The sequence below is a fragment of the Brevundimonas poindexterae genome, from assembly GCF_020524625.1.
In the GTDB taxonomy this organism is placed as follows: Bacteria; Pseudomonadota; Alphaproteobacteria; order Caulobacterales; family Caulobacteraceae; genus Brevundimonas; species Brevundimonas poindexterae_A.
Map to the genome: position 1 here is coordinate 276,556 of NZ_JAIVLL010000001.1, position 109,475 is coordinate 386,030.

117 protein-coding genes, 5 tRNA genes and 1 other RNA gene (2 of these 123 only partly in view) are annotated in these 109,475 nt (G+C 67.3%); 58 read left to right on the forward strand and 65 right to left on the reverse strand.

Annotated elements, in window-relative coordinates:
• The 7 genes from LC068_RS01455 to LC068_RS01485 all read left to right on the forward strand — a co-directional run.
• A protein-coding gene (locus tag LC068_RS01455) for a copper resistance system multicopper oxidase (RefSeq protein WP_226633914.1) crosses the window boundary here: on the forward strand, window positions 1–358 show its end. The gene continues 1,430 nt to the left of window position 1, outside the view; 358 of the gene's 1,788 nt are visible here — the last part of the coding sequence; its start codon lies off the left edge, out of view; its stop codon occupies window positions 356–358.
• A gap of 137 nt (window positions 359–495) precedes the next feature.
• Window positions 496–1,305 carry a copper resistance protein B gene (locus tag LC068_RS01460; protein ID WP_226633916.1) on the forward strand — a complete coding sequence of 270 codons (810 nt, stop codon included), beginning with the start codon at window positions 496–498 and terminating at the stop codon, window positions 1,303–1,305.
• An 11-nt stretch (window positions 1,306–1,316) separates the two neighbouring features.
• The gene (locus tag LC068_RS01465; protein WP_226633918.1) at window positions 1,317–1,751 is read left to right on the forward strand and encodes a copper resistance protein CopC; all 435 of its coding nucleotides are present in this window, start codon (window positions 1,317–1,319) and stop codon (window positions 1,749–1,751) included.
• Entirely contained in the window at window positions 1,751–2,158 is a 408-nt protein-coding gene (locus tag LC068_RS01470) for a DUF411 domain-containing protein (RefSeq protein WP_226633920.1), read from the forward strand. The genes LC068_RS01465 and LC068_RS01470 overlap by 1 nt, the downstream gene beginning before the upstream one ends.
• A gap of 450 nt (window positions 2,159–2,608) precedes the next feature.
• Window positions 2,609–5,089 carry a membrane-bound PQQ-dependent dehydrogenase, glucose/quinate/shikimate family gene (locus LC068_RS01475; protein ID WP_226633922.1) on the forward strand — a complete coding sequence of 827 codons (2,481 nt, stop codon included), beginning with the start codon at window positions 2,609–2,611 and terminating at the stop codon, window positions 5,087–5,089.
• Window positions 5,090–5,170: 81 nt separating this feature from the next.
• Complete coding sequence (locus LC068_RS01480) at window positions 5,171–6,553, forward strand: 3' terminal RNA ribose 2'-O-methyltransferase Hen1 (RefSeq protein ID WP_226633924.1); 1,383 nt, start codon at window positions 5,171–5,173, stop codon at window positions 6,551–6,553.
• A complete protein-coding gene (locus tag LC068_RS01485; protein WP_226633926.1) occupies window positions 6,550–9,126 on the forward strand; it encodes a polynucleotide kinase-phosphatase in 2,577 nt (858 codons plus the stop codon). The genes LC068_RS01480 and LC068_RS01485 overlap by 4 nt, the downstream gene beginning before the upstream one ends.
• 550 nt (window positions 9,127–9,676) lie before the next feature.
• Here the strand turns inward: LC068_RS01485 and LC068_RS01490 are convergent.
• Window positions 9,677–11,053 (reverse strand): NAD-dependent succinate-semialdehyde dehydrogenase, encoded by a 1,377-nt coding sequence (locus LC068_RS01490; RefSeq protein ID WP_226633928.1) that lies wholly within the window; start codon window positions 11,051–11,053, stop codon window positions 9,677–9,679.
• A gap of 186 nt (window positions 11,054–11,239) precedes the next feature.
• Here LC068_RS01490 and LC068_RS01495 point away from each other — a divergent pair, with 186 nt between their 5' ends.
• Complete coding sequence (locus LC068_RS01495) at window positions 11,240–11,914, forward strand: SDR family oxidoreductase (protein WP_226633931.1); 675 nt, start codon at window positions 11,240–11,242, stop codon at window positions 11,912–11,914.
• A gap of 305 nt (window positions 11,915–12,219) precedes the next feature.
• Window positions 12,220–12,981, forward strand: a complete 762-nt coding sequence (locus tag LC068_RS01500; protein WP_226633933.1) for a DNA polymerase III subunit epsilon — start codon at window positions 12,220–12,222, stop codon at window positions 12,979–12,981.
• Between the two features lie 2 nt (window positions 12,982–12,983).
• On the opposite strand, the gene LC068_RS01505 is transcribed toward LC068_RS01500, so the two are convergent.
• On the reverse strand, window positions 12,984–13,640 hold the full coding sequence (locus tag LC068_RS01505; RefSeq protein ID WP_226633934.1) for an OmpW/AlkL family protein: 657 nt from the start codon (window positions 13,638–13,640) through the stop codon (window positions 12,984–12,986).
• Window positions 13,641–13,924: 284 nt separating this feature from the next.
• Between LC068_RS01505 and LC068_RS01510 the strand changes: the two genes are divergently transcribed.
• Entirely contained in the window at window positions 13,925–14,137 is a 213-nt protein-coding gene (locus LC068_RS01510; RefSeq protein ID WP_209117653.1) for a cold-shock protein, read from the forward strand.
• 126 nt (window positions 14,138–14,263) lie between these two features.
• Window positions 14,264–15,838 carry a B12-binding domain-containing radical SAM protein gene (locus LC068_RS01515; RefSeq protein ID WP_226633936.1) on the forward strand — a complete coding sequence of 525 codons (1,575 nt, stop codon included), beginning with the start codon at window positions 14,264–14,266 and terminating at the stop codon, window positions 15,836–15,838.
• Between the two features lie 9 nt (window positions 15,839–15,847).
• Here the strand turns inward: LC068_RS01515 and LC068_RS01520 are convergent, their stop codons facing one another.
• The 12 genes from LC068_RS01520 to LC068_RS01575 all read right to left on the reverse strand — a co-directional run bounded on the left by LC068_RS01520 (window position 15,848) and on the right by LC068_RS01575 (window position 27,802).
• Window positions 15,848–16,948, reverse strand: coding sequence for a radical SAM protein (locus LC068_RS01520; RefSeq protein WP_226633938.1), 1,101 nt, complete (start codon window positions 16,946–16,948; stop codon window positions 15,848–15,850).
• A gap of 77 nt (window positions 16,949–17,025) precedes the next feature.
• Complete coding sequence (locus LC068_RS01525; protein WP_226633940.1) at window positions 17,026–18,018, reverse strand: hypothetical protein; 993 nt, start codon at window positions 18,016–18,018, stop codon at window positions 17,026–17,028.
• A 10-nt stretch (window positions 18,019–18,028) separates the two neighbouring features.
• On the reverse strand, window positions 18,029–19,525 hold the full coding sequence (locus tag LC068_RS01530; protein ID WP_226633942.1) for an MBOAT family O-acyltransferase: 1,497 nt from the start codon (window positions 19,523–19,525) through the stop codon (window positions 18,029–18,031).
• Between the two features lie 17 nt (window positions 19,526–19,542).
• On the reverse strand, window positions 19,543–20,712 hold the full coding sequence (locus tag LC068_RS01535; protein ID WP_226633944.1) for a cytochrome P450: 1,170 nt from the start codon (window positions 20,710–20,712) through the stop codon (window positions 19,543–19,545).
• Between the two features lie 83 nt (window positions 20,713–20,795).
• Window positions 20,796–21,227: a lasso peptide biosynthesis B2 protein gene (locus tag LC068_RS01540; protein WP_226633947.1), complete on the reverse strand. Its 432-nt coding sequence runs from the start codon at window positions 21,225–21,227 to the stop codon at window positions 20,796–20,798.
• Entirely contained in the window at window positions 21,224–22,396 is a 1,173-nt protein-coding gene (locus LC068_RS01545) for a nucleotidyltransferase domain-containing protein (protein ID WP_226633949.1), read from the reverse strand. The genes LC068_RS01540 and LC068_RS01545 overlap by 4 nt, the downstream gene beginning before the upstream one ends.
• Window positions 22,393–24,135: an ATP-binding cassette domain-containing protein gene (locus LC068_RS01550; protein WP_226633951.1), complete on the reverse strand. Its 1,743-nt coding sequence runs from the start codon at window positions 24,133–24,135 to the stop codon at window positions 22,393–22,395. The genes LC068_RS01545 and LC068_RS01550 overlap by 4 nt, the downstream gene beginning before the upstream one ends.
• Complete coding sequence (locus LC068_RS01555; protein WP_226633953.1) at window positions 24,128–25,999, reverse strand: asparagine synthetase B family protein; 1,872 nt, start codon at window positions 25,997–25,999, stop codon at window positions 24,128–24,130. The genes LC068_RS01550 and LC068_RS01555 overlap by 8 nt, the downstream gene beginning before the upstream one ends.
• A 167-nt stretch (window positions 26,000–26,166) precedes the next feature.
• Entirely contained in the window at window positions 26,167–26,313 is a 147-nt protein-coding gene (locus LC068_RS01560; protein ID WP_226633955.1) for a hypothetical protein, read from the reverse strand.
• A 150-nt stretch (window positions 26,314–26,463) separates the two neighbouring features.
• The gene (locus tag LC068_RS01565) at window positions 26,464–26,757 is read right to left on the reverse strand and encodes a PqqD family peptide modification chaperone (RefSeq protein WP_226633958.1); all 294 of its coding nucleotides are present in this window, start codon (window positions 26,755–26,757) and stop codon (window positions 26,464–26,466) included.
• Complete coding sequence (locus LC068_RS01570) at window positions 26,754–27,659, reverse strand: phosphoenolpyruvate carboxykinase (ATP) (protein WP_226633960.1); 906 nt, start codon at window positions 27,657–27,659, stop codon at window positions 26,754–26,756. Before LC068_RS01570 ends, LC068_RS01565 begins: the two co-directional genes overlap by 4 nt.
• A 51-nt stretch (window positions 27,660–27,710) precedes the next feature.
• Window positions 27,711–27,802, reverse strand: a tRNA-Ser gene (locus LC068_RS01575).
• Window positions 27,803–27,940: 138 nt separating this feature from the next.
• On the opposite strand from LC068_RS01575, the gene LC068_RS01580 reads away from it, so the two are divergent.
• Genes LC068_RS01580 through LC068_RS01595 form a run of 4 tightly spaced genes read left to right on the forward strand, consistent with a single transcriptional unit; the run spans window position 27,941 to window position 32,840 of the window.
• Window positions 27,941–29,512 (forward strand): exopolysaccharide biosynthesis polyprenyl glycosylphosphotransferase, encoded by a 1,572-nt coding sequence (locus tag LC068_RS01580; RefSeq protein WP_226633962.1) that lies wholly within the window; start codon window positions 27,941–27,943, stop codon window positions 29,510–29,512.
• A gap of 6 nt (window positions 29,513–29,518) precedes the next feature.
• The gene (locus tag LC068_RS01585; protein ID WP_226633964.1) at window positions 29,519–30,970 is read left to right on the forward strand and encodes an oligosaccharide flippase family protein; all 1,452 of its coding nucleotides are present in this window, start codon (window positions 29,519–29,521) and stop codon (window positions 30,968–30,970) included.
• Window positions 30,967–31,902, forward strand: coding sequence for a glycosyltransferase family 2 protein (locus tag LC068_RS01590; RefSeq protein ID WP_226633966.1), 936 nt, complete (start codon window positions 30,967–30,969; stop codon window positions 31,900–31,902). Before LC068_RS01585 ends, LC068_RS01590 begins: the two co-directional genes overlap by 4 nt.
• Window positions 31,902–32,840: a glycosyltransferase family 2 protein gene (locus tag LC068_RS01595; protein WP_226633968.1), complete on the forward strand. Its 939-nt coding sequence runs from the start codon at window positions 31,902–31,904 to the stop codon at window positions 32,838–32,840. The genes LC068_RS01590 and LC068_RS01595 overlap by 1 nt, the downstream gene beginning before the upstream one ends.
• Here the strand turns inward: LC068_RS01595 and LC068_RS01600 are convergent.
• Window positions 32,837–33,538 carry a P-loop NTPase family protein gene (locus LC068_RS01600; RefSeq protein WP_226633970.1) on the reverse strand — a complete coding sequence of 234 codons (702 nt, stop codon included), beginning with the start codon at window positions 33,536–33,538 and terminating at the stop codon, window positions 32,837–32,839. The two genes, LC068_RS01595 and LC068_RS01600, sit on opposite strands and share 4 nt — an antisense overlap.
• 51 nt (window positions 33,539–33,589) lie before the next feature.
• Window positions 33,590–35,032, reverse strand: coding sequence for a GumC family protein (locus tag LC068_RS01605; RefSeq protein WP_226633972.1), 1,443 nt, complete (start codon window positions 35,030–35,032; stop codon window positions 33,590–33,592).
• A gap of 119 nt (window positions 35,033–35,151) precedes the next feature.
• Between LC068_RS01605 and LC068_RS01610 the strand changes: the two genes are divergently transcribed.
• Window positions 35,152–35,886: a polysaccharide biosynthesis/export family protein gene (locus LC068_RS01610; protein ID WP_226633974.1), complete on the forward strand. Its 735-nt coding sequence runs from the start codon at window positions 35,152–35,154 to the stop codon at window positions 35,884–35,886.
• On the opposite strand, the gene LC068_RS01615 is transcribed toward LC068_RS01610, so the two are convergent.
• Window positions 35,883–36,182, reverse strand: a complete 300-nt coding sequence (locus LC068_RS01615; RefSeq protein ID WP_226633976.1) for a sel1 repeat family protein — start codon at window positions 36,180–36,182, stop codon at window positions 35,883–35,885. The two genes, LC068_RS01610 and LC068_RS01615, sit on opposite strands and share 4 nt — an antisense overlap.
• 188 nt (window positions 36,183–36,370) lie before the next feature.
• On the reverse strand, window positions 36,371–37,096 hold the full coding sequence (locus LC068_RS01620) for a glutathione S-transferase N-terminal domain-containing protein (protein WP_226633979.1): 726 nt from the start codon (window positions 37,094–37,096) through the stop codon (window positions 36,371–36,373).
• Window positions 37,097–37,256: 160 nt separating this feature from the next.
• On the opposite strand from LC068_RS01620, the gene LC068_RS01625 reads away from it, so the two are divergent.
• A complete protein-coding gene (locus LC068_RS01625) occupies window positions 37,257–37,832 on the forward strand; it encodes an RcnB family protein (protein ID WP_226633981.1) in 576 nt (191 codons plus the stop codon).
• 161 nt (window positions 37,833–37,993) lie between these two features.
• Window positions 37,994–38,887, forward strand: coding sequence for an RcnB family protein (locus LC068_RS13770; RefSeq protein ID WP_264182092.1), 894 nt, complete (start codon window positions 37,994–37,996; stop codon window positions 38,885–38,887).
• A 97-nt stretch (window positions 38,888–38,984) separates the two neighbouring features.
• Here LC068_RS13770 and gatB read toward each other — a convergent pair whose 3' ends face one another.
• On the reverse strand, window positions 38,985–40,490 hold the full coding sequence (gatB, locus tag LC068_RS01635; RefSeq protein ID WP_226633983.1) for an Asp-tRNA(Asn)/Glu-tRNA(Gln) amidotransferase subunit GatB: 1,506 nt from the start codon (window positions 40,488–40,490) through the stop codon (window positions 38,985–38,987).
• Entirely contained in the window at window positions 40,483–41,031 is a 549-nt protein-coding gene (locus tag LC068_RS01640) for a hypothetical protein (protein WP_226633985.1), read from the reverse strand. Before LC068_RS01640 ends, gatB begins: the two co-directional genes overlap by 8 nt.
• Before the next feature lie 112 nt (window positions 41,032–41,143).
• Between LC068_RS01640 and LC068_RS01645 the strand changes: the two genes are divergently transcribed.
• Window positions 41,144–41,464 carry a hypothetical protein gene (locus tag LC068_RS01645; RefSeq protein WP_226633987.1) on the forward strand — a complete coding sequence of 107 codons (321 nt, stop codon included), beginning with the start codon at window positions 41,144–41,146 and terminating at the stop codon, window positions 41,462–41,464.
• A gap of 9 nt (window positions 41,465–41,473) precedes the next feature.
• Here the strand turns inward: LC068_RS01645 and LC068_RS01650 are convergent, their stop codons facing one another.
• The 4 genes from LC068_RS01650 to LC068_RS01665 form a co-directional block, all read right to left on the reverse strand.
• Window positions 41,474–42,109 (reverse strand): hypothetical protein, encoded by a 636-nt coding sequence (locus LC068_RS01650; RefSeq protein ID WP_226633989.1) that lies wholly within the window; start codon window positions 42,107–42,109, stop codon window positions 41,474–41,476.
• The gene (gene gatA, locus LC068_RS01655) at window positions 42,103–43,581 is read right to left on the reverse strand and encodes an Asp-tRNA(Asn)/Glu-tRNA(Gln) amidotransferase subunit GatA (RefSeq protein ID WP_226633991.1); all 1,479 of its coding nucleotides are present in this window, start codon (window positions 43,579–43,581) and stop codon (window positions 42,103–42,105) included. The genes LC068_RS01650 and gatA overlap by 7 nt, the downstream gene beginning before the upstream one ends.
• Window positions 43,582–43,869 carry an Asp-tRNA(Asn)/Glu-tRNA(Gln) amidotransferase subunit GatC gene (gene gatC, locus LC068_RS01660; protein ID WP_209117594.1) on the reverse strand — a complete coding sequence of 96 codons (288 nt, stop codon included), beginning with the start codon at window positions 43,867–43,869 and terminating at the stop codon, window positions 43,582–43,584.
• Window positions 43,870–43,954: 85 nt separating this feature from the next.
• Window positions 43,955–44,518: a hypothetical protein gene (locus LC068_RS01665; protein WP_226633993.1), complete on the reverse strand. Its 564-nt coding sequence runs from the start codon at window positions 44,516–44,518 to the stop codon at window positions 43,955–43,957.
• A gap of 71 nt (window positions 44,519–44,589) precedes the next feature.
• Here LC068_RS01665 and ruvX point away from each other — a divergent pair, with 71 nt between their 5' ends.
• The 6 genes from ruvX to topA all read left to right on the forward strand — a co-directional run bounded on the left by ruvX (window position 44,590) and on the right by topA (window position 52,142).
• A complete protein-coding gene (ruvX, locus tag LC068_RS01670; protein ID WP_226633995.1) occupies window positions 44,590–45,054 on the forward strand; it encodes a Holliday junction resolvase RuvX in 465 nt (154 codons plus the stop codon).
• 51 nt (window positions 45,055–45,105) lie between these two features.
• Window positions 45,106–46,092 (forward strand): aspartate carbamoyltransferase catalytic subunit, encoded by a 987-nt coding sequence (locus LC068_RS01675; protein WP_226633998.1) that lies wholly within the window; start codon window positions 45,106–45,108, stop codon window positions 46,090–46,092.
• Window positions 46,089–47,375, forward strand: a complete 1,287-nt coding sequence (gene pyrC, locus LC068_RS01680; protein WP_226634000.1) for a dihydroorotase — start codon at window positions 46,089–46,091, stop codon at window positions 47,373–47,375. The genes LC068_RS01675 and pyrC overlap by 4 nt, the downstream gene beginning before the upstream one ends.
• Before the next feature lie 60 nt (window positions 47,376–47,435).
• Window positions 47,436–48,077 carry a glycerol-3-phosphate 1-O-acyltransferase PlsY gene (gene plsY / locus LC068_RS01685; RefSeq protein ID WP_226634002.1) on the forward strand — a complete coding sequence of 214 codons (642 nt, stop codon included), beginning with the start codon at window positions 47,436–47,438 and terminating at the stop codon, window positions 48,075–48,077.
• Window positions 48,074–49,156, forward strand: coding sequence for a DNA-processing protein DprA (gene dprA, locus LC068_RS01690; protein ID WP_226634004.1), 1,083 nt, complete (start codon window positions 48,074–48,076; stop codon window positions 49,154–49,156). Before plsY ends, dprA begins: the two co-directional genes overlap by 4 nt.
• Window positions 49,157–49,520: 364 nt before the next feature.
• Window positions 49,521–52,142, forward strand: coding sequence for a type I DNA topoisomerase (topA, locus tag LC068_RS01695; RefSeq protein WP_226634006.1), 2,622 nt, complete (start codon window positions 49,521–49,523; stop codon window positions 52,140–52,142).
• Here the strand turns inward: topA and LC068_RS01700 are convergent.
• Window positions 52,139–52,978 carry an NAD(P)H-hydrate dehydratase gene (locus LC068_RS01700; protein ID WP_226634008.1) on the reverse strand — a complete coding sequence of 280 codons (840 nt, stop codon included), beginning with the start codon at window positions 52,976–52,978 and terminating at the stop codon, window positions 52,139–52,141. The two genes, topA and LC068_RS01700, sit on opposite strands and share 4 nt — an antisense overlap.
• A gap of 116 nt (window positions 52,979–53,094) precedes the next feature.
• Here LC068_RS01700 and LC068_RS01705 point away from each other — a divergent pair, with 116 nt between their 5' ends.
• Both LC068_RS01705 and glnA read left to right on the forward strand, forming a co-directional pair.
• Window positions 53,095–53,433 carry a P-II family nitrogen regulator gene (locus LC068_RS01705; RefSeq protein ID WP_209117575.1) on the forward strand — a complete coding sequence of 113 codons (339 nt, stop codon included), beginning with the start codon at window positions 53,095–53,097 and terminating at the stop codon, window positions 53,431–53,433.
• A gap of 70 nt (window positions 53,434–53,503) precedes the next feature.
• On the forward strand, window positions 53,504–54,910 hold the full coding sequence (gene glnA / locus LC068_RS01710) for a type I glutamate--ammonia ligase (RefSeq protein ID WP_209117573.1): 1,407 nt from the start codon (window positions 53,504–53,506) through the stop codon (window positions 54,908–54,910).
• A 69-nt stretch (window positions 54,911–54,979) separates the two neighbouring features.
• On the opposite strand, the gene LC068_RS01715 is transcribed toward glnA, so the two are convergent.
• The 4 genes from LC068_RS01715 to tatA are packed head-to-tail and all read right to left on the reverse strand — an operon-like array spanning window position 54,980 to window position 56,934.
• The gene (locus LC068_RS01715; protein ID WP_226634009.1) at window positions 54,980–55,228 is read right to left on the reverse strand and encodes a hypothetical protein; all 249 of its coding nucleotides are present in this window, start codon (window positions 55,226–55,228) and stop codon (window positions 54,980–54,982) included.
• A gap of 58 nt (window positions 55,229–55,286) precedes the next feature.
• On the reverse strand, window positions 55,287–56,174 hold the full coding sequence (gene tatC / locus LC068_RS01720) for a twin-arginine translocase subunit TatC (protein WP_226634012.1): 888 nt from the start codon (window positions 56,172–56,174) through the stop codon (window positions 55,287–55,289).
• Entirely contained in the window at window positions 56,171–56,698 is a 528-nt protein-coding gene (gene tatB / locus LC068_RS01725; RefSeq protein ID WP_226634014.1) for a Sec-independent protein translocase protein TatB, read from the reverse strand. Before tatB ends, tatC begins: the two co-directional genes overlap by 4 nt.
• Before the next feature lie 29 nt (window positions 56,699–56,727).
• Window positions 56,728–56,934, reverse strand: coding sequence for a twin-arginine translocase TatA/TatE family subunit (tatA, locus tag LC068_RS01730; RefSeq protein ID WP_209117568.1), 207 nt, complete (start codon window positions 56,932–56,934; stop codon window positions 56,728–56,730).
• 107 nt (window positions 56,935–57,041) lie between these two features.
• On the opposite strand from tatA, the gene rnhA reads away from it, so the two are divergent.
• Entirely contained in the window at window positions 57,042–57,509 is a 468-nt protein-coding gene (gene rnhA, locus LC068_RS01735) for a ribonuclease HI (protein ID WP_226634017.1), read from the forward strand.
• Here rnhA and LC068_RS01740 read toward each other — a convergent pair.
• The 3 genes from LC068_RS01740 to LC068_RS01750 form a co-directional block, all read right to left on the reverse strand.
• Entirely contained in the window at window positions 57,506–57,970 is a 465-nt protein-coding gene (locus tag LC068_RS01740; RefSeq protein WP_226634018.1) for an NfeD family protein, read from the reverse strand. The genes rnhA and LC068_RS01740 overlap by 4 nt on opposite strands.
• 11 nt (window positions 57,971–57,981) lie before the next feature.
• Entirely contained in the window at window positions 57,982–58,977 is a 996-nt protein-coding gene (locus LC068_RS01745) for an SPFH domain-containing protein (RefSeq protein ID WP_226635425.1), read from the reverse strand.
• Between the two features lie 94 nt (window positions 58,978–59,071).
• Window positions 59,072–59,479, reverse strand: coding sequence for an NUDIX hydrolase (locus tag LC068_RS01750; protein ID WP_226635427.1), 408 nt, complete (start codon window positions 59,477–59,479; stop codon window positions 59,072–59,074).
• Window positions 59,480–59,552: 73 nt separating this feature from the next.
• On the opposite strand from LC068_RS01750, the gene LC068_RS01755 reads away from it, so the two are divergent.
• From LC068_RS01755 to LC068_RS01765, 3 genes are all read left to right on the forward strand, one after another.
• Window positions 59,553–60,959 carry an FAD-binding oxidoreductase gene (locus LC068_RS01755; protein WP_226634020.1) on the forward strand — a complete coding sequence of 469 codons (1,407 nt, stop codon included), beginning with the start codon at window positions 59,553–59,555 and terminating at the stop codon, window positions 60,957–60,959.
• Between the two features lie 76 nt (window positions 60,960–61,035).
• On the forward strand, window positions 61,036–61,806 hold the full coding sequence (yaaA, locus tag LC068_RS01760) for a peroxide stress protein YaaA (protein ID WP_226634023.1): 771 nt from the start codon (window positions 61,036–61,038) through the stop codon (window positions 61,804–61,806).
• 132 nt (window positions 61,807–61,938) lie between these two features.
• Window positions 61,939–62,727, forward strand: a complete 789-nt coding sequence (locus LC068_RS01765; RefSeq protein WP_226635429.1) for a 3-hydroxybutyrate dehydrogenase — start codon at window positions 61,939–61,941, stop codon at window positions 62,725–62,727.
• 3 nt (window positions 62,728–62,730) lie between these two features.
• Here the strand turns inward: LC068_RS01765 and LC068_RS01770 are convergent, their stop codons facing one another.
• Both LC068_RS01770 and LC068_RS01775 read right to left on the reverse strand, forming a co-directional pair.
• Window positions 62,731–63,651: an L-threonylcarbamoyladenylate synthase gene (locus LC068_RS01770; protein ID WP_226634026.1), complete on the reverse strand. Its 921-nt coding sequence runs from the start codon at window positions 63,649–63,651 to the stop codon at window positions 62,731–62,733.
• Window positions 63,648–64,199: a cytochrome b gene (locus LC068_RS01775; RefSeq protein ID WP_226634029.1), complete on the reverse strand. Its 552-nt coding sequence runs from the start codon at window positions 64,197–64,199 to the stop codon at window positions 63,648–63,650. Before LC068_RS01775 ends, LC068_RS01770 begins: the two co-directional genes overlap by 4 nt.
• Window positions 64,200–64,302: 103 nt before the next feature.
• Here LC068_RS01775 and LC068_RS01780 point away from each other — a divergent pair, with 103 nt between their 5' ends.
• Together LC068_RS01780 and LC068_RS01785 are read left to right on the forward strand one after the other, a co-directional pair.
• Window positions 64,303–66,087: an acyl-CoA dehydrogenase gene (locus LC068_RS01780; RefSeq protein ID WP_226634031.1), complete on the forward strand. Its 1,785-nt coding sequence runs from the start codon at window positions 64,303–64,305 to the stop codon at window positions 66,085–66,087.
• A 91-nt stretch (window positions 66,088–66,178) separates the two neighbouring features.
• Entirely contained in the window at window positions 66,179–68,404 is a 2,226-nt protein-coding gene (locus LC068_RS01785) for a S9 family peptidase (RefSeq protein ID WP_226634033.1), read from the forward strand.
• Between the two features lie 29 nt (window positions 68,405–68,433).
• On the opposite strand, the gene LC068_RS01790 is transcribed toward LC068_RS01785, so the two are convergent.
• On the reverse strand, window positions 68,434–68,871 hold the full coding sequence (locus LC068_RS01790; RefSeq protein WP_226634035.1) for a response regulator: 438 nt from the start codon (window positions 68,869–68,871) through the stop codon (window positions 68,434–68,436).
• Between the two features lie 222 nt (window positions 68,872–69,093).
• Between LC068_RS01790 and LC068_RS01795 the strand changes: the two genes are divergently transcribed.
• Window positions 69,094–69,639, forward strand: coding sequence for a hypothetical protein (locus LC068_RS01795; protein ID WP_226634037.1), 546 nt, complete (start codon window positions 69,094–69,096; stop codon window positions 69,637–69,639).
• Window positions 69,640–69,642: 3 nt separating this feature from the next.
• Here the strand turns inward: LC068_RS01795 and LC068_RS01800 are convergent, their stop codons facing one another.
• Both LC068_RS01800 and LC068_RS01805 read right to left on the reverse strand, forming a co-directional pair.
• The gene (locus LC068_RS01800; protein ID WP_226634039.1) at window positions 69,643–70,098 is read right to left on the reverse strand and encodes a hypothetical protein; all 456 of its coding nucleotides are present in this window, start codon (window positions 70,096–70,098) and stop codon (window positions 69,643–69,645) included.
• A 98-nt stretch (window positions 70,099–70,196) separates the two neighbouring features.
• Window positions 70,197–70,270, reverse strand: a tRNA-Gln gene (locus LC068_RS01805).
• 175 nt (window positions 70,271–70,445) lie between these two features.
• On the opposite strand from LC068_RS01805, the gene LC068_RS01810 reads away from it, so the two are divergent.
• Window positions 70,446–70,522, forward strand: a tRNA-Pro gene (locus LC068_RS01810).
• 37 nt (window positions 70,523–70,559) lie between these two features.
• Here the strand turns inward: LC068_RS01810 and ilvC are convergent.
• Together ilvC and LC068_RS01820 are read right to left on the reverse strand one after the other, a co-directional pair.
• On the reverse strand, window positions 70,560–71,561 hold the full coding sequence (gene ilvC / locus LC068_RS01815) for a ketol-acid reductoisomerase (protein WP_226634041.1): 1,002 nt from the start codon (window positions 71,559–71,561) through the stop codon (window positions 70,560–70,562).
• A complete protein-coding gene (locus LC068_RS01820) occupies window positions 71,558–72,295 on the reverse strand; it encodes a hypothetical protein (protein WP_226634044.1) in 738 nt (245 codons plus the stop codon). The genes ilvC and LC068_RS01820 overlap by 4 nt, the downstream gene beginning before the upstream one ends.
• Between LC068_RS01820 and LC068_RS01825 the strand changes: the two genes are divergently transcribed.
• The gene (locus tag LC068_RS01825; protein WP_226634046.1) at window positions 72,294–72,836 is read left to right on the forward strand and encodes a DUF924 family protein; all 543 of its coding nucleotides are present in this window, start codon (window positions 72,294–72,296) and stop codon (window positions 72,834–72,836) included. The genes LC068_RS01820 and LC068_RS01825 overlap by 2 nt on opposite strands.
• Window positions 72,837–73,241: 405 nt before the next feature.
• Here LC068_RS01825 and LC068_RS01830 read toward each other — a convergent pair whose 3' ends face one another.
• On the reverse strand, window positions 73,242–74,261 hold the full coding sequence (locus LC068_RS01830) for a serine hydrolase domain-containing protein (protein ID WP_226634048.1): 1,020 nt from the start codon (window positions 74,259–74,261) through the stop codon (window positions 73,242–73,244).
• 145 nt (window positions 74,262–74,406) lie between these two features.
• Here LC068_RS01830 and LC068_RS01835 point away from each other — a divergent pair, with 145 nt between their 5' ends.
• The 4 genes from LC068_RS01835 to LC068_RS01850 are packed head-to-tail and all read left to right on the forward strand — an operon-like array spanning window position 74,407 to window position 76,398.
• A complete protein-coding gene (locus tag LC068_RS01835) occupies window positions 74,407–75,261 on the forward strand; it encodes a thymidylate synthase (protein ID WP_226634050.1) in 855 nt (284 codons plus the stop codon).
• Window positions 75,261–75,563, forward strand: a complete 303-nt coding sequence (locus LC068_RS01840; RefSeq protein ID WP_226634053.1) for a nucleoside triphosphate pyrophosphohydrolase family protein — start codon at window positions 75,261–75,263, stop codon at window positions 75,561–75,563. Before LC068_RS01835 ends, LC068_RS01840 begins: the two co-directional genes overlap by 1 nt.
• A complete protein-coding gene (locus LC068_RS01845) occupies window positions 75,560–76,081 on the forward strand; it encodes a dihydrofolate reductase (protein WP_226634055.1) in 522 nt (173 codons plus the stop codon). Before LC068_RS01840 ends, LC068_RS01845 begins: the two co-directional genes overlap by 4 nt.
• The gene (locus LC068_RS01850; protein ID WP_226634057.1) at window positions 76,078–76,398 is read left to right on the forward strand and encodes a YbjQ family protein; all 321 of its coding nucleotides are present in this window, start codon (window positions 76,078–76,080) and stop codon (window positions 76,396–76,398) included. Before LC068_RS01845 ends, LC068_RS01850 begins: the two co-directional genes overlap by 4 nt.
• A gap of 4 nt (window positions 76,399–76,402) precedes the next feature.
• On the opposite strand, the gene LC068_RS01855 is transcribed toward LC068_RS01850, so the two are convergent.
• The 3 genes from LC068_RS01855 to LC068_RS01865 all read right to left on the reverse strand — a co-directional run bounded on the left by LC068_RS01855 (window position 76,403) and on the right by LC068_RS01865 (window position 79,080).
• Entirely contained in the window at window positions 76,403–77,500 is a 1,098-nt protein-coding gene (locus LC068_RS01855) for an NADH:flavin oxidoreductase (RefSeq protein WP_226634060.1), read from the reverse strand.
• Window positions 77,501–77,590: 90 nt separating this feature from the next.
• Window positions 77,591–77,938: a hypothetical protein gene (locus LC068_RS01860; RefSeq protein WP_226634062.1), complete on the reverse strand. Its 348-nt coding sequence runs from the start codon at window positions 77,936–77,938 to the stop codon at window positions 77,591–77,593.
• Window positions 77,939–78,012: 74 nt separating this feature from the next.
• Complete coding sequence (locus LC068_RS01865; RefSeq protein WP_226634065.1) at window positions 78,013–79,080, reverse strand: P-loop NTPase; 1,068 nt, start codon at window positions 79,078–79,080, stop codon at window positions 78,013–78,015.
• 73 nt (window positions 79,081–79,153) lie between these two features.
• Here LC068_RS01865 and miaA point away from each other — a divergent pair, with 73 nt between their 5' ends.
• Window positions 79,154–80,026, forward strand: coding sequence for a tRNA (adenosine(37)-N6)-dimethylallyltransferase MiaA (miaA, locus tag LC068_RS01870; RefSeq protein ID WP_226634067.1), 873 nt, complete (start codon window positions 79,154–79,156; stop codon window positions 80,024–80,026).
• Here miaA and LC068_RS01875 read toward each other — a convergent pair.
• Together LC068_RS01875 and LC068_RS01880 are read right to left on the reverse strand one after the other, a co-directional pair.
• Window positions 79,992–80,657, reverse strand: coding sequence for a hypothetical protein (locus tag LC068_RS01875; protein WP_226634068.1), 666 nt, complete (start codon window positions 80,655–80,657; stop codon window positions 79,992–79,994). The two genes, miaA and LC068_RS01875, sit on opposite strands and share 35 nt — an antisense overlap.
• Before the next feature lie 194 nt (window positions 80,658–80,851).
• Window positions 80,852–81,424, reverse strand: coding sequence for a hypothetical protein (locus LC068_RS01880; protein ID WP_226634069.1), 573 nt, complete (start codon window positions 81,422–81,424; stop codon window positions 80,852–80,854).
• Window positions 81,425–81,498: 74 nt separating this feature from the next.
• On the opposite strand from LC068_RS01880, the gene ssrA reads away from it, so the two are divergent.
• The 7 genes from ssrA (at window position 81,499) to LC068_RS01915 (ending at window position 86,401) form a co-directional block, all read left to right on the forward strand.
• Window positions 81,499–81,862, forward strand: a transfer-messenger RNA (tmRNA) gene (gene ssrA, locus LC068_RS01885).
• An 80-nt stretch (window positions 81,863–81,942) separates the two neighbouring features.
• On the forward strand, window positions 81,943–82,434 hold the full coding sequence (locus LC068_RS01890; protein ID WP_226634070.1) for an SspB family protein: 492 nt from the start codon (window positions 81,943–81,945) through the stop codon (window positions 82,432–82,434).
• Between the two features lie 35 nt (window positions 82,435–82,469).
• Complete coding sequence (locus LC068_RS01895) at window positions 82,470–83,579, forward strand: hypothetical protein (RefSeq protein ID WP_226634072.1); 1,110 nt, start codon at window positions 82,470–82,472, stop codon at window positions 83,577–83,579.
• Complete coding sequence (locus tag LC068_RS01900) at window positions 83,569–84,621, forward strand: endonuclease/exonuclease/phosphatase family protein (protein ID WP_226634075.1); 1,053 nt, start codon at window positions 83,569–83,571, stop codon at window positions 84,619–84,621. The genes LC068_RS01895 and LC068_RS01900 overlap by 11 nt, the downstream gene beginning before the upstream one ends.
• 72 nt (window positions 84,622–84,693) lie before the next feature.
• Complete coding sequence (locus LC068_RS01905) at window positions 84,694–85,452, forward strand: C13 family peptidase (RefSeq protein ID WP_226634077.1); 759 nt, start codon at window positions 84,694–84,696, stop codon at window positions 85,450–85,452.
• 71 nt (window positions 85,453–85,523) lie between these two features.
• Window positions 85,524–85,931 carry a GFA family protein gene (locus tag LC068_RS01910; protein ID WP_226634079.1) on the forward strand — a complete coding sequence of 136 codons (408 nt, stop codon included), beginning with the start codon at window positions 85,524–85,526 and terminating at the stop codon, window positions 85,929–85,931.
• Between the two features lie 56 nt (window positions 85,932–85,987).
• Entirely contained in the window at window positions 85,988–86,401 is a 414-nt protein-coding gene (locus LC068_RS01915) for a hypothetical protein (protein ID WP_226634080.1), read from the forward strand.
• A gap of 1 nt (window position 86,402) precedes the next feature.
• On the opposite strand, the gene LC068_RS01920 is transcribed toward LC068_RS01915, so the two are convergent.
• Together LC068_RS01920 and LC068_RS01925 are read right to left on the reverse strand one after the other, a co-directional pair.
• A complete protein-coding gene (locus LC068_RS01920) occupies window positions 86,403–86,768 on the reverse strand; it encodes a RusA family crossover junction endodeoxyribonuclease (RefSeq protein WP_226635431.1) in 366 nt (121 codons plus the stop codon).
• On the reverse strand, window positions 86,756–87,373 hold the full coding sequence (locus LC068_RS01925; protein WP_226634081.1) for a peptidylprolyl isomerase: 618 nt from the start codon (window positions 87,371–87,373) through the stop codon (window positions 86,756–86,758). The genes LC068_RS01920 and LC068_RS01925 overlap by 13 nt, the downstream gene beginning before the upstream one ends.
• A 106-nt stretch (window positions 87,374–87,479) precedes the next feature.
• Between LC068_RS01925 and fumC the strand changes: the two genes are divergently transcribed.
• On the forward strand, window positions 87,480–88,877 hold the full coding sequence (gene fumC, locus LC068_RS01930; protein WP_226634082.1) for a class II fumarate hydratase: 1,398 nt from the start codon (window positions 87,480–87,482) through the stop codon (window positions 88,875–88,877).
• Window positions 88,878–88,890: 13 nt separating this feature from the next.
• On the opposite strand, the gene LC068_RS01935 is transcribed toward fumC, so the two are convergent.
• The 3 genes from LC068_RS01935 to LC068_RS01945 all read right to left on the reverse strand — a co-directional run bounded on the left by LC068_RS01935 (window position 88,891) and on the right by LC068_RS01945 (window position 89,931).
• The gene (locus tag LC068_RS01935) at window positions 88,891–89,130 is read right to left on the reverse strand and encodes a hypothetical protein (RefSeq protein ID WP_226634083.1); all 240 of its coding nucleotides are present in this window, start codon (window positions 89,128–89,130) and stop codon (window positions 88,891–88,893) included.
• An 89-nt stretch (window positions 89,131–89,219) separates the two neighbouring features.
• The gene (locus LC068_RS01940) at window positions 89,220–89,447 is read right to left on the reverse strand and encodes a DUF2171 domain-containing protein (protein ID WP_209117493.1); all 228 of its coding nucleotides are present in this window, start codon (window positions 89,445–89,447) and stop codon (window positions 89,220–89,222) included.
• 82 nt (window positions 89,448–89,529) lie between these two features.
• A complete protein-coding gene (locus LC068_RS01945) occupies window positions 89,530–89,931 on the reverse strand; it encodes a YccF domain-containing protein (RefSeq protein WP_226634084.1) in 402 nt (133 codons plus the stop codon).
• A gap of 71 nt (window positions 89,932–90,002) precedes the next feature.
• On the opposite strand from LC068_RS01945, the gene LC068_RS01950 reads away from it, so the two are divergent.
• Both LC068_RS01950 and LC068_RS01955 read left to right on the forward strand, forming a co-directional pair.
• The gene (locus LC068_RS01950) at window positions 90,003–90,188 is read left to right on the forward strand and encodes a DUF4169 family protein (RefSeq protein WP_226634086.1); all 186 of its coding nucleotides are present in this window, start codon (window positions 90,003–90,005) and stop codon (window positions 90,186–90,188) included.
• Window positions 90,181–90,321 carry a hypothetical protein gene (locus tag LC068_RS01955; RefSeq protein ID WP_226634088.1) on the forward strand — a complete coding sequence of 47 codons (141 nt, stop codon included), beginning with the start codon at window positions 90,181–90,183 and terminating at the stop codon, window positions 90,319–90,321. Before LC068_RS01950 ends, LC068_RS01955 begins: the two co-directional genes overlap by 8 nt.
• A 12-nt stretch (window positions 90,322–90,333) precedes the next feature.
• Here the strand turns inward: LC068_RS01955 and LC068_RS01960 are convergent, their stop codons facing one another.
• Window positions 90,334–91,245: a DMT family transporter gene (locus tag LC068_RS01960; protein WP_226634089.1), complete on the reverse strand. Its 912-nt coding sequence runs from the start codon at window positions 91,243–91,245 to the stop codon at window positions 90,334–90,336.
• A gap of 192 nt (window positions 91,246–91,437) precedes the next feature.
• Here LC068_RS01960 and LC068_RS01965 point away from each other — a divergent pair, with 192 nt between their 5' ends.
• From LC068_RS01965 to LC068_RS01975, 3 genes are read left to right on the forward strand one after another with little or no spacing between them, the layout of a single operon-like run.
• Window positions 91,438–93,303: a cation:proton antiporter gene (locus LC068_RS01965; RefSeq protein ID WP_226634090.1), complete on the forward strand. Its 1,866-nt coding sequence runs from the start codon at window positions 91,438–91,440 to the stop codon at window positions 93,301–93,303.
• The gene (locus LC068_RS01970; RefSeq protein WP_226634091.1) at window positions 93,300–93,839 is read left to right on the forward strand and encodes an OmpA family protein; all 540 of its coding nucleotides are present in this window, start codon (window positions 93,300–93,302) and stop codon (window positions 93,837–93,839) included. Before LC068_RS01965 ends, LC068_RS01970 begins: the two co-directional genes overlap by 4 nt.
• Before the next feature lie 48 nt (window positions 93,840–93,887).
• On the forward strand, window positions 93,888–94,133 hold the full coding sequence (locus LC068_RS01975) for a ribbon-helix-helix domain-containing protein (protein ID WP_226634092.1): 246 nt from the start codon (window positions 93,888–93,890) through the stop codon (window positions 94,131–94,133).
• Window positions 94,134–94,151: 18 nt separating this feature from the next.
• Here the strand turns inward: LC068_RS01975 and LC068_RS01980 are convergent, their stop codons facing one another.
• Window positions 94,152–94,358 (reverse strand): hypothetical protein, encoded by a 207-nt coding sequence (locus LC068_RS01980; RefSeq protein WP_226634094.1) that lies wholly within the window; start codon window positions 94,356–94,358, stop codon window positions 94,152–94,154.
• A 110-nt stretch (window positions 94,359–94,468) separates the two neighbouring features.
• Here LC068_RS01980 and LC068_RS01985 point away from each other — a divergent pair, with 110 nt between their 5' ends.
• The gene (locus LC068_RS01985; RefSeq protein WP_226634096.1) at window positions 94,469–96,781 is read left to right on the forward strand and encodes an ATP-dependent helicase; all 2,313 of its coding nucleotides are present in this window, start codon (window positions 94,469–94,471) and stop codon (window positions 96,779–96,781) included.
• 28 nt (window positions 96,782–96,809) lie between these two features.
• On the opposite strand, the gene LC068_RS01990 is transcribed toward LC068_RS01985, so the two are convergent.
• From LC068_RS01990 to LC068_RS02020, 7 genes are all read right to left on the reverse strand, one after another.
• Window positions 96,810–96,886 (reverse strand) — tRNA-Pro (locus tag LC068_RS01990).
• Window positions 96,887–96,937: 51 nt separating this feature from the next.
• Window positions 96,938–97,432, reverse strand: a complete 495-nt coding sequence (locus LC068_RS01995; RefSeq protein WP_226634098.1) for a DUF192 domain-containing protein — start codon at window positions 97,430–97,432, stop codon at window positions 96,938–96,940.
• 17 nt (window positions 97,433–97,449) lie between these two features.
• Window positions 97,450–98,028: a cold-shock protein gene (locus tag LC068_RS02000; protein ID WP_226634100.1), complete on the reverse strand. Its 579-nt coding sequence runs from the start codon at window positions 98,026–98,028 to the stop codon at window positions 97,450–97,452.
• Window positions 98,029–98,209: 181 nt separating this feature from the next.
• Window positions 98,210–98,284: transfer RNA gene (locus LC068_RS02005), tRNA-Glu, on the reverse strand.
• Between the two features lie 70 nt (window positions 98,285–98,354).
• A complete protein-coding gene (recJ, locus tag LC068_RS02010) occupies window positions 98,355–100,166 on the reverse strand; it encodes a single-stranded-DNA-specific exonuclease RecJ (protein ID WP_226634102.1) in 1,812 nt (603 codons plus the stop codon).
• A 7-nt stretch (window positions 100,167–100,173) separates the two neighbouring features.
• Window positions 100,174–101,133, reverse strand: coding sequence for a class II fructose-bisphosphatase (gene glpX, locus LC068_RS02015; protein ID WP_226634105.1), 960 nt, complete (start codon window positions 101,131–101,133; stop codon window positions 100,174–100,176).
• Between the two features lie 63 nt (window positions 101,134–101,196).
• Window positions 101,197–101,658, reverse strand: a complete 462-nt coding sequence (locus tag LC068_RS02020) for a hypothetical protein (protein ID WP_226634107.1) — start codon at window positions 101,656–101,658, stop codon at window positions 101,197–101,199.
• Window positions 101,659–101,754: 96 nt separating this feature from the next.
• On the opposite strand from LC068_RS02020, the gene phaC reads away from it, so the two are divergent.
• Window positions 101,755–103,710 carry a class I poly(R)-hydroxyalkanoic acid synthase gene (gene phaC / locus LC068_RS02025; protein WP_226634109.1) on the forward strand — a complete coding sequence of 652 codons (1,956 nt, stop codon included), beginning with the start codon at window positions 101,755–101,757 and terminating at the stop codon, window positions 103,708–103,710.
• The gene (locus LC068_RS02030; RefSeq protein ID WP_226634111.1) at window positions 103,707–104,078 is read left to right on the forward strand and encodes a hypothetical protein; all 372 of its coding nucleotides are present in this window, start codon (window positions 103,707–103,709) and stop codon (window positions 104,076–104,078) included. Before phaC ends, LC068_RS02030 begins: the two co-directional genes overlap by 4 nt.
• Here LC068_RS02030 and msrB read toward each other — a convergent pair.
• The 6 genes from msrB to LC068_RS02060 all read right to left on the reverse strand — a co-directional run bounded on the left by msrB (window position 104,075) and on the right by LC068_RS02060 (window position 108,446).
• A complete protein-coding gene (msrB, locus tag LC068_RS02035) occupies window positions 104,075–104,575 on the reverse strand; it encodes a peptide-methionine (R)-S-oxide reductase MsrB (protein WP_226634113.1) in 501 nt (166 codons plus the stop codon). The genes LC068_RS02030 and msrB overlap by 4 nt on opposite strands.
• Before the next feature lie 32 nt (window positions 104,576–104,607).
• The gene (argC, locus tag LC068_RS02040) at window positions 104,608–105,540 is read right to left on the reverse strand and encodes an N-acetyl-gamma-glutamyl-phosphate reductase (protein ID WP_226634115.1); all 933 of its coding nucleotides are present in this window, start codon (window positions 105,538–105,540) and stop codon (window positions 104,608–104,610) included.
• A gap of 7 nt (window positions 105,541–105,547) precedes the next feature.
• Complete coding sequence (locus LC068_RS02045; protein ID WP_226634117.1) at window positions 105,548–105,937, reverse strand: VOC family protein; 390 nt, start codon at window positions 105,935–105,937, stop codon at window positions 105,548–105,550.
• A 955-nt stretch (window positions 105,938–106,892) separates the two neighbouring features.
• Window positions 106,893–107,387: a 30S ribosomal protein S9 gene (rpsI, locus tag LC068_RS02050; protein ID WP_209117453.1), complete on the reverse strand. Its 495-nt coding sequence runs from the start codon at window positions 107,385–107,387 to the stop codon at window positions 106,893–106,895.
• A gap of 2 nt (window positions 107,388–107,389) precedes the next feature.
• On the reverse strand, window positions 107,390–107,863 hold the full coding sequence (gene rplM, locus LC068_RS02055) for a 50S ribosomal protein L13 (RefSeq protein WP_209118032.1): 474 nt from the start codon (window positions 107,861–107,863) through the stop codon (window positions 107,390–107,392).
• A 187-nt stretch (window positions 107,864–108,050) separates the two neighbouring features.
• Window positions 108,051–108,446 carry a hypothetical protein gene (locus tag LC068_RS02060; RefSeq protein WP_226634119.1) on the reverse strand — a complete coding sequence of 132 codons (396 nt, stop codon included), beginning with the start codon at window positions 108,444–108,446 and terminating at the stop codon, window positions 108,051–108,053.
• Window positions 108,447–108,684: 238 nt separating this feature from the next.
• On the opposite strand from LC068_RS02060, the gene LC068_RS02065 reads away from it, so the two are divergent.
• Window positions 108,685–109,475: the 5' portion of a DEAD/DEAH box helicase gene (locus tag LC068_RS02065; RefSeq protein ID WP_226634121.1), read on the forward strand. It continues 709 nt past the right edge of the window; the window shows 791 of its 1,500 coding nt (coding positions 1–791); its start codon is at window positions 108,685–108,687; its stop codon lies beyond the right edge, outside the window.

The following is a 109,475-nucleotide window of genomic DNA, read 5'->3' on the forward strand; positions in this document are numbered from 1 at the left end:
CCTGACCGGCAATATGGAACGCTTCATGTGGGGCTTCGACGGGCGCAAATTCTCCGAGATCGTCGAGCCGATCCGCTTCGAGCGCAACGAGCGGGTGCGGGTGACCCTGGTCAACGACACCATGATGGCCCACCCCATCCACCTGCACGGCCACTTCTTCGAGCTGGTGACGGGCGGCCCTGCCGGGCATCAGCCGCTCAAGCACACGGTCAATGTCGCGCCGGGGTCCAAGGTGACCTTTGACCTGACGGCCAACGCCCCGGGCGACTGGGCCTTCCACTGCCATATGCTGATGCACATGCATGCGGGGATGTTCAACGTCGTCACCGTCCGCCCGCTGGACGGAGCCGCGTCATGATCCGGCTCCTGATCTGTATGGTACCCCTGTGGCTCGTGGCCTGGGCTGCGACAGCCCAGGATCATGAGCATCACCCGCCAACGGCCCGGACGCCCGCGACCGTCCCGCCGACGGCCGATCCACACGCTGGACATGACATGAGCGGCCAGGCCGCGGGCCCGCCTGACGTACCGACCAGCGCGGATGACGCGGGACGCCCGCGCCAACCGCCCCTGCCGCCCGGCGCCCTGTCAGGGCCGGCCCATGCGGCCGACGCCATCTGGGGGGCGGATCGGATGACCGGCGCCCGCGACCTCCTGAGGCGCGAGAACGGCGATGTGCGCGCCACTGCCGTCATCATCGACCGGCTAGAGGTCGGCTTCGACGACGGCCACGAGAGCTGGACGTGGGACGTCGCAGGCTGGACCGGCGGCGACATCAACCGCTTCTGGTGGAAGTCCGAGGCCGAAGGCGACTTCGACGGCGAGATCGAGGGCGAGGTCCAGGCGCTCTACAGCCGCGCCGTCTCGCCCTTCTGGGATGTACAGGCCGGCGTGCGACAGGACTTCGGCGAAGGCGGCGATAATCCGACCCATCTCGTGCTCGGCGTCCAGGGCCTGGCCCCCTACTGGTGGGAGGTCGACGCCGCCACCTTTCTGTCGACCCAGGGCGACCTTACCGCACGGGTCGAGGCCGAATATGACCAACGCATCACCCAGCGCCTGATCCTCCAGCCGCGCGTCGAGGTCGAGGCTTCCGCGTCCGACATCCCTGAACTGGGCCTGGGCTCTGGCCTCACCCACGTCGAGGCCGGCCTGCGCCTGCGCTATGAGATCGCCAAGGAGTTCGCGCCCTATGTCGGCGTCGAATGGAGTCGCGACCTCGGCGGCACCGCCGACTTCACCCGCGCGGCGGGCGGCGCGCCCGGGCACACCCGTTTCGTCATTGGCCTCAAGGCCTGGTTCTAGGGAGAGTACCCATGCGCAAGATCATCCCGGCCGTCGCCATGACCCTGGCCCTGACGGTCCCCCCATTCGCCCAGGCTGCAGAGGCTTGCTGCTGCTGCACGCAGGATCCCGCTAATGCACTCGCCGGCCACGACGCTCATGGTGCCGACCCCGACCCCGACCACGCCGCGCACGGTGTGGTCACAACTCCGGCAGATGGGGCGATGACCGACGGGTCGCCGGACTGGTTCACCGCCACCTTCCCGCATGCCATGACGCTCACGTCCGTCACCGTGAGCGCCGATGGCCGACCAGCCATAACGGTTCCCGTGGCGGCCGCTGCCGCGACGACGCGCGTCTCGGCCGATCTGCCGACCCTGGCCCCCGGCAACTATGTGCTGAACTGGACGGCCGAGGGCGCGGACGGTCATGAGATGACGGGCGTCGTCCGCTTCATGGTCCACTGATGCGGGCCCGGCTGAACCGTCGCATGGTTCTGGGCGGCGCCGTGGCCTTGGCCTCGACCGGTCCTGCGATGGCCCGGGACCGTCGGATGACCGCCTACAAGACGCCCTGGTGCGGTTGCTGCGACGGCTGGGTGGCGCATATGCGCGAGGCGGGCTGGACCGTGGAAGTCATCCAGCGCGAAGACCTCGCTCCCGTCCGCGCGCGTCATGGGGTGCCGGATCGCTACGCCGGCTGCCATACCGCCGTGGTCGGCGCCTATGCCATCGAGGGCCATGTTCCGGCCTCCGACGTCGCCCGTCTGCTGAGGGAACGGCCGTCACATGGCGACCGGGCCAGGTCGCCCGACCCTCCCCCGGTCAGCCGGGGCGTCGGCAACCGCCCGGGACCTGCCGGGTTTACCTCCTGAAGGGGCCGGACATGGAACGGTCCATTCTCCGGTCACAACTGCGAGGTCCGCCCGATGCCATCACCCGATCAGTACAGGCGTTTGAACGAAGGCGACGGGACCACTGACCCCAACGCGTCCACACCCGTTTTTGACCCGGTGCTTGCGAGCGGCCAGGCCGATGCCGAGGCTGGCGGCGCAAGTCCTGTGGCGCATTCCCCCGCACCGGCTGCACCGGAGCGGAGGACGCCCGAGTCCGGACAGACAGGCCTCCGGCTCCCGATGTGGCTCTGGGTGACGATAGCCGCCCTCGCCCTTGGCGCGCTTGTGGTGGCCTTGCTCTTCCTCTGATTTGCGGGTCTTCGCCCTCTGGACCGAGGCCGAAGCCTGACCTGTCGCTGACGCGTATGCGCCTTTCCCTGGAACCCCCGCGTCCGCGCCGGGTTGGGTTCATGGCGGGAGGAGCATGCTATGTCTCATGGAATGGCACTGGCGCGGTGGCCACTGGTCGCGATCGGCGTCATTTTCATACTTGTCGGCCTGCCATTGGTGATCGGGGGCGCCTGGCTCCTGATGCTGGGGGGCTCCTTCTACTACCTGCCTGCAGGTCTGGCCCTCGTGGCATCCGGCGTCCTGCTGGCGCTCGGTCGACCCCTCGGGGCATGGATCTATACCGGCCTCTACGGTCTGACCCTGCTCTGGGCGCTCTGGGAAGTCGGGCTCAACGGCTGGGCGCTCGTCCCGCGAGTGGTCGCGCCGACCGTTCTTATGACCCTCGTCATCGCAGTCCTGCCCCTGCTTCTGCCTCACGGCCGGCGGGCGGCCCTGATCGGCGGGGGGGCGCTGGCTGTCCTGGTGATCCTCGGAGGCGTTGTGATCGGGCTTGCCAACCGCGCCGGGACGGCCCTTATGGTCCCGGCGGGCAGCGGCGACATGGCCGAGCCGGGCCTCTATCAGGCCGGCGCCGACTGGCCGGCTTTCGGCGGCACCTATGCAGCCCGGCGGTATTCGCCCCTGACCCAGATCAACCGCGACAATGTGGAGGAGCTCGAGCGCGTCTGGCTGTTCCACACAGAGGATCTGCCCGAGGACAAATGGGGGGCGGAAACCACTCCGCTCAAGATTGGCGACACCCTGTATCTGTGCACCGCGCGCAATGAGCTGATCGCGCTCGATGCCGCGACCGGAGAGCAGCGCTGGCGCTACGACCCCGGGGTTTCGGACGACTGGATTCCCTACACCGCCGCCTGCCGAGGAGTGGCCTATTACGACACCCGCCGCACGACCGTGGCGCGACCCGCTCCGGAAATGCCCCCCACTCCCGCCCAGGACGGAGAACGGACAACGGCAGCCGTCTGCGCCACCCGGATCATCGAGGGCACACTGGACGGTCGCCTGATCGCGGTGGATGCCCGCACTGGCCGTCCCTGCCCTGACTTCGGCGAGAACGGACAGGTCGACATCAAGCGCGGCATGGGCGAGGTCATCCCCGGCATGGTCTCGATGACCTCGGCGCCCACGATCATCCGGGGCGTGGTGGTGACCGGCCATCAGGTGCTGGACGGCCAGTACAATGAGGCCCCCTCCGGCGTGATCCAGGGCTTTGATGCGGTGACCGGAGAACTGCGGTGGGCCTGGGACATGACCCGGCCTGACCTCGACGGCCTGCCTCCGGAGGGCGAGACCTACACCCGCGGCACGCCCAACATGTGGACGACCGCCACCGGGGACGAGCAGCTCGGACTGGTCTATCTGCCCATGGGGAATTCGGCGGCCGACTACTACAGCAGCGATCGCTCGGAAGCGGAGAACCGCTTTGCCACCTCGCTTGTGGCGCTGGACGTCACGACCGGCAAACCGGTCTGGTCGTTCCAGACGGTGCATATCGATGTGTGGGACTATGACCTGGGCAGCCAGGCCACGCTCATCGACTATCCCAGCGACGCCGGCGCCGTGCCGGCCCTGGTCCTGCCGAGCAAACAGGGCGACCTCTATATCCTCGACCGCCGGACGGGGGTGCCCCTGGTTGAGGTCGAGGAGCGCCCCGTCCCCGGCGGCGGTGTCGAGCCGGAGATGCGCAGCGCGACCCAGCCCTTTTCCGGCTTCCATACCCTCGCCAGGGATGACCTGACCGAGCGGGATATGTGGGGCATGTCCCCGATCGACCAGATGGTCTGCCGGATCGGATTCCGTCGTGCCGAATACGACGGCATATACACGCCGCCGTCGACGGAAAGGCGCTGGATCCAGTACCCGGGCTACAACGGTGGCTCGGACTGGGGCGGCGTGGCGGTCGACCCGCGGCGGGGCGTGATCATTGCCAACTACAATGACATGCCGAACTACAACCGGCTCGTCCCGCGCGAACAGGCGAACGCGAGGGGCTGGTATCCCCGCGGTCACCCCGAACTGAAGGAGGATGCCGGGATGCCGGCGTCCCGAGGCGGCGTCCCGGACGGGGCGGAGGGCGCCGGGGACCCGCAGTGGGGCGTGCCCTATGCCATCGACGTCAACGCCGGCTGGCGGATGGGCTTCACCGGCATGCTGTGCAAACAGCCTCCCTACGGTGGCATCCGCGCCATCGATATCCGCACGGGCCGGACCTTGTGGGATCGCCCGCTGGGACAGGCGCGCAAGAACGGTCCCTTCGGCATTCCCTCCATGCTGCCCATTGATATCGGCACACCCAACAACGGCGGTTCCGTGGTTACGGCGGGCGGCCTGATCTTCATCGCGGCAGCGACGGACGACCTGATCCGCGCCATCGATATCGAGACAGGCGAAACGGTATGGACCGATGTTCTGCCGGCCGGCGGGCAGGCCGCGCCCATCGTCTATGAAGAAGACGGCCGACAGTTCCTGGTGCTCATGACCGGCGGCCACCACTTCATGGAGACGCCGCGCGGAGACCAGGTGATCGCCTGGGCGCTCCCGGAACGGCGCGAGCGCTGACCCTCGACGTAGCTTCCCGATTGCAGCCCTGCCCTGATGTCTTGCGTTGGCGATCCGTGTGTACTGGGCTAGGCGTTCAGGATGTTCCTGTCCGTCGCCACAACCCACAAACCGGCCACCGATCTCGGATTTCTGCTGCACAAGCATCCGGACCGGCTGCACCAGACGGACCTGAATTTCGGCAAGGCCTGGCTGTTCTACCCCGAGGCCACAGAGGAACGCTGCGAAGCGGCGCTGATCCTCGACGTCGATCCTGTCGGACTTGTGCGCGGCAAGGGTCAGGCCGACGGCTTGCTCGACCAGTATGTGAACGACCGCCCCTATGCGGCCTCGTCCTTTCTGTCGGTCGCGTTGAACAAGACCCTGCGCACGGCGATGACGGGCGTGTCCAGGGAACGTCAGGACCTGGCCGACAGCGATCTGCCGCTGGAGGCCGTGGTCACCCCGCTGCCGCTGCGCGGGGGCGAGGCGCTGGTGAAAGGCCTTTTTGAGCCGCTGGGCTGGACCGTGGACCTGACACCCGTTGAGGGCTTCGGATCGGGCGCCGACGGGGCGCGTTACGGGCACCTGAAGCTGACCGGGACCGGCCGGCTCAGCGCCCTGCTGAACCATCTCTACGTCCTGATCCCGGTGATGGACGACGCCAAACACTACTGGGTCGGCGAGGCGGAGATCGACAAGCTGATGGCCAGGGGAGAGGGCTGGCTCGACTCCCACCCGTCCAGGGACCTGATCGTGCGGCGCTACCTGCGCAATCGCGGCGCACTGGCGCGGGTGGCGCTTGAACGCCTCGCGCCGGAAACGGCGGCCGAGGCTTTGCCGCCCGAGACTCGCGTCGCGCCCGAGGAAGCCCTGGAGGCACCGATCCGGCTCAACGATCTGCGTCTGGACGCGGTGGTCCAGGCCATCCGCGCCACCGGTGGGACGGTCATCGCCGACCTCGGCTGCGGCGAGGGCAAGCTGCTCTATCGTCTGGTGCGCGAGCGGTGGGTCCAGCGCCTGTTCGGCCTCGACCCCGCTGCCCGCGAACTGGAATGGGCGGCAAAGCGCCTCAAGCTGAACGAGTTCGGCGGCCCGCCCGAGGGACGCGTCACCCTTCTGCACGGATCGCTGACCTATCGCGACAGCCGCTGGGCCGAGGCCGATGTCGCGGTTCTGGTTGAGGTGATCGAACACCTGGACGAGGACCGGCTGCCGCTGGTCGAGCGCATCGTGTTCGGCGAAACGGCGCCCAAGTCGGTAATCGTGACCACGCCCAATGCGGACTACAACGCCCTGTTTCCGAACCTGGCCGCGGGCGCCTTCCGGCATCCGGATCACCGCTTCGAGTGGAGCCGGGCGCAGTTCGAGGCCTGGGCCGCGCGGATCGGCGAAACCTGGGGCTACACCGCCGCTTTCAGCGGCATCGGTGCCGAGGACGCGACGTTCGGTGCACCGACACAGATGGCGGTGTTCAGCCGATGAGGGAAGCTGACAAGACGGACCTCGCCATCCCCGACTTCGCCCTCGTCGTGCTGATCGGCTCGACCGGCTCGGGCAAGTCGACCTTCGCGGCGAAACATTTCCTGCCGACCGAGGTCATCTCCTCTGACTACTGCCGTGCGCTGGTTTCGGACGATGAGACCAATCAGGACGTCTCGGCGGACGCGTTCGACCTTGTACGCGAGATTGCGGCCAGGCGCCTGAAGCACCGCAAGCTGACGGTCATCGACGCCACCAATGTGCGCGCCGCCGACCGCAAGGCCTGGGTCGAACTGGCGCGCAAATGGCACGCCCTGCCAATCGCCATTGTCATAGACCCCGGGGTCGAGGTCTGCATCGCCCGCAACGCGCAACGGCCTGACCGCGACTTCGGTCCCGGCGTGCCGAAGCGAATGGCAATGGAGATACGGAAGGGCCTCGGCGGTCTCCAGCGCGAGGGCTTTCGTCAGGTCTGGAAACTGACCAGCGAGGACAGCATCGAGGCCGCCGTCGTCACACGACAACCGCTGTGGACCGACAAACGCCATGACCACGGACCGTTCGACATCATTGGCGACATTCACGGCTGCGCCGATGAACTTCAGGCCTTGCTCGAGAAACTCGGATACGGCGTCGCCTGGTCGGAGGATCGCGGCGACCGGAAGGTGACCGTCACGCCGCCAGAGGGCCGCAAGGTCGTCTTCGTCGGCGATCTGGTGGATCGCGGCCCCAATTCGCCCGACGCCCTGCGCATTGCCATGAGCATGGTCGCGGCCGGAAGCGCCTACTGCGTCCAGGGCAACCACGAACGGAAACTTGGCCGCTGGCTGGACGGCCGCAAGGTCACGATCGCCCACGGCCTTCAGGAAACGATCGACCAGCTTGAGGGCCAGGACCGGGGGCTGCGGGAAGGTCTGCCGGCCTTCCTCGACAGCCTGCGCAGCCATGTCTGGCTCGACGACGGGCGCCTCGCCGTGGCGCACGCCGGGCTCAAGGAAGAGATGATCGGACGCGGTTCGGGTGCCGTGCGCGAGTTCGCCCTCTATGGCGAGACCACGGGCGAGATCGACGAATTCAGCCTGCCGGTCCGCGCCGACTGGGCTGCCGCCTATCGCGGCAAGACGGCCGTGGTCTATGGCCACACGCCGGTGGTATCGGCCGAATGGGTCAACAACACCCTGTGCATCGACACCGGCTGCGTGTTCGGCGGCAAGCTGACGGCCTTCCGCTGGCCCGAGCGCGACATCGTCGACGTGCAGGCAATCCAGACCTGGTTCGAGCCGATGCGCCCCCTTGGCGGATCAAGCCTCGGCAAATCCGCCCAGGCCGACGCCGACGGCGTGCTCGACTACGAGGACGTGTCCGGCCGCCGATGGATCGAGACCGAGCTCAAGGGCAAGGTCGTCATCGCCGAGGAAAACGCCTCTGCGGCGCTGGAGGTGATGAGCCGCTTCGCCCTGTCACCCCAGTGGCTGACCTATCTGCCGCCGACCATGTCGCCGTCCGAGACGACCACCGCCGAAGGCTGGCTGGAGCGGCCCGAGGAAGCCTTCGCCCATTTCCGCGAGCGCGGCGTGGCCCAGGTCGTGTGCGAGGAGAAGCACATGGGCTCCCGGGCAGTAATTGCGCTGTGCCGTGACGGCTCGGTCGCCCGCGAGCGCTTCGGCGTTGCCGGCGAGGAGACGGGCGCCATCTGGACCCGTACCGGTCGCGCCTTCTTCGGCGACGTGGCGATGACCGAGGGGCTGCTGGCCCGGCTGCGGGCGCGGGTCGACCAGATTGGTCTTTGGGACGAACTGAACACTGACTGGCTCCTCATCGACTCCGAGATCATGCCCTGGTCGGCCAAGGCCGGCAGCCTGATCGAAAGCCAGTATGCGCCGGTCGCTACGTCGTCCGCCGAAGGCTTCCGGGCTGCCCGCGAGGCGCTCTCCCGCGCGACGAGCCGCAATGTTGATGTCGGTGCGATCGCTGCCCGCTATGCGGATCGCGCCATGCGGGCCGAGCGATATGCAACGGCGTGGGCCCCCTATGTCTGGCCGGTGTCGGGCATCGACGACCTGAAGGTCGCGCCGTTCCACCTTCTCGCCAGCGAAGGTCGCGTCTGGTTCGACCACGACCACGTCTGGCACATGACGCTGGTTGATCGACTGGCGGAAGGCGAAGGCGTCGTGACCCGCACCCGGTGGCGGGTCGTCGACCTGGCCGACGAGGCTGCCTGCAGCGACGCCATCGGCTGGTGGGAGAGCCTGACCGGATCGGGCGGTGAAGGCATTGTGGTCAAGCCGCGCGACTTTGTCAGCCGGGGCAAGAAGGGCCTGATCCAGCCCGCGCTGAAGGTGCGCGGGCGTGAATATCTGCGCATCATCTACGGTCCCGAATATGACGCGCCGGACAATCTGGTCCGGCTTCGCGAGCGCGGCCTGGGGGGCAAGCGCAATCTCGCCCTTCGTGAGTTCGCACTGGGGCACGAAGCCCTGAAACGGTTTGTGGCCAGGGAGCCCCTGCGCCGGGTCCACGAATGCGTCTTCGCCGTGCTGGCGCTGGAAAGCGAGCCGATCGACCCCCGTCTCTAGATCCACGGGGATCTGGCGAACGTCCGCTTGCCGGCACCGACCATCTCCGGGCAACCGTGCCGGCTCAATCGGCGCAGACGAACCGTTCGTTACCCCAGATCAGCACTGACGCGTGCCCGTCGATCCGCTCGAAGCGGACCGTTGTGGGGGCAGCGGCCTCGACCGGCGCCCAATGGCCCGAACCTCCCACCGTGCCGCAGGCCCTGCGGCCTCAGGCCAACGCGGCCGGCATAGCCTTCCACGACGGTTCCCCGGACAACCTCCTGGAACGCCCCGGTGACCACCAGAGAGAGGTGAGCCACCTCGTGGGCGTGCGGGTCCTGACGCTCTCCGGGCGCGTAGCGCCTTACCCGGACAATGGTTGATGGGACGGTCATTGCGCTCCCGGGGACCTGCCCGACTGCGGAGGGCGCCCCTGCATCGTGAATGGACGCAGCACGACGCATCTGGTCGCCGATGCTCCACGCTGAACTCCGGCATCAAACGTCCGGTCCTGTCAACCTGCGGGGAGAGTGGCTATCGACCCTGCCCGCGAATGACCGGATCCCCCTTACGGCAGGAAGATCGCCTTCGCATTGACGAACTCCTTCAGGCCAAAGCCGCCGTGTTCGCGGCCGTACCCGGAGTCCTTGACCCCGCCGAACGGCATGTTCGGGTCGGCGGCGCCGAAGCCGTTGATGCGGACCATGCCCGTGTCGAACCGGTCGCGGGCCAGGCGGAAAGCGCCATCCTCATCGCTTGAGAAGATTCCGCCGCCCAGGCCATAGCGGCTGTCGTTCGCCAGCTGCATGGCATGCTCGTCGTCGCGGGCGCGGATGACCGAGGCGACCGGCCCGAAGATCTCGTCGTCGTAGGCGGGCATTCCCGGGGTGACATCGCCCAGCACGGTCGCCGGATAATAGGCGCCCTTGCGATCCGGCGCCTTTCCGCCGCACAGGATTTTCGCGCCCTTCGCGACACTCTTCGCGACCTGATCGCGGACGGTCTCGAACTGGTCCTGACTGGACAGCGGGCCCAGCTCGCAGTCCTCATCCATGGGATCGCCCAGGGTGATGGCGTCCATCTGGGCCACGAACGCCTCGACGAACCGGTCATAGACGGCGTCCGTCACGATGAAGCGCTTGGCCGACACACAGGTCTCGCCATTGTTGTAGAGCCGCCCCATGACCGAGAATTTGACGGCCGTCTCAATGTCGGCGTCCTCCAGCACCAGATAGGCGTCGTTCGACCCCAGTTCGAGCACGGTCTTCTTGAGCGCCTTCCCGGCCACGGACGCGACATGGCGCCCCGCGCTGTCGCTGCCGGTCAGGGTCACCCCCCGCACCAGCGGATGTTCAATCAGGGCGTCGCTGGTCTCATGGTCGATCACCACCACCTGGAACAGGTCCTCGGGCAGGCCCGCCGCGATGCAGAGCTCGCGCAGGCGCAGGGCCGACCCGGTGCAGATGCTGGCGTGTTTCAGGACGCAACCGTTGCCGGCCATCACGGCCGAGGCCAGCACGCGGACAGGCTGGTAGAAGGGGAAGTTCCACGGCTGGATCGAATAGATGACCCCGATCGGCTGATAGCTGACGACGCCGCGCTGGCCGTCGCTGCCATAGGTTCGCTCCTCGTCCGCCAGCGCCGCAGGGCCCTTCCCGGCCGCATAGTCAAAGATGGCCGCGCAGATCTCGACCTCGGTCAGACCATCCTTGAACAGCTTGCCGGTCTCACGCGTCATCAGGGCGGCCAGGTCCTCGGCCTCGTCGCGCAGCCTGCCGGCGATCGCCTTCAGCACCTTTGCCCGCTCTGAATGGTTCGTCTTGCGCCACTCCAGAAACGCCGCGTGACAGGCCTCAAGGCGTTCGGTCGCCTCCGCCTCGGTCATGACATCATAGGTCTCGAGTTCCTGCCCGGTCGCGGGGTTTACGGTCGTGATGGTCGCCATTGGAGTCCTTTCATGGTGTCCGCCGTCAACGCGACCCAGCGGCGGACGTTGCCCTTTCCTCCCGGATCGACGGTGCGACCCGACGCCACCCCCGCTGCACCGGACCCCATGTCGGTACCTGTCGGAGGCAACGGAATGGGCTCAGAAGCGCTCGACAGGCCTCACCTTCAACACGGGATATCGACCATGAGCGCGAAGACACTGTTCATCACCGGCGCCTCCAGCGGCATCGGCGCCGCCGCCGCTCGGCTTGCCGTTTCAAAGGGCTGGCACGTCGGCCTGTTCGCGCGTTCCGAGGACAAGCTGCAGTCGCTGGTCAGTGAGCTGGGCGACAAGGCCATGGCCCTGCCCGGCGACGTCACCGAGCTCGACGAGATCAAGGCCGCGCTGGACCGGTTCGTGGCGCACGCCGGCCCGCTGAAGGCAGCCTACGCCAATGCGGGCACGGGGCTTTCGACCTCGGGCACCGAGGCGGGCGATCCGGAAGAATGGGCCAAGATGATCCAGGTCAACGTCATGGGCGTGCTCTGGACCGCCAAGGCCGCCATGCCGCATCTGAAGCCCCAGGCCGGACATTTGCTGCTGACCGGTTCGGCCGCGGGCCGTCGGCACCTGTCTGGCTCGGTCTATGGCGCGACCAAGTGGTTCGTGCACGGCTATGGCGGCAATCTGGCCGAGGAAATGAAAGAATTCGGCGGGCGCTGCACGATCATCGCCCCCGGCATGGTGGACACGCCCTTCTTCGACGAAGCCAAGCCCGACAAGCTTCAGCCGGAAGACGTGGCCCGCGCCGCAGTCTTTGCGCTCGAGGCCGACCCGCGCTGCTCGGTCAACGAAGTCTTCCTGATGCCGACGCAATAGGCGCCGACATGGCGGCGGGAACGGCCGGGCGCCATTGACCTTGATGGACAGTCCGCTCGCACGGGAGGAGGCATGACGGGAAGCGCGCGTCTGCGAGGCCGGAGCGACTTTCCCGACGCAGCTCCGGCTCGTGTCATACTATACTCCTGCCCGTTGCCCTGAGGAATGCGAGCCCTGATGTCCTTGTCTCCCACCCGTCCGCGCATTCAGACGATTGAGACTATTCAGACCATTCAGACGGTATTTTTGTGCGGTCGTCGGGGCACCCCCGGCAACCGGCCGGACCCTGCATCATTGAGCCCGGCATGAGCGACCCGAATGCCCGGCGCGTGCGCGTCATCGACCTTGAGACGGCGGGCAGCAGTCCGTCCGATGTGTGCGAGGTCGGCTGGCAGGATGTGGAACTGGGCCCGGACGGCACCTGGCAGGTCTCTGCCACCTCGCGCGGGGCGCGGTTCGTTGACCCCGGCCGACCGATCTCGCCCGGCACCATGGCCGTGCACCATATCCTCGACGAATGGGTTGCGGGGGTCGGCTACTGGCGCGATGTGGCACCCGCCGTCCTGAGACCGGAAGGCGGCGTCATGGCACTGGCCGCCCATCGGGCCAGCTTCGAACAACGCCACTGTACGCCCGACCTGACCGGCTCGGCCGACTGGGTCTGCACGTGGAAATGTGCCTTGCGGCTCTGGCCGGACCTGCCGCGCTTCTCCAACCAGATGCTGCGCTATCTGCGCCGGCCCGAGGGGCTGGATCACGACCTTGGTCTGCCGGCCCACCGCGCCCTGCCGGACGCCTATGTGACCGCCCACCATCTGCGCGACATGCTGAACGCCGCGCCGCTTGAGACCCTGCTGGACTGGAGCCGCCAGCCTGGCCTGCTGCCCCGGGTGCCGACGGGCGCCCACCGGGGCAAGACCTGGTCCGCGGTGGCCGATGCGGCCTTGGCCATCCTCGTCCGGGACCGCGATCCGGACATCCGCTTCAGTGCCGAGACCGAGGTGCGGCGGCGCACCGGACAGGCCGGGCTCGATGACCCCCTGCCCGTCCAGCGCACCCTCCTCTGACCTCAGAACTTCCGGCCGAAGCCGACCGACACGACCCACGGGTCCAGGTCCACGGCGCTGGTCAGGGCACCGCCGTTGATCTCGGCGTCGGTGTTGAACCAGACCTTCTTGACGTCGACGTTGAGGCTCCACGGCCCGGTAAGGCCGAAGTCTGCGCCGGCCTGCAGGGCCATGCCGAGGCCGTCATCCAGATCGACCGTGAAGCCGTTCTGATCATCGCCCGAGTAGAAGATCATGGCGTTCACCCCGGCCCCGACATAGGGGCTGACCCGGCCCTCGGTCATTGGCCGGTACTGGACCGTCACCACCGGCGGCAGGACCCAGGTCTCGTGGACGACGACGTCGGTGCCGGGACCCTGTGCGCGGATCTCGTGCTGGGTCGTGCCCAGGATAGCCTCAACCGCCCAGTGATCCGTCAGGAAGTAGGTGAAGCCCAGCGTCGGCATGATGTCGTCCGACACATCGACATGCAGGCCGCTGTCGGCGCCGCCAGAGGTCAGGATACGGTCGTCGGTCGTCGGCGCCACGTCCGTGATGCGGCCGGTCACGATCCAGTCGCCGGCGCGCGGCGGGCTCCACGGCTCGACCGACTGGGCCTGGGCGGTTCCGGCGGCACCGGCCGCCAGCGCAAGGGAGATGAGAGCGGTTTTGAAGGTCATGTTGAATATCCCCGGCGGTGGACGATCGCACCATGCGGTCCAGCGCCTGGGCCTGCCGTGCGTCCCTCTCCGAAGCGTTGCCTTGATCCAGGTCAAACCCTCATCGGGGTGCGGCAATATGGGACAGGCCTTGCTTTCGCCGCGTTCGGCGCGCATACGGGGCGGGTCAACATCTCTGCGCAACGCCCTTTTTCTACTTTGCGACGCATCGAGATAAGCCGTTACCTCAGACACGACGGGCCCCGGGAATGTTTCTTCGGGTCAACGCCAACGGAGGTCTCAACATGGCTACCGGCACAGTTAAATGGTTCAACTCCACCAAGGGCTTCGGCTTCATCCAGCCGAACGACGGTGGCACGGACGTGTTCGTCCACATCTCGGCCGTAGAGCGCGCGGGCCTCGGCTCGCTCAACGAAGGCCAGACGGTCTCCTACGAGCTGGAACGTGACCAGCGCAGCGGCAAGACCTCGGCCGGACAACTGCAAATCCAGGCGTAAGCCCGACTTGCATTGACGATCTGGAGGCTCGTCATCTCTTCGGAGGTGGCGGGCCTTCTGCGTTCAACCCGTGGTCATGGGGTTCGGCGCCGTGTAGTTTGAGGAGCTTTCGAGAGTCCCCGCTGTATGGTCCGTTTCCTCCTCATCGCTCCACGGCCCCACTGGGATGCCGACTTTGCCGGGATTGCGGGCGGAGCCGATGAGTCCGTCACGCGCGTGGCGCCGATCGCCATCGCCACAGTGGCGGCCATGGCGCCCGAGGGGATCGACGTCGCCCTGCATGACGAGGCGCTCGCTCCGGTCGATTTCGAGGCCAACGCGGACTTCATCGGCATCACGGCCAATGTCTCGCAGGCCCGGCGCGCCATCGAGATCGCCCGGGAGTTCCGATCACGCGGCAAACCCGTCATCATCGGCGGCCCGCACATCACGCTCGATCCCGGGGCCTTCGACGGGGCCTGCGACGTGGCCGTGACCGGCGAGTTCGAGGAGATCGCCGAGGGCTTCTACGCGGACATGTTGGGCGGCACGCTCAAAGCCCGCTACGTGGGCGGACGCCCCGACCTGTCCCGCTCGCCCGTGCCCGCCTGGGAGCTGTTCGACAATGATCGGGCACTGGTCGGTGTCGTCCAGACCAGCCGAGGTTGCCCCTTCGAGTGCAACTACTGCGACGTCATCCAGTACCTGGGCCGCAAGCAGCGCCACAAGACGCCCGACCAGGTGATCACCGAGGTCCAGCGCCTGTACGACCTCGGCTACAACCGGATCGCCCTGGCCGACGACAACTTCACCGTCTATCGCAAGCGCGCCGCCGAACTGCTTGACGCCCTGATCGCCTGGAACGGGCGCGACGGCCGCGACCATGTAATCTTTGCCACCCAGGTCTCGATCGATGTGGCGCGCGATGACGACATGCTCACCGCCTGCGCCGAAGCGGGCGTGTCGAACCTGTTCATCGGCGTGGAGTCGGTCAATGAGGAAAGCCTCAAGGCCAGCAAGAAGCGTCAGAACCTGAACACCGACATGCAGGCCCAACTGCGCAAGGTCGTCAGCCACGGCCTCAAGGTCGAGGCCGCGCTGATGGTCGGCTTCGATGCCGACGATCTGACGATCTTCGAGCGCCAGTACCGGTTCGGCATGGGCCTGCCGGTCGGGACCTTCAAGATCTCCTCGCTGGTGGCCCCCATGGCGACGCCGATCTATGCCGAGATGTTGAAGGCCGGGCGGCTGGACCTGACGGGAGAGCAGGCGCACTTCCCCGGGGCGGACATGGTGACCAACATCATCCCGGCCCAGATGACCAAGCAGCAGCTGTATACCGGCACACGCTGGCTGATCAGCCGGCTGTACAGCCCGGCGGCCTTCTGGACCCGGTTCGAGGCGCTCGCCGATGTTCTGGGGCCCAATCCGCTGCTGAAGCGCGGGACCGGACGGCTTCACAATCCGCCGTCGCGGGCGCGGGCCAATGCCCATTTCGGACGCATGCTGCGCGCCGTCAGTCGGGGCAATCCCGAGATCGCCGACGTCATCCGCAAGGCCAACCGGCTGATGCGCGCCCGCCCGGAGATCCGCGACGGACTGGCCGACATCCTGACCACCTGGATGCTGTCGCTGTATGTGCACATGGAGAAGGGCGTCTATGACGCGGAATGGGCCCTGATGGTTGCCCCGCCCTTTGACCGGGTTCAGTCGGTGGCGTGATCGTCGGGCTCAGGCCGCGAGGGTGGCTTGGCGGGAGGCATCCCGTTCGATCAGGAAAATCCGGCCAAGCGTGGCGATCATCTCCAGCCAGTCGGCGAGTGAGGCCTCACTGACCAGATCGACGTCGCGCGGCTCGAACTTCGAGGACCAGCCGCCGCTATACATGCGGCACTCCGAGCAGACGGCGTCCGAGGTTCCGCACTTCTCGTTGCCCTGCTGCAGGTCGGTCTTGAAGTAGCGCATCTGGCCGACCATCCGCGAATGGCAGTCGCGGGCGATCCCCGTCTCCGGGTCGATGTCATAGAGCGGCCCGGACTGGGTCGCCCAGGCATTGTAGGCCTTCGAATAGACAACCGTGTCCGGGAAGTCCTCGATCAGGCCATCCATGGTGCGCCGGACCTCGCCCAGGCTCTCGTCATCCCACAGCAGATTGCTCCCGGTGCTGGAGATGCGGAAGAACGCGCGATCGTTCCCCTCCCCCTCGGTCAGCTTGCGCAGATAGGTCTGGGTCGGCGAGTACATGTTGAAGGTGACCGGCAGGCCGTTGTCGCGACCGATCTCGGCAAGGCGGCGAGCATCCCCGATGTTCGTCTTCGTCAGGGTGAAGAGCAGGATCGCCCGCGGGTCGCCGGCATAGTTCCGGATGGCCTTGTGGAACGAGCGCCCGCCCCGCAAATCGGCGTCCGTATCGGCGTCGACGCCCCAGACAGAAACACCGATCCGGTACGGGACGGCGGGGTCGATCCGGACGGTGCCGTTCGAGCCGATATTGCCGTAGGGAAAGTACCGGCTGGCGGCGATCAACCGGTCCTGATGCAGCGCCGGCTCGGCCCCGACGAAATAGGCCATGGTTACGCCGCGTTCGGCCTCGGCGGCGAAGAACCGGTCCCAGGTCCCGATGTCCTCGACGTCTTTTATCGGTTTGAAATCATCCGAGAAATAGTAGCAGCCCTCGCAAAACAGATTGCAGCGCGTGGCGACCTCGTAGAAGGCCGGCTTGCGAAATGCGCGCACGACCCGCTTGGCCTCCTCATAGGCCGGCGCCAGGTGCGGCGCAGCCTGGAGAAGGCTCGCCAGCCTCGCCAGCCGTGATCTGCGGGTACTCGACACTGTGACTCCCATTCCGACGCCGGGTCGGACAGGCGACGCTACCATGGCTTGTGCGTCGGTGGGAGGGGCTCTCCTGGTCACGCGGGACATCCGGGCGCATCGTCCCCACGGGCCCGCAGAACCGCCGCCACGTCGGCGGAAAAGATCCTGGCCCCTTCAGGATTCATGTGATTCGGGTCGACGAAGAGCCTGGCGGGATAGACCCGGGCCGGGTCGCGCCATGCATTGACGACGACGGCGCCCTGATCCTCCACGTCGTCCAGTGACTGCCACAATCCATCCAGACCTTCCGTCAGCCCCTCACGGGTGCGGCGCTGGAACTCGGGCGATGCGGGCGGCACCACGATGTACAACTGCCCCCCGGATGCGCGGATTCGGGCGTTGATATCGGCAATGGCCCGCCCGGCGCGCTCCGGAACCGAGGGGTCGTAGAAGCGGATCGAGCGGATATCCTTGAGACGAGCCGCAGCCTCCCGGTCGGCCAGGGTGGCTTCGTCATCGGCATCCAGGCTGCCATCGAGGCGCCAGATCAGGGACCCCGCGGGTTTCGCCTCCGGCCGCAGGCCGACCCGGACGAGGACGTTCTGGAAGCGGCGGCGCCAGTCGTCATAGCCAAGGGCCGGTGACACGCGCGTCACCGCGTATTGTCGCCAGTCGCCGCCGATCATGTCGTTCTGACCGTTCTCGAACAGGAACCGGTACGTCAGTCGCCGGTTGTGGGTCCGGCCCGATGCCGAAATGGAATTGTCGTAGAAGACCGCGCCGGGGCTGAGCGCCAGAAACCAGTGCTGCGGCGGATCGGGTTGATCGAGCACCAGGTCGACCATGGCTCGGGTCTCAAATACGTCCTGAAGCACGAAGAAGAAGTCGGCGCCGTCGCTGCAGAGGGCATCGAAGCGGATGGCGCCCCCCACCGAACTGCCGATGATGATGGCGTCACGTCCCGAGGCCGCGGCTAGCAAATCGTTCATGGGGTCGAGGTGGCGACGATCCTCAAACGCGCGGGAGGCCAGATTCAGGCCTGCCAGCAGAAGAGCTGCCAGGGCGACGAAAAGGATCAGGAGGCGCATCGGATCCCCGTCAGAAGTTGAAATACAGGAAGCCGGGCTTGTCGAACGTCCCGAACATCAGGATGACGGCAATCAGGGCATAGTAGAAGCCCCAGGCCACGATCGCTCCCCGGGCCCTCACCCGCTCGAACACGGGGCGGCGCGCGTCCAGCCACTGGTAGAGTTCGAGCGCAATGATCGCCACAACAAGGTAGCGCGGCACGGCCGCGAAACCGGACAGCAGGGATGCGGGATCCTGAACGAACCAGCCGGGCAGTTCGGCCATGCGCCCCCAGGCCTGGATCGACGTCTGCCACCCCGGAGTCGCGACCATGGATCCGAGCAGGATGAGAAAGCTCCACAGGACGAAGCGGTTCAGTCCGTTCTGAAGACCGACCTCAAGGTCACGCGGGACACCGAGGCCTCGGGCCAGGCCGTTCGAGAGCGCCGTCGCCCTGCGGCTACGTCGCACGATCCCCTCACCGATCATGACGAAACCGGCGATCAGGCCCGCCGCCAGCCATGTCCAGGCCGCCCCGTGCCACAGGGCGACGATGGCTATGGTCAGCAGGGTCGCCAGCGCCCGGCGGACGGCCTTGTCATCCCGGCGCCCCCGGCTGCGCCCGCCTCCCCGGGCGATCGGCAGATAGACATAGTCGCGAAACCAGGTGGAGACGGTGATATGCCACCGCCGCCAGAACTCGGCCACGGAAACAGAGGCCAGGGGCCGGTCGAAATTCTTCGTCAGCTGGATGCCGAGGATCAGGCTGGAACCGATGGCGATGTCGGCATAGCCGGACAGATCGGCGTAGTACCGGTAGATCTCTCCCGCAGCAGCCGTCAGGACCAGCAGGGGCGAATGGTCCAGCGGCTGGTTCAGGACCGGCGGGACCAGGTCCGCCAGCCGATCCGCGATCACCAGTTTCTTGAAGTAGCCCACCAGCATGAGCGCCCCGCCGGCGGCCGCCCGACCGACGTCAAACATCCGCTCCTTGCGGAACTGCGGCAGCAGGGTCCCGGGCCGTTCAATCGGCCCCGCAAGGAGTTGCGGGAAGTACATCACATAGACGGCGAAGTAGCCGAGATGGCGTTCCGGCTCTTTGCGCCCCCGATAGACGTCGATGACATAGCCGAGGGTCTGGAAGGTGTAGAAGGAGATGCCCAGCGGCAGCAGCAGGCTGACCGGCTCGAAGGCGCGACCGTCACCCCCGTGGTAGATCGTCAGGCCCGTATTGGCGACCAGGGCAAAGTACTTGAACGTGAACAGAAGCCCCAGATTGCCGCACAGGCTGATGGCCAACAGGGCCTTCTTCCGCCAGCCGGGCCGGGCCGAAGGCAGCCTCTGCCCCACGAAGAAGTCGATCAGGGTGGACACCCACAGCAGCCACAGGAAATCCCACCGCCAGGCCGCGTAGAACAGATTGCTCATCACCAGCAGCACGACCCAGCGCCAGCGCTGCGGCATCACGAAATAGAGGACGACCACCAGCGGCAGGAACAGCAGGTAGTCGAGGCTGTGAAAGCTCATGGTCGGTCAGGCGCCGGTCACCGGGCTCGCGGCCGGACCCGGATCGGGGCGCGACCATGAGGACGAAGGGCAAAGTCGACCCAGCAGGTGAGGTCCTGCCCAGGATTGGGCGACAGATCATAGGCGCCGACCACATGGCCGATGGCCCGACTGAGCACCAGGAAGGCGAAAGAGGTGCCCACGCACCCCCGTGGCCCGGCCCCGAATGGCAGCCAGAGCTTGCGGTGGGCGGCGAGGTCCGCGCCCATGAAGCGATCCGGCACGAAGTCGTCGGGCCCCTCCCACAGATCGCGATTGCGGTGCATGGGATAGATGCCGAGGACTGCGGTGAATCCCCCGGGCACGACCTCCCCCGCAACGTCCAGATCAACGGTCACGTCCCGCAGGATTTGCGGAATCGGCGGATAGAGCCTGAGGGCTTCGTGGATGACGGCGCTGGTCAGGGGGCAGGATCGCAAATCTCTCGCCGGATCGGCCGGCCCGGGACCGGCAGCCCATTCTTCCCTCACCCGGTCCTGGATCTCCGGATGTTTGGCGAGCAACCAGAGCGCCCAGGTCAGGGTCGCCGTCGCATTGTCATGACCGGCATGCAGGAACAGCAGGGCCGTGTTGAGCATGCGGTAGGGTTCGCCGAAGTCCTCGGCCCGGACCGCTACTGCCCGGGCACTCAGCGCCCGGAGGCAGGTGATCTGGTCGCGAAGGGGGGCGTAGGCCAGGCGGTCCATCTCTTCGGCCGTTGCCTCGAGCAGCGGGTCACTCTCCGCCGCCTCCTCTTCACTGGAGAAGAAGGCGCGCCAGAGCGCCTGGATCGTCAGATGTCGGGCCGCATGAAACAGGTCGACCGGCCCCTCTTCCCAGCGGGAGAGGACGTGGGTGCAGGCCCGCGCGACGCGCTCGACCGTCGTACGTTCCTGCGCGCCCTGGATCGGACTGAGGAAGGCCTGGCGCCATGCCGGCCATTCCATCTCCTCGCCCTGAAGCAGGGTATCGCCGAAGCTGCTGCCAAGGACGCGATCGTGAAGGCGTGACCGTGGATAGAGACCTTCCCGGTTCTGGAGCACCCTGACGACCGTGGGCGGATCCGTCAGCATGACCATGCGGCGGCGGCCCACCCGTGCCTCCACAGCCCGTGCCTTGAGACAGGCTGAAGACCAGAACTTGTGGGGCAGTTGCAGGGCCCGGATCATGCCGGGGAATTCGAGAGGAGCCCGTCCTTCGAAGTCGAGCCTCGGCAGGCCCGCGCCCGTGCACGCCTCGTCCAACCCCGGCCTTAGATGCTGTCGCATGTCGCCGCCTGATCTGTCGCCGGGAACCGAGCCAGTTCGACGAACCGGGGCGCGACCTCTCCCCCGATTACCATGTGCCCGCCCGAAGTCACCCACACGTGAGCCTGAAGCCCCGGGCCTGCGGCCGCATCCCGGGCGATGCCGTAGTGCAGGATGCATGACAGGCCCCGCCGCCGCAGCATCCCCCGGACCGCCAACGCCTGTTCGAAGCACAGCGCCCGCCAGGGCACGTTCCGCGCGGCACGACGCACGGCCCGCCTGACCTGCAGGATTTCGTCCCGCGAGGAGGCCGGTCGCCCCCCCGCCGTCTGAAGGGCCCGGGCAAGGTGTCTGAACGGGACGCACGCCACCGCAAAGGCCCCGATCCCGAGCGCGAATACCGCCTCGGTCAGGATCGGCACATCGGTCAGTTTCATGACGGCCTCCGTCCGGCGGGCGCCACCCGCCGCCACAGCCACCGGGGCAGCCGCAGCAGATAGTAGAGGGGCGTCAGGCCTCGCGGCAGATCAAGCTCGACCTGGTCGTGGTCGCCCCGACCGTTGCGCGCCAGCTCGGACAGGAAGGCCTGCCGTGAGCCGCCGGTGAAGTGGCGGCCGATGCGGTTCATCCACCACGGCCTGCTGTGAGCCGAAACCTCGGTCCGACCCTCGCCCCAGGCCAGATTCAAAAGGGCGCCCTGAACCAGATAGCGCCCGGCGAGATCCAGACTCAGGCGCGGAATCGGCATGCCAAACAGGGTCGAACAAAGGTGCAGGGCCACATCGGGCCCGCGTCCGCCGCCCATGGCCACAGCCTCATCCCTGAGGCTCCGGACCTCGGCTTCGGACTTCTGCCGCAGGAAGGCCGCGACGTCCGCGATCCACTTCAGACGCGACCAGCTGTGGCGGGTGCCGTGAACGGTCAGATAGGCAAACAGCTCGACGTCGGCCAGCGTCCGCAACTGCCCCGATGCCACCGACACATGCCGCGTACGCGAGAGACTCAGCCCGGCCAGCTCATGCGGATTATCGACGAGTTTCCAATGCAGTTCGACGAATATCTTGCGCACCGGGTGAACCAGAACGCACTCTTTCGAGACGGTCTGGAAGCGAGCGAAGGCCTCGGGCGACAGCCCTTCGGGGCGATGCAGGACATAGCCCCGGCCGGCAAGCAGCGTGATCGCCGGGTCGACCTGAGCGGGGGGAACCAGCAGGTCGATGTCCCACGAGTCCTTGAGGCCGATGTCGTCATGGACGAGGCAGGCGAGCGCCGTGCCCTTCAAAAAGATGGCATGAAGGCCGGCGTGGTCGAAGGCCGTCTGGAGGGCCACGCTCTCTCCGGCCAGCAGAAGGCTCCGCATCGCCGCGCGGGACGCCATGTCCCTCAGCCCTGCACCTGTCACGGAATCAAGCTCGAGGCCGGACTTTTGCAGGGCCGCAAGGACCTGGGGCGCAACCCTGTGGCGGGCGACGGTCGCGAGGAGAGCCTTGCCGTCCAATCCGGGATGGGCCGCAAGCCGCACCACGGCGTCATCGACCGCCCGTTCGGCGCCCGGGCGACAGCAGGCCGCGACAAGCTGGAGTTCCGGCGAAAGAGGCGCGTTCATCGGCGGGTGTCGTCGATCAGACGCCCCGCTTCGAACGTGAGGCGGCGGTCGCACGCCGCCAGGACCTGGGGTCGGTGGGAGATGACCACAATCAGCGGGCGCGGCTCAAACGCGGCGAGGGCGGCCAGAACGGCGGCCTCGCTGTCGGCATCGAGCGCGGAGGTGGCCTCGTCCAGGATCATGACTTCGGGGCGCCGCAGGAGCGCCCGCGACAGGGCAAGGCGTTGACGCTCGCCGCCAGAGACGAGCGCGCCATTCTCTCCCACAATGCTGTCGAGGCCCTGCGGCATCCGGTCGACGACCTGGTCAGCGCCGGTGAGTTCGAGGGCCCGCGCGATCGCTGCCTCGTCAGCCTCGACCCCGCCCCAGAGGAGATTGGTCCGCACCGTGTCGTTGAAGAGCAGCGGGTCCTGGGTGACGTACGCCAGCCTCGCGCGCCAGTCCGGGACTGTGCCGGCATCGAGTCGCTGATCTCCTACGGTGATACGGCCCTCCTGCGGCTCCAGCAGGCCCGCGAGCAGGTCGGCGAAGGTCGTCTTGCCTGCGCCGGAGGAGCCACCGACCGCGATCATATCTCCGGGCGTGAGCGTTATGCTGAGGTTGCGGATGCCCCCCTGCCCACCGGACGCCGTGTGCAGGCAGGTCACGGCGTCAAAGCGGACCGGACAGAGCCGGGAAAGCCCCCTCTGCGTCTGACTCTTCGGCCGATCACGCACCGGGAGTTCGGTCAGGATCTGCCGCAGGGCCTGCCAGGCCGGCAGGGCATAGGCGATTTGCTGCATTCCCGACTGGATCTGCGCAGCGGGGCCGGCAACTCGCGCCAGGACAACCAGCAGGGCCAGCAAGACGGCCGGCGGCGACCGCAGCACGAAATAGCCGAGCATCAGGACGCCGCACGCGACAGCGGCGCCGAGCAAACTCCACATCACGCGCAAGGCGGCCTGCCGGTTGACGAAGGCAATCTGCTGCCGGGCGGCGAGGTCGAGGTCGCGGCGGAAACCGGCCACGAAGGCGGCATCCATATTCTGGCTCATCGCGGCCTTCAGCCCCCCCAGAAAGCGGCCGAGCTCGACCATGATGGCCATGTTCGCTGCGGTGACCTTCGCGCCGATGTCGCGCGTCGCCCCCAGCCACCGACCCATGACGAGGGCCCCGATGGCGAGAAAGCCAAGCGCAACAAGGGCCAGTTGCGGCGCGAGCATCACGGCAACGGCGGCCTGCACTACGACCAACACCACGGCGACACTGCCCTGCAGAAGGAAGTGGACCCCTGCGGCGCATCGCTGGATGTCGCCGCTCATCAGATGGGTGATGCGTCCATGTCCCATGGCATTGAGTTCGCTCCACCGGCTATCCGCCAGAGCCTGAGCCAGCATCGACCGCTTTGACTCCAGGTAGCCAATCTGCAGGGCACCCAGACGCAGATCGCGCTGCCAAAGGACAAGAGCTCTCAGGCCCATCACGCCCCCGAAGAGCAGCAGGATCACGGGCAGGCGGGCCGAGTCCCTGACAGCCGGGAGAAGGGTCCACACGGCGGCGGGCAGGCCGGAGAGCGGATTGTCCCCGGCGAACAGGGTGCCCAGCAGGGGGACGAGCAGGAACAGGCTGGCCCCCTCCAGCACGGCCCCCGCCGCAACCAGAAGCAGCAGACCCGGCGTGCGGCGGCCCACATAATTCGCCAGATCGCGGACGAAGTCCCCTGCCTGACCCAACGCCTGGGATTTTCCGGATTCAGGCATTCGTACGAGACGCCTTCCTGAGGAAATGCCCTGTGGAAATGCCGCGCAACAACTTCAGACGATACTCGCGTTCCACTTCAGGCCGCTCCCATCCCTCGGTCGGCAGGTTTTCCAGAGCTGCGTCCAGTCGGTCCAGATCCAGCAGGTCCGCCGCACCCTTGACGTGGCGCAGGCGCCCTACCTCATCGCACAGCGCGTGGCGAGAATTGGCGAGGTCCTCAAACCAGTCGGCCGCCTGATAGCCCTTGGCCCGTTCGCCAACGACCTCCGAAGGCAACCGGTCAGCGAGTCCCACGCGCGCCAACCGGCGCGGCAGACCGTCGGCCAGAAACGCCCCCGTCGGGAGTGCGAGGCAATACTCTACCAGGCGTCGATCCGCCGTCGGATCGCGGACATCCAGCCCCCAGCCCGCCAGCATGCCCTTGTTGTAGTTGCCGGGATCGAACCTCCGCAGGACACGAAGCCGCTGGGCGAAGGCGTCGGATTCGGCGCGGTAACCGAGGTCGTGGCCCGCCGCATCGGCGCGCGCGGCAATATCGAATTGCACCGCCGCGCTCTCCGAGAGGGCCGAGTAGTCGCCCAGTCCGGTGACCCGGCCCCGGCTGCGGCCCGCTATGCGCCAGAGCGTATCCGGCACGAACTGTCCGAGGGCTCTGGCGAAATAGCCCTTCCAGCGCATCCTTCCGGAGCGAACGAGCGCCCGCCCTTCCCGCACCAGTCCGCCGATGTCGCCTCGCATCAGGAGCTCCCCGGGCAAGGTCATCCCGTCGTAGCTGAAGCTCATATTCCCCGCATTGCCCACCAGCATCACCGCGAGTCCAAGCTGGCGGGCCTCGTCGTTGATGCGGTTCGTCCAGCCGAGGTTGCAGATATTCAGGACCGGGCGCTCGAACAGCAGAAAGGCCTGGTCCAGAGGGCCGGCGAGGTCATGTCCACCGCTACGCACGACCCGGTGGTCGATGTTCGGATAGAGCCGGGCGGTCGCGGTCGCGAGATGCGACTCGTCTTCGATGCGACCGGGCTTGCCAGGCAGGTCAGCCCCGCGTCGGGGTGCCGCCGTGAAGGCCGTCACCTGCCCCCCCTGGTCGGCCATGAGCCGGGCAGCCGTGGCCGTGACCGCCGCGCTGTCGAGCCCGGCGCTCAGATGACTGCCGACCCGCTTTCCCGCCCCCCTCAGCCGCGCGGCGACCGCGCGATCCAGAAGCTCGCGGAAGCCCTCGACCTGCGCCTCGAAATCCGCAGGCACAGGCTGGTTGCGATCCGGATTCCAGTGTCGACGGCTAACCATTCCCTGGCGGCCGAACTGGACATAGTGGCCGGGTTCGACGCGCCAGACATGACGGAACCACGTCCCGGGTCCGCTCTCGGGAATCAGGGCCAGCAGGCCGGCGAGCGCCGCTTCATCAGGCTCGATCGGGACGTCAGGCAGGGCATGGAGGCCCTTGGCCATCGAGGCGAAAGCGACAAAGCCATCCCGGTGGTGGAAGTGCAGCGGCTTGGCTCCCAGAGCGTCACGGGCCAGGGTCAGCTGCCGTTCGTGGCTATCCCAGACGGCAAGGGCGAAATCACCGTAGACATGGTCAAACAGACCGAGCTGCCATTTCTCCCATGCCCGAAGGACGAGACGCGTGTCTGACATGACCGCCGCCTCGCCAGTCGGTATGTCGAGCGCAGAGGCCAGTCCGGCGCGATCATCCAGCCGCACATCTGCCATGAGGGTATAGCGACCACAGCCGCTGACGAGCGGTGGCACATCGAAGTGGTCTTCATCCAGCCGGTCCGAGCGTCGCAGGGCAAAAGCGATGTTGCCGCCGTCCCATGCGCCCTCGCCGTTCAGCCCGTACATGCGCTGGGCGTAGTTCATGGCTCGGCATTCAGACAGCACGGCCCGCCCGTCCAGACGCCAGCATCCCGATAGAGCCGTCATCGCGCGTCAGCGTACGCCGAATTCAAAGCAGCCCCCTTGAGGCGACGGCAGTGATCGGCATCAGCCCCGAAGGAGCCAACCCGGCCAGCCCGGCCCGACACTGGTCAAGAGGCGGAGGTGATCCCGTCGCTTCCGGGGGTGACGTCATTCTCGGCCTGGCCGACATCCAGTCGCTGCAGTTGCGGGGCCGTCCATGTCTTCACGGTCGAGGACGGAAGCGTTTCATCAGGGGTGACGACAGGGTCGCTCATGGCGGTTGAATCCTTACTGGGTTGGCAGACAGTGCCACGGAAGCAAAATCTGTCAAACTCAATCGCGTAAAGTAGCCGACGTTCCCGTAAATCGGGCATTGCCGGGCTCTGGCGCCTCCACCGGCGGGCGGTCGGCGCCTGCCGAAGCCCTCACAGCCGGCGGATCAAACCCTCTGATTCGAGTGAGGTCAGAAGGGCGAGCACGTCGGTCCGGCAGACCTCCCGCGAGACATCGTACTCCGTCGTCAGTTGTCCGATGACATCGCCGACGGCGACAGGGGACGCGATCAGGTCCCAGATGCGCGATCCGATGGCGTCCAGCCCGTAACAGGTCCCGCGCTCCACGTTCATGGCCATGACCTCACCATCGACGCGGGTGGTAATCAGGTCCCCCGACGCCACGACACGCTGGCTGTCGGCAAAGGTCGTTTCCGTGCGGCTCATGCCAGTTCCTTTCCCATCCCTGATCGGACGAGGCGGTCAACCATTGCCTCGACCTCGGCATCGAAGACATCATGTCCCCAGGGCCGCGCCCATTCCAGAATGGCAGCGCCCGACGCCACAGCGGTGCAGTTGCGAAAATGCTCTGCCTGCAGCCCGACGGCGCCGACCACCGCGCGCCGATAGGTTTCCGACATCAGCAGTTGCAGTGCGCTTCTGCCCCGCAAACGCGTCAGAGTGCCGTCCCCCTCCCCCGCCCGCTTCAAACGGATGACAGCGGCGAGCGGCACCGGGGTCTCGTCGACCTCGACCGGCAGGGGCATCTGGTATTTGTCGAGGTCGTCATGAACGCGCTCAAGCGCTTCAAGCGTCTGGCCTCTCTTCTCGGCCGCATCCGCCCATAGCTTGAGACGCGGCAGACCGCGGTAGGCCACCGGCGCGCCCCCCTCCACGCCGATCACGCAGACGTCGTCGCACAGGACCGGGTAGCCGCGATCGGAAAACCACGCCGCCAGAGTCGACTTTCCCGCGCCAGAAGGCCCCGTGAAGGCCACCGCCCTCCCGTCAATTATCACCGCATTGGCATGGAGCGGGAAGAGGCCACGCTGGTGAACAAGGACGCCCAGCGCCGAGCCGAGCAGGAACAGTCTGAGGTTCCGGTCCGAGCAGCCCGCCGCGACATCCACCACGATCGAGGCTCCCGCCTCGATACGGAAACGACCAATGCCCGGCAGGTTCAGGATCGTGACCCGGCCCTCATGCCAGAGGGTCCCGGCGCCGATATCCTCGACGGCGCCACGGCTCACAGTGACGATGTCCCGGGACCCGGGCGCGGCGATCCCGGTCAACTCCGGAAGCGGAATCTCGGAACGCAGGCACAGGTTGAAACAGGCATAGTCGGGCACACGCCCCTGCTGGCCCGTTTTGCAAAATCTGACAACAGGGAAAGGAAGGTCTGGCGGAGACGGAGGGATTCGAACCCTCGGTACCCCTTACAGGGTACGACGATTTAGCAAACCGTTGCCTTCAGCCACTCGGCCACGTCTCCGGCAGGCGCCGTCGATAGCCGAGCACGCGCGGACGCGCAACAGGGGGATGAGCGCGATATTGCGGCCCCTGCGTTAACGCGACAGTCAGCCGGATGTGGTGGGGTGGCGATGACACTCTCCGAAAGCCGATCCGCCGCATGTCCAACAGCCCTGCCAACGCCCTGCCTGAGCCCTCATCCGACGCCGACGAGGCACTGGATGCTGCGGGCTTGCAGGCCATGGCACGCGCGGCGGTGAGCGGCGAAGCGGCCTCCCCCGACGCGGCCGCGCACCGGCGCGGGCCCTTCCGTCCCGGGGTCTGGCTGAATGCGCGGGAGCGGGCGCGTGCGCGGCTCTCGGTCCACTATTTCCATGCGATCGATGTGCTGTGCGTGGCGGTCGTGACCCTGCTGGCCCTGTTCCTGCTGACGCCGGACGGGCTGGGCGATGCGCGGGTCGCCGATGTCCTGCCGGTCATCACGGGCGCGGCTGTCACGCTGGCGCTGATGCGCTCGATTGACGTCTACCGGTTTGGCCAGACCCAGTCTGACATTCTGCACCTCGGTGCCGTCAGCGGCCTGGTGGCCTGTGGCGGCGTGGCGGCCGTCGCGGTCGGAGGGCTGCTGGGCGACATCCACTTCACCCTTCTGCTGGTGTGGGGGGCGCTGACGCTCGTCACCCTCTATGGCCTGCACCTGTGCTGGCTGGAGTTGATCCGGCGCATGCGGGAGAACGGCGCCCTGACGCCCAACGTCGTGCTGGTCGGGGCCACCCGCCACGCCGAGTCCATGATCCGTGAAGCCATGCAGCGGCGGGACCTCAACATCATCGGCGTGTTTGATGATCGCATGGCGCGCTCGCCGAGGGCAGTCGAGGGCGTGCCGGTTCTGGGCGACAGCGAGGCGCTGATGGCGCACCGAATCCTGCCCTATGTCGATCGCGTCGTGCTGGCCATCGACCCCCGCGCCGAGGAAAGGGTGCGTGACCTGACGCGGCGGCTGACCGCCCTGCCCAATCCCGTCAGCCTGCTGGTCGATACCGAAGACGGACGTCTCCGGGCCGCCGCCATGGAGCGTCTCGCGCGCTCGCGGCTGTCACGTCTGAACGGCCAGATCGACGATGACCGCCGCGCCTTCAACAAGCGTCTTCAGGACCTGATCATCGGCGGTGTTGCCCTGGTGCTGCTGGCGCCGGTGATGGCGGTGATTGCCCTTCTGGTAAAGCTGGACAGCCGCGGCCCGGCCTTCTTCCGCCAGCGCCGGCACGGCTTCAACCACGAGGAGATCGTGGTCTGGAAATTCCGCACCATGAAGCAGGAGGCCGCCGACGCGACGGCCAGCCGGCAGGTGACCCACGACGACGATCGCATCACCCGCCTCGGCCGGTTCCTGCGCTCGACCAGCCTCGATGAACTGCCCCAGCTGGTGAATGTGCTGAAGGGCGAGATGAGCCTGGTCGGCCCCCGTCCCCACGCCATCGGCATGAAGACCGGCCAGATCGAGTCCGCGCGTCTGGTCGCCGACTATGCCCACCGGCACCGGATCAAGCCGGGCATGACCGGCTGGGCCGCCATTCATGGCTCTCGCGGGCCTCTGCACACCGCCCAGGACGTCCGCCGGCGGGTCCAGCTGGACGTGGAATATGTCGAGCGCCAGTCGCTCTGGATGGACCTCTGGATCATGCTGGTCACGGTGCCTGTCCTGCTGGGCGACCGGCTGGCGGTTCGGTAGGGCGCGATGTTCTGGCGCGGGGTCTGGGGCTATCTGCCCGCCAATATTGTGCAGGGGGTGGTCGGCTTTCTGACGCTGGTCGCCTTCACCCGGCTGCTGAGCCCGGATGATTTCGGTCGCTATGCCGTCGCCTTTGCGGTTTTCAGCCTGACGCACGTGGCGGTCTTCACCTGGATCGAGGCGGCCATGGCCCGCTTCTGGGCGGCCGAGAGCGAGGGGCCGTCGCTGGCCGATCACTTCGCCGGCCTCTATCAGGCGACCTTTGCCCTCACTCTGATCTTCCTGCCGGTCATGGGGCTGGCCATCTGGCTGTGGCCGATGGATACAGCGTTCCGTGTAGCGGTGGCAGTCGGGGTCGCGGGCGTGCCGGTCCGGTGCCTGGCGCGGCTGGTTCAGGAGCGGTACCGCGCCTCGGGCGAGGTCGCCAAATCCGCCTGGATGGACATCTTCACGGCCGTCGGCGGTCTGGGGTTCGGCGTGGTCTTTGCGGTCCTGGGCGCGGGGGCTGCCTCGCCGTTGATCGGGCTGGCGCTGGCGCCGTTGGTGCTGCTGCCGTTTGCCCTGCCCGCCGAACTACGGTTCGCGCGCGGGGGTCGGGCCGATCCGCAGCGCCTGTTGTCCTATGCGCGCTATGGCTATCCGATTGCCGTGTCGCTGGCCCTGACGCTGGTTCTGGGCTCGACCGACCGCATCCTGCTGGCCGTCTTCATGGATGAAGCGGCGACCGGCGCCTATCACGCGGCCTACAGTCTCGCGAACCGCACCCTGGATGTTCTGTTCATCTGGCTGGGGGCTGCGGGGGGGCCGGCGCTTGTGATGGCGCTGGAACGTCACGGCCATGCCGGTCTGAAGGAAGCCGCCCGCGAACAGGCCTCGACCTTTCTTTTGATCGGTATTCCGGCGGCGGTGGGGCTGGCTCTGGTGGCGCGCCCGATGGCGGAGTTCATGATCGGCGAGCACCTGCGCGGTGCGGCTGCGGCCATCACCCCCTGGATCGCCCTGGCCGCCCTGATGTCCGGCCTGTCCAGCTATTACTTCGGCCAGGCCTTCACCCTCGGCAAGCGCACCAGCCTGCTGTTCGTGACCATGGCCATTCCGGCGGCGACCAATGTGCTGCTGAACCTCATCCTGATCCCGCTGCATGGCGTCATGGGCGCGGCCTGGGCGACGGCGGCCAGTCTGGCCATCGGGCTGACGTCGGTGATCCTGATCGGGCGGCGCGTGGTGGCCCTGCCCATTCCGGTCGACAGCCTGATCCGCATCGGCGTGGCTTCGGGCGCCATGGCGCTCGTGGTCACCCGCCTGCCGCGCACAGGGGGCTTCCTCGAACTGATGACGGACGCAGGCGTCGGCGCGCTTGTCTATGGCGCCGTCGTGGTCACGCTCAACGCCGCCGGGATCCGGGACGTGCTGGTCGAGCGCCTGCGACGCCTGAAGGCCCGCGGAGCCCCCGCATGAGCCGCGCCCGTATGACGGACAGTCCGGCGTGGGCCAGTGCCACCCCGCGTCTGTCGGTGCTGATCCCGTTTCTGCGCGACGATCCCACGGATCTTCTGAACCGGCTGGAGGCCGAGGCCCCGGACCTGAACGGCCAGGTCGAGATTGTGCTGCTGGATGACGGCACAGGCGATGCGAAACTGACAGCCGCGCTGGAGCAGCGCGTAACGACGCTCCGCCTGCCTGCGCGCCTGATCACCCTGACCGCCAATGAAGGCCGATCGCGGGGCCGCAACCGGCTGGCGTCGGCGGCCCGCGGGAACAGCTGGCTGTTCCTGGACAGCGACATGCGGCCGGACCGCTCCGACTTCCTTGCCGCCTGGCTCGCCCTGATCCAGCGCGAGGACCCCGCCGTCGCTTTTGGCGGCTTCTCGCTGATGCAGGCCCCGACCGACGCCCGCTACGCCGTGCACCGGTCCATCGCCCTGAAATCAGAGTGCCTGTCGGTCGAGGCGCGTGAGCAGGCGCCGGAGAAATACGTCTATACCTCGAACCTGCTGGTGCGGCGCGATGTGTTTGCGGCGGAAGCCTTCGACCCCGCCTTTTCCGGCTGGGGCTGGGAGGACGTGGAATGGGCCATGCGCGTGGCCCGGAACCATGCCGTCCGGCACGTCGACATTCCCGCCACCCACATGGGCCTCGACACCACGGCCAGCCTGATGGCCAAGTACGAACAGTCGGCTGACAACTTCGCCCGCGTCATCGCCCGCCACCCGACGGTGGTCGCCACCTATCCCAGCTATCGGGCGGCCCGCCTGATCCGGCGGCTGCCGGCACGGGGGGCCCTGAGGAGCGTCGTCCGGAGCACCGTGCTCCAGGACTGGCTGCCGGCAGGGGCGCGGGCGTTCGCGCTCAGGCTCTACCGGGCTGCGCTCTATGCGGAGGCCGTCTGATGGACCGCGTCGCCGTCCTCGTCCCCACCCTGCGGCGTCCCGAGGGACTGGCCGCCGCCCTCGCCTCGCTGATGGCGCAGGAGCAGGTCGGGGGACGCCTGTCCGAGATCGTGGTCGTCGACAACGATCGCCGGCCGAGCAGCCGGTCGGTGGTGGACGGATTCAAGGACGCGTCCGTGCCCGTCGTCTATGTGCACGAGCCGAGGTCCGGTGTGGCGTCGGCGCGGAATGCCGGGCTGGCGGCGACGCAGGCGCCCCTGATCGCCTTTCTGGACGATGACGAGATCGCCTCCCCCCGCTGGCTGGCCAGCCTGCTGGAAAGCCAGGCCTCGACCGGTGCCGACGTCGTATTCGGGCCGATCCAGGGGCGTGCGCCGGGGGCACCCGAGGACCTGCGCCCCTATCTCGAAACCTTCTTCGGCCGCGAAGGGCCGTCCGCCGATGGCCTGATCGATCATCCGTACGGCTGCGGCAATAGCCTGATGGTACGGGCCACCGCCCTGCCCGGGGACACGCCATTCGAGGTGCGCTGGGACCATTCGGGAGGAGAGGACGACGCCTTGTTCGCTGCCTTGGAAGCGCGGGGCGGCCGGTTCGGCTGGTCGGCAGGGGCGTGGGTGGACGAGGTCGCCCCGGCGCACCGGGCCAATCTCGGCTATGCCCTGTCGCGCGCCTTTGCCTATGGCCAAAGTCCGTCGCAGGCTGCGTGGGGTCGCAAGGACCTGCTGGCCGTGGCCAAATGGATGGCGGTCGGCGCGGCCCAGCTCGTCGCCTGGGGTCTGGTAGCCCTGCCGCTGGTGGCCCTGCATCGGCCCGAGCGCGCCCGAATCCTCGACCGGGCCGTCCGCGGTCTGGGCAAGGTGCTGTGGATGCCGGGGCTAGAGCCGCGCTTCTACGGAACGGCCGAGTTGCAGCGCCTGGACCGGGCCGCCGCCTAGGCCGTCAGCCGGCGCAACAGCTGCGGCGCGCGATAGGTGGAGCGATTGACCACCACGCCCGCAATATTGCCGCCGACCGCCTCGATCTCGTCGCGCAGCGCCACCGGAGCGGCCGCCTCGGTCGCCTGTCCCGCCACCACCAGCACGGTCACATCCGCGAGCGGCGCGAGGATCAGGGCCAGGTCGCTGCGATCCGCCGAGGGGGCGTCGATCACCACGGTCTCGGCGTGGCCCCTGAGGGCATCCCAGTAGCGCCCGTCGTCGATCGCCTCGGCGCGCTGGCCGGAGCGCAGCACTTCCTGATTGAAGCGGGTCACCCACAGCCGCCCGCCCAGCGCCGGACGCGCCGTCAGCAACCGTGCCGGAGCCACGGGCTGCCCATCCTTGCCGACCAGCGGCGGAGTGATGGCAAAGAAGCTGGATCCGTCAGGCGAGGCATGGGCCGGACGCCCCAGCTGGCCGAAGCGCTCGGGATCCCCGCCGATGGCGCTCATCTGGTCCTGCTGCAGAAGGTCGGCATCGATCAGCCAGACCGGCCGGCGCGCGCGGACAGCGGCCAGCCGGGCGTATTCCCGAGCGACTGTCGAGGTCCCCTCGCCCGCCAGGGCCGACACGAACAGCACGACGCGACCGCGATGTCCGCGCCCGGGGCCCAGGGCGGCCCACAGTTCTGCCATTTCGGTCGTCAGATCGATCATCGAATCGGTGTCACACGCCTCACCACGCCCGAGGCTACCATGCGCGCGGCCTCACCGGGCCTTCATCGGCGCGACGGCCAGTACCGGCATATCGAGGGTGCGCCCGACCACTTCGGCAGTGGCGAAGTCGCGCCGCGAGAAGATCCGGACCAGACCCACGCACAGGGCGGTGAAGCCCGCGAACAGGATGACCAACGCCAGCAGCGGCAGCTTCAGGCTCTTGCCGGTCGTCGGCGCGACGGCCCGCTCGATGACGGTCACATTGTCGGCGCCGGCCTGAACCAGCGCACTGTCCGCGCGGCTCTGGGATGTTCGCTGCTGGAACTCGCGGATGTTGGCCGACAGCACCTCGCGCTCACTGGCCAAGGTGGCGTTCTGCGACTCGACCTGGATCAGGTCGGACTGGCGTGCCTTGATCTGTTCCAACTGCCTGTCGAGCGTGGCCAGCCGGGCCTGAAGCGAATCGCGATCAGCCTGAAGGTTGATGCGAGTGGTCTCGAGCTCGGTCCAGATGGGGTTCGGCCCGGTACGGACCTCCCTCACGCCGACACCGCCGCCCGAGGCGACATAGTTCTCCAGCTGGGCGATGCGCGCCTCGATGTCGCGCACCGGCTGTGAGTCCGGCAGGTAGCGCGCCAGCAGGGCCTCGCGCTCATTGCGGGCCTGCAGAATCTGGTCCTGGGCCGAGACGTTCAGGTCCTGCTGCAGAGCGATTTCCGGCGGCGTCTGCGCCAGCTGTGCCTCCAGCGTGCGGAGGCGCTGGTCGGTCTGGTTCAACTGGGCCTGGGTCGACAGGCGGTCCGCGTACACCGTCTGGTAGCTGGTCGCATATCCCGCCTTCGCGGCCGCGAAATCGCCAATGTCGTTGGACCGCAGGAAGGCCTGATACTCGGCATCGGCCCGGGCCAGATCGTCCTCGAACGCCTGTTGCTGGGCCAGATTGGCATCGGTGCTGCGGTCGGTGAACAGCTCGCGCCGGTAGGCCAGATAGGCATCCACGATGGCGTTCAGAACGGTGGCCGAGCGCTGGGCATTGCCGCTTTCATAGCCCACCGCGATGACCGGGCTGCCGGGTGACACCCCGATCTTCAGGCCACCCGCCAGTGCCTTCATGGCCTGAGCCTCCTGGGCCGCGCGACTGCCGCTGGCCTTGTCGCCCAGAATGGCGGCCGGGCCGAGCGTGCGCACGACCTGCTGCTTGACCTCCTGGCTGTCCAGGATGGCGGCTTCGGATTGGGTCACGGCATCTGCGTCGGGCGCCTGCCCGCGCTCCGTCAGACCTACGCGTGGCTGATAGACATATTCCTGACCGACGCCTGCGAAAATTCGGGCCTCGGCGGTGTAGGTCTTCTTCAGGGTCATGACCGCCACGGTGCCGAGCGCGACGATGACGAGGAACACCAGCAGCATCACGCCGATCTGGCGGATCAAAAGGCCGACTATGTCCGCCAGGTCGTACCGCGGTCGGGCGGAATATGTGGCGGCGGAACGCATACGGGCGGAGAATCCTGTCGAGAGGGTCAGCCGATCCTCAATGGGCGGCGTTAACCATCGGTTACCCACGTTCCCCGACAGTGCCTGTACCTGATCAGAATGAGTCGGAACGGGACGGAATGACGGTCGATCGCAGACACCTGCTGCTGCTGGGCGCGGCGCTCGGGCTTTCGGCCTGTGGCGGGAATGGCGGCCGCATGCCGCAACCGGGCTACGGGCGGGTCGCACCGGCGTCGGCCAGCAGCTTCCCCGACATTCCGTTTGCCGACTGGACCGACGCCGAGCCCGAGTACGTCCTTTATCCGGGGGATGAGATCGAGGTCGCCACGCCGACGGCGCCCGAGTTGACCCGGACCGTGCGCGTCGGGCCCGATGGCCGCGTGTCCCTGCCCCTCGTCGGGCAGGTGATGGCGGCGGACCGCACCCTGTTCGAACTGGAATCCGCGGTCAGCGACGCCCTGTCGAGCGAACTGGTCCGGCCGGTTGTCGAGGTGACCCTGAAGCAGGCCGGGCCGCTCAAGGTGTGGGTGGATGGAGAGGTTCGTACGCCGGGGGTCTATGACATGGCCGGCGACATCGATGCCTATCAGGCCATCATCCAGGCGGGCGGCTTCCTGCCGACCGCCAAGCCGACCCAGGTCGCCCTGATCCGGCGCGGGCCCGGCGGCACCCGGATGATGCGGGTGCTGGACCTCCGGCCCCGGCGCGGCGAGATCGTCGCCCTGCGGCGAGGCGACATCCTGTTCGTGCCGCGCTCCAACCTGGGCGAGCTGGCCAACTTCTTCACCCAGATCCGCAACGCCCTGCCCATCGGGTTCACCTACACGATCAACGGGCAGTACCAGCAGTTCTAGGCGGCGAGCGTGGCCGAGCCTGCGTCGATCCAGCGGCGCGCGGCCCGTTGGGCCTCGCTGATTTCCTCGCGGTCCATCTCCATCGACATCTCGCGCCGATAGTCGCGGGCCTCGATCGAGCCCTTCATGGCCGCCAGGTTGAAGATCATGTGGGCCGACACGCGGTCGAGGGGACAGCCCCCCTGCCCGGCCGAATACATCAGGCCCAGTTTGAACAGGGCGTCGCCGTCCATGTCCGGGGTGGGCAGCGGCAGGCCGCCCGGTTCAGCGTCGTGCGCCATTTCTTGCGCCGTCATCTCAGTCCCTCCAGCCGAGGCCATTCTGGCCCGCCGATGGTCCCGATAAAACCGGTCGCGATTGAAGTTAGCGTTAACAGCAGAGGGGCTCGCGACGACTTTTGTGTCACCAAGTCATGAACGCAAGTTGCTGTATTTACTGGGCGTCAATCGCTTGTTGAGGCCCGCTTTACGGTTGACGCCCAGTGTCAGGCCTTGCGGGCGCGCTGGCCGAACAGAAGCTTGCGTGCGTCTTCCGCGTCCTTGCCAGCGGCGCCCAGATTACCGCGCAGTTCGTCGCCCACGGCCCTCCCTGCCTTGACGGCCGGGCGGGCGCCGACCCGGTCCAGCCAGGCGGCGAGGTTGGGGAATTCGGCCAGGTCCTGTCCCTGATGGGTCGGCAGGATCCACGGCCATATAGCCATGTCGGCAATGGAATAGTCCCCGGCGACGAATTCACGGTCGGCCAAACGGCGATCCAGCACACCATAGAGACGATGGGTCTCGTCCGTATAGCGGCGCACACCATAGGCGATCTGGCGCTGGTCCTTGATCATGGCCGGCGCATATTGGCGGAAGTGATGGGTCTGACCTGCCATGGGGCCCAGACCGCCGACCTGCCAGAACAGCCACTGGTCGACCTCGACGCGCTTGCGCACATCCTCGGGATAGAACTGGCCCGATTTCAAAGCCAGGTACTGAAGGATCGCTCCGGACTCGAAGATCGAGAGCGGCTGGCCGTCGGGCCCGTCCGGATCGACGATGGCCGGCATCCGGCCGTTGGGGCTGATGGCCTGGAAGGCCGGCTCGAACTGCTCGCCCCGGCCGATGTTCACGGGCTTCAGCTCATAGGGCAGTCCCATCTCTTCGAGGGCGATGGACACCTTCCAGCCGTTCGGCGTGGGCCAGTACCAGAGTTCGATGGGTTGGGTCATGCGGGGCCTCCTGCGCCTTGGTCCTGCATCTGGGCACCGGGCTGGCCCGCCACAAGGGCTTCCTGACCAGAGCGTTCAGGCGGGGTTCATTTCCGGACCGACAGCCTGTCGGCCTCGCGGATCACCTGATCCACCGGCCCCCCAAACCGGAGCATGTACCATGAGGCATCTTTCCCGCGCGGCCATCGTCGCGCTCACCATGGCCACCCTGGCCGTTCCCGCCATCGCCGAAGCACAAAGCCGCCGCGACCGCGACGACCGCCGCGAGTGGCGGCAGGACCGACGGGAGGACCGGCGCGACTACCGCCGTGACCGACGCGATGACCGGCGTGACTGGCGCCGCGACCGGCGTGAGGACCGTCGTGACTGGCGCAACGAACGCCGGGATGACCGGCGGGACTATCGGGATCACCGACGCGCCGACCGCTGGGATCGCAACAACCGCGACTGGTGGCGCGGCCGGTCGGACTTCCGTGACTATCGCGGGCGCCGCAACGGCTACTGGTATGCGCCGGGCTACGGCTATTACCGGGTCGAGCCGCGCTACTACGGCTATCGCTGGCAACGCGGTTCACGGCTGCCGTCGACCTATCACCGCTATTATGTGCGGGATCCCTACTACTATGGACTGAGACCCGCGCCGCGCGGCTACCGCTGGGTCCATGCGGACAATGACATCCTGCTGGTGGCCCTGGCGACCGGCGTCATCGCGGACGTATTGCTGGACATCTGGTAGCCTCCAGCAAGCTCCGATCGACAAGCCCCGCGTGGACAACCGCGCGGGGTTTTGCGTTTCGGCGGGTCAGATTTCGTTCACATACGGTTCAGCCTGTTCCTGCCAAGCCTTGGCACAGATCATCGATCGTGATGACAGACAGGGGCGACAAGGACATCGAGATGAAACGTACCCTTTTGGTCTTCAGTGCCCTGACGGCGTTCGTGGCTCCGGCCATTGCGCCTGCGGTCGCCCAGGCCCAGCAGGCCGAGGCCCGTCAGGATCGCGGCGACCGCCGCAGCGAAGCACGCACCCAGCGCCGCGAACAGCGACGCGAGGACCGCCAGCAGCCGCAGACGCAACCTCCGCAACAGCCGCGGCAGGATCGGGGCGGCACACGTCAGGACCGCCGCGAAGACCGGCAGGACCGGCGAGAGGACCGTCGTGACGACCGGCAGGACCGGCGCCAGGATCGCCGCGAGGACCGGGGCGATCGCCGTCAGGATCGGGGCGAGAACCGGCAGGACCGCCGGGGTGACCGGGGCGAGAATCGTCAGGATCGGCGGGAGAACCGTCAGGACCGACGTGAGGATCGCCGCGACAACCGCCAGGATCGCCGTGAGGACCGCCAGGATCGCCGCGAGGACCGCCGCGAGTGGCGTCAGGACCGGCGCGAGGACCGCTACGAAAACCGTCGTGACCGGCGCGACTACCGGGAGTTCCGGCGCAGCTGGAGCCGCGACAACTGGCGGCGCGACTGGGACCGTCGTCACCGCTCGGATTGGTGGCGCAACCACCGCTCGTTCCGGGGCTATTCCGGCGTCCGTGTCGGCTTCTACTTCGCCCCGGACTACGGCTACTATTCGGTGCCGCGCCAGTACTGGGGCCGCCGCTGGAGCGAGGGCGACTATCTGCCGTCGATCTTCTGGCGCTACCAGCTGAATGACTATCGCACCTACGGGCTGGGCTTCCCGCCCCAGGGCACGCGCTGGGTCTACGTCGACAACCACATCTATCTGATCGACGAATATGACGGCTACATCATCGACGTCGTCTACGACTTCTGGCGCTGGTAGGCGTCAGGCCGCAATGACGAAGGGCCCGGAGAGCGATCTCCGGGCCCTTTTCCATGGCGCTCAAGCGGCGAGCAACTGCGTCGCGAGCGTCAGCGCATCAGGCAATACCCAGCTTGGCCTTCAGGATCTCGTTGACGGCAGCCGGGTTGGCCTTGCCGCCGGTGGCCTTCATGACCTGACCGACGAACCAGCCGATGGCCTGGGGCTTTTCGGCGACGGCGGCGGCCTTGTCGGAGTTGGCGGCGATGATCTCGTCCACCGCCTTCTCGATGGCGCCCGTGTCGGTGACCTGCTTCAGGCCATGCTTCTCCACCACCTCGGCGGGTGAGCCCTCACCGTTCCAGACGTGATCAAAGACCTCCTTGGCGATCTTGGAAGAGATGACGTTCGTCTCGATCAGTTCGACCAGTTCGGCGACATGGGCTGCAGGGACCGGGCTCTGGTCGAAGTCCAGGTCGTTCGCAGCGAGCCGCGCCGACAGCTCATTGGTGACCCAGTTGGCGACCAGCTTGGCATCGCGCCCCTTGGCGGCGGCCTCGAAATAGTCGGCCTTGGCCTGTTCCGAGATCAGCACAATGGCGTCGTATTGCGACAGGCCGTAGTCGGCCATCAGCCGCTTGCGCTTGGCGTCGGGCAGTTCCGGCAGGGAGGCCTTGATGCTGTCGATCCACGCCTGCTCGATTTCCAGCGGCAGCAGGTCCGGGTCGGGGAAGTAGCGATAGTCGTGCGCCTCTTCCTTGGAGCGCATCGAGCGGGTTTCGCCCTTCACCGGATCGAACAGCCGGGTTTCCTGGGTGATCGAGCCGCCGTCCTCGAGGATCTCGATCTGGCGACGAGCCTCATACTGGATCGCCTGAGAAATGAAGCGGAAGCTGTTGACGTTCTTGATCTCGCAGCGCGTGCCCAGATGGCTGAAGTCGCCCGTCGCCTTGAAGGCGTCATAGCCCCCGGCGCGGCATACCGAGACGTTGACGTCAGCGCGCAGGTTGCCCTTCTCCATGTCGCCGTCGCAGGTGCCCAGATAGATCAGGATGGTCCGGATTTTCTTGACGTAGGCGACCGCCTCTTCGGGCGTGCGCAGGTCCGGACGCGAGACGATCTCCATCAGGGCGGTGCCCGACCGGTTCAGGTCGACATAGCTCTCGGTCGGCGACAGGTCGTGGATCAGCTTGCCGGCGTCCTGTTCCAGGTGCAGGCGCTCGATACCGACGTTGAAGAAGCTGCCGTCCTCGGCCTCGACCTCGACCACGCCCTCACCGACGATCGGGTGATACAGCTGGCTGATCTGATAGCCGGTCGGCAGGTCGGGATAGAAATAGTTCTTGCGGTCGAACTGGCTGAATTTATTGATCTTGGCATTCAGACCCAGGCCGGTGCGCACCGCCTGTTCCACGCAGAATTTGTTCAGCGTCGGCAGCATGCCGGGAAAGCCCGCATCGACCAGCGACACCTGTTCGTTCGGGCCGGCGCCAAAGCCGACAGCCGCCCCCGAGAACAGCTTGGCCTTCGACGCCACCTGGGCGTGGATCTCCAGCCCCATGACGATTTCCCAGTCGCCGGTACGGCCCCGGATGGTTTTGGTAGTGGTCGCGGTGTCAGTCATGCCCTGCTTCTAGGTCGGCGCCGTTATCCGGGGAAGTCATTTCAGGCGTTTTACGGCGGAACAGGCGTAAGAAAAACAGGCTGAGCACGGCGCCAATGGCCACGCAGACCAGCCCGATGAACACAAGCACGACTCCGGAAATCCGGACGTCGAGAGGGCCGGCAGGCATGTAGAGCAGCGACTGGGCATTTTGCGGATCAACGACCATCCAGATGCCGAGTGCGGTCCAGACCAACCCTATCGCGGCCATCAGAACACCTGCGACCGCGACGATGCCCAGTGGAACGAACACCAGAAGCAGGCGCCGCAGAGTCGGGATCGCGCCAGGACCACCGAGCGCGCGCCTGTTCAGGCGGAGGCGCCAGACCAGCACCGCCATCGCCAGAACAGAGCCGAGAATCATCCCCCAGTTCAGCTGGTGCCGCCCCTGGGCGTCGTCCCCGGCCACACCGACGAACAGAACCAGCAGACATAGAGGAAGCGTCAGGCCGTAAACGACCATGGCGAACCGTCGAAAGAGCTTTACGACCCTTTGCTTCATCCCTCTTTCCTACTGGGCAGACGAAAGAACGGGAAGGCATGCGGACGCTTGGTCTTGAGCCCGTCACGAAATCGGGGTTCTCTGGCCGGATCGAAACCGGGAGGAGCCCCCCATGTCCAGAATTCTTGCCGCCGCTGCCATCGCTGCCCTGTCGACGGGTGTCCTCACCGCGCCGGCCCTTGCCCTGACCGCCACGCCGGTGATCGTCGCCGTTGCCGACCATCCGACCATCGACAGCCCGATCAAGGACCTGCTGGCTGATCCGGCGACCGCTGCCATCCTCGACAAGCACCTGCCGGGCATCGCCGACCACCCGGCCCGTCCCCAGTTCGAAGGCATGACGCTTGCTGAGGTGATGCCCTACTCCGAAGGCGCCATCACCCAGGACATCATCGACGCCATCGACGCAGACATCAAAGCGCTGGAAGAGTAGGCCATCTGCTTAGCGGCTCAGGTCAAAGCCCAGGCGCTGGGCCGCATCCCGCTCCGAGACGTCCTTGCCGAAAATCAGCGGGCCGACGACCTTTGCCACTGCAAAGTCGTAGATCCATTTGTAGTGGCGGAAATTGTATTCGATCGTGCGGGGCCGCCTACCCGGTAGCGTCTTGAACTGTTTGTAAGCACGATGGATTTCTGTGCCGCACGGATCGTCAGAGAACTGGTGCGCCAGTGCTCCGAACAGTATGCGATCCGCGGTCCAGATGCCTTTGCCAAAATCGCTCGCCTCGTAGCGTTCAATGTCGACCGGTATAAGCTCGGCGAACCGAAGTCTCGCCCGCGCCTCATCCACGGGCAGGCGGGACGGAGCATTCAACAGGACTATGTCTGCCGCGATGGGGAGCGCGTCGTTCGGGCGTAGCAGATCGATCCGATTCCACCACATGATCCGGTTATGGACGAGATTCATGCCCCAAACGGCATGGCGGCACAGAAACCCGAGCATGAAGTCGCTGTGCCAGGCCTCGGGATCGGCCAGATCAAACCGGCGTGAGGCCGAAGCGGCCATATCGAACGTGAACCGCGACGCCACCTCGCCGTCCCGGAAATAGAGCGCGCGTTTTCTAGTGTCGACTACCACCACCGCTCCGGCCGCGCGGTGAAGCCGGCCGACTGCTCCAGCACGTCGGCGACCTGGAAGACGGTCGCCTCGTCCAGGGCCTTGCCGATGACCTGAAGGCCGAGGGGGAGGCCACCGCTGTCGACACCGGCGGGCACCGAAATACCCGGCAGACCCGCAAGGTTGGCGGTCACGGTGAAAATGTCGTTCAGATACATCTGGATCGGGTCGATTTCCTTGTCGCCCAAGGCAAAGGCGGCCGAGGGCGTCGAGGGGGTAAGGATGGCGTCCACCTTGTCCCAGACCGCGTCGAAGTCCTGGGCGATGCGGCGGCGAACCTTGAGCGCGCGGACGTAATAGGCGTCATAGAATCCCGCCGACAGCACATAGGCACCGATGGTCAGGCGACGCTGGACCTCGGTTCCGAAGCCTTCGGCACGGCTGGTTTCGTAGAGATCGGTCAGCGATTTCGCGTCGCTCGCGCGATGGCCGAAGCGCATGCCGTCATAGCGGGCGAGGTTCGACGAGGCTTCGGCCGGGGCGATGATGTAATAGGCCGGCAGGGCATATTTGGTGTGCGGCAGGCTGATCTCGACGATCTCGGCGCCCGCGGCCTTCAGCCACTCGACGCCCTTCTCCCACAGCGCCTGGATCTCGGTCGGCATGCCGTCGACGACATATTCCTTCGGCACGCCGATGCGCAGGCCCTTCACACCCTTGCCGAGACTGGCGGTCCAGTCAGGGGTGTCGATGTCAAGGCTGGTGGAGTCCTTCGGGTCGAAGGAGCACATGGACCGCAAAAGGATGGCCGCGTCCTCGACCGTCTTGGTGATCGGCCCGGCCTGATCCAGCGAGGAGGCGAAGGCGACCATGCCGAAGCGGCTGGCGCGGCCATAGGTCGGCTTGATGCCGACCGTGCCGGTAAAGGCGGCGGGCTGGCGGATCGAGCCGCCGGTGTCGGAGGCCGTCGCGGCCAGGCACAGGTCACCCGCAACCGCCGAGGCCGAGCCGCCCGAGCTACCACCCGGCGTCAGCTCGGCGTTCGAGGCCTTTGATTTCCAGGGATTCCGGACCGGACCAAAGGCCGAGGTCTCGTTCGACGAGCCCATGGCGAACTCGTCCATGTTGAGCTTGCCCAGCATGACCGCGCCATCGGCCCACAGATTGGCCGTGACGGTCGATTCATAGGGCGGGACGAAGCCCTTCAGCATGTTCGAGCCGGCGGTCGTCTGGACGCCGTCGGTGCAGAACAGGTCCTTGATGCCGAGCGGGGCGCCTTCCAGTGCCCCACCCTCGCCCTTCGCCAGACGCGCGTCGGACGCGCGGGCCATGTCGAGCGCCTTGTCGGTCGTCTGCACGACATAGGCGTTGAGAGCCGGGTTGGCGGCTTCGATAGTCGTCACGAAGGCACGGGTGATCTCTTCCGACGAGAAATCGCGGGCCTTGAGGCCGTCCAGCGCGGCCTTGAGGGTCAGTTTCGTCAGGTCGCTCATCTATTCGACCACCTTGGGCACGACGAAGAAGCCATCAGCCGACTTCGGCGCATTCGAGAGCACGTCCGCGACCTTGTCACCGTCGGTCACGACGTCGTCGCGCAGACGCAGGGGCTGGGCCACGTTCGACGTCATGGGCTCGACGCCCTCGACGTCGACCTCGTTCAGCTGCTCGATCCAGTCCAGAATGCCGCTCAGCTCGCGGGCCAGCGGCTCCAGCCGCTCCTCGGGGGTCTTGATACGGGCGAGATGCGCCACCTTGCGCACCGTCGCGGCGTCGATCGCCATTCCGGCCTCTCCACAGCAGGGGTGAACGGGCACACGGCCCGAACGGCGGGATTAGCGGCACGGGGCCGGATTCACAAGGCGGGCACTAGCGCGCCGGGGTGACGGTCACCGTCTCGGGCACCGCGCCGTCCGGGCCGGGCGCGAAGCTCAGGATGACAGCGGTCTGGCGGCTGCCGATCTCGCTGGTCCCCTGATCCATCACGCTCTCGTTGAGCATCAGCTCGACGCGACCGGCCGATACCGCCTGGATCTGGTACTCGAGATAGTCACCGATGCGGAAGACGCGCCAGCCTTCGGCGGGGCTTTGGAAGAAGGCGATGTAGGTATAGAGGCCGTTCATGGCCGGGTCGCCGCCGGCGGTACCGAACATCTTGGCGGTCAGATCGCCCTGATCCGGCAGATAGTCGAGCGCCACCACCGCAGCGGCAGTCTGCAGGGCATCATCGGTCTCGGGCTGCAGGACCACGGCCTGACCCGCCTCCACCAGGCTGCCGTCGGGGGCGGGCGTCGGCGTCGACGCGGGGGGTGCCGTCGGTCGCTCCACGGGACCGGGATTGTTGAAGCCCTCCCATGCGGCTGACAGGCGATCACAGCCCGCAGTCCCGGCCAGGAGCAGCCCGCAGGCGCCGACGATCACGATCCGCTTCATATCCAACCTCCCGTTTCCCGCGGCCAGCTTCGGCTTTGACAGCCCTGGCAGCAAGCCCTATCGCCTGCCACGTGTCCGTGGTTCCCCTGTCCGAGCTTGCCGCCTCATGCCCGCCGGGGACGCCCTGGCTGGGGCTGGATCTCGGCAGCAAGACGATCGGAGTCGCCGCCTCGGACGCGACGCGCATGATCGCCTCTCCTTTTCAGGTCATCCGACGGACCAAGTTTACGGAGGACGCCCACCAGCTGTTCCGGCTGATGGAGGCGCGCGGCGCCACGGCACTGGTGATCGGCCTGCCGCTCAACATGGATGGCACCGAGGGACCGAGGGCCCAGTCCAGCCGCGCCTTCGCCCGCAATCTGGACCGGCTGCGTGACATTCCGGTCGCCTTCTGGGACGAGCGTCTGTCGACCTCGGCGGTCGAACGGTTTCTGGTCGAGGATCTGGATATGAGCCGGGCCCGCCGGGGCGCCGTGGTTGACCGCAATGCGGCGGCCTGGATCCTTCAGGGTGCGCTCGACAGTCTGCGGCCCTGATCGCGGTTCGCGCTTTCGTTTTGGCCCGCATCGGCCTATAGCCGCCCGTCGATGGCCCGACCCGACACAGACCTTCTGACCGTCATCCAGGACCGGCTGAGGCCGTTCCCCCGGGACCATTTCCTGTCCGTCACCGATCTGAACGCCCAGACCGCACGCGATGTGCTGGAACTGGCCGACGGCTTCGTCGAGCTCAACCAGGGCACGGCCAAGTCGCTAGACCTGATGGCGGGCCGGACGGTGGTGAACCTGTTTTTTGAGAACTCCACCCGCACCAGCGCCTCGTTCGAGATCGCGGCGCGCCGGCTGGGGGCCGATGTCGTGAGCCTGAGCCCGCGGTCGTCGTCGGTCGCCAAGGGCGAGACCCTGATCGACACGGCCGCTACCCTGAATGCGATGAAGCCGGACGTGCTGGTCGTGCGCCACTCGGCCTCGGGTGCCGCCGACCTGCTGTCGCAGAAGGTGGGCTGCGCCGTGGTCAATGCGGGCGACGGGCGGCACGAGCACCCCACCCAGGCGCTGCTGGACCTTCTTACGCTCAAGCGGGAGTTCGGCGATGTGGGGGGGCTGACGGTCGCCATCTGTGGCGACGTGGCCCACAGCCGCGTCGCGCGCTCGAACGTGGCCCTGCTGTCGATGATGGGGGCGCGCGTGCGGCTGGTGGGGCCGCCGACCCTGGTGCCTGGCGATGCAGACCGCTGGGGCTGCGAGGTCTACCATGACATGCGCAAGGGCCTGGAAGGCTGCGACGTGGTCATGATGCTGCGCCTTCAGCTGGAGCGGATGCAGGGCGCGCTGGTCCCGTCGACGCGGGAATACTACCGCTTCTGGGGGCTGGACCGGGAAAAGCTGCGTGTGGCCGCGCCGGGTGTGCGGGTCATGCACCCCGGCCCCATGAACCGCGGCGTCGAGATCGACTCGGATATCGCCGACGATCCGGACATCTCGCTGATCCAGACCCAGGTCGAGATGGGCGTGTCCGCGCGCATGGCCGTGCTGGCCAGCCTGTCACGCCGACGCGAGGAGGCCCGACTGTGAGCGCCCCCTTCTGGATCATAAACGCCCGCCTGCTCGACCCCGCCACCGACTATGACGGTCAGGGCGCCCTGCACATTGCCGACGGCCGCATCACCGCTGTGCACAAGGGCGCGGGCTTCGTGCCCACCGACGGCGACGAGGTTGTCGACGCCGGGGGCCTCTGCCTGTCGCCCGGCCTGATCGATATCCGGGTCAAGACGGGCGAGCCGGGCGCCGAGCCCAAGGAAACGCTCAAGTCCGCCGCCCTGTCGGCCGCAGCCGGGGGTGTGACGACCCTGGTCATCCAGCCAGACACGGCGCCTGCGGTCGACGACCCCGCCATGGTCGACTTCATCCAGCGCCGGGGCGCCGCCCTGGGTCTGGTGAATATCCTCGCGGCCGGCGCCGCGACCCAGGGCTGTGACGGCAAGCTGATGGCCGAGATCGGCCTGATGCAGGAAGCAGGCGCTCTCTATTTCACCGACGTGGACCGCGTGATCCCCGACAGCCGCACCCTGATGCGGGTCATGAGCTATGCCGCCGCGTTCAATGCCCTGATCGCCTGCCGGCCCCATGATCCGTGGCTGGCGGAAGGGGCCGTGGCGACCTCCGGCGAACTGGCCACCCGGCTGGGCCTCTCGTCTGTTCCGGCCATCGCCGAGCGCATGCAGCTGGAGCGCGACCTGGCGCTTGTCGAGCAGACCGGTGCGCGCTTCCTGGTCGACCAGATCTCGACGGCGGGCGCGCTGGAGACCCTGGACCGGGCGCGCCAGCGGGGGCTGGAGGTCGCGGCCAGTGCCTCGATCAACCACCTGCGCTTTAACGAGGTGGATATCGGGGACTATCGGACCTTCTACCGGCTGGACCCGCCGCTGCGGGACGAGAGCGACCGTCTGGCCCTGATCGAGGCCGTGCGGGATGGCCGGATCGATGTGATCACCTCGGCCCACGCCCCGGCGCCGGCCGAGGACAAGCGCCGCCCGTTCGCCGAGGCCGTGCCGGGGGCAGTCGGCCTGCAGACCCTGCTGCCCGCAGCGCTCGGGCTGCACCACGAGGACGGCCTCGATCTTCTGGACGTGCTGCGCCCCCTCACCTGCGGCCCTGCCGAGCTGCTGGGACTGTCCGCCGGACGGCTGGCCGAGGACGCGCCCGCGGACCTGATCCTGTTCGATCCGGCGGCCCCCGTAGTCATCGATGCATCGACCCTCAGGTCCAAGTCCAAGAACTCGCCGTTCGACAACCGGCGGCTGCAAGGCCGGGTCGAGCGGACCTGGGTCGCCGGGCGCTCGATCTTCACCGCCTGACTTGCGGCAAGGCCCGCCAGCCTCCATCGTCGGGCCGGGGACTGAAGGAGACCGAATCAGGTGCAGGATCTGGCCGGAATCGCGGTGACGACGCTGCTCGGAGCGGCGCTGGCGGGCTATCTGCTGGGTTCAATCCCGTTCGGCGTCCTGTTGACCCGGGCCGCCGGCGCCGGCGATGTCCGAAAGATCGGATCGGGCAATATCGGCGCCACCAATGTGCTGCGCACGGGCCGCAAGGACCTGGCCTTCGCCACCCTCATCCTCGATGCCGGCAAGGGCGCCGCCGCCCTCCTGATTGCGCGCGCCGTGACCGGCAGCGACGTCGTGGCGGCTATCGCGGGCGGCGCCGCCTTCCTCGGCCACCTCTATCCCGTGTGGCTGGGCTTCAAGGGCGGCAAGGGAGTGGCGACCTTCTTCGGCCTGATGCTGGCCGCCGCCTGGCCGCTGGGACTGGTCGCGGCGGCCGTGTGGCTGCTGACGGCGGCGGTGTTCCGCATCTCGTCCCTGTCCGCCCTCGTGGCGACCGTGTTGACCCCGATCCTCGCGCTGATGCCGATTGCGACGCTCGGCCCGCCTGCGCCCGACAGCGTCTTCCTGCTGGCTCTGTTCGCCATGACCCTGATCTGGCTCCGCCATTTCGACAACATCATCCGGCTGATCCGGGGCAAGGAACCCCGTATCGGAGCCCGGCCCGCGGGATGACGGTGGACGCCGCCGAGCGGATCGCGCGGCTGCAACTGGCCCGCAGCGAGCGGATCGGCCCGGTCACCTTCGCCCAGCTGCTGGCGCGCTATGGCACGGCCGCCGCCGCGCTGGATGCCCTGCCCGGCGTGATCCGCAAGGCGGGGGGAGCGGCCTACACCGCTGCCAGGATTGAGGACGTCCAGTCCGAGGTCGCGCGAGGCGAGGCTCTGGGCGCGCGGCTGCTGGTGATCGGCGAGCAGGATTATCCCCCTGCCCTCGCCGCGGTCGATCCGGCTCCGCCCGTCCTCTGGATCAGGGGCAAGGTCGAGCTGCTCTCGCGGGACTCCATTGCCATCGTGGGGGCCCGGATCGCCTCGGCCGGTGGCCAGAGGATCGCGCGGGGACTGGCGTCCCAGCTCGGTGAAACCGGCATGAGCGTCGTGTCGGGCCTGGCCCGGGGCATCGACGCCGCGGCGCACTGGGGCGCCGTTCCGACCGGCACGGTGGCGGTGCTGGGCGGCGGAGTCGACGACGTCTATCCCTCCGACAACCGCGAGCTCTACGACCGGCTGGTCGACGAAGGCTGTATCGTGTCGGAGAGCCCGCCCGGCACGCGGGCCCAGGCGCGCGACTTCCCCCGCCGCAACCGCATCATCTCGGGCCTGTCCCAGGGCGTGATTGTGGTCGAGGCGGAAATCCGCTCCGGTTCGCTGATCACGGCGCGGCTGGCTGCGGAACAGGGCCGCGAGGTCTTTGCCGTCCCGGGCTCGCCCCTCGATCCCCGGTCCCGGGGGCCAAACTCGCTGATCCGGGATGGTGCGACCCTGTGCGAACGGGTCGAGGACGTGCTCGAGGCCCTCGGGACCCGGGTCGCGCGCCGGGTCCGGCCCGAGCCCCCACCGACCGTCGCCCTGCCCGATGAGGTCGACAGCGAAACCCTGAGCCGCGTCGAGGCCCTGCTCTCGCCGACGCCGACGCCGCGCGACGACCTGGCGCGGTCTCTGACCCTGCCTGTCGCCGTGGTGTCCGGCGCCCTTCTGGAGCTCAGTCTGGTCGGTCGGGCCCGGCTGTTGCCCGGAGGATTGGCTTCGCGCTGAGCCCTACTTGCGTGGCGCGCTGGCCAGCAGGGCAGCCTGCTCCAGGGCGGTTGCCAGGGACTCGTCGTCCCGGCACTCCGCCCGGGCCAGCACAGCCAGCTCCCGTGCCATCGACCCGATATATTCCCGGAAGGGGGGCTCGGTCGGAGCCGCTCGGTTCAAGGGATGACTGTCGGCGTTTTCCATCTGGGGTCTCACCTGCGAGTGAACGACCTCTACCTTAAGGCGTGTTCATTACAAATATCAACCTTGTCGCGTTTTGCGGACCGATGATTGACACGCGGCAAGAGGCGACCCACGTTCCCCCGCCCTCACTGCCCCCGCTCCCCCGGGGCCGGTCTTCCCCGAAAGGCGCCACGCCCGAATGAACCTCGTCATTGTCGAAAGCCCGGCCAAGGCCAAGACCATCAACAAGTATCTCGGCTCTGACTTTGAGGTTCTGGCCTCCTACGGCCACGTCCGCGACCTGCCTTCAAAGGACGGCTCGGTCCGCCCGGACGAGGACTTCGCCATGTCATGGGAAGTCGATGCACGCGGGGCCAAGCGGCTGTCCGAGATCGCCGAGGCCGCCAAACGGGCCGACCGCGTCATTCTGGCGACCGACCCCGACCGCGAGGGCGAGGCCATCAGCTGGCACGTCCTGGAGGTGCTCCAGAAGAAGAAGGCGCTGAAGGACACCGAGGTCGAGCGCGTCACCTTCAACGCCATCACCAAATCGGCGGTGCTCGAGGCCATGGCCAATCCGCGCCAGCTGGATATGGAACTGGTCGAAGCCTATCTGGCGCGGCGCGCCCTCGACTATCTGGTGGGCTTCACCCTGTCGCCCGTGCTGTGGCGCAAGCTGCCCGGCGCCCGCTCGGCAGGCCGGGTCCAGTCGGTCGCCCTGCGCATCGTCGTCGATCGCGAGATGGAGATCGAGCGGTTCCAGCCGCAGGAATACTGGTCCATCGAGGCGGACCTGACCGCCGACAGCCCGCCCTTCACCACCCGACTGGTGAAGCACGCCGGCAAACGGGTCCAGCGCCTGGACATCAAGGATGAGGCGACGGCCAGCGCCGCGCGCGCCGCGATCCAGTCGGGCCAGTTCACGATCACCTCGATCGAGAAGAAGCCGGTCCGGCGCAATCCCTCCCCGCCCTTCACCACCTCGACCCTGCAGCAGGAAGCCGCGCGCAAGCTCGGCTTCACCGCCCAGCGCACCATGCAGGCCGCACAAAAGCTGTACGAGGGTGTCGACGACCAGGGCGGCCTGATCACCTATATGCGGACCGACGGTGTCTATGTGACCCCGGAAGGCATCGCCCAGGCGCGCGAGGTCATCGGCGAGCGGTTCGGTCCCGCCTACGTCCCGTCCGAGCCCCGCTACTACAAGGTCAAGGCCAAGAACGCCCAGGAGGCCCACGAGGCGATCCGGCCGACCAATATCGCCCGCCACCCCGACTCGGTGCGGCTCGATGACGACCTGCGCCGCCTGTACGAGCTGATCTGGAAGCGGATGGTCGCCAGCCAGATGGAAGCCGCGCGCATGGACCGCACGACGGTCGATATCGAGACGCCGGACGGCCAGACCGGCCTTCGCGCCACGGGCCAGGTCGTCACCTTCGACGGCTTCATCGCGGCCTATGAAGAGGGGCGCGACGACAAGCCCCGCGCCGGATCGGACGACGACGAGGACGACACCACCCGCCTGCCGGCCCTGAAGGAAGGCGCCAAGGCCAAGGTGGAGGCAGTGCGCACCGACCAGCACTTCACCGAACCGCCGCCCCGCTATTCCGAGGCGACCCTGGTCAAGAAGCTGGAGGAACTGGGGATCGGTCGTCCGTCGACCTATGCCTCGATCCTGACCACCCTGCGGGATCGCCAGTACGTCCGGATGGAGAAGAACCGCTTCTATCCCGAGGACAACGGCCGGCTGGTCACCGCCTTCCTTGAGCAGTTCTTCGGGCAGTGGGTCGAGTATGACTTCACTGCGGCGCTCGAGAACGACCTCGACGAGGTCTCCGACGGGCAGATGGACTGGAAGACCCTGCTGCGGACCTTCTGGAGCCAGCTGAAGCCGGCGACCGCCGCCGTGCTGGACCGTCAGGGCGTGATCGATGAACTGGACGCGGCCATCGGCCCCTTCCTGTTCCCCGACAAGGGGGACGGGACGGACCCGCGCCTGTGCCCGCTGTGCAAGTCCGGCCGTCTGCACCTGAAGGCCAGCTTCAAGATGAAGTCGTCCTTCATCGGCTGCTCGAACTATCCCGAATGCCGCTACACGCGCGGCTTCGGTGCGGGCGCCAATGCGGAAGGCGGCGCCGAGGGCGGCGACCGGGAGCTGGGCGTTGATCCGGACACCGGACAGCCGGTGGCCCTGAAGATCGGCCGGTTCGGCCCCTATGTGGAGACCACGCCGCCGGACGCCGACAAGCCCAAACGCTCGTCCCTGCCCAAGGGCTGGAGTCCCGCCAGCCTGACGCTGGAACAGGCGCTGCGTCTCCTGTCCCTGCCGCGAGAGGTCGGGCCGCACCCCGAGGACGGCAAGCCCATCAGCGCGGGTCTGGGCCGCTACGGGCCGTTCGTCCTGCACAATGGCGTTTATGCCAATCTGCCGGATATCGAGGAAGTGTTTGAGGTGGGCCTGAACCGCGCCGTCTCCCTGCTGGCCGAGAAGAAGGCCTCGCGGGGCGCGCGGGGAGCCGCGGCGCCGCTCAAGGAGCTGGGCAACCATCCCGAAAGCGGCGATCCCGTTCAGGTCATGGCCGGCCGTTTCGGCCCCTATGTGAAGTGCGGCAAGATCAATGCGACCCTGCCCAAGGGCACCGAACCCGAGAACCTGACGCTGGAAGCGGCGCTTGAACTGGTCGCCGCCAAGGCCGCCGCCGGGGGCAAGAAGCCCGCGGCCAAAAAGGCTCCGGCCAAAAAGGCAGCTCCGAAGAAAGCGACCGCTAAAAAGGCCGCTCCCAAGAAGGCTGCCGCCAAGCCCAGGGCCGCGAAGGACTAGACGGATTTCAGCCGGTCGGGCGCCAGCCCGGCCAGCACCGCCGGTATTCGATCAGGGAGGTCCTCGGAGATCAGTCCGGGGCCGAAGCGGCGCGCGGCCTCACCATGGATCCATGCGGCGGCTGAGGCGGCGGCGAAGCTGTCCATGCGCTGGGCCGCCAGCCCGCCGATCAGCCCCGCCAGGACGTCGCCGGAGCCTGCCGTCGCCAGCCAGGGCGTGCCGGTCGGATTGATGCAGATGCGGCCGTCGGGCGCGGCAATGACCGTCTCCGGGCCTTTCAGCAAGACCACGGCATCCGCCCGCTCGGCCGCGCGCGGTGCCGCCTCGACCGACGCCAGATCAGCCAGGTCCGGAAACAGCCTCGCGAACTCGCCCCTGTGGGGGGTAAGCACGTCGTCGCGATCCAGCAGCGAGAACAAGGCCTCGGCCCGCCCTTCGAAGACGCTCAGCGCGTCGGCGTCGACCACCAGGACCGCGCCCGTTCCGGCCAGGGCATGCAGATTGTCGATGGTCTCTTCATCCAGCCCGGCGGCGGGGCCGATGACGATGGCGTCCATCTGCCGGGCGCGCGTGGCCAGATCATCGGCTCCGTCAAACGGCTCCAGCATGACCGCCTCCAGCGCGGCTGCGAGGACAGGGACTGCGGGCGGCGGCGCCATGACCTTCACCAGTCCGGCCCCGATCCTCAGGCCCGCGCGGGCCGCCAGCCGCGCCGCGCCGGTGCTGTGCAGGCCACCCGACACAACGGCCAGACGCCCTCGCGCGTGCTTGTGCGTGTCGTCGTCGGGCCAGGGAAATTGGTCGAGCCAGTCGGGCCGGTCGGCGGGGGCGGTCATGGCGACTCCGTTCACGGATGGTGATAATTGTCGAAAGGCCCTTGCCTTATGGTGCAATGCAATGTCCCATTGCGATCCGAGTGCATGGACCAATTCCGGGTCGCCTCGGGGACGCTATGAAAAAGATCGAAGCCGTCATCAAGCCGTTCAAGCTGGATGAAGTCAAAGAGGCGCTGCAGGACGTGGGCGTCCAGGGCATGACCGTGCTCGAGGCCAAGGGCTATGGCCGGCAAAAGGGCCACTCCGAGCTGTACCGGGGCGCGGAATACGTCATCGACTTCCTGCCCAAGATCAAGATCGAGGTGGTCGTCAGCGACGATCTGGCCCCCGCCGTGATTGAGGCCATCCAGACATCCGCCCGCACAGGCAAGATCGGCGACGGAAAGATCTTCGTATCCGACATCCAGGACGTCATCCGCATCCGCACGGGCGAAACCGGCGCCCAGGCGGTCTGAACCTTCACCGGCCGTCCCGCAAGGGATGGCACTCCTGCCCTCCTCCCCCAAGCCACAGGACACGAACTCCATGAGCGTCAAGGCCATCCTTCAGGACATCAAGGACAAGGACGTAAAATACGTCGACCTTCGCTTCACCGACACCAAGGGACGACTGCAGCACGTCACCTTTGATATCGATCTGGTCGACGAAGAGTTCCTTGAGGAAGGGACCATGTTCGACGGGTCGTCGATCGCGGGCTGGAAGGCCATCAATGAGTCCGACATGCTGCTCAAGCCGGACCTCGACTCTGCCTACATCGACCCCTTCTACCAGCACACCACCATGTTCCTGTTCTGCGACGTGCTGAACCCCGATACGGGCGAGCCCTACAACCGCGACAGCCGCTCGATGGCCAAGAAGGCGCTGGCCTTCGTCCAGTCGGCCGGCGTGGGCGACAAGGTGTTCTTCGGGCCCGAGGCCGAGTTCTTCATCTTCGACGATGTCCGCTGGTCCACCCAGGCCCACGACACCGGCTATGCCTATGACTCGACCGAGCTGCCGGCCAACACCGGCTCGGAATACAGCGAAGGCAATATGGGCCACCGCCCCGGACCCAAGGGCGGCTACTTCCCCGTGAACCCGGTCGACTCCGGTCAGGACCTGCGCGCCGAAATGCTGTCGGTGATGAAGGACATGGGCCTGAACCCCGAAAAGCACCACCACGAAGTGGCGCCCGCCCAGCACGAACTGGGCCTGAAGTTCGCCGAACTGGTAACGATGGCCGACCGGCTGCAGCTCTATAAATACGTCATCCACAACGTCGCCGCCGCCTACGGCAAGTCGGCCACCTTCATGGCCAAGCCCATGTTCGGCGACAACGGTTCGGGCATGCACGTGCACCAGTCGATCTGGAAGGACGGCAAGCCCCAGTTCGCCGGCGACAAATACGCCGGCCTGTCGGACATGTGCCTGTGGTACATCGGCGGCATCATCAAGCACGCCAAGGCCATCAACGCCTTCGCCAACTCGACCACCAACAGCTACAAGCGCTTGGTCCCGGGCTATGAAGCGCCGGTCAAGCTGGCCTATTCGGCCCGCAACCGCTCGGCCTCGATCCGTATTCCGTGGGTCAGCTCGCCCAAGGCCAAGCGCATCGAAGCCCGCTTCCCCGACCCGATGGGCAACCCCTATCTGACCTTCACCGCCCTGCTGATGGCCGGTCTGGACGGCATCGAGAACCGTATCGATCCGGGCGCCCCGGCCGACAAGAACCTCTATGACCTGCCGCCGGAAGAGCGCGGCAACATCCCCGAGGTCTGCGGCAGCCTGCGCGAGGCCCTCGAGGCCCTCGACAAGGACCGCGCCTTCCTCAAGAAGGGCGGCGTCATGGATGACGACTTCATCGACAGCTACATCGAGCTGAAGATGGAAGAGGTGATGCGCCTCCAGCTGCATCCCCACCCCGTCGAGTTCGACATGTACTACAGCTGCTGATCGAACCGCTGAATTGACGACGGCCCCGGTGATCGCTCACCGGGGCCGTTTTCAATTTTGTCGCCGGGATCAGCGGTTGGTTGTTTCGACCGAGATGCCGTTCTCGTCAGCGCGGACGGTGGTCGAGTCGCCGGTCTCGCGCTCGACGACGACGGGCGCGGGCGTTTCGGTTTCGACCGGTACCGGGACGACCGTTTCCTTCTCGACCACGGTGTGGGTTTCGGTGGTCGGCTCGGCTTCCTGCTCGGCGGGGGTGCAGGCAACGGCGCCGACAACCAGGGCGGTCGAGGCCAGAACGGTCAGGGTAAGGCGGGACATGCGTGTCTCCTGTCGTGATAGGTCAGGACAGAACGGCGCCGCTTGTCCCAGGTTCCGCCTAGACGGCCAGACCGTCCTCAATGTCCCGCTTGCGACGACGTAGCTCAATGACACGGACGCACAGGATCGAGACCTCGTAGAGCAGGATCAGCGGGATGCCGAGCATGATCTGGCTGAGCGGATCCGGCGGGGTCACGAAGGCTGCCACTACGGCAATGGCCACGATCGCGTATTTGCGCCCCTTCGAGAGCGCCTCCGAGCTGACCAGTCCAGCCATGCCAAGCAGTGTCATGACGACCGGCAGCTGGAAGCAGAGTCCGAAGGCCAGCAGCAGCGCCATGACGAGGTTGAGGTAGTCGGACACCCGCGGCAGCAGCTCGGCTGATATGCCGCCGCTCGCCACCTGCTGGCCCAGCGAGAACAGCATCACGAACGGGAGCATCACATAATAGACCATCGCCGCGCCCAGCAGGAACAGCAGCGGGGCCGCGATCAGGAACGGCAGGAAGGCGCCGCGCTCATTGCGATAGAGGCCCGGGGCGACGAAGCGGTAGACCTGCCAGGCCATGACCGGGAAGGTGATAACCACCGCCCCGAAGGCGGCCAGCTTCATCTTGGTGATCAGGAATTCCAGCGGCGCGGTGAAGATCAGATTCACCGTCTCGCCGTCGCCCCGGGGCACGGGTATGAGCCCGGCCGTTCCCAGAATCAGGTCGAAGGGCGAGACGTTGCCGCCCGGGCCGGCGGCTTCACGGAACTGGGCCGCAACGGCAAAAGGCTGGACCAGGAAGACATAGATCGGATCGGCGACGATAAAACAGCCGATGAAGCCGACCACGAACGCCACGACGCACACGATCAGCCGTCCCCGCAGCTCGATCAGGTGATCCATCAACGGCGCGCGTGACGATTCGATCTCGTCTTCGTCGTGGGCGGAGCGGCTCAAAGGTCCAGGGCCTTCTTGCGTGTGACTTTGGCCCGGCTTGCGGTCGATCCGGTCCCCGTCTTCGGGACAGCTTTCGCGCGGGGTTTACGCACTGGTTTGGCTTTCTCGGGTGCCGCTTCAGGCTGCTCGGCAGGCGGCGAAGGCATGGGCCTTGCGGTCATCTCTTCCTTCGCGGGCCCCTCAGCCTCGGGCGCGGCAAGGGCCGGCTGCGCGGGCGGCGACACCAGCGGCTGCTTCAGGCTCTGGTCGATGTCGCGGAAGGCCTCTTCCGCCTCGGCCCCGAGCGGCACGGCCTGGGCATTGCGCAGGGCCTCGACTTCCTTGCGCAGCTCATCGAGCTCGGCCTGGCGGGCCATTTCGTCAAAGCTGGAGCGGAACTCGGCCGCCATGGCGCGGGCCCGGCCCACGAACTGGCCAACCTTGCGCATCATCAGAGGCAGGTCTTTCGGCCCGACCACGATCAGGGCCAGCAAGCCGATGACAAGGATTTCCAGCCCGCCGATGCCGGGACCCAGACCACCCATGGATCACACGCTTTCGTTCAGGGGGACGATCAGCGCTTCAGGTCTTCTTTTTCCGCATCGGTCCGGGGCAGCACGCTGTCTCCAGAGGACTTGTCATCCTCGCCCTTCAGGCCTTCGCGGAAGGCGCGGATGCCCTTGGCGGCATCGCCCATCAGGCCGGAAATCTTGCCGCGCCCGCCGAACAGCAGGAGAGCCACAACGGCGATGATCAGAATTTGCCAGATGCCGGGCTGCATGAATCTACGTCTCGATAAACAGGGTGGCGGGAGTGCCGGTGACTTTGATCACACCCCATATAGGCCTTGTGATGGCCACGCGCCAAGCGATCCTGTAGTGCGCCGCCATGGCTGCTGAACTTTCTCATGTGATCATCCACACCGACGGTGCCTGCAAGGGCAATCCCGGCCCGGGAGGCTGGGGCGCGATCCTGCAGACCGGCGCCGGCCACGAGCGGGAACTGCACGGCGGCGAGCCGGAAACGACCAACAACCGCATGGAGCTGACGGCGGCCATCATGGCGCTGGAGGCGCTGACCCGGCCCTGCCGCGTCGATCTGCACACCGACAGCCGCTATGTCATGGACGGCATCACCAAATGGATCGTCGGCTGGAAATCCCGCGGCTGGAAGACGGCCGACAAGAAGCCAGTCAAGAACGAGGACCTTTGGCGCCGTCTCGACGAGGCGCGAACGCGCCATCAGGTGAAATGGCACTGGGTGAAGGGCCACGCAGGCCATGAGCTGAACGAGCGGGCCGACGCCCTGGCCAATGCCGGCATCGACGCCCTGCCCCGCCGCACCGGTCGGCGCTAGGGCGCGCGCACCTTCAGCCGGGCACCCTCGACCATCTCGACGATGACGCGCGAGCCGATGGGCGGCGTGCCGTCCCCGTCAATCTCGGCCGCCCATTCGGCACCCGAGATGAACACCCGGCCCTTGCCGTTCAGGAAGGGGGTGATGACCTCGGCCGGGCGACCGACCAGACGGGTATCGCGGTCGTTGACGTCGGGCATGTCCGCAGGGTTCATCCGCTTGATCAATCGGCTGGACAGCAACGTCAGGGCGGCGGTCAGCACACCGAAGACGATGAACTCGATCGCGAATCCATAGCGCAGTCCGAGGGCGGTCAGCACCGCCACCAGCCCGGCGGATACGGCCGGCCACAGCAGCCATTCGCTGGACAAGGCAGCCTCGATCGCCAGCAGGGCGAGGCCGACGGCCAGCCAGATCCACCAGGGCTGGGAGGCGTGAAGCGAGACCAGGGCGTCGATCATGGATCCCTCTCCTATTCGGTCCGCGGCACTGAACCCCGCGCCGGACGCGAGGCGGGGGCACGGGCGGGCGCCGAACGCGCCGGCTGGGGCGCCGGAGCCGGGGTGCGCTGCTGTTCGCGGGCCAAGCCGACCAGTTCGCCCAGACCGGCGACCGTCCCGACCAGCCCCCCCAGCTCGGCCGGCACGATCACCGTGCGCTGCTGCGGGCTGCGGGCCAGTTCGGCAAAGGCCTCGACGTATTTCTGGGCCACGAAGTAGTTGATGGCGTTGACGTCGCCGCGGGCGATCGCCTCGGACACCATGGCCGTCGCGCGGGCCTCGGCCTCGGCTTCCCGCTCGCGCGCCTCGGCGTCGCGGAAGGCGGCCTCGCGGCGCCCCTCGGCCTCAAGGATGGCGGACTGTTTCGCACCCTCGGCGCGGGCGATGGCCGCCTGCTTCTCGCCGTCGGCCTCGGTGATCACGGCACGCCGCTCGCGCTCGGCCTTCATCTGGCGGGCCATGGCGTTGGTGATGTCGACCGGCGGGGTCAGGTCCTTGATCTCTATACGGTTGACCTTGACCCCCCACGGCTCGGTCGCCGCGTCGATCACGGTCAACAGGCGGCTGTTGATGCTGTCGCGCTGGAACAGGACCTCGTCCAGCTCCATGGAGCCGATCACGGTCCGCAGGTTGGTCGAGCTGAGCTGGGTGATGGCATAGGGCAGGTCCTCGACCCGATAGGCGGCCGCCGCTGCATTCATTACCTGGATGAAGACGATGGCATCGACCTTCACCATGGCGTTGTCCTTGGTGATCACCTCCTGCTGGGGCACGTCCAGGACCTGTTCCATCATGTTCATGCGGCGACCGACGCGTTCGACGAACGGGGTCAGCAGGCTGATGCCGGGCGACAGGGTCTTGGTGTACTTCCCGAAGCGTTCGACCGTGAATTCACGGCCCTGCGGCACGATCTTGATCACGCTGAACAGCAGGATCACCGCGAAGACGACGACCACGATTCCAAAGATGTCCAACATGTCCATTGTTTCCAGCACTCCCGATGGTTTTGGACAGGCTAGGCCGTAAAACCCGGGTTCGCCACAGAAACCGGACGCGGCGGGATCATTCCGGCGTGAACAGGTCCGCGGCCATCCGTATGACCCGCACCGTCTCGCTCCACGCGACGCGCGCAGCGATGTCCTTCACCGGCCAGAACCGCGCCTCGGCCGCATCGTCACCGGCCACCGGCTCTCCCGCCGTCCAGCGCGCGGCGAAGTCTATCAGCACATAGTGGCGGCCATCCTCGGGGAAGAGGCCATCCACGACGTCCACCAGCGGCCCCAGCTCGGCCTCGACGCCCGTTTCCTCCCTCAGTTCGCGCAGGGCGGCGTCACGAACCGTCTCCCCCGGCTCGACGCGACCGCCCGGCAGGCTCCATTCGCCCAGTCGGGGCGGACGCCCGCGCCGGATCAGCAGGACCTCATCGCCACGCAGGCAGATCACACCCACGGCGGCGACCGGAGCAGTCATGGGCGGCGTATCGGAGGTCGTGTGCGGGGCCATTGTCCCTTTTCCCCGGCCCGGTCATCTGAGACAAGCAGGCATGGCAGCCCCCTCCCCCCAGGCGATCGCGGAACTGAAAGAGGCGCTCGGTCCCGAGGGCTGGAGCGAGGATGCCGACACCCTGGCCCCGCATCTTCGCGAATGGCGGGATCGCTGGCAGGGCCACACCCCCCTGTTGCTCAAGCCTGGCTCGACGGCCGAGGTCGCGGCCGCCGTCGCCATCTGCGCCCGCCATGGGGTCGCGATCACGCCCCAAGGCGGCAATACCGGCTTGGTCGGCGGGCAGATTCCGATGGGCGAGGTTCTGCTCAGCACCAAACGCCTACGGGCGATCCGCGACGTCAGCCCTCTCGACGACGCGCTGACGGTCGAGGCCGGCGTGACCCTGTACGAGGCCCAGCAGGCCGCCCTTGCGGTCGACCGCCGGTTCCCGCTGGGACTGGCGTCCGAGGGCACAGCCACGATCGGCGGCGTCCTGTCGACCAATGCCGGCGGGACATCGGTGGTGCGCTACGGCATGGCGCGCGATCTGGTGCTCGGCGTCGAGGCGGTGCTGGCGGATGGTCGGGTGTTCAACGGGCTGAAGCGGCTGCGCAAGGACAACACCGGCTACGACCTGAAGCAGCTGCTGATCGGGGCCGAAGGCACGCTGGGGATCATCACTGCCGCGACGCTGAAGCTGTCGCCGGTTCTGCGGGGGCGCGCGACCGCCATCGTCGGTCTGGAGACGCCCGAGCAGGCCATCACCCTTCTGGCGCGGGCCAAGGCCGAATCGGGCGGCGGGGTCGAGGCCTTCGAACTGATGAAGCGGCTGGGCACGGAGCTGGTGCTGAGATGGATTCCGGACACGCGTGAGCCGCTGGAGAGCATGCCGCCCTGGTCGGTGCTGATCGAGCTGGGCTCCGGCTCTCCGGACGAGGCAGGCAAGGCGCTGGAACGGCTGCTGGCCCAGGCCTTCGAGGACCGCCTGATCACGGATGCCGCCATTGCCGCGAACGAGACCCAGGCGGCGGCCCTCTGGCGCCTGCGCGAGGAACAGTCCGCGGGTCTCAAGCCGGAAGGCGGTGGCTGGAAGCACGACGTCTCGGTGCCGGTGTCGCGGATCGCCGACTTCATCGAAGAGGCCTCAGCCGCCGTCGACTCGTTCGAGCCCGGCGCGCGAATCAGCGTCTTCGGCCATGTCGGTGACGGCAATCTCCACTACGACGTCTTGTGCCCTGAGGGCGCGGACCTGAAGCCCTTCCTGTCCCGCTGGACGGAGGGATCCCGCATCGTTCACGACATCGTCGCCCGCTACGACGGCTCGATCTCGGCCGAGCACGGCCTGGGACGGCTGAAGACCGACGAGGCCCGGGGCTACAAGTCGGATGTCGAAATCGACACCTTGAAAGCCATCCGCAAGGCGCTGGACCCCCACGGCATTTTCAACCCGGCCATCCTGTTCTGAACGACTGCGACCCTCTGACGCCGGTTTCCATCTGCGGCGAAGCTGCCTAAGTCAGGCGCCCGAAGGGAGACCCGATGTGCTGATGATCCTGTCCCCGGCCAAGCGGCTGGACTTCTCCGAACCTGCGCTGGACGCCCCGGCGACCGCGCACCGCATGGCGGAGGACGTCCGTAGCCTGTCGGTCACGGCCCGGCGCCAGACCCAGGCGGACCTGCGGCGCCTGATGGGTATATCGGCAGATCTGGCCAAGCTGAATCAGGCGCGGTTCAAGGCCTTCGATCCCGACAGCAACGAGGGGATGCAGGCCGCCTTCGCCTTTGCCGGCGATGTCTATCAGGGCCTGGATGCCCGTAGCCTGGATCGCGACGGCCTGACCTGGGCCCAGGATCACCTGCGCATCCTGTCCGGCCTCTACGGCCTGCTGCGACCGCTCGACCGGATCCAGGCGTATCGGCTCGAGATGGGCACCCGGCTGAAGACCCGCCGGGGGTCCAGCCTCTACGACTTCTGGGGCGACCGGATTTCGAAGGCGCTCAATGCCGATGCCGACGGTCAGACGGACCCGACGCTCGTCAACCTGGCCAGCCAGGAGTATTTCGGCGCCGTGGACGCAAAGGCGCTGAAGCTGCCGGTCGTGACCATCCACTTCCGCGAGGAGAAGGACGGCGAAAGCCGGGTCATCTCCTTCTTCGCCAAGAAGGCGCGCGGGAGGATGGCCCGCTATGCGATCGATAACCGCCTCGATCGGGCCGAGGATCTCAAGGCCTTTGATCGCGACGGCTATGCCTTCCGGCCCGGGCCGTCGACCGAGACCGACTGGATATTCACCAGATCAGGAAATTCCTGATCCGCCTCCGTGGCGCGCCCGCAGATCAGTCGCTATAGATCACGGACGGTTTCATTCACGAGCAGGCAATCGATGTTTCAGTGGCCCAAGCGCGGTGACAAGGCAGAGTCCGAACAGGCCCGCCCGCGCGACATGAACGATCTTCGCGGCCAGGTGGCCGTGATCACGGGCTCGACGTCGGGAATCGGACTGGCGCTGGCCCGGGCCGTGGCCGCGCGGGGCGGCGACGTGGTACTGAACGGGCTGGGTGATCCCTCCGAGATCGAGCGCACCCGCACCGAGATGGAAGCCGCCTGCGGCGTCCGCGTCCGATATCACGCCGCCGACATGCGCCATGGCGAGGAGGTGGCCGACATGGTCGCCTATGCCAAGCACGAGCTGGGTCGTCTGGACATCCTGGTCAACAACGCCGGCGTGCAGCACGTCGAGGCCATCGAGAAATTCCCGGCCGACAAATGGGAACAGATCATCGCGATCAACCTGTCGTCGGCCTTCTATGCCACCCGCGCCGCCGTGCCGATCATGAAGGCCCAGGGGCGCGGCCGGATCATCAATGTGGCCTCGGCCCACGGACTGGTCGCCAGCCCCTACAAGTCCGCCTATGTCGCGGCCAAGCACGGCGTGATCGGCCTGACCAAGACCGTCGGGCTGGAGCTGGCGCGCGAGGGCATCACCTGCAATGCCATCTGCCCGGGCTTCGTCGAAACGCCCATCGTCGAAAAGCAGATCGCCGATCAGGCCCGCACCCACGGCATCTCCAAGGACCGGGTGCTGGAGGAAGTGATCCTCAAGTCCCAGCCGACCAAACGGTTCGTCACGACCGACGAACTGGTCGGCATCTTCCTGTACCTGGTCTCCGATCTGGGCGCCTCGGCCAACGGCACCGCCTTCTCGATCGACGGCGGCTGGACGGCCCAGTAGAACCTAGCCGACGAACCCGGCCGCGCGGCGTATCCGGTCATTGATGGCTTCGCCCAGTCCAGTCTGCGGAATGGGCGCGATGGCAATTCCGGCCGGCTGCTCGCGGTCGGCCTCGCGCAGCAGACGGAACAGCCGGGCAGCCGCCTCGGTCAGGTCGCCACTGACGCTGAGGCTCCAGCGCGGATCGCCCACGCCGGGGCCGAACCCCAGCAGGATCTCACCCGGCCGCGCCTCCTCCGCCTCGATTCTCACCGGTGCGTCCGGCGCATAGTGCAGGCTGAGCCGCCCCGGCGACCGGTGGCCCTCCGCCCCGTCGGCCTCCAGCGTCCCGACCACCGCCTCCAGCTGCTGGCGGGTGATGCTGCCGGGCCTGAGCAGGCGCGGGCGATCGCCCAGCAGGGACACGACCGTGCTCTCCAGCCCCACAGCACAGGGCCCGCCATCCAGAGCGGCGGCGGCCGCACCGCCCGTCTCCTCGACGGCATCATCGTAAGTGGTCGGGCTGGGCCGCCCCGACCGGTTGGCCGAGGGCGCGACGACCGGACCGCCGAACGCTTCCAGTGCGGCGCGCGCGACCGGATGCCCGGGCACGCGGACCGCCACACTGTCCAGTCCCGCCCGCGCCAGATCACAGACCGGACTGCCCTCGCGCACGGGCAGGACGAGGGTCAGGGGCCCCGGCCAGAACCGGTCGGCCAGCGCCTTGCCCATCGCCGTCATCACGCCCACGCGCGCGGCGGCCGCGACGCTGTCGACGTGGGCGATCAGGGGGTTGAAGCGCGGACGCCCCTTCGCAGCAAAGATGCGCGCCACGGCCTCGGCATTGCCCGCGTCGGCGGCCAGACCGTAGACGGTCTCGGTCGGCAGGATGACCAGATCACCGCGGCGGAGCGCCGCCACGGCATCCGGGATCGTCTGGGTCACGGGCGGCGCGGAATGAACGGCAGCATCCGGTGCAGCACATTGTCGCGGTCGACGAAGTGGTGCTTCAGCGCGCCGAGGATGTGCAGGGCCAGAAGCACATACAGCAGCTTGGCGCCCAGCTCGTGCGCCTCCATGAACTGTTTGGCCACCTCACGTCCGCCCGAGATCGGCAGCAAGGGCCAGCTGAACAGGCCGAAGAACTCGATCTCGCGACCCGCCGCCGAGGACGCCGCCCATCCCCCCAGCGGCATGCCGATCAGCACGACATAGAACAGCACATGGGTCGCGCGGGCCATCCAGACCTGCCATTTCGGCATTTCGGCAGGCAGCGGGATGGCCGGATTGGCGATCCGCCAGCCGATACGGATCAGGGTCAGGACCAGAATCGAAAGGCCGACCGACTTGTGCCACATCACAAACGAGCGGCTGAGGTCGCCCTCGGTCGCGTCATGGGCCATGATCAGGACGATCTGTCCGATCACCAGAACGGCGATCAGCCAGTGCAGGATCAGGGACACCTGCGAGTATCGATTGCGGGGCTCGGCCATGACTTCCCTTCCGTGACGGCAGCGGACCAAACTTGGCAAATCCGGTGTTCGCAGCCAAGTGTCTGAGGAACCGCATCGCCACCCCCCGGTCAAGGGAATCCGTATGAGCTACCGCGCCCCCATTCGTGATCTGGGCTTCACGCTGAAGCATGTCCTCGGTCTGGAAGAGCTTCAGGCCACCGGGGTCTACCCTGACCTCGATGCCGATCTGGTCGATGCCGTACTGGAGGCGGCCGGTCAGGTGGCCGAAGGAACGCTGGCGCCGCTGAACGTGCCGGGCGACCGGGCCGGAGCGCGGCTGGAAGGGGACGGTGTGATCCCCGCGCCGGGATTCGCCGAGGCCTACCAGACCTTCGTCGAGGGCGGCTGGATGGGGCTGGCCGCGCCGGTCGCCCATGGCGGTCAGGGCCTGCCCAAGGCGCTCGAGCTGGCGGCCTATGAGCCGGTGCATTCGGCCAATATGGCCTTCGGCCTTTGCCCCATGCTGTCGCTTGCGGCGATCGAGGCACTGGAGGCCCACGGCACCGAGGCGCAGAAGGAGACCTATCTGACCCGGCTGATCTCGGGCGAGTGGACCGGCGCCATGGTGCTGACCGAGCCCAATGCGGGATCGGACCTCGGGGCCCTCACGGCCACCGCCACGCCAAATGGCGACGGCACGTACAGCCTGACGGGTCAGAAGATCTTCATCACCTGGGGCGACCACGACATGACGGACAACATCGTCCACATGGTCCTGGCCCGCCTGCCCGATGCCCCTCCGGGACCGAAGGGCATCAGCCTGTTCCTCGCCCCCAAATACCTCGTGAACGACGACGGCTCGCTCGGCGAGCGGAATGCCTTCCGGCCCGTGGGCGTCGAGCACAAGCTGGGCATCCATGCCTCTCCGACCTGCGTCATGGCCTATGAAGGCGCGATCGCAGAGCTGGTCGGCCGGCTCAATGAGGGGCTGGCCCATATGTTCGTAATGATGAACGCTGCCCGCGTCGCCGTGGGCGTCGAGGGGGTCGGTATCGCCGAGCGCGCCTATCAGCACGCCTTGGCCTATGCGTCGGATCGACGGCAGGGCCGTTCGGTCTGGACCGGCGAGGCCTCGGCGCCGATTCTGGATCACCCGGACGTCCGCCGCAGCCTGTCGGTGATGAAGGCGAAGGTTGCCGCCGGTCGCGCCATCTGTCTGGCGACCGGCATGGCCGCCGATCTCGCCCGCAGCTCGGCCGACGCGGACGTGGCCCGGCAATGGAAAGGTCGCGAGGACCTGCTGACCCCGATCGCCAAAGCCTGGTCGACCGACATGGGGGTCGAGGTGGCTTCCATGGGTGTGCAGATCCACGGCGGCATGGGCTTCATCGAGGAAACCGGTGCGGCCCAGTATTATCGCGACGCCCGGATCGCCCCGATCTACGAGGGCACCAATGGCATCCAGGCCATGGATCTGGTGGGCCGCAAGCTGTCTCAGGACGGCGGAGCCTCCGCGCGTCTGCTGATCGAGGAGATGAAGACGGTCCTGACACCCCTGGCCGGCCTCTATGACGGCAAGCCGGTCGAGCGGATGGCCAATGCCCTGTCGGCAGTCGAGGACGCCACGCTGTGGCTGCTGGACCGCAAGGCCGCCGAGGACGGCACCGCCGATGTGCTGGCCGCCGCCGACGCCTATCTGAAGCTGATGGGTGATGTGATCGGGGGCTGGTTCCTGGCCCGCGGCGCGCTCGCGGCCCAGGCGCTGAAGGCCGATGGCCAGGGCGACACCGAATGGCTGGACGGCCGGATCACGCTCTACGAGGTCTATGCCGCCAATGTTCTGGGCCATGTGTCCAGCCGTCTGGCTGCGATCGGTCAGGGCGGCGACCTGCTGCTGCGCATGACCCCGGCGGTGCTGGCCCCCTGAGGCCCTTCATGGCCGTTTGTTCATTTGACGCCTTCGCGCGGCGCCGATCATGGTGCCGGCTCCTGATTTCCGTCCCTTGCTGGAGCCTGTCATGAACCGTCGGCAGATGATCGCATCCACCGCCGCCACCGCCCTCGCCGCTGCGGCCTCTCCTGCCCTTGCCCGTTCTCCGAAAGGCTCACTGCCCGACATGCCCGTGCCCCCCGTCGCCAAGAAGATCCCGGTCACCATCGAACAGCTGGGCCGCGTCCGCGTGGACGAATACCAGTGGATGAAGGACGACAACTGGCAGGCGGTGCTGCGCGATCCGACCCTGATCAAGGCCGACGTCAAGGAACACCTCGAGGCCGAAAACGCCTATCGCGAGGCCATGATGGCCTCGACCGAACCGCTGCAGGCCACGATGTTCGAGGAGATGAAGGGCCGGATCAAACAGGACGACAGTTCGGTCCCGTCGCCCGATGGCCCGTGGGAGTATTATACCGAGTACAAGACCGGCGATCAGCATCCCCGCTACATGCGCGTCGAGCGCCAGGGAACGTGGATCGAGAACGGTCAGCCGGTTACCCGGAATTTCGTCGTCGCGCCGACGCCGCAGCTTCTTCTGGATGCCAACGCCCTGGCCGAGGGCAAGGCCTATTCCGACGTCGGCGACATCGCCTGGACACCCGACCACAGCCTGTTCGGCTATTCGGAAGATGCGCAGGGGTCCGAGGTCTACCGCATCTACGTCAAGGATCTGGCGACCGGCGAACTGCTGGGCGAGCCGATCGAATCGGCCTCGGGCGGACTGACCTTCTCGCCCGACAGCCAGTGGATCTTCTGGACCAACCGCAACGACAACGGCCGCCCGGACAAGATCTTCCGCCGCCCGGCCCGCGGTGGCGCCATCACCCTGGTCTATGAGGAAGAGGACGAAGGCATGTTCATCGGCGTCGGGCGCACGTCCGACGACCGCTTCATGATCATCGGCATCGGCGATCAGGAGACCTCCGAGACCCGCTATATCCCGGCCGACGACATCACCGGCGCGCCGCGCGTGCTGGAGCCCCGTCAGGTCGCTCGCAAGTATGACGCCGACCACTGGGGCGACCGCTGGGTCATCCACACCAATGCCGACGACTCGATCGACTTCAAGGTCTGCGAGGCCCCGACGGCCACGCCGGGCAAGGCGAACTGGCGGGACCTGATTCCCCACACCCCGGGCCGCTACATCGAGGGCATTTCGCTGCTGAAGGGCTTCATCGCCCGCCAGGAGCGCGCCGATGCCAACACCCGGATCGTCATTCGCGACCGCGCCGGCGCCGAGCACGAGATCGCTGTCGACGAACCCGCCTATGCCCTGACCCTCGGCGGGGCGTCCGAATTCGACACCCCGGTGATGCGCTACACCTACAACTCGCCGTCCACCCCGACCTCGACCTATGACTACGACCTGGCGACGCGTGAGCGGACCCTGCGCAAGGTTCAGGAGGTCCCCTCGGGTCACAATCCGGACGACTATGTGGTCGAGCGGGTGAACGCCCCGGCCAGCGACGGCCAGCTGGTGCCCGTCACCATCCTGCGCCGCAAGACGACGCCGGTGAACGGCTCGGCCCCGCTGTTGCTGTACGGCTATGGCTCCTACGGAATCCCCATGTCGGCCAGCTTCTCGACCAACCGGCTGTCGCTGGTGGACCGGGGCTGGATCTATGCCATCGCCCACATCCGCGGCGGCTCCGACAAGGGCTGGGGCTGGTTCCTCGACGCCCGCCGCTTCACCAAGAAGAACACCTTCACCGACTTCATCGCCGCGGCCGAGCACCTGATCTCGACCGGGCACGGCAAGGCCGGCCACATCGTGGCCCAGGGCGGCTCGGCCGGTGGCCTGCTGATGGGCGCCGTCAACAACATGCGGCCCGACCTGTGGGCCGGGGTGATCGGACAGGTGCCGTTCGTCGATGTGATCAACACCATGAGCGACGTCAGCCTGCCGCTGACTCCGCCCGAGTGGCCCGAGTGGGGCAATCCGCTCGAGGATCCCGAGGCCTATGACTACATCGCCAGCTACAGCCCCTACGATAACATCGAGGCCAGGGCCTATCCGGCGGTGCTGGCGACCGGCGGCCTGTCGGACCCGCGCGTGACCTATTGGGAACCCGAGAAGTGGGTGGCCCGCCTGCGCCCCGCCACGACTTCGGGCAAGCCGGTCCTGCTCAAGATCAATATGGAGGCCGGCCACGCCGGGTCCTCCGGCCGCTTCGACTATCTGAAGGAAGTCGCCCACGATTACGCCTTTGCGATATGGGCCATCGACAAGGGCTGGGAGCGGGCCTGACACGCCGCCGCCGGCCGGGGCCCTGCCTGCTAGTGCGGGGCGATGGTCGGCGGGGGCGTCTGTAGCCAAGGGGCGAGCCTCAACCTGCGCGGCGGACGGGACGTGTCGCCGGAGGCCCGGAAGCGGCAGGCAAAGTCCACGACATCCTTCAGGGTGCTCTCGTCGAAGGGCTTGCACACCACGCCGAGCGCGCCGGCAAAGCCTTCCGGGATCTGTTCGGGGTTGGCGGTCATGAAGATCACGGCCGCGCCATGGCGGCTAACCAGCTCGTGCGCAACGGCGGGACCTGAAAGCCCATCCAGCAGATTGAGGTCGACCAGCGCAAGATTAGGCTTGTGCCGCTCGGCCAGAATGGCCGCCGTAGCCTGGTCCGCAGCTATGCCCACGACTTCGCAGCCGTGGTCGAGCAGCATCAACTCCAGCTCCATGGCCAGGATGGGCTGGTCCTCGACGACGACGACCCTCATTTCCCCCGGGAGATACTTGATCAACACAACAACCAAACGCCGGTGGACGAGGCGGCTAACACGGTTGAGCCCGCAATTGTCCGATTGCGTACACAGTGAACGCACCTGTATCGGATTGGTTCGACCTTTGCTATTCACGCGGCGGGGCGATGTCAGGATAGAGTAGACGGCGTGTCGGAATTTGAGCCTCGTCACGAGGAAACCCCTGTATCGACACAGGGTTTGAAGCTTCTGGGAACCCTGGTGCGAATCCGGTTGCGCGCGGTGCGTGACCCGGAGGCCGTGCGTCATCTGGGCTGGGTCGCGGACATGACCAGCGCCCTCAACCTGATGGCAGAGCGTGTCGCGCGCAGCGATGGCGCCGCCCTCGACGACTATCTCAATGAGGCCGTTGCCTTCTGGCGCCGCCACTATGAGGACGCGGGCCTGAGGCTGACCCTCAGCGGCCTGCCGCGCGAGGTCCCGCGAGCCCTGCACCTGCCGCTCGCCATCATCCTCCACGAGATCTGCGGCGAGGTCGCCCGCTTGCATCAGCCCGGTGACGTGGGGGCGGCGCTGGCCGTCGCCTTCTCGGCCTCGGGCGAGGACGTCGGCATGGTGGTCACGACCACCGCCAACCCGCGCGAGGACACGCCCCACGCGGAGGCACGCGCGATGATCGAAGGGCTGGTCACCCTTATGGGCGGTATGACCGGCTGGTCGGACCCGGCCGCGGGGGGCCTGACGCTCCGCGTACGCCTGCCCCGCGAGGGTCGCAGCCTGCAGTAGCGCCTACTGGCCGTCCTCGACGATGGCCCAGGCGTTGGCCGCGAACTGCTGGGCCGAGATGAAATAGCCCTTGCGCGACGCGTCGCTGGAGCAGACCTCCCGACGCACGTCGCTCATGATCGTGCCGTCGTTGACTGGCGTCAGGGTGCCGTCGCCGATAAAGTCCTCGACGACGATGTTCCCGCCGCGATCAAAGAACTGGCTGCGATGCGTGGCATAGTGGGCCTGCGAACAGTCCATGGTGATGCTCGAGACGGCGTAGTCGAACGGCACTGCGTCCGGCACCAGCGAAACCATGGTGAAGGTCACGTCCCGGCTGCTGCCGCTGATCCGCATCGAGCTCCAGTCCACGGCCGCTACGGCGTTGTCGGATGCCGAGACGGCTTCCCAGCTCTGAGCCAGGGCAGGCGTCGCGCCGATGACGGCCAGCGACGCGGCGATTGCGAGTGATTTCAACATGGAAGGCCTCCCGAATGATGCGCCGCACTCTGCCCGAACGCCGGTCGCGGGTCGACCGCGATGTCCTGATCATATCTGACGGGAAGGCCGCGAGGCGGTGGCTGGGGAACTAGGACTCGAACCTAGAATGACGGTACCAAAAACCGTAGTGTTACCATTACACCATTCCCCAGCAGGGCCGGTGCGTCGCGGGGCGGGCCCGCGAGAGGCGCCGAAATACGCCAAGGGCGCGGGCGATGCAACACCCCCTTTCGCAACTTTGCAGCGCTTTTCGTTCACCCCGAGAAATAGGCCATATCGCGGCTTGCGGGGGGTGGGCTGCATGGGTATAAGCCGCGTCCTCAAGTCGGAGTGTGGCTCAGTCTGGTAGAGCACTGCGTTCGGGACGCAGGGGTCGCAGGTTCGAATCCTGCCACTCCGACCATTTTCCCGGGGCCCGTCCCGTCGGCCCCCTTTCCTCCCTAATCTTCGGCCTTCGAGGCGACCCCGGCCAGATGACGGCCCACGGCCTCGATCGGGCGTTCGCCCAGCGCCTTGCGCCGCGCCAGCAGGTCCGGAGAGCCCGCGTCATAGTCGGCCATCAACGTCTTCACGAAGGCGCCCGAGCGGACCTCGGCCAGCACCTCGTCCATGGCGGCCTTTGACACCTCGCCCAGCACGCGTGGACCGGTCAGATAGGCCCCGTATTCCGCCGTGTTCGAAATCCGGGCGAACGCCCCGGCGATGCCCCGCTCGAACATCAGGTCGGTGACCAGCTTCAGCTCATAGAAGCATTCGAACCAGGCGACCTCGGGGGGATAGCCGGCCTCAACCAGCTTCGTGAAAGCGCCGTCGACCAGATCCTTGACCCCGCCGCACAGAACCACCTGTTCGCCGAACAGGTCGCTCTCGCATTCGGCGGCAAAGGTGGTCTCGAGGATGCCCTTGCGCCCACAGCCCAGCGCCGCGGCATAGGACAGGCCGAGCGCATGGGCGGCGCCGGATGCGTCCTGGTGCACACCGAACAGGCAGAACACCCCCTGCCCCTCCTCATAGAGGTCGCGGATGCGCGGCCCGATACCCTTGGGCGAGGCCAGAATCACATCGAGATCCGCCCGCGGCGTCACCAGGCCGAATCGCACCGACAGGCCGTGGGCGAAGATCAGGGCCGCCCCCGGCTTGATGGCAGGCTCGATCTCGTCCGCCCACAGATCGCGGTGCGCCTCGTCCGAGACCATGATGGCCACGACATCGGCGCCTTCCGTCGCCTCGCCAGCGGTCCGGACCTCGAATCCGTCCGCCTCGGCCACTGCGCGGGTCCGGGAGCCCGCCTTCAGGCCCACGACGATGTCGGTCACGCCCGAATCGCGCAGGTTCAGCGCATGGGTACGCCCCTGGCTGCCATAGCCGATCACGGCGACGCGCTTGCCCCGGATGATCGACAGGTCGCAGTCGCGGTCGTGGAAAACGGGTAGCGGGGTCATCGTGGAGAGCCTTTGTGGAGCAGATCTCTTATCCGCGACGCCCGACCGAAGCCCCAATAGTGCCTCTCGACCCGCAGAGTCGGCTGTCGGCCCGTGGTTTCCAGCGTCCAGACGTACGTAAGATCCAAACTGAACTCCGCATGGGTGCTACGCAACGGCTCGGCGTCGACACAGGGATCCGCCAACTCGTCATCCAAAGCGAACCCATCAGACCACGGCAAGGTCCAAGTGCGATGACGGATCGCGGCGTCGTTCCCGCCCACTCCGAATTCAGCCAGTTCGTCGACGGACCAGTGCCCCTCATTGTTGCGGCTCGCCACCAGACTGATCTCGCCGAGCGAGGAGTGGGCGATCACCTCGAAAACCAGAACCTGTTGCTCGCCCGAGGGCATGCTCACCCCGGCGCGGGCTCGGAGCGCCTTGTGGCGATCGATCGCACTCTCTGGCGCGACCCAGCTCGACGGATCGCGAAGCTCGGATTGAGGGGGAATGGGATTGGGAGGTGCCCAGAGCATCTCAGGAACCAGGCGCACGTCGTCGCCCTCCGGCGGCGGGAAATTGAGTGCAGGACAACGGGCAAACGCTGCGATCCGGGCCTCGAGTGACCTGTCCTGGCCTTGGGCAGGTACGGCAAGGAGCATCAGGACACCCCAAGCCAGCCCGAGTCGGCGCACGAGCTGAGCGCAGTCGCGGTCGTGGAAAACGGGCAGCAGGACGGCTAGGGTCTGGGTCATGACCCAAGACATAACCCCTTCTGATGTGATCGCCTTCTGGAAAGCCGCCGGACCCGAGAAATGGTTCGCCAAGGACGCGGCCTTCGATGCGGCGTTCAAGGACCGGTTCCTGAAGGCGCACATGGCCGGGGCGCGGCGCGAGCTGGACGGGTGGATGGAGACGGCAGAGGGGGCGCTGGCGCTGATCATCCTGCTGGACCAGCTGCCCCGGAACGCGTTTCGCGACACGGCGCACCAGTTCGCCACCGACCCGCTGGCGCTCAGCCTGGCGCGGGATGCCGTGGCCCGCGGCCATCTGGAGCGGACCGAGCCGGACCTGCGGAAATTCCTGCTCCTGCCGTTCGAGCATTCGGAGCGGCTGGAAGACCAAGACCGGTTCATGGACCTGATCGGGGACGATCCCGAGGATCTCAAATGGGCCAGGATCCATCGCGACATCATCGCCCGTTTCGGCCGCTTTCCGCACCGCAACCCGTCGCTGGGGCGCGAGACCACGCCCGAGGAGCAGGCCTTTCTGGATGAAGGCGGGTTCGACGGGTGAAAAATACCGTCTGAATGGTCTGAATAGTCTGAAACGGCATTGCTCATCTCCTCCTCGCCTGCGGGGAGGTGGCGCGGCGGCGTAGCCGACGTGACGGAGGGGGCGGCGGGACGGCTTGCCATGTTGGGGGATGAGGCCAACGACATATTCGGAGGGGGCACCGCCGCCCCCTCCACCATCTTCGATGGTCCCCCTCCCCGCGAGCGGGGAGGAGATGAAGTTGTCACCGTCTGAATGGTCTGAATCGTCTGAAATGAACGCTCCCCCTCCCGCCACTCCTCTGCCAACCGGACAGTATGGGCGCGGCGCGGACCAGGGCGGGAAGAACGGGTCAGCGTTCGAGGACGGCTCTGAAACCATTGCCGAAACGCACGCCAACCCGGATGGATGGCGCGCCTGGCCCCCTCAGTGGTCGACGCCAGCGTCGCGATCCAGCCGCCCCAGCCCTTGCCCGGCCAGCCACGCGTCCTGCAGGCCGTTAAGCTCATCGCGGCTGGAAGCGGTCATGGCGGCGAAACCGTGCCCCGTTTCCGGGTCATAGATCGCACTGGCGTACCAGGGGCCGTTGCTGCCGGTTTGCCAGCTGATGCGACGGACGGCGCCGTCGCGGTCGCGGACCCATTCGAACCGTCCGCCCAGGGTGTAGGCCTCATCCGGCGTGGAGACGCGCATCAGGTCCGCCCGATCGGCATCGTCGAACAGGGACGAGGTGAAGGGGAAGGCGCTGATGGCCAGCAGGTCGGCGGGGCGGGCCGCCAGCCCGCCGGCACAGGAGACAAAGTCGGGAACCGGCGTCGGACTGCCCTCGGCCCGGGCGGTGCCGGGGCCGTCCAGCTGGCCCGTGAAGATATAGGCCCCGTCGGCCCCGGCGGGGGTCAGCACCCACTCGTCGATCACGACGGCGAGGTTCTGTCCGGTGGCCTGCTCAAGGATGGCCTGCACGAGGACCCAGTTGGAATTCACATAGCTGAAGGCCTGTCCGGGTGGCACCGGCGAGCGGGCCACCGAGAACCGGTTGGCGGCCTCGGCCGAGGGAATGGCGGCGGTCAGAAGCCCCCGGTCCTGCGAGAGCGCGGGCGACAGGCCGTCTTCCAGCCCCGACCGGTTCTCGAGCAGGCGACGGAGGGTGAGGTCCGGATCGGACGCGCCCCTATACGACGGGAGCAACTCACTGACCGGCGAATCCAGCGACAGCAGCCCTGCATTCTCGAGCCGCACGGCGGCGAGGGTGCAGACATATTTGGCGATCGACCCCGATTGCCGAAGCAGCGCCGTATCCTCCCCCTCCGCGCCGCGCGGGAGAGTGGCAACCTCGACGGCCGGGTCGCCCCGCGCAACCTCAGCGCCCTGCGCCCGCGGCGTCGCAACCAGCAGGGCTGTGGCAAGGAGCAGAGCTGTGGCGAGGCTCAGGTTGAGGTGTCTCATGGTCGATCCTCCCGTCCTGCCCGCATGGGGCCGTTAACCGAGAGAGGCATTCGGAGACGCGGCTGGATGCAGTCGGTCGCCAGTTTTCTGTGGATGCTGATTCGGCAAGCCTGCCGCCGCCCCGCGAATCGGGCAGAGTGATCGCATGAACGCGCTCGCTCCGATCCTGACCGCTGATGCCGGGCCGGCGGCCGATCCGGCCCATCCCGAGTATCAGTATCTGAACCTGCTCCGGGACATCCTGGACAATGGCGCGCGGCGCGGGGACCGGACGGGCACGGGGACGCTCGGCGTATTCGGCCGGCAGATCCGGTTCGACCTGTCGAAGGGGTTTCCGCTTCTGACGACCAAGAAGCTGCACACCCGCTCGATCATCGTCGAGCTGCTGTGGTTCCTGCGCGGCGAGACCAATATCCGCTGGCTGAAGGACAATGGCGTTCGCATCTGGGATGAATGGGCCGATGCCGAAGGCGAACTGGGCCCGGTCTATGGCAAGCAATGGCGCAGCTGGACCGCGCCGGACGGCCGGGTGATCGACCAGATCGAAAAGGTGGTCGAGAGCATCCGCACCAATCCGAACAGCCGCCGGCACATCGTCACGGCCTGGAACCCGGCCGATGTCGACGACATGGCCCTGCCGCCCTGTCACTGCCTGTTCCAGTTCTTTGTGGCGGACGGCAAGCTGAGCTGCCAGCTGTACCAGCGCTCGGCCGACATCTTCCTCGGCGTGCCGTTCAACATCGCCAGCTATGCGCTGCTGACCCTGATGATCGCCCAGGCGACGGGGCTGGAGCCGGGGGAATTCGTCCATAGTTTCGGGGACGTGCACCTGTATCTGAACCATCTGGATCAGGCGGAGGAGCAACTGTCGCGGGTGCCGCGCCCCTTCCCCACCCTGACCCTGGCTCCGCGCGACGACCTGTTCGCCTATGAGCTGTCGGACGTCACGCTGGAGGGCTATGACCCCTGGCCCCACATCAAGGCCGTGGTCGCGGTGTGATGGACCTCAAGGCCCTGCAGGCCGACGTCCTGCGCATCTCCGACATCTATGCCGCCGAGCACGGGATCGACCGGTCTGGTGACTGGGCGCTGCTGAAGCTGCAGGAGGAGCTGGGCGAGCTGACGGCCGAGCATCTGCGCATGAGCGGACGGGCGCGGGGGGAGGCGGATGCGGGAAAGCTGGGCGATGAGGCCGCTGATGTGCTGGGCATGCTGCTGATCTATTGCGACAGCGCCGGCATCGATCTGGAAGCCGCCATGCAGCGCAAGTGGCTGCACTGGCTGGAGAAGGCGCCCGCATGATCCGCCCTCGCCTGTCCCTTGTGGCGGCCCGGGCGCAGAATGGCGTAATCGGGCTCGACGGTGACCTGCCCTGGCGGCTGCGGGGCGACCTGCAGCGGTTCAAGGCCATCACCATCGGCAAGCCGTGCCTGATGGGGCGGACGACCTGGGAGAGCCTGCCGCTGCGCCCCCTGCCCGGCCGGCTGAACATCGTGCTGACCCGCGACGAGAGCTTCGAGGCGAAGGGGGCGGTGGTCTGTACCAGCCTGTCGGAAGCGCTGGAGATGGCGCGCGAGCAGGCGCGCGAGGACGGGGTCGACGAGATCTGCGTGATCGGCGGGGCGCAGCTGTATGAGGCGGTGCTGGACCGGGCGGACCGGCTGTACATCACCGAGGTCGAGGCCGAACTGGAAGGCGACACCCGGTTTCCGGCCTTTGACGAGGGGGCTTTTGTCGAGATGGCGTCCGAGGCGCATGATGCGGGCGAGAAGGACGACCACGCCTATGTGTTTCGCACCTTGGACCGGAGAGCCAAATGATCGTCGCCACCACCAATGACCTGCCCGGACACCGCGTCGTGCGCGTGATCGGTATGGGGCGCGGGATCACCGTACGCTCGCGCAACATCGTGTCGGACGCCCTCGGCGGGCTGCAGTCGATCGTGGGCGGGCGCGTCGGCGCCTATGTCAAACTGGCCGAGAGCGCCCGCAAGGAAGCCTATGAGGCCCTGATCGAGGAGGCGCGCGCCATGGGCGGCAACGCCATCCTCGCCATGCGCTATGACGCCAATGAGATCATGCCGGGCATCACCGAGGTGCTGGCCTATGGCACGGTCGTGGTGGTGGAAGCCGAGTGAGTGACTAGCTGAGCGTCGCCATCGCGCTGCGCTCGAAGTCCTTGAGCTCGTCGTGGCGACCGTCGCGGATCTTCTGCATCCAGTACGGATCGGCCAACAGGGCGCGGCCGACGGCGACCAGATCGAACTCCTCGCGCTCCAGCCGGGCGATCAGGCCGTCCAGCGAGGCGGGTTTTGAACCCGCGCCGCCGAAGGCCGCGATGAACTCGCCGTCCAGGCCGACGGAGCCGACGGTGATGGTCGGCTTGGCCGTCAGCTTCTTGATCCAGCCGGCGAAATTGAGGTCCGAGCCCTCGAACTCCGGCTCCCAGAAGCGGCGCTGCGAGCCGTGGAAGACGTCGACGCCCGCGTCCGACAACGGGGTCAGCCACTGGGTCAGTTCGTCGGGCGTGTGGGCATTCTTCGCGGTGAAGTCGTGCGACTTCCATTGGGACAGGCGCAGGATCAGGGGCATGTCGGGGCCGATGCCTTCGCGCACCGCCTTGACCACCTCGGCGCCGAAGCGGGCGCGGTCGGCGATGGTCGGGCCGCCCCAGCGGTCGGTGCGGTCGTTGAGGCCGCTCCAGAAGAACTGATCGATCAGATAGCCGTGGGCGCCATGGATCTCGACGGCGTCAAAGCCCAGCTCGCGGGCGGCGCGGGCCGACCGGCCGAAGGCGGCGATGGTGTCGGCGATGTCCTCCTCGGTCATCGGCTCCAGCTTGCGCTTGCCGGGGGTGGTCATGCCGGACGGGCTGTCGACCTTGCCGAGGGGCTGCCAGTCCTCGCCCTGCCCGCGGGCCGAGCCGACGTGCCAGATTTGCGGCGCGATCAGGCCGCCGGCGGCGTGGACCTCGTCCACCACCTTCTTCCACTCGGGCAGGGCCTCACCGTGGAAGACGGGGACCTTGGCGTCATTGCGCGCGGCGGGGCGCTCGACCACCGTGCCCTCGGTGATGATCAGACCGACATCGCCCTCGGCCCGGCGGCGATAGTAGCCAGCGACTTCCTCGGTCGGGATGCCACCCGGCGAGAAGGAGCGGGTCATGGGCGCCATGACAATGCGGTTGGGCAGTTTCAGCGACTTGATCTGAAACGGCTGGAACAGGGCATCGACGGACATGAGGAACTCGCGGTTCAGTGATTGGAACCGCCGATGTGGCGATTAAGGTTGCGTTTGAAAACCCTGACGGCGGAAAAAACTGGCGGGGCATCAGGATCGGAACGGCGCTCCACATCGGGTGCATTGGCGGGGAAGCGGCAGGCGCACGCCCCCCGGATCCTTGCCCCACAGGCGGGTCCAGAAGCGTTGATCCTGTTTGAGCCGCTCCTCCGCAGCATGATCGGTGAAGGCCGGCCAGCCGCAGCGATAGCATTTGAGGGTGAACAGCCACACGCTCGGCAGGAAGGCGATGAGAGCCACCGCGGCCGGCCAGACATATCCCAGGGGCCACGCCACGAAGACTGCGATCAACGCCAGGGACGCCCGCGCCAGAGCGACCCACTGCCAGCGCCGGGCAATGGCGAAGCGCCGTGGAATCGAAGTCGGGGTCTCGCTCAATCCAGTCTCCCGGCAGGTCCGGGGAAGCCTACCGCCGGAGAACCCGTCCGCAAAGGTCTCAGCAGATCGCCGCGTCAGGGAAAGAGCACGGCCGCGACCTGCCCGGCCAGACGTCCGAACGCCTCTGCCGCATCAGGGGTGACCTCACCGATCAGGAACGGCGTGCCGGAATCCCCCGCCCGGCGGACGGCGGCGTCCAGCGGGATGTCGGCCAGCATCGGGATGCCCAGCCGCCCGGCTTCGGCAGGACCGCCGTCGGTGCCAAAGATGTCGCCGCTCATGGTCTGGACCAGGCCGAGCACCGGGGTGCCGACCTTGCCGAACAGGGCGCGGGCGCGGCGGGCGTCGGCGAGGGCGACCTCCTGAGGCGTGGTGACGATGATGGCGCCGTCCAGCGGAGTCTTCTGGATCAGGCTGAGGTGGACATCGCCGGTGCCGGGCGGCAGATCGACGACCAGCACATCCAGCGGCGCGGCCTCGGTGCCCCAACGGGTCTGGGTCAGCATCTGGGTCAGGGCCTGGGAGGCCATGGGCCCGCGCCAGACCATGGCGTCAGAGGCCTGGGTCAGGAGGCCGACCGACATGGCGGCGAGGCCGTGGGCGCGGTGTGGCTCCATCTTGCCGTCGACATAGTCGGGCTTGCCCGAGATGCCGAGCATGGTGGGCAGGGACGGGCCGTGGACATCGGCGTCGAGGATCCCGACGCGCAGGCCTTGCTGCGACAGGGCGACGGCCAGATTGACGGCGACGGTCGACTTGCCGACCCCGCCCTTGCCGCTGCCGACGGCAATCACCCGGCGCACATGGTCAGGACGGTCGGTCGGCACCGGTGCCTTCGGGCGGCCCTGATCCACCGCCTCTTTCGACAGGCCGGCCGTGCGGCGCGCGGGTGCGGGCGTCGTCTCGGCGGTCAGGATGACCGAGACACGGGCGATGCCCGGCAGGGCCTTGAGGGCGGCCTCGGCCTGATCACGGATGGGGGCGTACCGAGCGACCTCGGCCTGGTCGACCTCGAGCACAAAGCCCGCGCGATCCTCGGCCACGACCAGACCCTTGACCTTGCCGCCGTCCATCAGACCGCCGCCGGTGACCGGATCGGTCAGGCGGTTCAGCAGATCGATGACGGCCTGTCTGTCGGGCACGGCTTGCTCCTTGGCGCGCGAGGGGGTTTACCGGGCCTTCTATCCCCCTGACCGCATCGGCGCGAGGTTCCATTTGTCCCAGGGCGAGGCCGCCAGACTGACCCTGATCGGGGGGCCGACCGCGTCGGGCAAGTCGGCGCGGGCGCTTGAGCTGGCCGAACGGACCGGGGCGGTGATCATCAATGCCGACAGCCAGCAGCTGTATGCCGAGCTCAGCGTGCTGAGCGCCCGGCCGGATGCCCACGAGGAGGCCCGGGCCGAGCACCGGCTGTACGGCGTAGCGGCGGGCGACGATCCCTGGTCGGTCGGGCGCTGGGTGCGCGCGGTACAGGACCTTCTGGAAGAGCTCGACGGACGGCCCGCCGTGCTGGTGGGGGGCACCGGCCTGTACTTTACCGCCCTGACGAAGGGGCTGGCCGATATTCCGCCGGTGCCCGACGCGGTGCGCGAGGCCGTAGAGGCCGACTATGACCGGATGGGCGAAGCGGCGTTCCGACAGCGGCTGGCTGAAGTGGACCCTGAGGCCGCCGCGCGGATTGAGGACAATGACCGGCAACGGTTGATCCGGGCCATGGCCGTGGCCCGGCATTCGGGACGGGCCCTGTCGGACTGGCAGGCGGACACTCGCCCGGTCCTGAGTCCCGGCAGCTGGACCGGACAGGTGCTGATGCCCGACCGGGAGGCTCTCTATGCCGCCTGCGACGCGCGCTGTGCCGTCATGCTGGAGCGGGGCGCGCTGGACGAGGTGCGGGGCCTGCTAACGCGGGACCTGTCCCCTGCCCTGCCGGTGATGAAGGCGGTCGGTGTGCGCGAACTGGCGGCCCACCTGCGGGGCGAAACCTCGCGGGAGGTGGGGCTGGACCGGATGCGGCAAGCCACCCGCAACTATGCGAAGCGACAGGTGACCTGGTTCAGGAACCAGATGGCGGACTGGGAGCGCGTCTGACCTCAGCCGCCAGAAGGCCGACGCCCAGCCAGGCCCCCAGAATCGGACTCATGCCGATGCCCAGCCACGGGACCGGAAAGGCGCCGAACAGAGGCGTGACGGCGGTCGCCACGCACCAGGTCGAGAGCGCCAGCGCGGCCGTTGCCGCCGTCGACCGGCGCGCGATCCCCGCCGGAAGAAGGACGGTCACCGCCAACCCCAGCACCCCGGCCACGGCGAGGACGGGCGACACCGACCAGGCCAGCTGGACGATCTGCTCAACCTCGGGGACCGGCTGGAGCGGGTCGGGTCGGAGCCAGCTGACGACGGCCAGCGCCAGAATCGCGCCTGACAGAGCCAGCTTCGCCGGTCGCCGCAGATCCGACCGGACGACGATCACTGCAAACGCCAGGGCGAAGGCTGTGGCCTGCGAGGCGTCAGGCTGCCCCACCAGCACGGCAAGCACGCCGAGGGCCAGCACGCCCTGCCACCGCCGCAAGGGAGATCCAGCCATAGTCACCACCATCACGGGCAGGACGACCAGGGCGACGTTGATGTGGAGCGGCCCGATATCCAGCCAGCGGCGCACCCCCTCCTCCGGCTGTCCGAAGAGACTGGCAACCAGCAGCACAGCACAGGATATCAGAGACAAGGACCTTGCCTGGGGCCCTGGAGCGAGAGTTAGACGCGCTGCCAGCAAGGCTCCTGTGCCCCAGGCGATCAGATTGCGAACCCATGACCCTGTCGCCACGTCCGCGAGGGCGCATATCCAGCAGCCGAGGCCCACCGTGGTCAGGCTGGCGACCGCAAAGAGTCCGTAGAACAGCAGCGAGCGACGGCTTTCCGTCAAGGCTCGACCACTTCCATCACGCCGGAATCGAACCGGACGCCCTCAAACTCGGGATAGGCCTTGCGGAGCATGGCGGTCTGATCGGGGCTGGAAGGATCCATGATGTACCAGACCCCGTCGACCATGAAGGCAAGGTTCGGCGTGATGGCGCGCACCTGGATGTCCTCGACCTCCATGAGCATGGTCAGGTCGAAGGTGACGTATCGACGGCTGCCGTCGGGGGTGACGAAGGCCTGCGCGCCGTCAACGTCGATGTCATATTGGACGATGGTCACGCTGCTCATGACCTCGCGGACCGATGCCTTGGTCGCGGCCCGGGCTTCTGCTTCGTCCACGCCGAAGTGCTCGGCGATCGTCGAGAGAAGCCGCGGCGGCAGGAAATCCATGATGGCCTCGAACTGGCCGGCATCGACATAGCCGGTCAGTTCGGCGACGCGGGCCTCGAGGCCGGCGCGCTCGTCAGCGGTCAGCTGGACGGCGGTCTGCGCAACGGCGGATGTGGGCGTGACCAGCGGCGCAACCGCGAGGGGCCCCAGAAGGGCAAGACAGAGTGCGAGACGACGAAACATGGAACCTCCCCCTTGGATCAGGGATGATTGCCTGAGGCTCGCCCGACAGGCCAGCACGTTTCTTCGTCCCGACGATTATTGGATTTGTGACCAATGGCCCCTATATTGGGGGTGTCCGGGTTCGCCCGGACTATGGCGATAAAGGCGCTTGTAATAAGCGGACCGGACCCGGGTGCGATTCCCGGCGGCTCCACCATTTTCCCCCGCGTTATCGGCGGAAGGTATGGGGCCGACTAGCATCGACGGACGTGTAAAGAAGATTGCTTTCGCTCGTACTGGCCCATCGTTATCGGGCCATTTTCTAACTGCGAACGATAACTTCGCTGGGGAATACGCTGTCGCCGCGTAATGCGGTTCCGGTAATTCCAATCTAAACTCCTGGAGGTTCAGATCTTCAGGCGGGGCCTGTCGGGAGCCTGGCAACAGAATCCCGGCGCTTTTCCCGCATTCCGGCTCATGTCGCCCTTTCGTCCCCTGACGCACGGGGCTATCAGGGTGCGTTCCTGACTGAGGCTGGCATGACAAGCGCGACCCCACCCGTCGACGAGATGCATTATGAGCGCCTGGCGCAGGATGCCCTGCGCGGGGTGATCCGGGCCGCGCTGGCGCGCGCCGCCGAGCCCGAGGGCCTGCCCGGCGCGCACCATTTCTACATCACCTTCCAGACCCGGGCGAAGGGTGTGCAGCTGCCGCCCGATGTGGTCGCCAAATACCCCGAAGAGATGACCGTCGTCCTGCAACACCAGTACGAGGATCTGGTGGTCGAGGACGACCAGTTCAGCGTGATGCTGCGCTTCGGCGGCGTGCCCAAGGCGATGACGGTGCCCTATCGCGCCATCACCCGCTTCTTCGATCCGTCCGTGCAATTCCTGCTGCAGTTCGAAACCGTGGCTGCGCCCGATCCCGACGAGGATGGCGACGAGGAAGAGGCCGTCGAGGCACCCGTGGCCGAGGTCCCCGCCGATGACGGGCCCAAGGTCGTCTCGCTGGACCAGTTCCGGAAAAAATAGCTAAGGTTTGCGGGCCAGCCGGATGGAGCCCGCCCTTGCCTTCACTCGCCGCCGATGCCCTGCTGATCGGGGTCGTGTATGCCATCGCGCTTGCGCTGCTGCGGGCGTCGTATCAGCGTAGTGGACGGGTCTGGGTGCTGCGCCACTGCATCGTCGTCCCGAACGCGCGCCGGCCGTCGCAGCGGGCCTGGGTCGAGGGATGGATCGGCGAGGCCGTCATCCTGACCCTCGCCGCCGCAGCCAGTCTGATCATCGCCTATTTCACCCCGGATATTTCACTGGTCGGCCTGCTGACCCGCTGGTGGTGGCAGGCCCTGCTGGCCACCCTGATCGTGGTGGCCGTCGTGCAGATCTACTCCACGACGGTCATCCGCGCTGCCGTGCTGGAAGGGCGGAAGGCGGTCTATTGCAAGCGCCTGCGGGCGGCCTATGCGACCTATAATTTCTACAGCGTCTGCCTGTTCGGGGTCGGCGCCATGGTTCTGCTGATGCTGGCGGCCCAGTATCTGAGCGATGCGGCGGCTTTCCGGGCCGAGGCACGGGTGATCTCCGATGTCTTCGATCTGGCGCGCATGGCCGCCCTGTCGGGTACGGAGCCGGACGCGTCGTTACAGGGCCGGTACGTCGAGGCGATGACGCTGGCCGAGACCGGCTTTGGCCGCATCGCGCTGGCCGCCAAGCTGCTGCAGAGCCAGTTCAATCCGCTGTTCGTGTTCGCCGGCCTGCTGATCGGGATCAATATGCTGATCAACTTCACGCCGCTGAAGCACATGTTCATGGGCGAGGCCGTGCTGATGACCGCCATCTTCACCTATGGCCCGCTCGCCATCATCGGCCTGTTCGCCCTGGCGGTTTACATGGGCTCGTACGAGACGCTGATGGAGGGCGTACTGGCCAATGTGCGGGCCTTCACGCCGCCACCCGGGCTCGGCGACTGGGAGATTGCCCAGCGCCACTCCGAAATGGTGGCCGAGCTGGCCAACTCCATCAACCTGTTTGGCTTCGTGCGGATGATCGCGGGCGAAGGCGGCGGCTTTGCCATCCTCGCCTGGGGCGTGCAGTTCGCGCTCGACAAGATTTCGGACAAGAAGGAGGCCGTGCCGGTCCGCCTGCCGAATGCCCGGTTCCGTCCCAATGCGGGTTAGGGCCGCCGTCGCCACCGCCGTGGTCTTCTGCGCGGGGCTGATCGCGGTGCATGCCTGTTCGGCGCCGCTGAAAGACGCTACGCCCCGCCCCTTCCCTGCCCATCCGGAGTGGCCGCAGTCCATGGACACCATCAGCGTCATCACCTGGAACCTGGGCTATAGCGGACTGGGACGGGGGTCGGACTTCTTCGCCGACGGCGGTCGCTCGTACCTGCCGCCGGGGCCGGGCACGACGCGCGAGTCGGCCGATGCGATCGCGGCCTGGCTGGGCGACAGCGATGCGGATGTGATCCTGACCCAGGAGAACGCCCGGGCCAGCGTGGTCAACTACTGGACCGATCTGAAGGGCCGCACGGACCGGGCGCTGGCGGACTATCAGGCGCAGTTCCACGACGACTTCCGCACCCGCTATCTGCCGCCGCCGCTCAGGATCAGTAACGGGATGGCGACCTATGTGCGCCATGGGCGGGTCCGGTCCGAGATCTGGCCCATGCCCAGCGACGGCGACCCCTATGACGGCCTGATCCGGCGTCGCTACGGGGCGCTGGCCACCTATGTCGAGGGGCCCGGCGGGTGCTGGGTGATGGTCAATCTGCATACCTCGGCCTTTGACGAGGGCGGCGCCCTGCGCAAGCGTCAGGTGGCCGCCGTGCTGGAGCGCGCAAGCGAGGCGCACGGCCAGGGGTGGCGTGTGGTGATCGGGGGCGACTTCAACCTGCGCCTCGTGGAGACCGCCTTCCCGCACACGACCGAGGATCAGTATCTGGACTGGATCCACGACTTTCCGGACGAGGTTCTGCCTGAGGGCTGGCGGATCGCCGCGGACGCCTCGGTGCCCAGCGTGAGGACCAATGAGCGCCCCTTCGAGGCGGGTCAGAACTATACGACGGTGATCGACGGCTTCCTTGTCTCGCCTGGCGTCGAGGTGGTGTCGGTCGCGGGAACGCCCATGGGCTTTCGCCATTCCGACCACCAGCCGGTGCGGGCGGTGTTCAGGAGCGCCGAGATGCCGGGTGCGGCGGTCTGTAGCGAGGCGCCCTGAACGGCATCAGGGTCAGCAGGCTTGACCCCCTGACGATTTGGCGGCTCCAATCGCATCAGGAGGAGGCTCGCCATGATCCGTCGCATCATCCCTGCCCTGTTCGGCGCCCTCGTGCTGCTGGGCACAGGCGCCTCGCCGGCTGCGGCCGAGCCGGAGACGGGGTTCGAGGGCTGGGCCTCGGCCATCGTCGCCGCCGACTGGCGCACCAGCCGCGGTACGCCGATCCAGGCCTTTGACAATGCCCGGCGCGATCTGGTGGCCGGCTTTACCGCAGTCGGCTTCGACCGGGCCGATATGGTCGACTTCAGCCTCCGCCCTGACGTGCCGAATCCGACCGGGGGTGACGAGGCCCTCGCCGCGATCACGGAAGTGACAGGCCGGGCCACGAAGGGGTGCTTCCTCTATTTCACCTCGCACGGCTCGCCACGCGGGATCGTGTTCGGCCCGGACCGGATGATCAGCCCCGTGCTGATGGACCGGCTGGTCGATGGCTGGTGCGGCGAGCGGCCCACGGTGGTGGTCGTCTCGGCCTGTTTCTCGGGGGTGTTCGCCGATCAGCTGGCGGCCCCGAACCGGATGATCATGACGGCGGCGCGGCGGGATCGCTCCTCGTTCGGCTGTTCCGAGGACGCCACCTATCCCTATTTCGACGGCTGTGTGCTGGAGAGCCTGCCGACGGCGCCGGACTTCCTCGCCCTGGCCGATCAGGCCGCCCTGTGCGTCGAGCGGCGCGAGCAGGAGGAAGGCCTGAGCCCCGCCTCCGGCCCGCAGACCGTGGTCGGGGTCGAGCTTGCCCCCCTGCTGAGCACCACCTACGCCTTTCGTCGCTGACCGCATCTTCCCGCTTGCCATAACCGGCCAGCCGTGGAACATATGCAGAACATAGAGGCAGGAGGGACGACATGCTCGAGGGCGGATGCCACTGTGGGGCAGTGCGGTACAAGACGGACGGCAAGGTCGAGCATCACGCGCTCTGCCATTGCATCGACTGCAGGAAGTCAGCGGGCGCGCCGGCGGTCAGCTGGTGTCTGGTGCCGACCGACAGTCTGACGATCACCGGCGAAACGCGGACCTACGCCTCGTCCGAGCATGGGCGGCGGTCGTTCTGCGTCACCTGTGGAACGGGCCTGTTCTATACGAATGAGGTCATTTTCCCGGGCATGACCGACATTCAGGGGGCCACGCTGGATAACCCGGACGTCCTGCCGATTCAGGCCCAGATCCAGACGGCCGAGCGCATCGGCTGGATGGCGACCCTGGATCAGCTGCCGGCGTTCGAGCGCTATCCGCCGATCGGGCCGGACGCCTGAGCCTTGCCTCGGTCATGTATCCATTCCAACCTGCCCTGATCTGTGGGGAGGTCTTCATGCTGAAGCGCGTTTTGCCTGTCTTTGCCGCACTGAGTCTGGGGGGATGTGCCTCCGATATGCAGGCGGGTGACCCTTTTGCCGATATGTTCGGCGGCGTTCCTGAAGCGCGGGCGGCACGGGTCGCAGCCGTAGTTGCGTCCCACCCTCTCGGTACGGAGCAGAACCCCGTGCGGGTCAACATGCCTGCCGGGCAAAGGAGCTACCTGGGCCGCCTGCGCTGCGCCGATGGAAAGACCCCGACGTTTCACCGTCTCGGGAGTGCCGGCGACGGGCCCTATGGCACCATCATTGACGGATACCAGGTCGACTGCCCCGGCTCACAACCGGCCAGCAATGTGATCTTCCTCGATATGTATCACCCCAATCACTACGAGACCGAGGCCCCGCCCGGATATACGATCGTCCCCTAGGTCAGGGCCTGGGAAAGACCCGGATGACGATGCGTTCGCGCTCGCCCTCGTGGCGCTGGACCAGCAGGCGCGCGACCTGGGCGTCGTCGTGGAACAGATAGCCCTTGATCGCGTCCAGCAAGGCCTTGGCCAGATTGTCGAGGTCCATGTGCGGGGGCTCGCCCACATGCTCCATGTCGATCTCGACGACGTGGTCGCCCCATGAGGGGCGGGCGCCGCGCCATTCCTTGCGCATGAACTCATAGACGAGCGGCTTGTAGTATTTGGCCTGGGTGGTCAGGCCGTCGATGGTGATCTCGACCCCCTGCCCGGCCTCGCGCGCCCGGACCTTCCCCGTGCCGATCCAGTCCGGACTCACGGGAAGCAGGGCGCCGGCAGGTCGCCGACCAGACTGGCGGACAGGATACGCACCGGCGGCGTCAGCTGTTCCTCGGCATTCGCAGGACTGCGGTGGATCGCGTGCACAAGATCCATACCGGCCGTCACATGACCGAAGGCGGCAAAGCCCTGGCCATCCGGGTTGCGCGCGCCGCCATAGTCGAGGCTGGGCGCGTCCTCGACCACGATGAAGAGGCTGGAGGTCGCCGTGTCGGGCCCGTCGCGCGCCATGGAGATGGTCCCCGCCAGATGGCTGAGGCCCGTGTCGCGGGTGCGCTCAAGGCTGACCGGCGGGTTGAGGTCATCGTCCGACCCGCGTGGGGTGGCCGCCTGGATGACGCTGATCGGATTGGGGTTGGCGTTGGTCTCGGCGACGACGGTGCGGAAGAAGCTGCCCCCCTCGTAGTGGCCGTCGGTGACGTAGGACAGGAAGTTGCAGACCGTCAGCGGGGCCTTGTCCGTCGCCAGCTCAAGCGAGATGACGCCGCGCTCGGTGACCAGATCGACGCGCACCGGATCGCCGACCGGCCGGGCTTCCGTCGCACAGGCCGCGAGGGCCATGGCGGCGACCGGAATCAGGGACAGAATTCGCATCAGGTCCTCCGCATGTGAGGGCCGCTTGCCCCCCTGACGCTTCGTGCTACACCCGCGCCCATCCAGGCGCCAAGCCCGATCCCTCTCCGCTGCCGGAAAGCTGTCCATGTCCGATACCCAGAAGCCCCGCGTCGAAACCGATACCTTTGGCCCGATCGATGTGCCCGCCAGCCGCTACTGGGGCGCGCAGGCGCAGCGCAGCCTGGGCAATTTCAAGATCGGATGGGAGACGCAGCCCCTGCCGGTCGTGCGCGCGCTGGGCATCGTCAAGAAGGCCGCCGCCGAGACCAATATGGCGCTGGGCAAGCTGGACCCGAAACTGGGCAACACCATCGTCAAGGCCGCCGATGAGGTGATCGAGGGCAAGCTGAACGACCACTTCCCGCTGGTGGTCTGGCAGACCGGCTCGGGCACCCAGTCGAACATGAACGCCAATGAGGTGATCTCGAACCGCGCCATCGAGATGCTGGGCGGCGAGATGGGATCCAAGGCCCCCGTTCACCCGAACGACCATGTGAACATGAGCCAGTCGTCGAACGACACCTATCCGACGGCCATGCACATCGCCTGTGCCGAGGAGGTGGTGCACCGCCTGCTGCCGGCCCTGCAGACCCTGCACAACGCCCTGAACGACAAGGCCCAGGCGTGGAAGGACATCATCAAGATCGGCCGCACCCACACCCAGGACGCCACGCCCATTACGCTGGGGCAGGAGTTCAGCGGCTATACCCAGCAGATCGCCAAGGGGATTGAGCGGATCAAGGGCACCCTGCCCGACCTGATGCAGCTGGCGCAGGGCGGCACGGCCGTCGGCACCGGCCTGTCGGCACCCGTCGGATTCGCCGAAGGCGTGGCCGACAAGATCGCCCAGATCACCGGCCTGCCCTTCACCTCGGCGCCGAACAAGTTCGAGGCCCTGGCCGCGCACGACGCCATGGTCATGACCCACGGCGCGATCAACACGGTCGCCATGTCGTGCTTCAAGATCGCCAACGACATCCGCTTCCTCGGCTCGGGCCCGCGCTCGGGTCTGGGCGAGCTGGCCCTGCCGGAGAACGAGCCCGGCTCCTCGATCATGCCGGGCAAGGTCAATCCGACCCAGTGCGAGGCCCTGACCCAGGTGTGCGCCCACATCCACGGCAACAATGCCGCCATCGGCTTTGCCGGGTCGCAGGGGCATTTCGAGCTGAATGTCTACAATCCGATGATGGCCTACAACTTCCTGCAGTCGGTGCGGCTGCTGGCGGATGCGGCGGTCAGCTTCACCGATAACTGCGTGGTCGGTATCGAGCCCCGTCTCGACAACATCGAGCGGGGGCTGAAAAACTCGCTGATGCTGGTGACGCCGCTCAAGGAAAAGTACGGCTACGACCTGGCCGCCAAGGTGGCCAAGACCGCGCACAAGAACGGCACGACGCTGCGCGAGGAAGCCATCGCCCTCGGCATCCCGGGCGAGGACTTCGACGCCCTCGTGCGGCCCGAGACGATGATCGCGCCGGGCTGAGGGACGACGACGGTTAGTCGACGACCGTCGTTTCGGGCCGGTCGCCGCCGTCCGACACTTCGCGGTGCCATTGGCCGGAGGAGTCCTCCCAGCTGATGGTGCGGGTCTGGCCGCCGACCTGCTGTTCGGCGGCGGCGGTGCGGGCCGCCTTCAGCGCCGCGTCGTGGTCAAGGAAGGTCTCGGACCAGGTCTCGCCGACCTGATAAGCCCAGCCGCCGTCGTGCTGGACGATCTTGTAGATGACTTCGGTCATGTGGTGTTCCCGGGTTGATTTGACTTCAGATAGGCAGAAGGCCCCGCCTGTAAAAGCGGGGCCCTCGTCAATCGCTGCGACTGGCCGACCTATTGTTTGTCGGTCCAGCGGTCCTTGGCCTGGTCCTCGGTGAGGTTCAGGTGGACATGCTCGTCGACACGCGAGACCCACTCGGTGGGGATCATGCGGTGCTTGAACCCGGTATCGAAATCCAGCTTGGCCAGTTCGATCTGATCGCCCTTCACATGGTCGACGCGACCGATGCGACCGCCGTCCGAGGCGATGACGTCCATATGTTCCTTGATGGCTTCCAGCATGGTGTTTCTCCCTGTCTGTTGGATGTGATCCATAAACGGGAAGACGCTGGAGGCCGTTGCATACGGCAGCGCTGAGGGCGCCTCAGGGCTTGTCGCGGATGGTCCGTCCGACCGGGGCCAGGGCCAGCTTGGCCAGCTCGAGGTCCTTGAGCGCGAAGGGGATGCCGATGATGGTGATCGCCTCGGCGAAGGCCGCGATCAGGTGGCTGAGCGCGATGTACCAGCCGGCGAAGATGAACCAGACGACGTTCAGCACCACGCCCACCGGGCCGGCGCCGATGTCGGTTGCGTCCGGCTCGCGCCACACGACCTCACGACCGAACGGCCAGAGGGTGTAGGCGCCGATCCGCCAGGCCGCGAAGGTCCACGGCAGGCCGACGATGGTGAGGGCAAGAATAGCGCCCCCGACGAACCAGCCGATAGCCGAGATCAGACCACCGAAGATCAGCCAGAGAACGTTGAGAACAAGTCGAATGAGGTCCATGCGCCAACCATAGAAGACGACCGGGCGCCTACCGAGTGAATTTCCTGACATCCTGATGTAGGCTTTGCGGCATGGCCGAGATCATCAACCTGAACCGGGTGCGTAAGGCACGTGCGAGGGACGAGGCCCGCGCCGACGCCGAGGCGAACCGCGCCCGCCATGGTCGCACCCGGGCCGAACGCGAAGCGGCCGGGAAGGCCCGCGACACGGCAGCCCGCCATCTGGACGGCCACAGGCGCGAGCCGGACGATGAGTGATCCGCGCAAGGACAAGCGGGTCCGCCACGGTCTGGTCCCCCTGCTGGTCGCGCTGCGACTGGAGGCGAAACGACGCGCGCAGAAGGAGGGGAAGCCGCCCCCGGACGACGAACCCGACGACGATCACCGCTGAGGCTTCGTCCCTCTAGCTGACCTTGGGCGCGCGGATCAGCAGCACCTGTCCGGCCAACACCAGCGCCAGACCGGCGAAGGCCGGCAGGCCGAACCGGGCCCCCTCGAACATGACCGACACCAGCATGGCGATGGGCGGCGTCAGGGCCGAGATGTAGCTGGCGAGGCCATAGCCCCGGCTGCGCGCGATGGTGAAATAGATGACGAAGGCCACCACCGACCCCATCAGCGACAGATAGAGCAGTGATCCGACGTAGGCGAAGGACGGCTCGATCCGCCACTCGACCCCCTGCGTCAGGCCGAACAGGGCCAGCATGGCGGTGCCATAGGCCATCGCCCATGCGGTGGCGGGCATGACGGCGGCGCCGGCCACCTGTCCCCGCCAGGCGAAATAGTTTCCGAGGGCCGAGCTGAGCACGGCGATGCAGGCCATGCCGACGCCCAATCCGGCGGCACTGGTCATGGAGCTGCCGAGGATTTCGCTGCCGGACAGGACGGCCACGCCCACCAGTCCGAGCGCCGACCCAACCCAGGCCAGACGCGAGGCCTTCTGCCCCGCCACCAGACGGAACAGCACCAGATTGACGAAGGCCAATCCCGCGAAGATGACGGCCACGACGGCCGAGGGCACGCGCTCTTCCGAGGCATAGACGAAGCCATAGGAGAGGGCGAAGACGAAAGCCCCCTGCCCCAGCGCCGCCAGATGCTGGACCCGGTTCAACCGGACCCGGCGGCGGGTCGCGAGGCAGAAGGCGAACAGCACCAGCGCCGCCAGTCCGAACCGCCAGACCACCGAGACAGTTGGCGCAACCGGACCCAGTTGCAGGGTGATGGCGTACCAGGTCGTGCCCCAGATCAGCGCGCAGACAGCGATCCCGGCGACCAGCCAGCGCCCACCGAGCATCGGGGATGAAGGAGACGACACGGCACAATCCCTGCAGCGAAACGGAGGCGGAGCCATGCGCCGATTTCCCCGCCATGGCGAGGCCCGCTCGCCTTCGCGACAGTCAAATCGCGTTCCAGTGCGTGACACGGCGCCGCAACAGGTCGGATTTGCGGCAACGCTTGGAGCGCTCGTTCATTGTGGTCCTGAACGATTGCGGACATCCGGGGCGGAATGGAACATCAGGGACTGGTACTGGCGGCCATCGGTGTGCTGGGCATTGGCGCGCAGTGGGTCGCGTGGCGGACCGGCTGGCCGGCCATCGCCCTGATGCTGCTGGCCGGGATCATCGGTGGACCGCTGACCGGATTTATCCAGCCCGAGCGGGATTTCGGCCATCTGCTGGAGCCGATCATCTCGCTGGCGGTCGCCATCATCCTGTTCGAGGGCGGGCTGAACCTGAACTTCCGCGAGCTCCGCCACTCCGAGGGCGCCGTGCCACGGCTGGTGTTTCTGGGCGTTCCGATCGCCTGGGTGCTGGGGACCCTGGCCTGCTACTATGTCGCCGGGCTGATCTGGCCGGTCGCCATCCTGTTCGCCGGCATTCTGGTGGTGACGGGTCCGACCGTCATCCTGCCCCTGCTGCGACAGACCAATCTGGCGCAAAGACCCCGGGCGATCCTGAAGTGGGAAGCCATCGTCAATGACCCGCTGGGTGCGCTGTGCGCCGTGCTGACCTATGAGGTGCTGCACCGGGCCGGGGAAGGTGACACCGTCGCGGGTGTGGTCATCTCCCTGCTGTTGGCGTCGCTGGTCGCCTGTCTGATCGGCTGGGGCGCGGCCCGGATCATCGCCTGGGCCTTTCCGCGCGGCTACGTTCCCGAGTTCCTGAAGTCACCGATCCTGCTGATCGCCGTGATCGGCGTGTTCGTGGGCGCCAATATGATCCAGGAAGAATCGGGCCTGCTGACCGTGACGGTGATGGGGGTGGCGCTCGCCAATATGAAACTGGCCAGCTTCCGCGACTTCATGCACTTCAAGGAAAACATCACCGTCCTGCTGGTGTCGGGCGTGTTCGTGATGCTGTCGGCCTCGTTGAACCTCGAGGTCCTGCGCCAGTTTGAATGGCGTTTCCTCGCCTTCCTGATCGTGTTGCTGTTCGTCGTGCGTCCGGCCACCGTTCTGCTCAGTCTGGCCTTCAGCCGGGTGCCCTTCCGCGAGCAGCTGTTCATCGGCTGGATCGCCCCGCGCGGGATCGTGGCCGTGGCCATCAGCGGCCTGTTTGCCCTGAAGCTGGGAGAGCTGGGCTATGCCGACGGCAGCACGCTGGTGACCCTGTCCTTCGCCGTGGTGATCGTCACCATCCTGGCCCACAGCTTCACCGCCAAACTGGCCGCACGCTGGCTGGGGGTGACAGGCAAGGGTGACAAGGGGGTGCTGATCGTCGGCACCACGCCGTGGAGCCTGTCGCTGGCGCAGCTGCTGCAATCGCTGAAGATCCCGGTGCTGATCGCCGACACCAGCTGGCAGCGCCTGGCCGCCGCGCGCCAGATGGGCATGCCGGTCTTCCACGGAGAAATCCTGTCGGAGGTGACCGAGGACCACGTCGACATGAGCCAGTTCCAGGCCCTGGTCGCGACCACGGACAACGAGGCCTACAATGCCCTGGTCTGCAACGAACTGGCGCCCGAGGTGGGCCGCCATGCCGTCTTCCAGCTGGGCGACACCTCCGAGGACAATCCGCGCGCCCTGCCCCCGGCCCTGCGGGGCCGGACCCTGTTTGCCTCGGGCCTCGGTGTCGAGGAGATCGAGCGGCGCGAGCGGTCCGGCTGGGACTTCCGCAAAACGCGGCTAAGCGAAAAATACGGTCTGGAGGACGCCCGCAAGGAGCTGCCGGACGAGGCCGAAATTTTGGTGCTGGTGAGGGACGGCGGTAAGCTGCACTTCTTCAGTCATGCATCGCGGCCCAAGCCGCAACCCGGCGATACGGTGGTGTCCTATGCGCCGCCGCGTGAAACCGCCAAGGCCCGGGCGAAGAAAACCCCGCCCCCGAAAGGAGACGAAGGCATGATCCCGATCCCTTCGCCGTCAGGCGCATGAACCGGACCGTTCCCCTGCTGATCGGACTGGGACTGGCGACCGCCGCCTGTCAGGAGCCGTCCGAGCCCGCCACCGACCCGGTCGCCGAGGCGCCGCCGCCGGCGGAGCCGGCCGAGGCCGAGCCCCGTGGGTCGATCATGCGGCCCGATGTGCTGGCCGAGCTTGAGGCGCCCCCTGCCCCGGTGCCTCCGCCCGTGGAAGGGCAGGTGCTGTTCGGTCTGGGCGAAACCGGCCTGAGCAACGAGGCGCGCGCCGTGCTGGACGCCCTGATCGAGGGCAAGGACCTGACGGAGCCGATGTGGCACCTGACCCTGACCGGCCGCACGGACGCCAGCGGCGACCCGGAGGTCAATCAGCGGCTGGCACGGGAGCGCGCCGAGTCGGTCCGCGACTATCTGGTCGAAAAGGGCATTCCGGCGGGTCGCATCGAGGTCGTGGCTGCAGGCGCGCCCGAACCTGGCCAGGAACGTCCTGCCAATCCCATGCAGAACCGCCGCGTCGACATCCGGGCCGAGGCGCGGGCAGCGGAAGACTAGACGTCCTGGGGACATGCCCGACTGAGCGGGATGCGCTAGGCTGGGCGTATGTTGAAGAAGAAGTCCGTGCTGCTGGCCGGCCATGCCACCTCCATCGCGCTCGAGCCCGAGTTCTGGGCCGTGCTGGAAGGGCGCGCCACGCGCGACGGGATCAGCCTCGCCGCCTTGCTCAAACAGATCGACGCGAGCCGGGGCCGAAGGCCGCTGGCCTCGGCCTGTCGGGTGGCGGCTCTTCAGTGGGTGACGCAGACCGCCCACGAAAAAGGGCAGGCCGCCCGAGGCGACCTGCCCTGATCGTCAAATCGCGCAGGCCTACTGCGAGGGTGTGACGTCCGGGGCCGAAACCTCGGGCAGGTTCACATCGACGTTGACGTCCTTCTTCTGGGTACCCATGCCGCCCGCGAAGACGAAATAGGCCACGATCGCCAGTACGACGACCACGCCGCCGACGATGAAGGCCAGCCCGGCATTTCCGCCGCCGCCGTTGTTGCCACCCGAGTTGTTCGATTGATCCGACATACGCATCCTCCTGTTTGATCTGCTCAGCCAAACGGGACCGAACGGCACAGGTTCCCGAACCCACAGCGCCGCTGGCCTTGGCGCCGGGCAGTTCCTATTATGTTTCGCTCATGACCGAATCCGCCTCCCTGCCCTCGCCCCGCATCTCCGACCTCGCGCGCGCCGCCGCGCCGGTGCCGGACTATCTCGCGGGCCTGAACCCGGAACAGCGCGAAGCGGTGGAGACGACCGAAGGGCCGGTTCTGGTGCTGGCGGGCGCCGGCACGGGCAAGACGCGGGTGCTGACCACGCGGCTGGCGCACATTTTGGCGACCGGGAAGGCACGCCCGTGGGAGTTGCTGGCCGTCACCTTCACCAACAAGGCGGCGCGCGAGATGCGCGAGCGGATCACCCACCTGATCGGTCCGTCGGCCGAGGGGCTGCGCTGGCTGGGCACCTTCCACTCGATCGCCGCCCAGATCCTGAGACGTCATGCCGAGCTGGTGGGCCTGCGCTCCAGCTTCACCATCCTGGACACCGATGATCAGGAGCGGCTGCTGAAGCAGTTGATGGAGGCCGAGGGCATCGACACGAAGCGCTGGACCCCGCGCACTCTGTCCGGCTTGGTCGATCACTGGAAGAACCGCGGCTGGACGCCCGCCAAACTGCCCGCGACCGAGGATTTCGCCGACGGCAAGGCCAAGACGCTCTATGCCGCCTATCAGAACCGCCTGCAGACGCTGAACGCCTGCGACTTTGGCGACCTGCTACTGCACAACCTCACAATCCTGTCCGAACATGCTGATATCGCAGAGGAATACCGGCGCCGGTTTCGCTACATCCTGGTCGACGAATATCAGGACACCAATGTCGCCCAGTACCTGTGGCTGAGGCTGCTGACGTCCTCGACCGGCAATGTCTGTTGCGTGGGCGACGATGACCAGTCGATCTATGGCTGGCGCGGGGCCGAGGTGGACAACATCCTACGCTTCGAACGCGATTTTCCCGGCGCCAAGCTGGTGCGGCTGGAGCGCAATTACCGGTCGACCGGCAATATCCTGGGGGCAGCCTCGGGTCTGATCGCCGGCAACCGGGGACGACTGGGCAAGACCCTCTGGACCGAGGACGACGGCGGCGAAAAGGTCCGCGTGCGCGGCGTCTGGGACGGCGAGGCCGAGGCCCGGCTGATCGCTGACGAGATCGAGACAGCCAAGACCACCGGCATGAAATACAAGGACATGGCCGTTCTTGTTCGCGCGTCGCATCAGATGCGAGCGTTCGAGGAACGCTTCGTCATGCTGGCCATCCCCTACACCGTCATCGGTGGCCCCCGCTTCTTCGAACGCGCCGAAATCCGCGACGCCCACGCCTATCTGCGGCTGATCCAGTCCGAGGACGACGACCTCGCCTTCGAGCGGATCGTCAATGTGCCCAAGCGCGGCATCGGCGACACTTCGGTCCAGAAGATCCTGCAGCTGGCGCGTACCGCGGGCATCTCGGCCATGGCGGCCGTCCACCGGCTGATCGAATCGGACGAACTACAGGCCCGCACCCGGACCGCGCTCGCCGGGTTCGCCCGCGACCTGCACCGCTGGCGCACCCTGGCCGCCGACACGCCCCACCCCCAGCTGGCCGAGACCGTGCTGGAGGAGAGTGGCTACACCGATATGCAGAAGGCCGACCGCCTGACCGGCCAGACGCGGCTGGATAATCTCAAGGAACTGGTCCAGGCCATGCAGGCCTTCGACACCCTGCAGGCCTATCTGGAGCATGTGTCGCTGGTCATGGACATGGAGCGGGCCTCGGGCGACGACTCGGTCCAGATCATGACCCTGCATGGCGCCAAGGGGCTGGAGTTCCCGCTGGTGTTCCTGCCCGGCTGGGAGGAAGGCGTCTTCCCCAGCCAGCGCAGCATCGACGAGAAGGGCGAAAAGGGCCTCGAGGAGGAACGCCGGCTGGCCTATGTCGGCCTGACCCGCGCGCGCCGCGATGCCCGCATCAGCTTTGCCGCCAACCGGCAGGTCTATGGCCGCTGGACCGCCCAGATGCCCAGCCGCTTCGTCGACGAACTGCCGATCGAGAACGTCCAGCCGGAAAGCGAGACCGGCTATTACGGGGCCGCCCCCAGCGCCCGCCAGGTCCAGGATCGCTGGTCAGAGGACAAGACCTTTGGCGGCGGCTATGACAGCCCCGGCTGGAAGCGCGCCCAGCAGCGCAGCGCCACCGGCTCGGCCCACCGCAGCCCGCCCATCGAGGGCGTCAGCCGCCGCGTCGAGCACCCCACCACCGCAGCCCCCACCGGCCAGTGGAGCCGGGGCGAGCGCGTGTTTCACCAGAAGTTCGGCTATGGTCGCATCCAGGGCGTCGAGGGCAACAAGCTACGCGTCGCCTTCGACAAGGCCGGCGAGAAGAAGGTGATCGACAGCTTCGTCGAAAAGGCCTGACCGCAGAGGGTCGGCCACGGCCACGTGATGGTCGGGGCGAGAGGATTCGAACCTCCGACCCTCTGCTCCCAAAGCAGATGCGCTACCAGGCTGCGCTACACCCCGACATCAAGGGACGGCCCTCATGCCACGCCCCTGCCCCGCCCGCAACGCGCGTCAGCCGCCGCAGGGGGTCTGGGTGTCGAAGAAGGGGTGACGGATGCGGTCGCCCGGCCCCGCGCCGATCTCGGCCATACGGCCGGCCCGCACCTCGAGCACGCCCTTGGCCGCGCCGTTCGAGGGATAGGTCGTCTCGGCATAGGGGGTGGTGTGGGCAGCGATCGAGACGATGCAGCCCTGCGGATCCAGATAGACGATGTCGAGCGAGCTGGGCGTGTTCTGCATCCAGAAGGCGCGCTCGGCCACGTCCGGGAACTGGAACAGCATGCCGCGGTCATCCTCCAGCGGCGGACGATACATCAGGCCGCGCGCGCGTTCCGGCTGGTCGTCGGCGATCTCAACCTGAAAATCGAAACTGCCCTTGTCGGTGATGACGGTCAGGGGCTCGACCGGCAGGGTCTGGCCGTCGCCGGTCGTCGATTCCTGGGCGCAGGCGCCGGTGAACAGAAGGGCCGCGCAGAGCGCCGCAGCAGGAAGATAACGCTTGAACACCTGTTCCACCTCTTTCGTCAGGCGGAGCGGGCTCCACCCAGTCTGATTTCAGCGACCACGAGGCCCTTGGGGCCCTCGGCGAATCGAACCTGCACCGGATCGCCCGGCAGAAGGTCCTCTATGCCGCAGCGGCGCAGGGTCTCGACATGCACGAAGATATCGCCCTCGGCGTCGTCGCGCACCACAAAACCGTACCCCTTGGTGCGATTGAACCATTTCACGACCGCCGGCTCGAGCGGAAGACCCGAGGGCGCCACGGTCGAGGCCCCCTCGCCCCGTCCGAGCGCGCGCAGCCCGTCATAGCCCGTACGGCGCGCGGGCGCGGCGTCGGCAGTGTCCTCCTGGAGGTCCAGAACCTCGAGCACCTGCCAGCCCTTGGGCCGGCGCACGCACTCACAGCGGATTTCGGCGCCCTCGGGCGCCGTGTCGCGACCGGTGTCGCGCAGATTGCTGATGTGCAGCAGCACATCCTTGAGGTCCGTCATGTCCGGATCGTCCGGAACGATGAACCCGTATCCCTTCCCGGGATCGAACCACTTGACCTTGCCGACGATCTCTATCGTCCCCGGCGTATCAAGCCCCTCTGTATCAGACACAGTCAAACACCCCCGCCCGCGACAGCAGACGGACGATGCTTAACACGGTTCGGCGAAGCCTGTGGAGTGCGAAAACGCCGGTTTTACACCTGCGGTTGCAAATGCGAAGCAGTGTCAGAACGACGGCTGGCCGCAAAGTGCGGGAGGAACGCAATAAATTGTCGGGGGAGATACTCCCGCGTGGCAGTCCCTAGGGGAATCGAACCCCTCTTTCTAGGTTGAAAACCTAGCGTCCTAACCGATAGACGAAGGGACCGCTGCGCGGGAGGACGGCGATATAGCGGGCGATTCCGACGCTTGCAACCCTCTTTGGTCAACTGAATCAATCAAAGTCGCCTGGGATCGGCGACGTCGTCGATTTCCAGCTGAACCCCCCGTCGGCCGTTCCAGTCGTCGGGCTTCAGACGGCCCACGATATTGAGCGCGCCACCGGCCGCGAGGGCCTGTCCGGTCTCCTGATCCGCACACCGCCAGGCTACTGCGCGAAGCGTCCGACCGTCCGCGCCGCGCAGCTGGCAACGCAGATGTCCGCCTTTCATGGCGCGCACATCGACGGCCCGGACGCGCTCAAGGGCGAATACAGGCTCCGGATTGCCGGGGCCGAAGGGCGCCAGCCGTTCGAAGGCGTCCAGCAGGGCGCGGTCGGCGGCCCCCGGCTCGATCAGGGCGTCGATCAGCACGGCGTCGAGGGCGCGCGCGGCCACGGCATCCGTCTGGGCCGTAAGGGTGGTGTTCAGATAGTCGCGCAGGGCATCGATCCGGTCGGTGCGAACCGTCAGGCCCGCCGCCATGGCGTGACCGCCGCCGGCCATCAGGATCCCCTCGTCGAAGGCCTGCTGCACCGCCCGCCCGAGGTTATAGCCGGGCTGGGATCGGCCCGAGCCCTTGCCGATGCCGTTAACGGGATCAAGGCCGATCACGACCACCGGCTTGCGCCAGCGCTCGCGCAGGCGTCCGGCAACAATGCCGACGACGCCCGGATGCCACCCCTCGCCCGCGATCACGGCGGCCGCAACGGCGGGATCCTCCACGCCCTGGGCCTCGCCCAGCCGGACGGCCGCCTCGGTGACCTCGGCCTCGACCTCGCGCCGGGCCAGATTCAGGGCGTCCAGCTCACGGGCCAGCGCGAGTGCCTCGCCGGGATCGTCCGTGGACAGCAGGCGCGCGCCCAGGTCTGCGCGTCCGATCCGGCCCCCGGCATTGATGCGCGGGCCGAGGATGAAGCCGGCGTGGTTGCTGCGGGCCTCGCCGGGCTCTCCGCCAGCGACGGACAGAAGGGCGCTGAGGCCGGGATTGGCCCAGGACGACATGACCTGTAGTCCCAGTCGTGCCAGCGCCCGGTTGAAGCCGGTCAGGGCGGTCACGTCACATATGGCACCCAGCGCCGCCAGGTCCAGCCAGCGGCGGATGTCGGGCTCGCTGCGCCCCTCGAACAGGCCGCGCCTGCGGGCCGCGCGGTTCAGGGCGGCCAGCAGCACGAACACCACGCCTGCTGCCGCCAGATTGCCCTGTCCCGAGCGACAGTCGGCCCGGTTGGGATTGACCACTGCCAGACAGGCCGGCGCCTCGCCCCGCATGAGGTGGTGGTCGACGACCACGACGCCGAGATCGATGGCGGCGGCATGGGCCAGGGCGACCTCGGCGGCCGCACCGCAGTCGACGGTGATGACCAGGTCGGCGCCCGCGGCCTTCAGCGTGTCGAAGGCGCGGGGACTGGGTCCGTAGCCTTCGGTCAGCCGGTCGGGAACATAGAGGGAGAGCTCGTGCCCCATTTCGCGGAACCAGCGGACCAGCAGGGCGGCGCTGGATGCCCCGTCCACGTCATAGTCGGCGAAGACATGGATGTTGGCCCGACGCTCAAGGGCGTCGACGATGGCCGAGGCCGCCGCATCCATGTCGGCAAAGCTGGATGGGTCCGGGAACAGGGCGCGCAGGGTCGGATCGAGGAAATCAGCCCCCTCCTCTGCCCCCACGCCGCGCGAGGCCAGGGCGCGGGCCAGCGGCTCGCCCAGCCCCAGCGCCTGGGCGTGGGCGCGGGCGATGGCCGGATCGTGCGGGCGCTCCAGCCACTGCCGTCCCGACAGGGAGCGTTCGACCCCGAGGAAGGCCGGCGTCGGTCCTGTCCGTTCCGCCTCCACCCGCGCGTCAGGCGGGGCGCGAGGTGCGGATGCGACGCACCGTGCGGCTGAAGGAGTCCATCACCAGGGTGTGGGTCTCGATCCGGCCACCGACATGGCGCACGCCGTCCAGCAGGGCGCCCTTGGTGACGCCGGTTGCGACGAAGATGGCGTCCTTCGAGACCAGCTCGTGGAGGTCGTACTTGCGGTCGAAATCGGTGACGCCGGTGCGCTCGGCGCGAGCGCGCTCGTCGTCATTGCGGAAGATCAGCCGGCCCTGGAACTGGCCGCCCACGCATTTGAGAGCCGCAGCGGCCAGCACGCCCTCGGGCGCCCCGCCGGACCCCAGATAGAGGTCGATGCCGGTCTCGGGTTCGGTCGTGTGGATGACACCGGCGACGTCGCCGTCGGTGATCAGCAGCACACGGGCACCCACACCGCGGAGGGCAGCGATCAGGTCGGCGTGGCGCGGCCGGTCCATGACGCAGACGGTGATCTCGCCGGGCTTGACCCCCTTGGCGCGGGCCAGCGCCATGACGTTGTCCTCGGGGCTGCGGTCCAGATCGACCAGACCCGGCTCGTATCCCGGGCCGATCGCGATCTTGTCCATATAGGTGTCGGGGGCGTGCAGCATGCCGCCGCCGGGCGACATGGCCAGCACCGCCAGGGCGTTGGCCATGGCCTTGGCCGTCAGGGTGGTGCCCTCCAGCGGATCCAGCGCGATGTCGATGGCCGGGCCCTGACCGGTGCCGACCTTCTCGCCGATGTAGAGCATGGGAGCTTCGTCCCGCTCGCCCTCGCCGATCACGATCTTGCCGTCGATGTCGAGCGCATTCAGCGCCGTGCGCATGGCATCGACCGCGACCTGGTCGGCCGCCTTCTCATCGCCCCGGCCGACGAGGGACGAGGCCGCGATGGCGGCCAGTTCCGTCACACGCACCGCGTCGAACGGCAGGCTGGAAGCGTAGGGTTTGGCGTCCTGGGCCATGAGTCTCTCCTGAGGGGCGCGTGACCGGCGGTCCGCGCCGTTGTTATGGCTGTGTACCCGGACTCACCGTCTGGGAATGGGGGGTGGGGCGCGGCCCCGGTCGCGCAGGCCCTGGGCAAAGGCCTCGACCTCCTCGCGGGTCTGCAGCGTCGCGGGCGCGATCGGCCGGGCGGCGACGTCCTCGGCGACGCGACGGGCAAAGCCCTCGGGGTCCTGGAGCGTCCAGTCGATGGCCGCGACCTGGGCCGCCGCTTCCGATGAGGCCGTATCCAGAGCCGCCACGCGGCCCGCGACCTCGACCGCCGATGGCGGCGGCGTGCCCTGCCGGGGGAAGTTCCGCCAGTCCGGGTAGCCCCGATTGGCGGCGATCAGCGCCGTGATTCGCGGCGACAGCGGCGCCACGGCCTCGTCAGCGGTTTCGGCGCCCGGCGTGGCACAGGCAGCGAGGGACAGCCCCGCCGCGAGGCCGAGGCCGGTCATCGCCCACTTTTTCGCCTGCTGCGCATTCATATCGGGCACGGTCATATGTCATGATCCCGGCGCAAGAAAGGGCAAGGACGCGATCCGGGGCGGCATTCCCAAGCCGGGTCGACAAGGATCTCGCCCCATTGAGAGGAAACCATGGCGAAACGCCCGACTGAGTCCGACAGCCCTCGCCCGAAAGCCGGTGCCCGCGCGCCGCGCAAGGCGGGCCGGCCGACCTCGGCAAAGGGCAGCGCCAGACCCCGAAAATCCGCACCGCGTCCGGAGCCTGAAGCGGAACAGCCGGCGCCCGGGGCCCAGGCACGGCAGGAGGCCGCCCCTGACGCGCCGGAAACCGCCCTGCCCGACCTCGAGGCCCTGTCCATGAACCTCGCGCGGGCGGCGATGATGGCCCAGGCGGCCATGGCCGAATCGGCGATGAGCCAGGCCGGACGGCCGGCAGCGCTCAACCCGGACCCGTTCAATGTCGGCCCCGCCCTGACCTCGGTGATGACCGGTCTGGCCGCACGGCCGGACAAGCTGTTCCAGGCCCAGGCCGACCTGTTCACCCGCTACATGGATCTGTGGTCGTCGACCGCCAGCCAGACGCAGGGGGTGCCCGCGTCGGCGGGGCGCCCGGACAAACGCTTCAAGGATCCGGCGTGGAGCGAGAACCCGACCTTCGACATCATGCGGCGCTCGTACCAGCTGTCAGCCGACTGGATGAACGAGCTGGTGTCCTCGGTCGAGGACGTCGATCCGCGGACCAAGCGCCGGGCCGAGTTCTTCACCCGTCTGCTGACCGATGCCTTCTCGCCCTCGAACTTCCTGGCGTCCAACCCGGTGGCGCTGAAGGCCCTGGCCGAGAGCAACGGCGAGTCGTTGGTGAAGGGGATGCAGAATTTCGCCGCCGACATGGAGCGCGGGGGCGGCAAGCTGAAGATCAGCCAGGCCGACTACGACCGCTTCCGGGTGGGCGAGAACGTCGCCACCGCCCCGGGCCAGGTGGTGTGGCGCGACGACCTGTTCGAGCTGATCCAGTACGCCCCGGCGACGGAGCAGCAGCACGAGATTCCGCTGCTGATCTTCCCGCCGTGGATCAACAAATTCTACATCCTGGACCTGCAGCCGGCCAATTCGATGATCCGCTGGCTGTCGGAGCAAGGCTTCAGCGTCTTTGTCTGCTCCTGGGTCAATCCGGATGCCGACAAGGCGGGCTACGGCTTTGACGACTATCTGGAGAAGGGCATCTATCGCGCCATCGACAAGGTGCGCGAGCAGTGCGGCACGGGCACCGTCAACACGGTCGGCTATTGCATCGGCGGAACGCTGATGGGTGCGGCCCTGGGCCATATGGCGGCGACGGGGCGCAAGGATGTGGGCGCGACGACCTTCTTTGCCGCCCAGCATGACTTTGCCGAGGCCGGGGACCTGCTGCTGTTCACCGACGAGCACTGGCTGGACGAGATCGAGCGGCAGATGGACGAGGCCGGGGGCGTGCTGCCCGGCAGTGCCATGGCCGACACCTTCAATGCGCTCAGGGCCAATGATCTGATCTGGTCGTTCTTCGTGTCCAACTATCTGATGGGCAAGGACCCGCCTGCCTTTGACCTGCTGTTCTGGAATGCGGACCAGACGCGGATGCCGAAGCGGCTGCACATGGACTATCTGCGCTCGATGTATGGGCGGAATGCCCTGACGCAGGGCCAGTTCGAGCTGGGCGGGGTGAACATTGACCTGTCGAAGGTGGCCATTCCGCTCTATTTCCAGGCCAGCCGCGAGGACCACATTGCGCCGACGCGCTCGGTCTATCGCTCGGCGCGGGCGTTCAGCGGCGCTGACGTGACCCTGACGCTGGCGGGATCGGGCCATATCGCCGGGGTGATCAATCCGCCCTCGGCCCGGAAGTATGCCCACTGGACGAACGACGCCCTGCCCGAGACCTTCGACGCCTGGCTGGAGGGGGCCGAGGAGCACCCCGGCAGCTGGTGGCCGCATTGGGCGGCTTGGCTGTCGAAGCGGTCGGGGCCGAAGGTGAAGGCGCGGGATCCGGCGGCCGGTCCCCTGCCCCCGATCGAGCCCGCGCCCGGCAGCTATGTGAAGGTACGCTCGTGACGGCTGGCCCCAATCTGATGCTGGCTGTGACCACGGGCACGGCCTATGCGCTACAGGTGCTGACGACGTCGCTGTACGGGCGGACCGACCAGACGCTGAAGTATGTGCTGATCGCCCTGCTGGTGCCTGTGCTGTTCGTCCTGATGAACGGCTGGATGCTGAAGCGTATGGGTCGCGGGGCTCAGCCGCTGATCCAGCCGGGCTATCCGGGCGCGGCCATCTGGGCGTCGATCCTGCCGCTGCTGACCCTGATCGGCGCGGCCATTCCGGTGTTCGTGCCGGGCTATGACTACGGCATCCTGATCGTCATCGCCGGGGTGTGGTTCGGCCTGACGGTCCAGTCGGCGCTGGCTGCGCGCATGGCCTAGGCCGGTCGGAAGATCAGGGCGACGCCGTTGTTGCAGTAGCGTTTGCCCGTGGGGCGCGGGCCGTCGTCGAAGACGTGTCCCTGATGCCCCAGGCAACGGGCACAGTGGTATTCCGTGCGCGGGACCCCGATGCGATAGTCAGTCTTGGTGCCGATATTGCGCGAGATCACATCGTAGAAGCTGGGCCAGCCGGTGCGGGAGTCGTACTTCCAGCGCGACTGGAACAGCGGCAGCTCGCAGCCCCGGCACAGGAAGGTGCCGTCGCGGTGCTCGTCATTCAGAGGGCTGGTGAAGGGCCGTTCGGTCGCCTCGCGCCGCAGGACGTTGAACGACGGACCGGACAGGCGGGCGCGCCACTGGTCCTCGGTCAGGCGACGGAAGGGCGAGTCGGCAAACCGGGGATCACCGGCGCTGGCCGTCTCGGACGAGCAGCCGGCGAGGGCCAGTCCGCCCAGACCGGCCAGAAGGGTGCGACGATGAAGGAGCGCTTGGGTCATGATCCATATACGGCGCCCGGCCCCGAAGGGTTTCAGGTCAGCCCCGCCCCTTCGTCCAGGCCCAGCATGAGGTTCAGGTTCTGGACCGCCGCGCCCGAGGCGCCCTTGCCCAGATTGTCCAGCAGGGCGACCAGTCGCGCCTGATGGCCGTCGCGGTCCCCGAACACGTGGAGGCGCAGGCGGTTGGTGCCGTTGAGGCCCTCCGGCGTCAGGCCGGTCATGGCCTCGGTCTCCTCCAGCGAGGCGACCTCGACGAACCGGGCGCCGTCATAGGCCTCGACGAGTGCGCCATGGATCACCTCGATCGACGACGGCGACGGCAGGGCCGACAGGTGCAGCGGCACCTCGACCAGCATGCCCTGACGGTAGTTGCCGACCGCCGGAGAGAACAGCACGGGACGGGAAAGTCCTGCATGTTTCGTCATTTCGGGCACGTGCTTGTGCTTCAGGGTGAGGCCGTAGGCCCGGAAGGGATCGGGGGTGCCGTCCTCGAATTCCGCGATCATGGCCTTGCCGCCGCCGGAATAGCCCGAGACGGCGTTGACGCTGACCGGCCAGTCGGCGGGGATCAGGCCCGCGCGCACCAGCGGCGCCACCAGCGCCAGAAAGCCGGTCGGATAGCAGCCCGGGTTGGACACGCGGGTCGAGCCGGCCACGGCCTCGCGCTGGCCCGGGCGCAGTTCGGGAAAGCCATAGGTCCAGCCGGGCGCGACGCGATAGGCGGTCGAGGCATCGATCACCCGGACGGCCGGGTTTTCGACCATGGCCACAGCCTCGCGCGCCGCATCGTCGGGCAGGCACAGGATGACCGCATCGGCGCTGTTCAGGGCTTCACGCCGGGCTTCGGGATCGCGCCTGCGATCGCCCAGCAGGATCAACTCCAGGTCCGATCGCCCCTCGACCCGCTCGCGGATCTCAAGGCCCGTGGTGCCGGCTTCGCCATCAATGAACAGGGTGTGGGGCATCTGTGTCTCAATCAACAACCGCCACGCCGGGCGGGTACCAGGTAATCTCGAACCTTAGGCCGTCCGGGTCCTTGAGGAACAGGGCCTTTGCACCCCCGAGGTCCTGAATTTCCGGAACCTCGAGCCCCGCGGCCTGCATGGCGTCGCGGATGGCCGTGACGGTTTCGGCATCGGGCGCCCCGAACCCCAGGTGGTTGAGGCCGGCGCCGTATCGCTCATAGGGCCGGGTCTCGGGCCTTGCCGGCAGGAATTGCAGGAAGAAGCCCTGCCCGTCGGTCCAGTTCTCGCGCGTGGTTCGGTGAAAGCCCAGCAGCGGCAGCAGCGTTTCATAGAAGGGCCGGCTGGCCTCGATCGAGGTCACCAGCAGGGTCAGATGGTCCAGCTTGAGGTTCGGCATGATGGCCCCCTTTCGGCGGGGATATGGGGAGCCTGAGCACGGGTGGCGAGAGGGGCAGAGACGCCCCAAAGCCCCCGGCCGTGGTGGCGGCGGGTTGGAGAGCAGGCGGAGCGCCGGGCCTTCGCCCGGAGTGAGTAGAGTTTACCGTTTCGACGAAGACCGACGCTCCGCGCGGTGGTTTTCCGGAAGCTTGCGTCGGGTGGCCGTATTCGGGCCTTACCGCAGCGCCCCCGGCGGGCGGGGCCTTCCTGCGAAGGCTCCCGGAACGGCCGAGTATCCCCCTCGACCCTTGCCTCGATCCCGCACCCGGAGGCGGAGATCGAGGGTGCTCAGGCCCCAAGGTCTGATCCCGCTCCATCGCTCCCGCCGCTCACAAGGTCGCAGGCCTTACGAGCCCTCCGTGCGACAGGACCCGGGGAGGTTTGCACGGCCCCGGGCTGAGGCGGGGAAGTCGGGTCGGGAAACGGTGGGGGCTTTGAAAGCGCGGGGGAAATTGGGGGTGGTTGTGATGGCAGAGGCGTTTGACCCAGCGGTCCTTCTCCCCTTGCGGGAGAAGGTGGCAGGCGAAGCCTGACGGATGAGGGGTCTCTCAGTCGGGTGACGATGAACCCGCTTCATCCGACCCGATGACGTTCCGATCTCGGCGCGACCCCTCATCCGCCCCCTTCTCAGGGGGCACCTTCTCCCACAAGGGGAGAAGGACAAAGGGGCGCAACGACCAGGTCGAGCCCGAGGATGCCGGGTAGACTGACTCCTCCCTATCGGAGATGGGGAGGTGGCACGGCGGCGAAGCCGACGGGACGGAGGGGATCTTGAGGGAGGGCGAGGGGTGAAGAACCCCTCCACCACTTCGTGGTCCCCCTCCCCATCAAGATGGGGAGGAGACGAGTGCCCCATAGAAGAAAGGCGCCCCGGTTTCCCGGGGCGCCCTCTTCCGTAGCGTATCTGAAGAGCCTTAGCGCTTCGAGAACTGGAAGCTGCGGCGGGCCTTGGCGCGGCCGTACTTCTTGCGCTCGACGACGCGGCTGTCGCGGGTCAGGAAGCCGTGGGGCTTCAGGACCTTGCGCAGTTCCGGCTCATAGTGGGTCAGGGCGTGCGACAGGCCGTGGCGGATGGCGCCGGCCTGGCCCGAGAGGCCCGAGCCCTCGACGGTGCAGACCACGTCGAACTGGGTGGTGCGGTCCGAGACGGTCAGCGGCTGGGCGACCATCATCTGCAGCACGGGGCGGGCGAAATACTGGGCCAGCTCCTTGCCGTTGACGGTGATCTTGCCCGAGCCGGGCTTCACCCAGACGCGGGCGATGGCGTTCTTGCGCTTGCCGGTCGAATAGGCGCGGCCCAGCTTGTCGAGCTTCTGGACGTGAACCGGGGCCTCGGCCTCGGTGGAGCCCATGCCCTTCAGGGCGTCAAAGCCGGTTGCGGCGGTGTCGGTGTTGGTCGCGTCGGTCATGATCAGACGGTCCGGATGTTCTTGGAGTTGGCCGACTTGAAGTCGATCGTTTCCGGCTGTTGGGCTTCGTGGGTATGCGCGCTGCCGGCGAACAGGCGCAGGTGCGTCATCTGCTTGCGGGCCAGCGGGCTTTCCTTGGGCAGCATACGCTCGACGGCCTTTTCAAGGACGCGCTCGGGGAAGCGGCCGTTCAGGACCTTCTCCGGGGTGGTTTCCTTGATACCGCCCGGGTGACCCGTGTGACGGTAGTAGACCTTGTCGGTCAGCTTGGCGCCGGTGAAGACGACCTTGTCGACGTTGGTCACGATGACATAGTCACCGCAGTCGACGTGGGGGGTGTAGTCCGGGCGGTGCTTGCCGCGCAGACGGTTGGCGATGAAGGTCGCAAGACGGCCCACCACGACGCCTTCGGCATCGATGTGGATCCACTTCTTCTCGACATCGGCCGGCTTCAGCGAAGCCGTGGTGCTCTTCAGCATGTCTGAGGTCCTGATGGTCGGATGACGCCCCAGAAAATGCGGTGCGCCGGATTGAAGGCGGGCTGCTACAGGATCGCCGCAGCGCCGTCAATGCCGGTTCGAGCACGGTTTATACGTTAACGCGTTGTTCTAAAATGGTTTTCTTTGTACGGTATTAAATTACCGCATGGAAATGGTCGAATTGTCAGCTTCGGCCCCGCACCAGGGTGTTGCGGACCCGCCGGCCGAGGGGGTCGCGTGCCATCCAGCTGTCACCGATCTCGGCCTCGACGATGTCGCTGCAGAAGCGCGGGATCATGAAGCCGGGCCGGATGCGGTCGAGGCAGACCCGGTTGCGATCCACCTCCCAGCGGGCGGTGATGCGGCGCCCGTCGGAGAAGCGCCCCTCATAGCTGCCGTCGCGGTTGAACCAGTGCTTGACCCAGCCCCCGTCCGGATAGTGGGACATGACGGTGTTGTCGAAGGCCACAGCCATGAAGGCCGGCACCTCGTCCATCCGGCTGTCGCCCGCCTGCAGCGACGACGCCGGCAGGAGCGCAAGCCCCGCGGCCAGGGCAAATCCGACAACTGACCTGCGCATGCGCGGCCCCCTCCCCTCTGAACTCTCCCGGGACGGACTATTAACGATCTGTAAGGATTTGCAAGATCGCTGACAGGCCAAATACTTGACTTCGCCGTGTGGATATCTATATGCGGCGCTCGTGCTCGGGACAGGAACGGCAACGGGGCCGCCCGCACGCCCAGAGGGGCGGTTTCGCGCACAGTCGGCTCCATACGGGGGCCCGCCTGACTTTTCCTCCCGAACATACAAGGTTTGAATGACCGACTTTACCCAGCTGGGCCTTTCGCCCACGACGCTGAAGGCCGTGACTGACACGGGCTATACCTCCGCCACCCCGATCCAGGCCCAGGCCATTCCCGTGGCCCTCGCCGGACGTGATGTCCTGGGGATCGCCCAGACCGGGACCGGCAAGACCGCCGCCTTCACCCTGCCGCTGGTCGAGCGACTGGCATCCGGACGGGCGAAGGCCCGCATGCCGCGCGCCTTGGTGCTGGCGCCGACCCGCGAACTGGCCGACCAGGTGGCCGAGAGCTTTGCCAAATACGCCAAGGGCACCAAGCTCAACTGGGTGCTGCTGATCGGCGGCGTGTCCATGGGCGACCAGGTCGCCGCGCTGAACAAGGGCGTGGATGTGCTGATCGCCACGCCCGGCCGCCTGCTGGACCTGTTCGATCGGGGCAAGATGCTGCTGACCGGGGTCGAGCTGATGGTGGTCGACGAGGCCGACCGCATGCTGGACATGGGCTTCATCCCCGACATCGAGCGCATCTTCAAGCTGACGCCGCCGCGGCGCCAGACGCTGTTCTTCTCGGCCACCATGCCGCCGGAGATCACGCGCCTGACCACCCAGTTCCTGAAGGATCCGACCCGCATCGAGGCCTCGCGCCCGGCGATGACGGCCGAGACCATCACCCAGTATCTGGTGCGCATCCCGCGCAGCGATCCCAAGCTGAAGCGCGAGGCGCTGCGGGCGCTCGTGGCGCGTGACGACGTCAAGAACGGCATCGTCTTCTGTAACCGCAAGTCCGACGTCGACGTCGTCGCCAA

Bases quoted from the DNA above. Each gene is read 5' to 3' on its own strand.
- LC068_RS01640 (WP_226633985.1), bottom strand. From the start codon at position 41,031: ATGAAGCAAAGGGTCGTAAAGCTCTTTCGACGGTTCGCCATGGTCGTT.
- LC068_RS01705 (WP_209117575.1), top strand. From the start codon at position 53,095: ATGAAAAAGATCGAAGCCGTCATCAAGCCGTTCAAGCTGGATGAAGTC.
- LC068_RS01830 (WP_226634048.1), bottom strand. From the start codon at position 74,261: ATGAGACACCTCAACCTGAGCCTCGCCACAGCTCTGCTCCTTGCCACA.
- LC068_RS01700 (WP_226634008.1), bottom strand. From the start codon at position 52,978: ATGACCGCCCCCGCCGACCGGCCCGACTGGCTCGACCAATTTCCCTGG.
- LC068_RS01665 (WP_226633993.1), bottom strand. From the start codon at position 44,518: ATGAAGCGGATCGTGATCGTCGGCGCCTGCGGGCTGCTCCTGGCCGGG.
- LC068_RS01935 (WP_226634083.1), bottom strand. From the start codon at position 89,130: ATGACCGAAGTCATCTACAAGATCGTCCAGCACGACGGCGGCTGGGCT.
- LC068_RS01625 (WP_226633981.1), top strand. From the start codon at position 37,257: ATGAGGCATCTTTCCCGCGCGGCCATCGTCGCGCTCACCATGGCCACC.
- LC068_RS01595 (WP_226633968.1), top strand. From the start codon at position 31,902: ATGGACCGCGTCGCCGTCCTCGTCCCCACCCTGCGGCGTCCCGAGGGA.
- LC068_RS01545 (WP_226633949.1), bottom strand. From the start codon at position 22,396: ATGAACGCGCCTCTTTCGCCGGAACTCCAGCTTGTCGCGGCCTGCTGT.
- topA (WP_226634006.1), top strand. From the start codon at position 49,521: ATGAACCTCGTCATTGTCGAAAGCCCGGCCAAGGCCAAGACCATCAAC.
- LC068_RS01490 (WP_226633928.1), bottom strand. From the start codon at position 11,053: ATGGCGACCATCACGACCGTAAACCCCGCGACCGGGCAGGAACTCGAG.
- LC068_RS01890 (WP_226634070.1), top strand. From the start codon at position 81,943: ATGACAAGCGCGACCCCACCCGTCGACGAGATGCATTATGAGCGCCTG.
- LC068_RS01835 (WP_226634050.1), top strand. From the start codon at position 74,407: ATGAACGCGCTCGCTCCGATCCTGACCGCTGATGCCGGGCCGGCGGCC.
- LC068_RS01645 (WP_226633987.1), top strand. From the start codon at position 41,144: ATGTCCAGAATTCTTGCCGCCGCTGCCATCGCTGCCCTGTCGACGGGT.
- LC068_RS01515 (WP_226633936.1), top strand. From the start codon at position 14,264: ATGGTCCGTTTCCTCCTCATCGCTCCACGGCCCCACTGGGATGCCGAC.
- LC068_RS01945 (WP_226634084.1), bottom strand. From the start codon at position 89,931: ATGGACCTCATTCGACTTGTTCTCAACGTTCTCTGGCTGATCTTCGGT.
- LC068_RS01525 (WP_226633940.1), bottom strand. From the start codon at position 18,018: ATGCGCCTCCTGATCCTTTTCGTCGCCCTGGCAGCTCTTCTGCTGGCA.
- LC068_RS01550 (WP_226633951.1), bottom strand. From the start codon at position 24,135: ATGCCTGAATCCGGAAAATCCCAGGCGTTGGGTCAGGCAGGGGACTTC.
- tatB (WP_226634014.1), bottom strand. From the start codon at position 56,698: ATGGGTGGTCTGGGTCCCGGCATCGGCGGGCTGGAAATCCTTGTCATC.
- LC068_RS01985 (WP_226634096.1), top strand. From the start codon at position 94,469: ATGACCGAATCCGCCTCCCTGCCCTCGCCCCGCATCTCCGACCTCGCG.
- LC068_RS01675 (WP_226633998.1), top strand. From the start codon at position 45,106: ATGGCCCGACCCGACACAGACCTTCTGACCGTCATCCAGGACCGGCTG.
- LC068_RS01555 (WP_226633953.1), bottom strand. From the start codon at position 25,999: ATGAACTACGCCCAGCGCATGTACGGGCTGAACGGCGAGGGCGCATGG.
- LC068_RS02060 (WP_226634119.1), bottom strand. From the start codon at position 108,446: ATGCGCAGGTCAGTTGTCGGATTTGCCCTGGCCGCGGGGCTTGCGCTC.
- LC068_RS01580 (WP_226633962.1), top strand. From the start codon at position 27,941: ATGTCCAACAGCCCTGCCAACGCCCTGCCTGAGCCCTCATCCGACGCC.
- LC068_RS01755 (WP_226634020.1), top strand. From the start codon at position 59,553: ATGGCAGCCCCCTCCCCCCAGGCGATCGCGGAACTGAAAGAGGCGCTC.
- tatA (WP_209117568.1), bottom strand. From the start codon at position 56,934: ATGCAGCCCGGCATCTGGCAAATTCTGATCATCGCCGTTGTGGCTCTC.
- LC068_RS01800 (WP_226634039.1), bottom strand. From the start codon at position 70,098: ATGTTGAAATCACTCGCAATCGCCGCGTCGCTGGCCGTCATCGGCGCG.
- LC068_RS01950 (WP_226634086.1), top strand. From the start codon at position 90,003: ATGGCCGAGATCATCAACCTGAACCGGGTGCGTAAGGCACGTGCGAGG.
- LC068_RS01605 (WP_226633972.1), bottom strand. From the start codon at position 35,032: ATGCGTTCCGCCGCCACATATTCCGCCCGACCGCGGTACGACCTGGCG.
- LC068_RS01765 (WP_226635429.1), top strand. From the start codon at position 61,939: ATGAACGATCTTCGCGGCCAGGTGGCCGTGATCACGGGCTCGACGTCG.
- glnA (WP_209117573.1), top strand. From the start codon at position 53,504: ATGAGCGTCAAGGCCATCCTTCAGGACATCAAGGACAAGGACGTAAAA.
- LC068_RS01955 (WP_226634088.1), top strand. From the start codon at position 90,181: ATGAGTGATCCGCGCAAGGACAAGCGGGTCCGCCACGGTCTGGTCCCC.
- LC068_RS01505 (WP_226633934.1), bottom strand. From the start codon at position 13,640: ATGACCTTCAAAACCGCTCTCATCTCCCTTGCGCTGGCGGCCGGTGCC.
- LC068_RS01480 (WP_226633924.1), top strand. From the start codon at position 5,171: ATGTTCCTGTCCGTCGCCACAACCCACAAACCGGCCACCGATCTCGGA.
- LC068_RS02020 (WP_226634107.1), bottom strand. From the start codon at position 101,658: ATGACCGTGCCCGATATGAATGCGCAGCAGGCGAAAAAGTGGGCGATG.
- fumC (WP_226634082.1), top strand. From the start codon at position 87,480: ATGTCCGATACCCAGAAGCCCCGCGTCGAAACCGATACCTTTGGCCCG.
- LC068_RS01790 (WP_226634035.1), bottom strand. From the start codon at position 68,871: ATGAGGGTCGTCGTCGTCGAGGACCAGCCCATCCTGGCCATGGAGCTG.
- LC068_RS01910 (WP_226634079.1), top strand. From the start codon at position 85,524: ATGCTCGAGGGCGGATGCCACTGTGGGGCAGTGCGGTACAAGACGGAC.
- LC068_RS01825 (WP_226634046.1), top strand. From the start codon at position 72,294: ATGACCCAAGACATAACCCCTTCTGATGTGATCGCCTTCTGGAAAGCC.
- LC068_RS01560 (WP_226633955.1), bottom strand. From the start codon at position 26,313: ATGAGCGACCCTGTCGTCACCCCTGATGAAACGCTTCCGTCCTCGACC.
- LC068_RS01850 (WP_226634057.1), top strand. From the start codon at position 76,078: ATGATCGTCGCCACCACCAATGACCTGCCCGGACACCGCGTCGTGCGC.
- LC068_RS01740 (WP_226634018.1), bottom strand. From the start codon at position 57,970: ATGATCGACGCCCTGGTCTCGCTTCACGCCTCCCAGCCCTGGTGGATC.
- LC068_RS01540 (WP_226633947.1), bottom strand. From the start codon at position 21,227: ATGAAACTGACCGATGTGCCGATCCTGACCGAGGCGGTATTCGCGCTC.
- argC (WP_226634115.1), bottom strand. From the start codon at position 105,540: ATGCCCCACACCCTGTTCATTGATGGCGAAGCCGGCACCACGGGCCTT.
- LC068_RS01840 (WP_226634053.1), top strand. From the start codon at position 75,261: ATGGACCTCAAGGCCCTGCAGGCCGACGTCCTGCGCATCTCCGACATC.
- LC068_RS01600 (WP_226633970.1), bottom strand. From the start codon at position 33,538: ATGATCGATCTGACGACCGAAATGGCAGAACTGTGGGCCGCCCTGGGC.
- LC068_RS01880 (WP_226634069.1), bottom strand. From the start codon at position 81,424: ATGTTTCGTCGTCTCGCACTCTGTCTTGCCCTTCTGGGGCCCCTCGCG.
- LC068_RS01855 (WP_226634060.1), bottom strand. From the start codon at position 77,500: ATGTCCGTCGATGCCCTGTTCCAGCCGTTTCAGATCAAGTCGCTGAAA.
- LC068_RS01485 (WP_226633926.1), top strand. From the start codon at position 6,550: ATGAGGGAAGCTGACAAGACGGACCTCGCCATCCCCGACTTCGCCCTC.
- LC068_RS13770 (WP_264182092.1), top strand. From the start codon at position 37,994: ATGAAACGTACCCTTTTGGTCTTCAGTGCCCTGACGGCGTTCGTGGCT.
- LC068_RS01565 (WP_226633958.1), bottom strand. From the start codon at position 26,757: ATGAGCCGCACGGAAACGACCTTTGCCGACAGCCAGCGTGTCGTGGCG.
- LC068_RS01615 (WP_226633976.1), bottom strand. From the start codon at position 36,182: ATGACGGCGCAAGAAATGGCGCACGACGCTGAACCGGGCGGCCTGCCG.
- LC068_RS01820 (WP_226634044.1), bottom strand. From the start codon at position 72,295: ATGACCCAGACCCTAGCCGTCCTGCTGCCCGTTTTCCACGACCGCGAC.
- LC068_RS01610 (WP_226633974.1), top strand. From the start codon at position 35,152: ATGACGGTCGATCGCAGACACCTGCTGCTGCTGGGCGCGGCGCTCGGG.
- LC068_RS01495 (WP_226633931.1), top strand. From the start codon at position 11,240: ATGAGCGCGAAGACACTGTTCATCACCGGCGCCTCCAGCGGCATCGGC.
- LC068_RS01585 (WP_226633964.1), top strand. From the start codon at position 29,519: ATGTTCTGGCGCGGGGTCTGGGGCTATCTGCCCGCCAATATTGTGCAG.
- LC068_RS01620 (WP_226633979.1), bottom strand. From the start codon at position 37,096: ATGACCCAACCCATCGAACTCTGGTACTGGCCCACGCCGAACGGCTGG.
- LC068_RS01750 (WP_226635427.1), bottom strand. From the start codon at position 59,479: ATGACTGCTCCGGTCGCCGCCGTGGGTGTGATCTGCCTGCGTGGCGAT.
- LC068_RS01925 (WP_226634081.1), bottom strand. From the start codon at position 87,373: ATGCGAATTCTGTCCCTGATTCCGGTCGCCGCCATGGCCCTCGCGGCC.
- LC068_RS01980 (WP_226634094.1), bottom strand. From the start codon at position 94,358: ATGTCGGATCAATCGAACAACTCGGGTGGCAACAACGGCGGCGGCGGA.
- LC068_RS01965 (WP_226634090.1), top strand. From the start codon at position 91,438: ATGGAACATCAGGGACTGGTACTGGCGGCCATCGGTGTGCTGGGCATT.
- LC068_RS01460 (WP_226633916.1), top strand. From the start codon at position 496: ATGAGCGGCCAGGCCGCGGGCCCGCCTGACGTACCGACCAGCGCGGAT.
- phaC (WP_226634109.1), top strand. From the start codon at position 101,755: ATGGCGAAACGCCCGACTGAGTCCGACAGCCCTCGCCCGAAAGCCGGT.
- LC068_RS01510 (WP_209117653.1), top strand. From the start codon at position 13,925: ATGGCTACCGGCACAGTTAAATGGTTCAACTCCACCAAGGGCTTCGGC.
- LC068_RS01905 (WP_226634077.1), top strand. From the start codon at position 84,694: ATGATCCGTCGCATCATCCCTGCCCTGTTCGGCGCCCTCGTGCTGCTG.
- LC068_RS01775 (WP_226634029.1), bottom strand. From the start codon at position 64,199: ATGGCCGAGCCCCGCAATCGATACTCGCAGGTGTCCCTGATCCTGCAC.
- LC068_RS01975 (WP_226634092.1), top strand. From the start codon at position 93,888: ATGTTGAAGAAGAAGTCCGTGCTGCTGGCCGGCCATGCCACCTCCATC.
- LC068_RS01500 (WP_226633933.1), top strand. From the start codon at position 12,220: ATGAGCGACCCGAATGCCCGGCGCGTGCGCGTCATCGACCTTGAGACG.
- ilvC (WP_226634041.1), bottom strand. From the start codon at position 71,561: ATGACCCCGCTACCCGTTTTCCACGACCGCGACTGCGACCTGTCGATC.
- LC068_RS01780 (WP_226634031.1), top strand. From the start codon at position 64,303: ATGAGCTACCGCGCCCCCATTCGTGATCTGGGCTTCACGCTGAAGCAT.
- LC068_RS01940 (WP_209117493.1), bottom strand. From the start codon at position 89,447: ATGCTGGAAGCCATCAAGGAACATATGGACGTCATCGCCTCGGACGGC.
- gatC (WP_209117594.1), bottom strand. From the start codon at position 43,869: ATGGCGATCGACGCCGCGACGGTGCGCAAGGTGGCGCATCTCGCCCGT.
- LC068_RS01475 (WP_226633922.1), top strand. From the start codon at position 2,609: ATGTCTCATGGAATGGCACTGGCGCGGTGGCCACTGGTCGCGATCGGC.
- rnhA (WP_226634017.1), top strand. From the start codon at position 57,042: ATGGCTGCTGAACTTTCTCATGTGATCATCCACACCGACGGTGCCTGC.
- LC068_RS01715 (WP_226634009.1), bottom strand. From the start codon at position 55,228: ATGTCCCGCCTTACCCTGACCGTTCTGGCCTCGACCGCCCTGGTTGTC.
- glpX (WP_226634105.1), bottom strand. From the start codon at position 101,133: ATGGCCCAGGACGCCAAACCCTACGCTTCCAGCCTGCCGTTCGACGCG.
- LC068_RS01465 (WP_226633918.1), top strand. From the start codon at position 1,317: ATGCGCAAGATCATCCCGGCCGTCGCCATGACCCTGGCCCTGACGGTC.
- LC068_RS01530 (WP_226633942.1), bottom strand. From the start codon at position 19,525: ATGAGCTTTCACAGCCTCGACTACCTGCTGTTCCTGCCGCTGGTGGTC.
- LC068_RS01970 (WP_226634091.1), top strand. From the start codon at position 93,300: ATGAACCGGACCGTTCCCCTGCTGATCGGACTGGGACTGGCGACCGCC.
- LC068_RS01845 (WP_226634055.1), top strand. From the start codon at position 75,560: ATGATCCGCCCTCGCCTGTCCCTTGTGGCGGCCCGGGCGCAGAATGGC.
- LC068_RS01915 (WP_226634080.1), top strand. From the start codon at position 85,988: ATGCTGAAGCGCGTTTTGCCTGTCTTTGCCGCACTGAGTCTGGGGGGA.
- LC068_RS01470 (WP_226633920.1), top strand. From the start codon at position 1,751: ATGCGGGCCCGGCTGAACCGTCGCATGGTTCTGGGCGGCGCCGTGGCC.
- LC068_RS01590 (WP_226633966.1), top strand. From the start codon at position 30,967: ATGAGCCGCGCCCGTATGACGGACAGTCCGGCGTGGGCCAGTGCCACC.
- LC068_RS01535 (WP_226633944.1), bottom strand. From the start codon at position 20,712: ATGATCCGGGCCCTGCAACTGCCCCACAAGTTCTGGTCTTCAGCCTGT.
- LC068_RS01900 (WP_226634075.1), top strand. From the start codon at position 83,569: ATGCGGGTTAGGGCCGCCGTCGCCACCGCCGTGGTCTTCTGCGCGGGG.
- dprA (WP_226634004.1), top strand. From the start codon at position 48,074: ATGACGGTGGACGCCGCCGAGCGGATCGCGCGGCTGCAACTGGCCCGC.
- gatB (WP_226633983.1), bottom strand. From the start codon at position 40,490: ATGACTGACACCGCGACCACTACCAAAACCATCCGGGGCCGTACCGGC.
- LC068_RS02045 (WP_226634117.1), bottom strand. From the start codon at position 105,937: ATGCCGAACCTCAAGCTGGACCATCTGACCCTGCTGGTGACCTCGATC.
- LC068_RS01785 (WP_226634033.1), top strand. From the start codon at position 66,179: ATGAACCGTCGGCAGATGATCGCATCCACCGCCGCCACCGCCCTCGCC.
- rpsI (WP_209117453.1), bottom strand. From the start codon at position 107,387: ATGACCGACGCGACCAACACCGACACCGCCGCAACCGGCTTTGACGCC.
- gatA (WP_226633991.1), bottom strand. From the start codon at position 43,581: ATGAGCGACCTGACGAAACTGACCCTCAAGGCCGCGCTGGACGGCCTC.
- msrB (WP_226634113.1), bottom strand. From the start codon at position 104,575: ATGACCCAAGCGCTCCTTCATCGTCGCACCCTTCTGGCCGGTCTGGGC.